This window comes from Microbulbifer sp. NBRC 101763, assembly GCF_040371615.1.
GTDB classification, from domain to species: Bacteria; Pseudomonadota; Gammaproteobacteria; order Pseudomonadales; family Cellvibrionaceae; genus Microbulbifer; species Microbulbifer variabilis.
Map to the genome: position 1 here is coordinate 288,356 of NZ_BAABQV010000005.1, position 115,343 is coordinate 403,698.

At 46.2% G+C, this 115,343-nt stretch carries 101 protein-coding genes and 12 pseudogenes (2 of these 113 running past the window's edge); 43 read left to right on the forward strand and 70 right to left on the reverse strand.

Annotated elements, in window-relative coordinates:
• Both ABWV76_RS14105 and ABWV76_RS14110 read left to right on the forward strand, forming a co-directional pair.
• On the forward strand, nucleotides 1-1,311 hold the 3' portion of the coding sequence (locus ABWV76_RS14105) for an alpha/beta fold hydrolase (RefSeq protein WP_353376301.1). Its footprint begins 369 nt before the window's first position; 1,311 of the gene's 1,680 nt are visible here — the last part of the coding sequence; its start codon lies off the left edge, out of view; its stop codon occupies nucleotides 1,309-1,311.
• A 129-nt stretch (nucleotides 1,312-1,440) separates the two neighbouring features.
• Nucleotides 1,441-2,271 carry a sulfurtransferase gene (locus tag ABWV76_RS14110; protein ID WP_353376302.1) on the forward strand — a complete coding sequence of 277 codons (831 nt, stop codon included), beginning with the start codon at nucleotides 1,441-1,443 and terminating at the stop codon, nucleotides 2,269-2,271.
• A gap of 154 nt (nucleotides 2,272-2,425) precedes the next feature.
• Here the strand turns inward: ABWV76_RS14110 and ABWV76_RS14115 are convergent, their stop codons facing one another.
• Nucleotides 2,426-3,166, reverse strand: a complete 741-nt coding sequence (locus ABWV76_RS14115; protein WP_353376303.1) for a YopT-type cysteine protease domain-containing protein — start codon at nucleotides 3,164-3,166, stop codon at nucleotides 2,426-2,428.
• A 325-nt stretch (nucleotides 3,167-3,491) separates the two neighbouring features.
• On the reverse strand, nucleotides 3,492-4,115 hold the full coding sequence (gene msrA / locus ABWV76_RS14120) for a peptide-methionine (S)-S-oxide reductase MsrA (RefSeq protein WP_020413015.1): 624 nt from the start codon (nucleotides 4,113-4,115) through the stop codon (nucleotides 3,492-3,494).
• A 164-nt stretch (nucleotides 4,116-4,279) separates the two neighbouring features.
• On the opposite strand from msrA, the gene ABWV76_RS14125 reads away from it, so the two are divergent.
• Nucleotides 4,280-4,807, forward strand: a complete 528-nt coding sequence (locus ABWV76_RS14125; protein ID WP_353376304.1) for a DnaJ domain-containing protein — start codon at nucleotides 4,280-4,282, stop codon at nucleotides 4,805-4,807.
• Here the strand turns inward: ABWV76_RS14125 and ABWV76_RS14130 are convergent, their stop codons facing one another.
• Genes ABWV76_RS14130 through ABWV76_RS14140 form a run of 3 tightly spaced genes read right to left on the reverse strand, consistent with a single transcriptional unit; the run spans nucleotide 4,808 to nucleotide 6,648 of the window.
• Nucleotides 4,808-5,602, reverse strand: coding sequence for a methyltransferase domain-containing protein (locus ABWV76_RS14130; protein ID WP_353376305.1), 795 nt, complete (start codon nucleotides 5,600-5,602; stop codon nucleotides 4,808-4,810).
• A complete protein-coding gene (locus tag ABWV76_RS14135) occupies nucleotides 5,592-5,930 on the reverse strand; it encodes a nucleotide pyrophosphohydrolase (protein ID WP_353376306.1) in 339 nt (112 codons plus the stop codon). Before ABWV76_RS14135 ends, ABWV76_RS14130 begins: the two co-directional genes overlap by 11 nt.
• Entirely contained in the window at nucleotides 5,917-6,648 is a 732-nt protein-coding gene (locus ABWV76_RS14140; RefSeq protein ID WP_020413020.1) for a DUF599 domain-containing protein, read from the reverse strand. Before ABWV76_RS14140 ends, ABWV76_RS14135 begins: the two co-directional genes overlap by 14 nt.
• A gap of 175 nt (nucleotides 6,649-6,823) precedes the next feature.
• Between ABWV76_RS14140 and ABWV76_RS14145 the strand changes: the two genes are divergently transcribed.
• From ABWV76_RS14145 to ABWV76_RS14160, 4 genes are all read left to right on the forward strand, one after another.
• Nucleotides 6,824-9,733, forward strand: coding sequence for an insulinase family protein (locus ABWV76_RS14145; protein WP_020413021.1), 2,910 nt, complete (start codon nucleotides 6,824-6,826; stop codon nucleotides 9,731-9,733).
• 119 nt (nucleotides 9,734-9,852) lie between these two features.
• Complete coding sequence (gene cmoA / locus ABWV76_RS14150) at nucleotides 9,853-10,596, forward strand: carboxy-S-adenosyl-L-methionine synthase CmoA (RefSeq protein WP_353376307.1); 744 nt, start codon at nucleotides 9,853-9,855, stop codon at nucleotides 10,594-10,596.
• A gap of 6 nt (nucleotides 10,597-10,602) precedes the next feature.
• Nucleotides 10,603-11,580, forward strand: coding sequence for a tRNA 5-methoxyuridine(34)/uridine 5-oxyacetic acid(34) synthase CmoB (gene cmoB, locus ABWV76_RS14155; protein WP_353376308.1), 978 nt, complete (start codon nucleotides 10,603-10,605; stop codon nucleotides 11,578-11,580).
• Between the two features lie 187 nt (nucleotides 11,581-11,767).
• Complete coding sequence (locus ABWV76_RS14160; protein ID WP_353376309.1) at nucleotides 11,768-13,153, forward strand: L-serine ammonia-lyase; 1,386 nt, start codon at nucleotides 11,768-11,770, stop codon at nucleotides 13,151-13,153.
• 120 nt (nucleotides 13,154-13,273) lie between these two features.
• Here ABWV76_RS14160 and ABWV76_RS14165 read toward each other — a convergent pair whose 3' ends face one another.
• Entirely contained in the window at nucleotides 13,274-14,173 is a 900-nt protein-coding gene (locus ABWV76_RS14165) for an NAD(P)/FAD-dependent oxidoreductase (RefSeq protein WP_353376310.1), read from the reverse strand.
• Nucleotides 14,174-14,289: 116 nt separating this feature from the next.
• Between ABWV76_RS14165 and ABWV76_RS14170 the strand changes: the two genes are divergently transcribed.
• Nucleotides 14,290-14,703: an Rrf2 family transcriptional regulator gene (locus ABWV76_RS14170; RefSeq protein ID WP_353376311.1), complete on the forward strand. Its 414-nt coding sequence runs from the start codon at nucleotides 14,290-14,292 to the stop codon at nucleotides 14,701-14,703.
• Nucleotides 14,704-15,005: 302 nt separating this feature from the next.
• Here the strand turns inward: ABWV76_RS14170 and ABWV76_RS14175 are convergent, their stop codons facing one another.
• From ABWV76_RS14175 to ABWV76_RS14220, 10 genes are all read right to left on the reverse strand, one after another.
• A complete protein-coding gene (locus ABWV76_RS14175) occupies nucleotides 15,006-15,929 on the reverse strand; it encodes a DMT family transporter (protein WP_353376312.1) in 924 nt (307 codons plus the stop codon).
• 173 nt (nucleotides 15,930-16,102) lie between these two features.
• Nucleotides 16,103-16,306 carry a Sec-independent protein translocase family protein gene (locus ABWV76_RS14180; protein ID WP_020413028.1) on the reverse strand — a complete coding sequence of 68 codons (204 nt, stop codon included), beginning with the start codon at nucleotides 16,304-16,306 and terminating at the stop codon, nucleotides 16,103-16,105.
• 276 nt (nucleotides 16,307-16,582) lie between these two features.
• Nucleotides 16,583-17,236 (reverse strand): hypothetical protein, encoded by a 654-nt coding sequence (locus ABWV76_RS14185; protein WP_020413030.1) that lies wholly within the window; start codon nucleotides 17,234-17,236, stop codon nucleotides 16,583-16,585.
• 175 nt (nucleotides 17,237-17,411) lie between these two features.
• Nucleotides 17,412-17,783 carry a hypothetical protein gene (locus ABWV76_RS14190; RefSeq protein ID WP_353376313.1) on the reverse strand — a complete coding sequence of 124 codons (372 nt, stop codon included), beginning with the start codon at nucleotides 17,781-17,783 and terminating at the stop codon, nucleotides 17,412-17,414.
• A gap of 456 nt (nucleotides 17,784-18,239) precedes the next feature.
• Complete coding sequence (locus tag ABWV76_RS14195; protein ID WP_353376314.1) at nucleotides 18,240-18,698, reverse strand: hypothetical protein; 459 nt, start codon at nucleotides 18,696-18,698, stop codon at nucleotides 18,240-18,242.
• Between the two features lie 218 nt (nucleotides 18,699-18,916).
• A complete protein-coding gene (locus tag ABWV76_RS14200; protein ID WP_353376315.1) occupies nucleotides 18,917-19,387 on the reverse strand; it encodes a DUF3592 domain-containing protein in 471 nt (156 codons plus the stop codon).
• A 148-nt stretch (nucleotides 19,388-19,535) separates the two neighbouring features.
• Nucleotides 19,536-19,868 carry a hypothetical protein gene (locus ABWV76_RS14205; RefSeq protein ID WP_353376316.1) on the reverse strand — a complete coding sequence of 111 codons (333 nt, stop codon included), beginning with the start codon at nucleotides 19,866-19,868 and terminating at the stop codon, nucleotides 19,536-19,538.
• Between the two features lie 681 nt (nucleotides 19,869-20,549).
• Nucleotides 20,550-21,014, reverse strand: coding sequence for a DUF2489 domain-containing protein (locus ABWV76_RS14210; RefSeq protein WP_353376317.1), 465 nt, complete (start codon nucleotides 21,012-21,014; stop codon nucleotides 20,550-20,552).
• Nucleotides 21,014-21,943, reverse strand: a complete 930-nt coding sequence (locus ABWV76_RS14215) for an AEC family transporter (RefSeq protein ID WP_353376319.1) — start codon at nucleotides 21,941-21,943, stop codon at nucleotides 21,014-21,016. Before ABWV76_RS14215 ends, ABWV76_RS14210 begins: the two co-directional genes overlap by 1 nt.
• Nucleotides 21,944-21,949: 6 nt before the next feature.
• Nucleotides 21,950-23,326 carry a DNA recombination protein RmuC gene (locus tag ABWV76_RS14220; protein ID WP_353376320.1) on the reverse strand — a complete coding sequence of 459 codons (1,377 nt, stop codon included), beginning with the start codon at nucleotides 23,324-23,326 and terminating at the stop codon, nucleotides 21,950-21,952.
• Nucleotides 23,327-23,554: 228 nt separating this feature from the next.
• Here ABWV76_RS14220 and murI point away from each other — a divergent pair, with 228 nt between their 5' ends.
• The 3 genes from murI (at nucleotide 23,555) to ABWV76_RS14235 (ending at nucleotide 30,645) form a co-directional block, all read left to right on the forward strand.
• Complete coding sequence (gene murI / locus ABWV76_RS14225) at nucleotides 23,555-24,388, forward strand: glutamate racemase (RefSeq protein WP_353376321.1); 834 nt, start codon at nucleotides 23,555-23,557, stop codon at nucleotides 24,386-24,388.
• A gap of 102 nt (nucleotides 24,389-24,490) precedes the next feature.
• A complete protein-coding gene (locus tag ABWV76_RS14230; protein ID WP_353376322.1) occupies nucleotides 24,491-27,190 on the forward strand; it encodes a PD-(D/E)XK nuclease family protein in 2,700 nt (899 codons plus the stop codon).
• Entirely contained in the window at nucleotides 27,187-30,645 is a 3,459-nt protein-coding gene (locus ABWV76_RS14235) for a UvrD-helicase domain-containing protein (protein WP_353376323.1), read from the forward strand. Before ABWV76_RS14230 ends, ABWV76_RS14235 begins: the two co-directional genes overlap by 4 nt.
• A gap of 173 nt (nucleotides 30,646-30,818) precedes the next feature.
• Here the strand turns inward: ABWV76_RS14235 and ABWV76_RS14240 are convergent, their stop codons facing one another.
• A complete protein-coding gene (locus tag ABWV76_RS14240) occupies nucleotides 30,819-31,268 on the reverse strand; it encodes an abscisic acid-deficient protein Aba4 family protein (RefSeq protein ID WP_353376324.1) in 450 nt (149 codons plus the stop codon).
• Nucleotides 31,269-31,307: 39 nt separating this feature from the next.
• Nucleotides 31,308-31,835, reverse strand: coding sequence for a thioesterase family protein (locus ABWV76_RS14245; protein ID WP_353376325.1), 528 nt, complete (start codon nucleotides 31,833-31,835; stop codon nucleotides 31,308-31,310).
• A 131-nt stretch (nucleotides 31,836-31,966) separates the two neighbouring features.
• On the opposite strand from ABWV76_RS14245, the gene ABWV76_RS14250 reads away from it, so the two are divergent.
• Both ABWV76_RS14250 and csrA read left to right on the forward strand, forming a co-directional pair.
• On the forward strand, nucleotides 31,967-32,359 hold the full coding sequence (locus tag ABWV76_RS14250; protein WP_353376326.1) for a winged helix-turn-helix transcriptional regulator: 393 nt from the start codon (nucleotides 31,967-31,969) through the stop codon (nucleotides 32,357-32,359).
• 681 nt (nucleotides 32,360-33,040) lie between these two features.
• Nucleotides 33,041-33,229: a carbon storage regulator CsrA gene (gene csrA / locus ABWV76_RS14255; protein WP_353376327.1), complete on the forward strand. Its 189-nt coding sequence runs from the start codon at nucleotides 33,041-33,043 to the stop codon at nucleotides 33,227-33,229.
• Between the two features lie 544 nt (nucleotides 33,230-33,773).
• Here the strand turns inward: csrA and ABWV76_RS14265 are convergent.
• From ABWV76_RS14265 to ABWV76_RS14290, 6 genes and pseudogenes are all read right to left on the reverse strand, one after another.
• A pseudogene (locus tag ABWV76_RS14265) lies at nucleotides 33,774-34,232 on the reverse strand (IS3 family transposase).
• Nucleotides 34,233-34,910: 678 nt separating this feature from the next.
• Nucleotides 34,911-35,504: a ribosome-inactivating family protein gene (locus ABWV76_RS14270; protein WP_353376328.1), complete on the reverse strand. Its 594-nt coding sequence runs from the start codon at nucleotides 35,502-35,504 to the stop codon at nucleotides 34,911-34,913.
• Between the two features lie 934 nt (nucleotides 35,505-36,438).
• Nucleotides 36,439-36,762, reverse strand: coding sequence for a hypothetical protein (locus ABWV76_RS14275; protein ID WP_353376329.1), 324 nt, complete (start codon nucleotides 36,760-36,762; stop codon nucleotides 36,439-36,441).
• A gap of 566 nt (nucleotides 36,763-37,328) precedes the next feature.
• Entirely contained in the window at nucleotides 37,329-37,844 is a 516-nt protein-coding gene (locus tag ABWV76_RS14280) for a YcxB family protein (RefSeq protein WP_353376330.1), read from the reverse strand.
• A gap of 479 nt (nucleotides 37,845-38,323) precedes the next feature.
• Nucleotides 38,324-38,533, reverse strand: a complete 210-nt coding sequence (locus ABWV76_RS14285; RefSeq protein WP_353376331.1) for a hypothetical protein — start codon at nucleotides 38,531-38,533, stop codon at nucleotides 38,324-38,326.
• Nucleotides 38,533-38,967: a hypothetical protein gene (locus ABWV76_RS14290; RefSeq protein WP_353376332.1), complete on the reverse strand. Its 435-nt coding sequence runs from the start codon at nucleotides 38,965-38,967 to the stop codon at nucleotides 38,533-38,535. Before ABWV76_RS14290 ends, ABWV76_RS14285 begins: the two co-directional genes overlap by 1 nt.
• Before the next feature lie 109 nt (nucleotides 38,968-39,076).
• Here ABWV76_RS14290 and ABWV76_RS22030 point away from each other — a divergent pair, with 109 nt between their 5' ends.
• Together ABWV76_RS22030 and ABWV76_RS14295 are read left to right on the forward strand one after the other, a co-directional pair.
• Nucleotides 39,077-39,391, forward strand: a complete 315-nt coding sequence (locus ABWV76_RS22030; RefSeq protein WP_502914807.1) for a carbon storage regulator — start codon at nucleotides 39,077-39,079, stop codon at nucleotides 39,389-39,391.
• Between the two features lie 213 nt (nucleotides 39,392-39,604).
• Nucleotides 39,605-39,823 (forward strand): annotated as a pseudogene (locus tag ABWV76_RS14295) (IS481 family transposase); the annotation flags it as partial.
• A gap of 138 nt (nucleotides 39,824-39,961) precedes the next feature.
• Here ABWV76_RS14295 and ABWV76_RS14300 read toward each other — a convergent pair.
• The 5 genes from ABWV76_RS14300 to ABWV76_RS22035 form a co-directional block, all read right to left on the reverse strand.
• Nucleotides 39,962-40,345 carry a hypothetical protein gene (locus ABWV76_RS14300; RefSeq protein ID WP_353376333.1) on the reverse strand — a complete coding sequence of 128 codons (384 nt, stop codon included), beginning with the start codon at nucleotides 40,343-40,345 and terminating at the stop codon, nucleotides 39,962-39,964.
• Nucleotides 40,346-41,141: 796 nt separating this feature from the next.
• Nucleotides 41,142-41,531 (reverse strand): GFA family protein, encoded by a 390-nt coding sequence (locus ABWV76_RS14305; RefSeq protein ID WP_353376334.1) that lies wholly within the window; start codon nucleotides 41,529-41,531, stop codon nucleotides 41,142-41,144.
• A gap of 90 nt (nucleotides 41,532-41,621) precedes the next feature.
• Nucleotides 41,622-42,065, reverse strand: a complete 444-nt coding sequence (locus ABWV76_RS14310; RefSeq protein ID WP_353376335.1) for a hypothetical protein — start codon at nucleotides 42,063-42,065, stop codon at nucleotides 41,622-41,624.
• A gap of 602 nt (nucleotides 42,066-42,667) precedes the next feature.
• Nucleotides 42,668-42,910 carry a hypothetical protein gene (locus ABWV76_RS14315; RefSeq protein ID WP_353376336.1) on the reverse strand — a complete coding sequence of 81 codons (243 nt, stop codon included), beginning with the start codon at nucleotides 42,908-42,910 and terminating at the stop codon, nucleotides 42,668-42,670.
• 109 nt (nucleotides 42,911-43,019) lie between these two features.
• Entirely contained in the window at nucleotides 43,020-43,358 is a 339-nt protein-coding gene (locus tag ABWV76_RS22035; RefSeq protein ID WP_502914808.1) for a DUF6559 family protein, read from the reverse strand.
• A 739-nt stretch (nucleotides 43,359-44,097) separates the two neighbouring features.
• On the opposite strand from ABWV76_RS22035, the gene tnpA reads away from it, so the two are divergent.
• Both tnpA and tnpB read left to right on the forward strand, forming a co-directional pair.
• Nucleotides 44,098-44,388: an IS66 family insertion sequence element accessory protein TnpA gene (gene tnpA, locus ABWV76_RS14320; protein ID WP_353376338.1), complete on the forward strand. Its 291-nt coding sequence runs from the start codon at nucleotides 44,098-44,100 to the stop codon at nucleotides 44,386-44,388.
• Between the two features lie 5 nt (nucleotides 44,389-44,393).
• Nucleotides 44,394-44,812: pseudogene (gene tnpB / locus ABWV76_RS14325) on the forward strand (IS66 family insertion sequence element accessory protein TnpB).
• A 519-nt stretch (nucleotides 44,813-45,331) separates the two neighbouring features.
• Here tnpB and ABWV76_RS14330 read toward each other — a convergent pair.
• The 5 genes and pseudogenes from ABWV76_RS14330 to ABWV76_RS22045 all read right to left on the reverse strand — a co-directional run bounded on the left by ABWV76_RS14330 (nucleotide 45,332) and on the right by ABWV76_RS22045 (nucleotide 49,743).
• Nucleotides 45,332-45,847 (reverse strand): MaoC/PaaZ C-terminal domain-containing protein, encoded by a 516-nt coding sequence (locus tag ABWV76_RS14330; RefSeq protein WP_353376339.1) that lies wholly within the window; start codon nucleotides 45,845-45,847, stop codon nucleotides 45,332-45,334.
• Nucleotides 45,848-45,869: 22 nt separating this feature from the next.
• Complete coding sequence (locus ABWV76_RS14335; RefSeq protein WP_353376340.1) at nucleotides 45,870-46,718, reverse strand: HpcH/HpaI aldolase/citrate lyase family protein; 849 nt, start codon at nucleotides 46,716-46,718, stop codon at nucleotides 45,870-45,872.
• Nucleotides 46,719-46,726: 8 nt separating this feature from the next.
• Nucleotides 46,727-48,040, reverse strand: coding sequence for an acetyl-CoA hydrolase/transferase family protein (locus ABWV76_RS14340; RefSeq protein ID WP_353376341.1), 1,314 nt, complete (start codon nucleotides 48,038-48,040; stop codon nucleotides 46,727-46,729).
• A gap of 442 nt (nucleotides 48,041-48,482) precedes the next feature.
• A pseudogene (locus ABWV76_RS22040) lies at nucleotides 48,483-49,328 on the reverse strand (FAD-dependent oxidoreductase).
• 97 nt (nucleotides 49,329-49,425) lie between these two features.
• Nucleotides 49,426-49,743, reverse strand: a complete 318-nt coding sequence (locus tag ABWV76_RS22045; RefSeq protein ID WP_502914809.1) for a thioredoxin family protein — start codon at nucleotides 49,741-49,743, stop codon at nucleotides 49,426-49,428.
• A 724-nt stretch (nucleotides 49,744-50,467) separates the two neighbouring features.
• Here ABWV76_RS22045 and ABWV76_RS14350 point away from each other — a divergent pair.
• Entirely contained in the window at nucleotides 50,468-51,349 is an 882-nt protein-coding gene (locus ABWV76_RS14350) for an SDR family oxidoreductase (RefSeq protein ID WP_353376343.1), read from the forward strand.
• Here the strand turns inward: ABWV76_RS14350 and ABWV76_RS14355 are convergent.
• Entirely contained in the window at nucleotides 51,344-52,249 is a 906-nt protein-coding gene (locus ABWV76_RS14355; protein ID WP_353376344.1) for a LysR family transcriptional regulator, read from the reverse strand. The genes ABWV76_RS14350 and ABWV76_RS14355 overlap by 6 nt on opposite strands.
• Before the next feature lie 101 nt (nucleotides 52,250-52,350).
• On the opposite strand from ABWV76_RS14355, the gene ABWV76_RS14360 reads away from it, so the two are divergent.
• On the forward strand, nucleotides 52,351-52,785 hold the full coding sequence (locus ABWV76_RS14360; RefSeq protein ID WP_020413065.1) for a PACE efflux transporter: 435 nt from the start codon (nucleotides 52,351-52,353) through the stop codon (nucleotides 52,783-52,785).
• A 173-nt stretch (nucleotides 52,786-52,958) separates the two neighbouring features.
• Here the strand turns inward: ABWV76_RS14360 and ABWV76_RS14365 are convergent, their stop codons facing one another.
• Nucleotides 52,959-53,219 carry a hypothetical protein gene (locus ABWV76_RS14365; protein WP_353376345.1) on the reverse strand — a complete coding sequence of 87 codons (261 nt, stop codon included), beginning with the start codon at nucleotides 53,217-53,219 and terminating at the stop codon, nucleotides 52,959-52,961.
• 114 nt (nucleotides 53,220-53,333) lie between these two features.
• Nucleotides 53,334-54,242, reverse strand: a pseudogene (locus ABWV76_RS14370) (IS1595 family transposase).
• A gap of 590 nt (nucleotides 54,243-54,832) precedes the next feature.
• Between ABWV76_RS14370 and ABWV76_RS14375 the strand changes: the two are divergent.
• The 6 genes from ABWV76_RS14375 to ABWV76_RS14400 all read left to right on the forward strand — a co-directional run bounded on the left by ABWV76_RS14375 (nucleotide 54,833) and on the right by ABWV76_RS14400 (nucleotide 68,218).
• Nucleotides 54,833-55,189: a hypothetical protein gene (locus tag ABWV76_RS14375; RefSeq protein WP_353376347.1), complete on the forward strand. Its 357-nt coding sequence runs from the start codon at nucleotides 54,833-54,835 to the stop codon at nucleotides 55,187-55,189.
• Nucleotides 55,190-55,511: 322 nt separating this feature from the next.
• Nucleotides 55,512-56,024, forward strand: coding sequence for a transposase (locus ABWV76_RS14380; protein ID WP_353376494.1), 513 nt, complete (start codon nucleotides 55,512-55,514; stop codon nucleotides 56,022-56,024).
• Nucleotides 56,025-57,121: 1,097 nt separating this feature from the next.
• Nucleotides 57,122-60,010 carry a hypothetical protein gene (locus ABWV76_RS14385; RefSeq protein WP_353376348.1) on the forward strand — a complete coding sequence of 963 codons (2,889 nt, stop codon included), beginning with the start codon at nucleotides 57,122-57,124 and terminating at the stop codon, nucleotides 60,008-60,010.
• A 2-nt stretch (nucleotides 60,011-60,012) separates the two neighbouring features.
• The gene (locus tag ABWV76_RS14390; protein ID WP_353376349.1) at nucleotides 60,013-60,261 is read left to right on the forward strand and encodes a hypothetical protein; all 249 of its coding nucleotides are present in this window, start codon (nucleotides 60,013-60,015) and stop codon (nucleotides 60,259-60,261) included.
• 243 nt (nucleotides 60,262-60,504) lie between these two features.
• Nucleotides 60,505-60,966, forward strand: a complete 462-nt coding sequence (locus ABWV76_RS14395) for a hypothetical protein (RefSeq protein WP_353376350.1) — start codon at nucleotides 60,505-60,507, stop codon at nucleotides 60,964-60,966.
• 67 nt (nucleotides 60,967-61,033) lie between these two features.
• Nucleotides 61,034-68,218: a hypothetical protein gene (locus ABWV76_RS14400; RefSeq protein WP_353376351.1), complete on the forward strand. Its 7,185-nt coding sequence runs from the start codon at nucleotides 61,034-61,036 to the stop codon at nucleotides 68,216-68,218.
• 174 nt (nucleotides 68,219-68,392) lie between these two features.
• On the opposite strand, the gene ABWV76_RS14405 is transcribed toward ABWV76_RS14400, so the two are convergent.
• Both ABWV76_RS14405 and ABWV76_RS14410 read right to left on the reverse strand, forming a co-directional pair.
• Entirely contained in the window at nucleotides 68,393-69,067 is a 675-nt protein-coding gene (locus tag ABWV76_RS14405; protein WP_353376352.1) for a hypothetical protein, read from the reverse strand.
• A gap of 260 nt (nucleotides 69,068-69,327) precedes the next feature.
• A complete protein-coding gene (locus tag ABWV76_RS14410; RefSeq protein WP_353376353.1) occupies nucleotides 69,328-71,115 on the reverse strand; it encodes a C1 family peptidase in 1,788 nt (595 codons plus the stop codon).
• 820 nt (nucleotides 71,116-71,935) lie between these two features.
• Between ABWV76_RS14410 and ABWV76_RS14415 the strand changes: the two genes are divergently transcribed.
• Both ABWV76_RS14415 and ABWV76_RS14420 read left to right on the forward strand, forming a co-directional pair.
• Complete coding sequence (locus ABWV76_RS14415; RefSeq protein WP_353376354.1) at nucleotides 71,936-73,303, forward strand: hypothetical protein; 1,368 nt, start codon at nucleotides 71,936-71,938, stop codon at nucleotides 73,301-73,303.
• Entirely contained in the window at nucleotides 73,303-73,752 is a 450-nt protein-coding gene (locus ABWV76_RS14420; protein ID WP_353376355.1) for a hypothetical protein, read from the forward strand. Before ABWV76_RS14415 ends, ABWV76_RS14420 begins: the two co-directional genes overlap by 1 nt.
• A gap of 3 nt (nucleotides 73,753-73,755) precedes the next feature.
• On the opposite strand, the gene ABWV76_RS14425 is transcribed toward ABWV76_RS14420, so the two are convergent.
• Nucleotides 73,756-74,703, reverse strand: coding sequence for an IS30 family transposase (locus ABWV76_RS14425; RefSeq protein WP_353376356.1), 948 nt, complete (start codon nucleotides 74,701-74,703; stop codon nucleotides 73,756-73,758).
• 257 nt (nucleotides 74,704-74,960) lie between these two features.
• Here ABWV76_RS14425 and ABWV76_RS14430 point away from each other — a divergent pair.
• Nucleotides 74,961-75,499 (forward strand): annotated as a pseudogene (locus ABWV76_RS14430) (transposase).
• Nucleotides 75,500-75,659: 160 nt separating this feature from the next.
• Here the strand turns inward: ABWV76_RS14430 and ABWV76_RS14435 are convergent.
• Nucleotides 75,660-76,754: pseudogene (locus tag ABWV76_RS14435) on the reverse strand (IS5 family transposase).
• A gap of 78 nt (nucleotides 76,755-76,832) precedes the next feature.
• Nucleotides 76,833-77,084, reverse strand: coding sequence for a helix-turn-helix domain-containing protein (locus ABWV76_RS22050; RefSeq protein WP_502914810.1), 252 nt, complete (start codon nucleotides 77,082-77,084; stop codon nucleotides 76,833-76,835).
• Nucleotides 77,085-77,405: 321 nt separating this feature from the next.
• Here ABWV76_RS22050 and ABWV76_RS14445 point away from each other — a divergent pair, with 321 nt between their 5' ends.
• The 7 genes from ABWV76_RS14445 to ABWV76_RS14475 all read left to right on the forward strand — a co-directional run bounded on the left by ABWV76_RS14445 (nucleotide 77,406) and on the right by ABWV76_RS14475 (nucleotide 83,304).
• Nucleotides 77,406-79,661: a hypothetical protein gene (locus ABWV76_RS14445; RefSeq protein ID WP_353376357.1), complete on the forward strand. Its 2,256-nt coding sequence runs from the start codon at nucleotides 77,406-77,408 to the stop codon at nucleotides 79,659-79,661.
• Between the two features lie 242 nt (nucleotides 79,662-79,903).
• Nucleotides 79,904-80,539: a hypothetical protein gene (locus tag ABWV76_RS14450; RefSeq protein ID WP_353376358.1), complete on the forward strand. Its 636-nt coding sequence runs from the start codon at nucleotides 79,904-79,906 to the stop codon at nucleotides 80,537-80,539.
• 27 nt (nucleotides 80,540-80,566) lie between these two features.
• A complete protein-coding gene (locus tag ABWV76_RS14455) occupies nucleotides 80,567-81,238 on the forward strand; it encodes a hypothetical protein (protein WP_353376359.1) in 672 nt (223 codons plus the stop codon).
• Nucleotides 81,239-81,263: 25 nt separating this feature from the next.
• Nucleotides 81,264-81,932 (forward strand): hypothetical protein, encoded by a 669-nt coding sequence (locus ABWV76_RS14460; RefSeq protein WP_353376360.1) that lies wholly within the window; start codon nucleotides 81,264-81,266, stop codon nucleotides 81,930-81,932.
• Nucleotides 81,933-82,301: 369 nt separating this feature from the next.
• Nucleotides 82,302-82,631 carry a hypothetical protein gene (locus tag ABWV76_RS14465; protein WP_353376361.1) on the forward strand — a complete coding sequence of 110 codons (330 nt, stop codon included), beginning with the start codon at nucleotides 82,302-82,304 and terminating at the stop codon, nucleotides 82,629-82,631.
• A 55-nt stretch (nucleotides 82,632-82,686) separates the two neighbouring features.
• Nucleotides 82,687-83,061, forward strand: coding sequence for a YchJ family metal-binding protein (locus ABWV76_RS14470; protein ID WP_353376363.1), 375 nt, complete (start codon nucleotides 82,687-82,689; stop codon nucleotides 83,059-83,061).
• Between the two features lie 105 nt (nucleotides 83,062-83,166).
• Nucleotides 83,167-83,304 carry a transposase gene (locus tag ABWV76_RS14475; RefSeq protein ID WP_353376364.1) on the forward strand — a complete coding sequence of 46 codons (138 nt, stop codon included), beginning with the start codon at nucleotides 83,167-83,169 and terminating at the stop codon, nucleotides 83,302-83,304.
• A 132-nt stretch (nucleotides 83,305-83,436) separates the two neighbouring features.
• On the opposite strand, the pseudogene ABWV76_RS14480 reads toward ABWV76_RS14475, so the two are convergent.
• The 4 genes and pseudogenes from ABWV76_RS14480 to ABWV76_RS14495 form a co-directional block, all read right to left on the reverse strand.
• Nucleotides 83,437-84,588 (reverse strand): annotated as a pseudogene (locus ABWV76_RS14480) (IS30 family transposase).
• A gap of 47 nt (nucleotides 84,589-84,635) precedes the next feature.
• Nucleotides 84,636-84,914, reverse strand: a complete 279-nt coding sequence (locus tag ABWV76_RS14485) for a transposase (protein WP_353376366.1) — start codon at nucleotides 84,912-84,914, stop codon at nucleotides 84,636-84,638.
• Nucleotides 84,915-85,035: 121 nt separating this feature from the next.
• Nucleotides 85,036-85,692 (reverse strand): N-acetylmuramidase family protein, encoded by a 657-nt coding sequence (locus tag ABWV76_RS14490; RefSeq protein ID WP_353376367.1) that lies wholly within the window; start codon nucleotides 85,690-85,692, stop codon nucleotides 85,036-85,038.
• A 109-nt stretch (nucleotides 85,693-85,801) separates the two neighbouring features.
• Nucleotides 85,802-86,053, reverse strand: coding sequence for a winged helix-turn-helix domain-containing protein (locus tag ABWV76_RS14495; RefSeq protein ID WP_353376369.1), 252 nt, complete (start codon nucleotides 86,051-86,053; stop codon nucleotides 85,802-85,804).
• A gap of 234 nt (nucleotides 86,054-86,287) precedes the next feature.
• On the opposite strand from ABWV76_RS14495, the pseudogene ABWV76_RS14500 reads away from it, so the two are divergent.
• Together ABWV76_RS14500 and ABWV76_RS14505 are read left to right on the forward strand one after the other, a co-directional pair.
• Nucleotides 86,288-87,515: pseudogene (locus tag ABWV76_RS14500) on the forward strand (IS256 family transposase).
• Nucleotides 87,516-87,630: 115 nt separating this feature from the next.
• Nucleotides 87,631-87,999, forward strand: a pseudogene (locus tag ABWV76_RS14505) (transposase); the annotation flags it as partial.
• Nucleotides 88,000-88,167: 168 nt separating this feature from the next.
• Here ABWV76_RS14505 and ABWV76_RS14510 read toward each other — a convergent pair.
• On the reverse strand, nucleotides 88,168-88,995 hold the full coding sequence (locus tag ABWV76_RS14510) for a hypothetical protein (protein ID WP_353376370.1): 828 nt from the start codon (nucleotides 88,993-88,995) through the stop codon (nucleotides 88,168-88,170).
• A 127-nt stretch (nucleotides 88,996-89,122) separates the two neighbouring features.
• Nucleotides 89,123-90,442, reverse strand: a complete 1,320-nt coding sequence (locus tag ABWV76_RS14515; protein ID WP_353376372.1) for a helix-turn-helix domain-containing protein — start codon at nucleotides 90,440-90,442, stop codon at nucleotides 89,123-89,125.
• A 615-nt stretch (nucleotides 90,443-91,057) separates the two neighbouring features.
• Between ABWV76_RS14515 and ABWV76_RS14520 the strand changes: the two genes are divergently transcribed.
• On the forward strand, nucleotides 91,058-91,456 hold the full coding sequence (locus tag ABWV76_RS14520; RefSeq protein WP_353376373.1) for a helix-turn-helix domain-containing protein: 399 nt from the start codon (nucleotides 91,058-91,060) through the stop codon (nucleotides 91,454-91,456).
• 59 nt (nucleotides 91,457-91,515) lie between these two features.
• Here ABWV76_RS14520 and ABWV76_RS22055 read toward each other — a convergent pair.
• The 7 genes and pseudogenes from ABWV76_RS22055 to ABWV76_RS14555 form a co-directional block, all read right to left on the reverse strand.
• Nucleotides 91,516-92,001: pseudogene (locus ABWV76_RS22055) on the reverse strand (integrase core domain-containing protein); the annotation flags it as partial.
• Nucleotides 92,002-92,043: 42 nt separating this feature from the next.
• A pseudogene (locus ABWV76_RS22060) lies at nucleotides 92,044-93,270 on the reverse strand (IS256 family transposase).
• Nucleotides 93,271-93,535: 265 nt separating this feature from the next.
• Entirely contained in the window at nucleotides 93,536-94,060 is a 525-nt protein-coding gene (locus ABWV76_RS14535) for a hypothetical protein (RefSeq protein WP_353376375.1), read from the reverse strand.
• Between the two features lie 74 nt (nucleotides 94,061-94,134).
• Entirely contained in the window at nucleotides 94,135-94,557 is a 423-nt protein-coding gene (locus ABWV76_RS14540; protein ID WP_353376376.1) for a hypothetical protein, read from the reverse strand.
• Nucleotides 94,558-95,148: 591 nt separating this feature from the next.
• On the reverse strand, nucleotides 95,149-95,601 hold the full coding sequence (locus ABWV76_RS14545) for a hypothetical protein (RefSeq protein ID WP_353376377.1): 453 nt from the start codon (nucleotides 95,599-95,601) through the stop codon (nucleotides 95,149-95,151).
• Nucleotides 95,588-96,262, reverse strand: a complete 675-nt coding sequence (locus ABWV76_RS14550) for a response regulator (RefSeq protein ID WP_353376378.1) — start codon at nucleotides 96,260-96,262, stop codon at nucleotides 95,588-95,590. Before ABWV76_RS14550 ends, ABWV76_RS14545 begins: the two co-directional genes overlap by 14 nt.
• A complete protein-coding gene (locus ABWV76_RS14555) occupies nucleotides 96,262-97,533 on the reverse strand; it encodes a sensor histidine kinase (RefSeq protein WP_502914811.1) in 1,272 nt (423 codons plus the stop codon). Before ABWV76_RS14555 ends, ABWV76_RS14550 begins: the two co-directional genes overlap by 1 nt.
• Before the next feature lie 189 nt (nucleotides 97,534-97,722).
• Here ABWV76_RS14555 and ABWV76_RS14560 point away from each other — a divergent pair, with 189 nt between their 5' ends.
• From ABWV76_RS14560 to ABWV76_RS14570, 3 genes are all read left to right on the forward strand, one after another.
• Nucleotides 97,723-98,550 (forward strand): DUF2306 domain-containing protein, encoded by an 828-nt coding sequence (locus ABWV76_RS14560; protein ID WP_353376380.1) that lies wholly within the window; start codon nucleotides 97,723-97,725, stop codon nucleotides 98,548-98,550.
• A gap of 636 nt (nucleotides 98,551-99,186) precedes the next feature.
• Complete coding sequence (locus ABWV76_RS14565; RefSeq protein WP_353376381.1) at nucleotides 99,187-99,633, forward strand: SMI1/KNR4 family protein; 447 nt, start codon at nucleotides 99,187-99,189, stop codon at nucleotides 99,631-99,633.
• Between the two features lie 171 nt (nucleotides 99,634-99,804).
• Nucleotides 99,805-100,419, forward strand: coding sequence for a leucine-rich repeat domain-containing protein (locus ABWV76_RS14570; RefSeq protein WP_353376382.1), 615 nt, complete (start codon nucleotides 99,805-99,807; stop codon nucleotides 100,417-100,419).
• A 206-nt stretch (nucleotides 100,420-100,625) separates the two neighbouring features.
• Here ABWV76_RS14570 and ABWV76_RS14575 read toward each other — a convergent pair whose 3' ends face one another.
• Nucleotides 100,626-101,021, reverse strand: coding sequence for a RidA family protein (locus ABWV76_RS14575; protein ID WP_353376383.1), 396 nt, complete (start codon nucleotides 101,019-101,021; stop codon nucleotides 100,626-100,628).
• A 748-nt stretch (nucleotides 101,022-101,769) separates the two neighbouring features.
• Complete coding sequence (locus tag ABWV76_RS14580; RefSeq protein WP_353376384.1) at nucleotides 101,770-102,375, reverse strand: hypothetical protein; 606 nt, start codon at nucleotides 102,373-102,375, stop codon at nucleotides 101,770-101,772.
• A gap of 486 nt (nucleotides 102,376-102,861) precedes the next feature.
• On the opposite strand from ABWV76_RS14580, the gene ABWV76_RS14585 reads away from it, so the two are divergent.
• Both ABWV76_RS14585 and ABWV76_RS14590 read left to right on the forward strand, forming a co-directional pair.
• Entirely contained in the window at nucleotides 102,862-103,203 is a 342-nt protein-coding gene (locus ABWV76_RS14585; RefSeq protein ID WP_353376385.1) for a hypothetical protein, read from the forward strand.
• A 74-nt stretch (nucleotides 103,204-103,277) separates the two neighbouring features.
• The gene (locus tag ABWV76_RS14590) at nucleotides 103,278-103,772 is read left to right on the forward strand and encodes a DoxX family protein (protein WP_353376386.1); all 495 of its coding nucleotides are present in this window, start codon (nucleotides 103,278-103,280) and stop codon (nucleotides 103,770-103,772) included.
• 437 nt (nucleotides 103,773-104,209) lie between these two features.
• On the opposite strand, the gene ABWV76_RS14595 is transcribed toward ABWV76_RS14590, so the two are convergent.
• The 13 genes from ABWV76_RS14595 to ABWV76_RS14655 all read right to left on the reverse strand — a co-directional run.
• Nucleotides 104,210-104,602 (reverse strand): VOC family protein, encoded by a 393-nt coding sequence (locus ABWV76_RS14595; RefSeq protein ID WP_353376495.1) that lies wholly within the window; start codon nucleotides 104,600-104,602, stop codon nucleotides 104,210-104,212.
• A gap of 985 nt (nucleotides 104,603-105,587) precedes the next feature.
• Nucleotides 105,588-106,034 carry a GNAT family N-acetyltransferase gene (locus tag ABWV76_RS14600; RefSeq protein ID WP_353376387.1) on the reverse strand — a complete coding sequence of 149 codons (447 nt, stop codon included), beginning with the start codon at nucleotides 106,032-106,034 and terminating at the stop codon, nucleotides 105,588-105,590.
• 46 nt (nucleotides 106,035-106,080) lie between these two features.
• Nucleotides 106,081-106,716 carry a LysE family translocator gene (locus tag ABWV76_RS14605; protein WP_353376388.1) on the reverse strand — a complete coding sequence of 212 codons (636 nt, stop codon included), beginning with the start codon at nucleotides 106,714-106,716 and terminating at the stop codon, nucleotides 106,081-106,083.
• Between the two features lie 76 nt (nucleotides 106,717-106,792).
• Nucleotides 106,793-107,257 carry a thioesterase family protein gene (locus tag ABWV76_RS14610; RefSeq protein WP_020413081.1) on the reverse strand — a complete coding sequence of 155 codons (465 nt, stop codon included), beginning with the start codon at nucleotides 107,255-107,257 and terminating at the stop codon, nucleotides 106,793-106,795.
• Entirely contained in the window at nucleotides 107,254-108,711 is a 1,458-nt protein-coding gene (sthA, locus tag ABWV76_RS14615; RefSeq protein ID WP_353376389.1) for a Si-specific NAD(P)(+) transhydrogenase, read from the reverse strand. The genes ABWV76_RS14610 and sthA overlap by 4 nt, the downstream gene beginning before the upstream one ends.
• 84 nt (nucleotides 108,712-108,795) lie before the next feature.
• Nucleotides 108,796-109,038, reverse strand: coding sequence for a (Na+)-NQR maturation NqrM (nqrM, locus tag ABWV76_RS14620; protein ID WP_020413083.1), 243 nt, complete (start codon nucleotides 109,036-109,038; stop codon nucleotides 108,796-108,798).
• Nucleotides 109,038-110,096, reverse strand: a complete 1,059-nt coding sequence (locus tag ABWV76_RS14625) for an FAD:protein FMN transferase (RefSeq protein WP_353376390.1) — start codon at nucleotides 110,094-110,096, stop codon at nucleotides 109,038-109,040. Before ABWV76_RS14625 ends, nqrM begins: the two co-directional genes overlap by 1 nt.
• Before the next feature lie 14 nt (nucleotides 110,097-110,110).
• Nucleotides 110,111-111,334, reverse strand: a complete 1,224-nt coding sequence (gene nqrF, locus ABWV76_RS14630) for an NADH:ubiquinone reductase (Na(+)-transporting) subunit F (protein WP_020413085.1) — start codon at nucleotides 111,332-111,334, stop codon at nucleotides 110,111-110,113.
• Between the two features lie 17 nt (nucleotides 111,335-111,351).
• A complete protein-coding gene (nqrE, locus tag ABWV76_RS14635) occupies nucleotides 111,352-111,960 on the reverse strand; it encodes an NADH:ubiquinone reductase (Na(+)-transporting) subunit E (RefSeq protein WP_020413086.1) in 609 nt (202 codons plus the stop codon).
• Between the two features lie 3 nt (nucleotides 111,961-111,963).
• On the reverse strand, nucleotides 111,964-112,620 hold the full coding sequence (locus tag ABWV76_RS14640; RefSeq protein ID WP_020413087.1) for an NADH:ubiquinone reductase (Na(+)-transporting) subunit D: 657 nt from the start codon (nucleotides 112,618-112,620) through the stop codon (nucleotides 111,964-111,966).
• Between the two features lie 2 nt (nucleotides 112,621-112,622).
• Nucleotides 112,623-113,405 (reverse strand): Na(+)-translocating NADH-quinone reductase subunit C, encoded by a 783-nt coding sequence (locus ABWV76_RS14645; RefSeq protein WP_353376391.1) that lies wholly within the window; start codon nucleotides 113,403-113,405, stop codon nucleotides 112,623-112,625.
• The gene (locus ABWV76_RS14650) at nucleotides 113,398-114,609 is read right to left on the reverse strand and encodes an NADH:ubiquinone reductase (Na(+)-transporting) subunit B (protein WP_353376392.1); all 1,212 of its coding nucleotides are present in this window, start codon (nucleotides 114,607-114,609) and stop codon (nucleotides 113,398-113,400) included. Before ABWV76_RS14650 ends, ABWV76_RS14645 begins: the two co-directional genes overlap by 8 nt.
• 2 nt (nucleotides 114,610-114,611) lie before the next feature.
• A protein-coding gene (locus ABWV76_RS14655) for a Na(+)-translocating NADH-quinone reductase subunit A (protein WP_353376394.1) crosses the window boundary here: on the reverse strand, nucleotides 114,612-115,343 show its 3' portion. Its footprint extends 609 nt past the window's final position; 732 of the gene's 1,341 nt are visible here — the last part of the coding sequence; its start codon lies beyond the right edge, outside the window; the stop codon is at nucleotides 114,612-114,614.

Consider the following 115,343-nt stretch of genomic DNA (forward strand, 5'->3'; position numbering starts at 1 on the left):
GCCGCCATGACGGTCGAAGACGGCCGGGACCTTATTGTGATCGACCCCCGAGGCACCGGCATGGCGCGGCCACGCCTCACTTGCAGTGAATTTATTGATGATGCCCAGACCGCTTTCCAGCGCAAGCTTTCACCGGAGGAGGAGGCGCGTGTTTTCGCTTTCAGTATGGAGCGTTGCTACAGTCGCCTGAGTAAAGGCGCCGATATGGCCCAATATAACAGTACAGTGGTAGCGCGGGATGTGGATGAGCTGCGCAAGCTACTGAAGCTCGATGAACTCGACCTGTATGGTGTTTCCTATTCAACCCGGTACGCACTCACCTATGCCCGGGATTACCCTGAGTCTGTACGCGCACTGGTACTTAACAGCGCGGTATTTCCCAACATCGCCTACACCCAGCAGCTAGCCCAGGATTCGCTGGCAGCTTATGAGCGCGGCCTCAAACATTGTACTGAGGATAAAAAATGCAATAGCCGCTACCCGGATCTCCGTCGCAGACTGGAAAACCTGGTGCAAACCCTCGATGAGGAGCCCCGCACCATCCATATCAAACACCGCTATTCAAAACAGACCTACCCGTTCGTTCTGAACGGACAGCGTTTGCTGCGAGTGCTTTTCCAGGCACTGTACAACGAGAATTTCTATAGTGAACTGCCAAAAATGATCGAAGGACTGGAGAGCAGTGGCGATGAAGGACTTAAACCTGCACAAAAAGCCATCGGTCACTTTATGGAAATTGTGCTTGACCCCTATTTTGGCGATGCTGCCGGAGTCAGCCATTTCTGCTATGAAGAAGCGCCTTTCGTGGATTTTGACCAAGCCCGCGCCAGTGCCGAAAATACCGGAATCCTTGGTGGCGCCGTACGCTCAGACCTGAGCCTGCTACAGCTGCAGTGCCGTATTTGGGCGATTCCCTCAGCACCACTACTGGAATCTGAGGCCATTGAAACTCCCGCACCGGTAATGGTGCTGCACGGAGGTCTCGACCCGGTATTGGCTGCGGAGGATGTAGATGCTGCACGCAAAGCCCTACCCAATCATCAGTGGCTACTTTTCCCCAAATTGGCACACGATATTATTTCCGCCAGCAGCTGCGCCGAGAAAGCTGCCGGCCGCTTCCTGGACAATCCACTAAAAGATCAAACTCAGGCCACCATGGCTTGCCGTGAGCAGGAACTCGCCGAACAGGAGGCAAATAAAGAAGAGGACCAGCAGGCAGAATCCAGTGAGGCTGAAAACCAGACTTCCGAACCCCCGGTGGCATCGCCAACACAACCACCAGCAGCCTCGGAAAGTGGCCAGCTGAATTAACAACAGCATGGCTTTCCACCTACTCAACCAGCCAGGCCTGTACATACTCAGAACAGCTGGCAAAAACCAAGAATACAGGCTGAGCTAATTTGCCAACCTGGAGTCAGGCAAACCAAGGGAATTGAGCAGATGCAAACGGATGACAATACTGCACTGATTGAAGTAGCTGACCTGGTAACACTTCAAAAAAGTTCTGACCCCGTAATCCTTGACTGCCGTTATGAGCTGGCTGACCCGGAGAGTGGTGCTCGAGATTACGCTGCGGGACATATTCCTGGGGCCCACTACGCCAGCCTACACCGGGATCTCTCAGCCCCAACGCAACGTTTTGGCGGGCGGCATCCCATGCCCACCAGCGGCCAGTTCCAGGAATATGCCCGCAGCCTTGGTATCAATGACGATACACCTGTCATCGTCTATGATGACAACCGGCTGGGTTTCGCCGCGCGAGCCTGGTTCCTGTTTTACTTTTTTGGTCACAAACCTGTCAGCATCCTAAATGGGGGGCTGAAGGCCTGGCTTGAAGCTGGAGAGGCGCTTAGCACCATTAAACCCATTACCCCGAAAGCTGGAACCTTTACTGCAAGACCCAAAGAAAATCTGTTGGTGCACTATGAGGCGGTCAAGGAAGGTTTAAACGGCGCGTCATGGCAGCTTGTTGATGCGCGGGATAGCCAGCGTTTCAACGGGATTCAGGAGCCCATTGATCCTATAGCCGGTCATATCCCTTCAGCTATCAATCAACCCTGGCAGAATGTCACGGACAAAAATACCGGAAAAGTAAAGTCAACTAAGGAACTGCAAGCTCAGTTTGGCAGTCTGGGAGAAGGTAAACCGCTGCTTAACTATTGTGGTTCCGGTGTCACTGCCTGCGTGAATTTCTTTGGGCAATACCTGGCCGGTCGAAAAGATTCTCTGCTCTATCCCGGCAGCTGGAGCGACTGGTGTGCGCACCAATAATGAGTGAGTCGCTCGTGTTTACCTATCCGGTCCTGGTGCGAAGGAAGGCGGTAAGTGGGGACCCTAGTCCCTGAGTGTTGCCGGAAAATACATTGCTGTGAGGGCAGCTATATCTACCCTCACACCTATTCAACGGCAGCAATCACTCAATGCGTCACCACACCCTGTTGATGTAGGCATCAACAGACCAATCACTACGAAATTGTATCCAACCACGCATATAGGCATGCCGATAATACGCATCGAAAAAGTTAAGGAAGTCTCCTTTTGTCGCAAAACGGTACTCTCCATAGTTTGGATCGAAAAAGAGCGCACCTATATCAGAGTTCACCCTGTCATCTGCAACCCAGGCTGCAACAGCGTGCCCTGCTCTGCGGCCAGAGAAAGTAATATATCCATACGCATCTCGTAAACTGCGCAGCGCATTTACCAGGCTCGTATTAATTGGCGGAATTGGCTGAACTGGAGGTACTGGATGGCCCGGTTGAATAACAACCATATTGTTCAATGCAACAGCAATTGCACTTGAACTCCAGCGATCTTCTTTATGCAATCCCTGATTTATTAGCCAGTTTTCGATATTTAGTCCCTGTCTACCACCTCCATAAGTCCAGGTACGAAAATCCCGCCCCACCTTTATTAACTCGCCAATATTTAGGGACCGATATGTGCGAAAACTAAAAGCACCAGCATTATGGACCCGGGGAGTTAAACCTAATTTATCCGGCAAACTTTTATCGTCCAGTGCGTTGGTCTTTATCCAGTGCGCAGCTAGAGATGCGCAAATTCCAAACTTACCAAATCTGAAATAATGAATATAAGCCCGTGGTGAGGACTGGGAGAAGCCCCAGGTTTTTACACCATTGTTACGCCTGGCTATACGATCAACCCCCATAACAGTATTCCTCCTGAATGGATAGTTTATTAATCATGACAAACACGAGTGATACACCTACCTTCCAGTGGAGATGAGGCTCTCTTGTAGCTCATGTCATGAGCCAGACTTTACGAGAGCGCATAGCCTTCTGCTTTAGATCCTGAGCGTATTTTTTTAGGTTTTGGTCTTAATTGATTTTTTAAGGAAAGTACTGGCAGTATTTGAGCGCCGGAACGTTTATTGGGAGGGTTTTTATAAAGGCAGGGAAATGAGGGGGGACGTAAATCACATCAAAAAATAGGCAGCACTTTTCATGCCACCTATTACTGATTCAATATGGGGTCTAATCGTGCATGGGATTGCGCAGGATCGGACAAATCGCTTCCTTATTTTTCGCCATATACTGCTGGTGATACTCCTCAGCGTAATAAAACGGCTGCGCCATGCTGATCTCAGTAGTCACCTCGCCACGCTGTTTTTCATCCAGCGCCGCCTGCACGGCATCCCTGCTGGCCTCTGCTTCTTTCTTCTGCTCTTCACTGGTGCAGAATATGCATGAGCGATACTGGGAACCAATGTCATTACCCTGGCGCATACCCTGGGTTGGATCATGCATGTCCCAAAACAGCTTTAGAAGCTCCGCATAGCTGACAACCTTGGGATCGTAAACCACCTTAACCACTTCAGCGTGCCCGGTGCGCCCGCTGCATACCTCGTCGTAATTAGGGTTTTCTGTCGCCCCGTCGGAGTAACCAACTGCGGTGGCAAAAACACCATCAGTTTCCCAAAATATACGTTCGGCGCCCCAGAAACAGCCCATACCAAACATGGCAACTTCCATATCTTCCGGGAACGGCTCTTTGATTGAGTTACCATTAACGAAGTGGACGCCAGTGATTTCCATCGGCTGCGGCCGACCAGGCAAAATCTGATCCGCATCCGGTATCTGGAATTTGTCGTATTGCATACTGTTATCTCAAGTGCTGAAATTTTCTTCAAACAGGATAGCCATAAGCTGCTAATCCGCCCAGAGCCATACTTAGGCCAGTTTAACCCAGTGATCAAACAGGTCAGAGAGATATTTGATCACTGAGTTAAAAATTGGCAGATCAACAATAAAAGGAGTCGCCATTGGCACGCTTAATCTTACTACTGCTTATCGTGATTGGAGTCTGGTATGCATGGCAAAAAATCAAGGCCAGCTCACCTGAAAACAAGCGCAAGCAGATTTTTCTGGCCACAGTTTTAGCGGCTGCGGTAGTCGTCGTTTTACTCGCACTGAGTGGCCGTCTGCACTGGGTTGGCGCCGCTGTGCTTCTGATCCTGCCGGTGCTCGGCCGCCTGCTTAACCAACTCACCCGTTTATTGCCCTGGATGGCACCGTTCTTTGAGCGATATTCCCGCAACCGACAGCAACAAAATCAACAACAGGGCGAGGAAAACTGGCAAGGGCAAAAAGCAGCTCAAAAGGATCAGGGCCCACCTCTCACCGAGCATGAAGCCCGGCGAATCCTGGGAGTGAGTGCTAATGCGGGAAAAGATGAAATTATTGGCGCACACCGTAAGCTGATTCAGAAATTACACCCGGATCGTGGCGGCAATGACTACTTGGCATCCCGGGTAAACGCCGCCAAAGAGTTATTGTTGCGTATTTTGTAATCAGGGCACCCTGCAGAGGAGGTGTATATAGCGAGCCAGCTGCCGATATGGGTCGAGCTGAGAATACTCCAGCTCCTTTTGCACAATCGCCGCCGCTGGCAATTTTTCTCGAATTGAGGGCGTCATAAAATCGTGGAAACAGCGAATGCCACTGTGACACTTAATATCAAAGCCAACTTCTCCCAACCATCCTTCCACCCACTCAGGTAACAAGGGGGTTTGCGGGGTGAGACTGCCCGGATGCCCTCCCCAGTAGTCCTCTCCAATGTTGCGTTCAAGCTGGCGAAAGCTACCGCGCTGCAGCAGGCGAAACTCCAGCGCACGGCGATTGTAAAATGTCAGTGACAGGTATCCACCGGGCTTCAGCAATCGGCGCAAATGCTGCAGCGCCTGCTGCGGTTCTTCCAGCCACTCCAGCACTGCATGGCAGATCACCAGATCCGCTTCGCGCAGCTCTGCCTGTTCAGGCAATGCCTGTAACGGCTTATGCAGGAGTGTCACCTGCTTTTGCAGTTGTCGCTCTTCGACCTCAGCTGCGGCATGCTCTAGCATCTGTGCAGAAATATCGGCCAGGAAAACCCTGTGTCCGGCCTGCGCCAGATCCATAGCGAAATGCCCCTGGCCACCACCGGCATCCACCACTTTTAAAGAGTCTGACCTTCCATTGAGCAGCGGCGCCAGATCCCTGTTCAGCACCGCCAGGCGAATATCCCCCTTGAGCCCCCCATAGATACGGTTGCGAAAACGGTGTGCCAGGTCATCAAAGTTGCGATCGCTAAAACGACTAGCGCTCATCGGCTTCCTCATTACACAAATCTATCTCACAGCGGCGACGATTCTCATCAATTTTGTCGCGTAGGGCGGCATCCAAATCCACCCCCAATACCGCAGCCAGCTTGATGAGATACATCTGGATGTCCGCAAGCTCCGCGGCGATCCCCATCGAATCTTCAGTTTGCATCAGAGCCTGTATTTCGCTGTTATCTTTCCACTGAAAATATCGCCCAAGCTCTGCAACCTCTACCGACAGTGCCATTGCCAGGTTTTTAGGAGAATGTAACGGTTGCCAACCGCGCGCTTCGGCCACTGCGTCGAAGGCCGCCAGGATTTCACGATGGGTCATCAAATTTCTTCCTCTGCTGACGTTCCAGACCGCCCTCACGCGCTGCCAAAATGGAGTTCAGTGCCTTGGACAAGAACTCACGCCGATACAGTACGCAGACCACAAAGAGGTAACTCGCAATAAAGAGCAGCGGATGGATAAACCAGCTCAACACTGACATAGAAAAGTAATAGGAGCGCAGGCCGTAATTGTAACTGTGGCCCGCGTGGTCGATCACCTTGGCAATGCTGATCGCAAATCTGCGGCGCTCTTCCTCAGAGAGATCACCGGTTTCCGGCGGCGGCGCAGCGCCAATCAGGACGTTGGCAAAGGAGTACTGGCGCAAAGACCAGGTGAAATTAAAAAAGGCATAGATAAAAATCAGGATCAGCAGCATCACCTTGAGCTCAAACTGCTCGACGGAGGTTGGCTCAGCAAAAGGCAGGCTCGTAATCACTTCGATAGCGGCCTTATTTGCGGTTAGGGCTGTTACCAAACCCGCCAGGATCAGGATACTGGTAGAAGCGAAGAAGCCAATCACCCGCTCCAGGTTACTCATGATCGCCGTGTCGGCCATACGCATATCCCTGTCAAGCATGCGCAGCATCCACTCCACCCGGTACCATTGCAGCGAGGACGTCAGGCACCAGGTTTCCTTGGCTTTTTTTCGCGCAAATATGGTGTAGCCGACCCAAGTAATAAAAAAGCCAGTGACGCTGGCGATATCCAACCAGGACAACCTCTATCTCCCTGTTCGTCTACATTTATGCCGGGGCTTTGGAAGGCGAAGTCTTCGCCTTGCTGGCATCCTTGTCAACACTGTCTTTCCGGTGTGTGCAAGCGGTAGAATAGCGCCCTTTCGCCAGCGACAGAGGCTGGCTAGAAAATTTCCTATAACTCCAGGGAGCTGTCTTTTGAGCAACTCACATCCTGCATTCAAACTGGTTACCAGCGCAGAAATCGATTCTCTCGGCGTGCGAGTCGAGGAATACCGCCACAATACTACCGGTGCACAGCACTTACATATCGCCGCAGACAACCCGGAAAATGTTTTCCTGGTCGCCTTGCGCACTGTGCCGGAAGACTCCACCGGTGTGGCACATATCCTTGAGCACACCGCATTGTGCGGCAGTGACAAGTACCCGGTGCGGGACCCGTTCTTTATGATGATCCGGCGTTCGCTCAACACGTTTATGAACGCCTTTACCAGTTCCGACTGGACCGCCTACCCCTTTGCCAGCCAGAACCGCAAGGATTTTGACAATCTACTGGATGTCTACCTGGATGCTGTATTTTTTGCGCGCCTGGACCCACTGGATTTTGCCCAGGAGGGACATCGCCTGGAGTTTGCCGAGGCAGATAATCCCAAAAGTGAACTTGTTTACAAGGGCGTAGTGTTTAATGAAATGAAAGGCGCCATGAGCTCTGTCAGTTCACAGCTGTGGCATACGCTGAGTAAATACCTGTTCCCTACTTCCACTTACCACTATAACTCCGGTGGTGAACCTACTGATATTCCCAAGCTCAGTTACGAGCAGCTGGTGGCCTTTTACCGCAGCCATTATCACCCGAGCAATGCCATCTTTATGACCTTTGGCGATATTCCCGCCGCAGAGCACCAGGCAGCGTTCGAAGAAAAGGCCCTGCACAAGTTCGACCAGCTGGAAAAAACGATTGCCGTTGGGCGCGAGGACCGTTACCAGGCGCCGCTCAAAGTTGAGGAGCACTATCCGCTGAACGGAGAGGCACTGCAGGGTAAAACCCATATTGTCCTGAGCTGGCTACTGGGTGACGTCACCGACTTGGAAGAAGCCCTTACTGCTCATCTACTTGCAGGAGTGCTACTGGACAATAGCGCCTCCCCACTGATGAAGCTGCTGGAAACTACCGACCTGGGTACTTCCCCATCCCCGCTTGTAGGCCTGGACGATTCCCAACGCGAGCTGGTCTTTGTCTGCGGTATTGAAGGCAGCGAGCGCGACAGCGCCGACGAACTGGAAAAGCAAGTACTGGCAGTGCTGCAGGAAGTTGCGGAAAAAGGGATTCCCTACGAACAGGTTGCCGCCAGCCTGCACCAACTGGAGCTGCAACAGCGCGAAATTGGTGGCGACGGCTACCCCTACGGCCTGCAGCTAATCCTCACGGCCCTCACTGGCGCCACCCACCGCGGCGACCCCATCGGCCTGTTAAACATTGATGCCACTTTGGAAAAACTGCGCGAGCAGATTAAAGATCCCAGGTTTATCGCCGACAAAACCCGCGAACTGCTGCTGGATAATCAACACCGTGTGCGTCTGGTAATGAGCCCTGACGACCAACTGGCTGAACGCCGGGAGCAGGCGGAAAAAGACCGGCTGGCGCAGATCAAATCCCGCCTCAATGAAAAAGACAGGGAGCAAATTGTCGAAACCGCCAAGGCCCTGGCCGACCGGCAAAATCGTGAAGACGACGCCTCTATTCTGCCAAAAGTCGGCATCGAGGATATTCCGGCAGAACTGCCAGATGTAGAGGGAGAAAAAACCTCTCTCGGCAACCAGACATTAACCCGCTACAGCGCCGGCACCAATGGCCTGGTCTACCAACAGATGGTCAGCGCACTGCCGGAGTTCACTGAAGAAGAAAAACAGTTACTGCCTTACTACTGCCAAGTACTGAGTGAAGTTGGCCTGGGAGACAAGGACTATCTGGAAGTACAACAGTGGCAGACACGCGTAGCCGGAGCCTTACATGGTTTCACCAGCAGCCGCACTGCCATTGATAACCTCGATCATCTTTCCGGCCACTTTATCCTGTCCGGCAAGGCGTTATCGCGCAACCAGGAGGAACTGACTGAACTGATGCAGGCCACTATGGAGCAGGTCCGCTTCGACGAGCATGCCCGCATCAAGGAATTATTACTACAGACCCTGGCCCGCCGCGAGCAGGGCGTAGTTGGTAATGGTCATGCCCTGGCAATGGCCGCAGCGAGTGCCGGCTTTAACCGCGCCGCCTGGGAAAGTCATGCCACAGGCGGCCTGCTGGGCCTGCGCGACTTAAAAGCACTGGTCGCCAACCTGGACAAAGAGGAAGGCCTGCAGAAACTTACCGCGCAGTTCCAGGCTATTCACCAAAAGATCCTGGCTGCACCACGCCAATTCCTGCTGGTAGGTGAAGAAGATAAAATTGACAGCTTCAGCCAAGCGCTGTCGCCGCTCACTTCCAACCCCAGTACCACCGCGGCAAATCCGGAAGCACCTTTCGAACAAAAGCGGGTTGAAGAACTTTGGATTGCCAACAGCCAGGTGAATTTCTGTGCCAAGGCCTACCCAACTGTGCCCATGTCACACCCGGACGCGGCACCACTGTCTGTTCTGAGTGGCTTCCTCCGCAATGGCTTCCTGCACCGCACCATCCGCGAACAGGGCGGCGCCTACGGCGGCGGCGCGGCACACGACAGCAATATTGGAGTGTTTCGCTTTTATTCCTATCGCGATCCACGTATGGGAGAAACTCTGCAAGACTTCGATGCCTCTCTACAGTGGCTGGCTGAAGAAAAACACAAGGAAGAACAGGTTGAAGAAGCCGTTCTCGGTGTCGTCGGCGGACTGGACAAGCCAGGCTCCCCCGCCGGCGAAGCCAAGAAGAACTTCCACTCGGGCCTTTACGGTCGAACCCACGCAGTACGCCAGCAATTCCGCAAACAGGTAACAGAAGTGACCTTGCAGGATCTTCAGCGAGTGGGCGCCACTTATCTGGACCAGAGCAAGGCGAGTACCGCTGTAGTGACAGGTCCCCAAGGCCAGGCTGCCGCAGCAAACCTCAACTTGCAGGAAGAAAAACTCTGACAGAGTCCTGTGCTCTATCCCCGGTAAAGTTATTGCCGGGGATAGATCCCGCAGCCGACGCGCATCCGGCAGGCCCCAAGCCTGCCTGTTAATCGCAGTAACCCTTCAGCGAAATTCAGATGAGTAAACACGACAATATTTACGCGAGTCCTCTGGGCCAGGTAGCCGGTTTTGAGTTCGATCGCCAGGTAGTGCAAGTATTTCCCGATATGATTAAGCGCTCGGTTCCGGGCTATACCACCATCGTCGCCATGATCGGCACCTTGGCTGAGCGCTATGCCCAGGCAGGCAGCCGCTGTTACGATCTCGGCAGCTCTTTATGCGCCGCAACCTTAGCCATGCGTCACCGCATCCCCGCAGCAGATTGCGAAATTATTGCCGTAGATAACTCCAAAGCCATGACAGATCAGGCGCGCACCGTGCTCGAAGCCGATAGCGGCGAAATACCTGTACAGCTTATCTGCGACAACCTGCAAAACGTCATTATTGAAAACGCATCTGTAGTCGTACTCAATTTCACCTTGCAGTTTATACCGGTGGAAGAGCGCGAGGAGATCCTAAGAAAAATTCACGATGGTCTACGCCCCGGCGGCATCCTGATTATTTCAGAAAAAGTGGACTTCGCCGATAAAGCCCATAATGAATTAATGATTGAACTGCATCATTCCTTCAAGGCTGCCAACGGTTACAGTGCATTGGAAATTGCCCAAAAGCGCTCAGCCCTGGAAAATGTGCTGATCCCCGAAACCCTGGATACCCATCGCAAGCGGCTAAAGAACGTCGGCTTTACCAGTGTTGATGTATGGTTCCAGTGTTTTAATTTCGCCTCACTCATTGCCATTAAAGGCAGCCCCGAAAAGTAAGTACCCGTGATCGACTACTCCCAACTCTACCAAGGCCTGCAACATATCCCTGATCTGCGCTCCTGGCTCGCGCAGCTACCCGATCAGGTGGCCGAAAACCTGAGCCCCCATCGCTGGGGTGACCTGCCCGACTGGCGCGCAGCCATGGAAGCCTTACCGGATATCAAACCCTCAAATATAGAGCTTGCGCAAAGCGTTCGCATTGGCAGCGCCAGTGATGCAAGCTCTGAACAACTGCAGTTGCTGGAACAGGAACTGAGAAAACTACACCCCTGGCGCAAGGGCCCATGGGAAATTTTTGGCCTGCCTATTGATACCGAGTGGCGCTCAGATTGGAAATGGGATCGCGTATTACCCCATCTGGCCCCTATGGAAAATAGATTGGTACTGGATGTGGGATGCGGCAATGGCTACCACTGCTGGCGCTCTTATGGTGCTGGCGCCCGGCGCGTGATCGGCATAGATCCATCGGCAAAATTTATTGCCCAGTTTTATGCCCTGAAAAAATACCTCGGCAAAGAAAAACCGGTAGACCTGTTGCCCCTGGGTATTGAAGCCCTGCCATCCAATCTACGAGCCTTCGATACCACTTTCTCTATGGGCGTGCTCTATCACCGCCGCTCACCCATGGACCATCTGCGCGAGCTCCGGGAAACCTTGCGCCCCGGAGGCCAGTTAGTTTTGGAAACTCTGGTGATCGATGGTGGCCTGGGGGATTGCCTGGTGCCGGAGGGCCGCTATGCAAAAATGCGCAATGTTTGGTTTTTCCCCAGTTGCGCCACCCTGGAAAGCTGGTTGCGCAAATGCGGATTCCACAATCCAAGGACAGTGGACCTAAATGTCACCAGCCAGGAGGAACAGCGCCGCACTGACTGGATGCATTTTGAATCGCTGGAGGATTTTCTGGACCCACAATCACCAGATAAAACCATCGAAGGTCACCCCGCGCCCAAACGTGCCGTTCTGGTCGCGGAAGCGCCGTAGCTTCTCTTACGCTACGAATCAGGAAGATCATAAATTCCGCAAAATCCGTAACAAATAGAATTTTGTACGGAATGCTGGCTGCCACCTTGATTGTTGCGCCTTGTAAGGCAAAGTGCGCCCCCAATTGGTGCAACTATATCCTTAAGGGAGGGCTGTGAAAGTAGACAGCCCAGCGCAGAGAAAATTTATGAGCATTAGTGTTTTTGAACTCTTCAAAATTGGTGTCGGCCCTTCCAGTTCCCACACTGTGGGCCCTATGGTCGCCGCCCGCCAGTTTGTGCAGGATCTGCGCTCTCGCTCCCAGCTAGCCAGCACTGATCGTGTACAGGTGCACCTGTATGGCTCCCTGGCGCTAACCGGTGTGGGCCATGGTACTGATATGGCCGTACTGATGGGCCTTCTGGGGCAGGCTCCAGATACGATTGATGTGGATAGCATCGAAGACAAGATGGCTGCGATACAAAGTGATCGCACCCTTGTGCTAAACAATGACCACAATATCGAATTCGTTCGCGAACGTGACCTGGTCTTCCATATGGAAGAGTTCCTGCCGCAACACTCAAACGGGATGACCTGCCAGGCATATTCCGGATCTGAACTACTGTTCGAGCGCAGCTATTTTTCCATTGGCGGTGGCTTTGTACTGTCCGAGGAAGATTTTGCTCACAAAGAAGAGATAGCCACCCTGCTTCCCTATGATTTCAGCAATGCTGAGCAATTAATGAAAACCTGCGAGCAGCACGGCTGGACCATTGCCGAACTGGCAATGGAAAACGAGAAAGCCTTTCGCAGTGAGCAGGAAGTAAAAGATCGCCTGTGGAATATCTGGAAAGTCATGGACGCTTCTATTAAGCGAGGCTGCCACCAGGACGGAATCCTACCCGGAGGCCTGAATGTACGCCGCCGTGCAGCCGAACTCTATCGTGAATTGAATAAGCAGAGCCCGGAAGAACGCAACCACGGCCTCGCTATCCTCGATTGGGTCAGCCTGTTCGCCCTGGCCGTAAACGAAGAGAATGCTGCACGCGGACGTATCGTGACTGCCCCCACTAACGGAGCTGCCGGTGTTATTCCCGCGGTAATTGCCTATTACGTAGAGTTCGTACACAACCCGGATATTCACGGAGAGCTGAAAGACCAGGTAGTGAAATTCCTGCTCACCGCTGGCGCCATTGGCATGCTATTTAAAAAGAATGCTTCTATTTCCGCTGCTGAAGTCGGCTGCCAGGGAGAGATCGGCGTAGCCTGCTCCATGGCATCTGCAGGGCTGGCAGCAGTAGAAGGCGGTACTAATCAGCAAATTGAAAACGCCGCCGAGATCGGTATGGAGCACAACCTAGGGCTCACCTGCGACCCTATTGGCGGACTGGTACAAGTACCCTGTATTGAGCGCAATACCATGGGTGCAGTAAAAGCCATCAATGGTGCACGCCTGGCTCTGCGCGGTGATGGTGCCCATATAGTTCCACTCGACAGTGTGATCGAGACCATGCGCCAGACGGGTATCGATATGCAAAGTAAATACAAGGAAACCTCTCTCGGAGGGCTCGCTGTAAACGCGGTTAACTGCTGAGTTTTTAAGGCCGGGGCAAGTAACTGCCTCGGCCACAACACAACTCCCCCACATCAGCTCTTAGCCCATTGCTCCCACCTAGAAATAAAGGGTTTTGATAACTCTCTCACGGTGCATTTGCTACTTGTTAAATATCAGTGAACGATGTGCAGCGACACCAGCCATAGTACCGGACGCGATCGCAAATGTTCCGCTCTGCATTGGGTTGGACAGGTCCCCCGCAACAAACACCCCATTAACAGAACTTTCTTTAAAAGCATCAACTTTCACAATACTGCCAACTAGAGAGTCTTCCAGTGCTAAATCCAGCATTCTTATAAGCGGCGAAGCCAGCATAGCCTTTGGAGAAACATAAAGACCCTCCAGAGGTATTTCCCTCCCATCAGCTAACAAGACAGCTTGCAACTGCCCTTTTGCTCCCAGCAAATTGGTAATCGGTGTCTCCTCGAGTACTACACCTCGATCAATCAAGTGCCCCAGTACTTCTCCCTCTGGGTTGAATTGCCCCTGAGTAAAAAGGGTTGTCGCCCCCCAATCTGGAATCATTGCCGCCTGATGAAAAGACAATTCACTGGTCGCAAACACACCCAAGGGGCGATCACTTAGCTCATAACCATGGCAATAGGGGCAGTGAATAACGCTTTTACCCCAGAACGCTTTTACACCTGGAAGATCTGGCAACTGGTCTGTGATACCACTGGCAAGAATCAGTTTCTTTGCGCGGTAAACGGCATCACTCTCTGCCGCTACCTCAAACCCGCCTCGCAATTTCTCAACACCTACAGCCGCATCCTCAACCAGCTGAAAACCGGGATAGAGTGCAAGCTGGGATAGTGCGGTAGCCCGAATCTCGGCAGGGCTTTTTCCATCCAAGCCAAATACACCGTGAGACGCACGAGCAAAGCGATTGCGTGGTTGGTTTGTATCCAACACCACTACTTTACGCCGCCCACGAACAAGCTGCATCGCGGCAGACAAACCTGCAAAACTACCGCCAACAATCAAAACATCGATATCCATGGTCACCTCCCAATCATCATGTAACTTTAATTGTTACACAATATTTTTAAAAATGGCAACACACGTAACACCAAATGTTTCATGATATACTACGAGCTCAATGACTAAGGTGAACTATGCGAAAGGACAGTCGGCTTTCCCGGGTGCTACATGTACTCATCCATCTTGAAATGACTGATCAGCCAGTCACATCAGATAAAATGGCTGAAATGCTTTCCACCAATCCAGTAGTGGTTAGGCGTACCATGGCTCTGTTACGCGATCGGGGATATGTACGGTCGAGCAAGGGGCATAACGGAGGTTGGTCACTGGCCAAGCCCCTAGATGAAATCACACTATTGGATATCCATACGGCTCTGGGTGAAGCATCGGTTTTCACTATTGGGCTAACTGACGAGCATACCAACTGCCCCATTGAGCATGCGGTAAACGCCTCCTTAAAAGACGTTATGAATGAAGCTGAGAAACTGATGCTGAAGCGTTTCGGAGAAATCACTTTGGATTTACTAGGAGCGGAATTTAAGACCTGAACTTTTCCATACTGCGCGCTATTTCTTCTTGGCCCAAGATTGAATTCGCCATAATGATCGAACGCCCAATTCCTGAGCCGCCGAAACAGATCTGGATGCGCAGGGTTAGTGCATCCAGATCCTCAATTACATTATTTACGATACAAATTTAACTGCCGACTTCTTCACCCCGTAGGCCACCTTCCCGCTCTTTTCCTAACAGCAAAAGGTCCGAATTTACGGATGCTATTTTTGAGTACCTGCTTATTCAGAAGCTGCGAGCGATTTCCTGCTCCCAAACAGAAGCCACTACAGTGCAGAGACTAATTCACAGATTTAGACTCACGCTGGATACCCCGCCACCTCCTTTTGAACGCAACCGATAGAGAGCCACTCAATGAGCGACCTGCGTCCGAAGCATAGAACCCTGCTCCCAATACTACGGCAGCACCAAGTAGCGTGAGTCCATCAGGTAGATCACCAAAGATAATAAAACCAATCACGATGGCCCAAAACAACAAGGCATAGCTGAAGGGCTGTAAAACTGTTGCGGGCGCATAGGAAAGGGCCTTGATGAGCAAATAGTGACCCATTGCACCCAGTAGTCCATTCAACATCAATAATTGCCAACCTGTTGAGGTCGGTTCTACCCAGTAAAAGGGTGCTAATCCGCCGAAGACAATCAGACCAATGAAAGCCGTATAGAAGGCCGTTGTACTGGAGCTATCGAACTGCGCGACACGGCGTGAAAGAATTTGATATGCAGCCCACAGAATTGCCCCAGCTATCGGTATCAAAGTTTGCCAACTCATTACTCCCAATCCAGGCCGAATGATAATCAGAGCACCTATAAAGCCTATAGCAACACCCACCCAACTCCTCGTATCTATCTCTTCACCCAGGTACCATCCCGCCATCAATATTGCAAACAGCGGTGCCGTTGCAGCGATTGCATGGACATCAGCTAACGGCATCATACTGAATGCAAAGATAAATACTGTCACCTCGATCAAAAGCACAAGAGATCGAAGTATTTGGGTACCGAGAATCTTACTTCGAACTTGTTTGAGCTTGCCTGTTAATCCAGCCGTGACGATCACGATGAAAAAAAACATCGCAAAGCGGACTGCCATAATTTGAACAATGGGATAGGTTTGGACGAGTAGCTTACCGGTTGCATCCATACCGGCTAAACAAAGCATCGCCATAATGCTCAAAAGTATTCCGCGACCACTTTTTACATTCAATTTTTTAGTTCCTGAAGATAGAGCCCGGCCAACCCTGGGTCCTGGTAAAACCATTATGATCAGGTAAGGAACACCTTATGCAATCCGGCTTCCCAACCTGCATTCAGGGGGTGAAAGAAGAATAAATACAATAGAGATTTAACCAACTTCGCTGAGAATAACGCTTAACGTTATTAAGAAGCCTCTTCCACTGGCCACTTGACGAATGCAAGCACCCACACCAAGACTATATTGACAACAGGAACTATAAGTAACAAGCCCCACCATCTGGAAAAGCCAGCCTTCTTAGCTACAGAGCCAAAGATTAGCAGCGGGCCGAGAAGGATTACAAAAATGATGATGAGTTGCCAAAGACTAATTCCGCCAACGCCCATCATTGTACCTCCTCAGTTTTGGTGCTGACACTCCACCTAGATGCAGCCAAAACAGCACCAGCTACCAGAAACCCTAAAACTGGTATGAACAACGTAAGACTATAAATTGGATTCAGTCCAGCACGCTTAAATATTCGCCACACTGGGTATAAGAGAAACAAGGCCACAACTAACGCTTCCACCACAAAGCTACCCATGAACTCTCCTTTTGATGAAGCCCAATCCCAAGATCAGTAGAGCACTAAACTAATGGCATTATGAGTCAACAGTACTCTCTGGTTAGGCGGGCAAGTCTATGCGCGGTATCGCCCAACGCACAACCCCCGCAACCCAAATAAATCCAATAAGACCTCCAAGATAAACATTCATAGTTCCACCTGGGGCTATAAAGCCACTGTATCCGAATACAGTGATAGTTTCGATTGCCTGCTCAAGAAAGAAAATAACACTGAGCGACTTAAGCCAGCGTGGGACCTCAACAGATGTGCCAGGCCCTATAGCTAAAAACGCTACCGCCATCGCTGTTGTTGACCCATTCACCAGAGGCCCCCAATAAGAAGATATGCCGAAGATTGTGCGAGCAACTGCTGGCTCCAGCCCTTCTGGATGAAGTGCTAACCCCGCCCATAGCCAAGCTTGAACCTGCGCTGTGATGGCAAATCCAAGCACGCCTGCAAGAAAAATATACCGACTCGGTTTCGGTAACAATGTAGAAATCTGCCCACCAAAGATGGCGAGGCCAAGTGAGAAAAAAGCCGCTGTCCAAGCATAAAACCGGGCGCTCAGTTCGTTAATTGAAAACCAATGAACAATCTGCTCGCCACTTGAATCGATAGTTGGATACGAACTGCCTAGTGCGACAAAACCGGCCACATAAAATGCAGCAGTCATCAGAATATTTATTAATAAAATTCGTGATGGTTTTATGCTCATACGAGGCAAACCTTTATGTAGCTTTCAGCACCACTTAATGTAGACCTAGGTGGTTGGTATTTCACATCTCTATCTGAACTTGCCAGGGTATCCCGATATTAGAAATACTAAGCAAACAGCTGTAGCTAAGCACAAGAAACTCTCCCTCGGGGAAGGACAACTACAGCTTAAAATATCAAGATTCTCCGGGAAGATGAATCTCTTTCAAGCTTAAGCCACAAGGTTCGCAGGTAGCGACATAGCTAAACTTAAAGTTAACAAACTTTCCAAAGAATACGTATACTTTATGCCCAATACGGTAATACCAGTACCCAACTACTAATAGGCTTGGCAGCCCAACAAAGACTATTTGAGTCATACCTTCAAAAGCAAATACTTCCTCTAAGAAAGATTCAGGATATAGGATTATAATACATAAGTATGTCATGAAGCCTATAGGGGCCATTAAAGCGACAGACAAAAAAATAAAACCGATTAGATCTTCACCTGCAACCCAAAGCTTGATCTTAGACTTTCCTCTTTTTCCACATCTATCACAAATATACATTCTCAGTAGTTACCTATAATATAGCCTAATAGAAGATGCACCCTAAACTGGGGTTGTCACCTTCCAAATTTTTACGCACCCAAAGATTACATCTTTCACCATTTTAAAGTGTCCATGATATCTTCTAGAAATGCTTATCTTTGGCCATTCTGCCGTCGAGCAAGCCAAAGTCTACGAAAACAAGAAAAATGTGCGACTCCTCATCTCACTTTAATACTTCAATACCTCAATGCTTGGATGAAATGTAGCCATGAAGAAGAGCCCCTAAGCGGAGACACTAGTCGAATTACCAGGAGACTTAACTCTAGTGATTATATTGTAACTGCTGAGTAGTCAGGTACTTGATCATGAAGTAAATATTAAGCGTTTTCTCTTAAGTTAAGCTCAGCAGTCAAGGCAAGCTAAATTAATAAAGTCCGGTGAAGACTGCTAGCTAAGACATACTACAACCCTTTATCAGCATGTCGCATGGGCCTGCAAATCCTCATTATATTTTTCAATTCGTCTGGATGCAGCAGCTATCCCATTTTCGTACTTATTGATATCCCCCTTCTGCTCACCCCACTCTTTCAAATTAGCTATACGCTGCTCCTCGCGATCAATCAGCGCTGTAATTGCTGCTACCTTTGCTGTTTTCAACTGTTCTTCGATACTTTTATTTATAATTTCTATTTGTTTAGACTGTTGATCAAGAGCAGTTAAAGTATACTTTTCAAACTGATCATTTTGCTTCTGTTGCAACACCATAGAATAAATTGCTAAGGCCAGAGCAAAGCTAGAAAACAGAGATGAGATAGCACCAAAACTTTCTCCAAAGTTACTCGCCTGATCCAGGCTCTCAAAACCATAAAATGCAATGATCCCTGAAATAACCCACAACACGATCGATATGAATATCAAAATTCCCAGCCTCATACTCCCTCCCTAGATTAATGCTAAAGCTAAAAGCAATACTATGCATTCAATGCATTGGCTTATTAAGCCAACCGCTTATCCTTCTATACGTTTAATTAATGTATAAACTCCACTCAGGCTTAAACCATTCATGACGAAAACGATATTCATAAAACTTCAAATAGAGAAGCTTTTCCTCTACAGCATCATATTACACCATTTATACTAACAATACGTTACTAGCGTGTCACTGCCGCAGTCACCAACCATCCATAGCCGAATACAGCCAAACTATAAATAACTAAAAGTACTGGAATCACAACTGCAGACAACTTACTGAACCGTTCCATTTCTATAAATGCATTTTTTGGGGAGCTGGGCATTACACGCACCGCCACGCTTCCCCCCTCTTTATATCGACTCAATAGATCATGCTCGATATTGTTATTTTTAAACAATTGGGGGGACCTGAGTAGTGGAGTATCTGAACTATACTTGACGCCCTTGTACTCATACTCAAACTCGATTTGTGCCTCGTATACCCTTTGCCCCTCCGCATTCGTAAAATTTTTTAATTTTGAGGTTGTTATTTTTGCATCAACTACAGGGAGAGAATTCCATTTTTTCTTTACTCTTTGATAAACAAAGGTTTGACCAAACCCCAAACTTACGATTATCACAAGCCCAATATACTTCAAAATTCCAAACATCGTATTTTCTCATAAGATAACTTAATCCCCATTAAAGAGGCTATCCATACTACTCATATATCATGCAAACTGAGAGCACAGAAATCAAACAAAGCGCAAGGTGTTCTGGCCGGAGCTGCACTATCTATCTTTATTATGTCAATTTACTTTATGGAGCCACCCTATAAATACCAGGCCCATTGATTAATACGCCATTAGATAACATGTACACAAAAACCACCACAGATAAAACTACTACAGCCCAATGAAATATGACAGCTAAACTTATATATTTTGAAAAATAGCTCATACTATTTTCTGAGCCCGCCACTGCAGCAGCAAATGGCAAGAGTACAATTACTGCAAGCCCTGCCAGGAAAAAATAAGAGAGGTATCCCTCATAGTAGTAGGGAAACCATGACTCATAAAATGCCGAAAACGTAAGAAAATATGCAGCAACCGCAAAAAAGAGCGAGACAAAGTATATTAATAATTTCTTCAATTTAGACACCAAAACTTTTAACGTATGCGCAAAGCTTCAAAGGAAAGTCAATCAGCTTATTTAAGTGTGCTAACGACTTGACGTAGCATCAAGTTTCTTACTTTCTTGTTTAGAGCATTTTGTTGCTACTTAAGGATAAGCCCTGTTAACAAGTTCACATTCAGGCCAATATGACGGACGCTCCGATAGCGATCAAAAACGCGATCCAGTACCAAGCTCCAGCCCCCTCAAGATGATCAAGCAGCTTGAATACACCTAACGCGGTGACAAATGAAATTACGGTGCCAATGAGTACATTCAAATGGAAACCACCAAAAATAAAGTTCAACGAAAGTACACCGGCACCCCAAAAATTGCCGAATAAAGCTAATTTGATGAACGTGCGAAGTATGTCAGCACAGCGATAAGCAGGACTACTTTTAAAATCACTTACTAATTCTCACTGAATACTGCAGTAGAGTCAGTAAATTTTGATTGCATTTTGCGCAAAAATGGGATCAATAAGTTCCGCGCAAATGCAGTATGCATAAAAAATAAATTTTAAGGCGGGTTAGCACCTACAAAGTAACCTTTGCAAAAAGCTAGAAATAAAAGAATTAAACTCTCCAAACAACGGGCAGATTACTACCCGTTGATTAACAAATACAGAGCTATCCTAGCCAATCATCTGGCTACCCAACTTCAAAAAGTACGGCCAAGGATACGTTTAGCGGCATCTATCGCAAAGTCTTTATAATCTGCCTCTATTTGTGCCATTTCTAACTCATATTGAAATTGTTCTTTACGCGGCAATGCCTTCCAGTCTTTTAGAATTGGGATATGACTGGTTTTCTCTGCGATGGTATAAAAAGCAACAAACTCTTCACGTACTTTGTCTTCCACCTGAAGCGCATCCAGAAGAACGCGAATACGAATCGAAGCTTCGGTAAGCCCTACTCCATCATCCAACAAGGTACGGGCAATTATCTGGATGCTGTCGTTTACTCTTTGGCGCTGATCTTCGGCAGCTTGCTCCAGCTCCGCCAGTTGTTCGGCCTGTTTCTTTTGCGCTACTGATAGTTTGCGCAGATAGTAGCCAGCCACAATAGCGAGAGCAAAAATGATTACTGCTGCAAGAATAAGCAACCAGGTTGGGAAAACGGTCATCAAAAGTACACCTTAAGCAATGCCAGCCCGATACTGGCAGTAACAACAGAAAGCAATGTGCTGAGCCCCACAATATTCGCCGTAAGCTGGCTGTTCCCGCCCATCGCATGGGCCATTACAAAGGCCGAGATTGCACAGGGAGCACCCGTCATCAGGATCAAATATCCCAAGTACTCAGGGCTCATACCCAATGCCAAACCAATCAACAGGCAGACAATCGGAGCAACAACCAGTTTAAGTAATGAGGCCGCCAGCGCCGTAGGGGAACTGCGCATCAGTGTTCGCATTTTCATGCTGGCACCAATACAAATAAGCCCCAATGGCAAGCCCACAGATGCAAGATACTGAATGGTATCGTGCAGCACCTCCGGCAACCTTACAGCCAACAAACGGCACACAATGGCTGCAATGACACCGAGGATAAGAGGGTTCTTGACCAGCTCCCACAGCATCACCCGCCAGCCAAATTTTCTGTCCTTATTGTAAAGCACGAAAAGAGCGACGGCGATAACATTAAACTGAATCGTAAGAGCCGCTACCAACCCTGCGGAATTGGAAACACCCTCGCTTCCGTAGGCTTTTTCGATCCAGGCAAGGCCGACAATCGCCACATTTCCACGAAAAGCCCCCTGGATAAAAGCGCTGCGATCCATTGGCAATACCGGCCGCGCCAGCAACCATGCCAAAGGGAGCATCACAAAAGTGCCGAGAACCCCTGCTACAAGCAGGTCTATTTCTTGCGCGGGGTTGGCATCCGAGGAATAGATATTAATAAAAAGCAGTGCCGGCAAGGCTACATGGAAAACAAGCCTGGAGGCATCATCAATAAAGCTGTCTCGTACTATCCCTTTATACTTGAGCAGGTATCCGCCAATAATCATCAGGAAAATCGGCCCTGTGACTGATAGCGCGAATACAAGATTTTCCATAAAAAATTATTCTTCCGTGGCGGCTTCCTCAGCCTGTGGCAATCCCTTTACCTCAGGCTGATCCGCTCGTTCCCTTAAGTCCGCAGAGATCTGTTTACGGGTTTTAGCACCCAGCTTACGCAAGCTATCAATCCGCTTCACCGCATTACCACGCCCTGTCGCCAGTCGTTTGTAGGTCTGCTGGTAAGCGTCATCCGCTTGGCGCAGGCGATCACCTAGAACATCCAATGACTCCAGCACCATAGCAAACTGATCGTGCAGCTTGCCGGCCTCGTCGGCGATTTTTTCCGCGTTCTTGTTTTGTTTCTCGTAGCGCCAGATATTCTCGACGGTGCGCAGGGTCGCCATCAGGCTGGTGGGGCTCACCAGGACAATTTGCTTCTCATACGCGAAACGGAACAGGTCCGGGTCCGCCTGCATCGCCAACATATACGCAGCCTCAATAGGCACGAAAATAAAGACGAAATCCAGGGTGCGCACACCCTCTAGCTGCTCGTAGGCTTTCTTGTTAAGGCCGGTAATATGGGCGCGCAGGGAATTCACATGCTGTTTCAGGGCTTGGGTGCGCTCCTCATCGGTTTCCGCCGAGCTGTAGCGCTCGTAGTCCACCAGGGAGACCTTGGAATCGATAATCAGGTCTTTGTTTTCCGGCAGGCGCACAATCACATCCGGCTGGCGCCTGCGGCCATCGCTCGTCAGCGTTACCTGGGTTTCGTACTCGCGACCCTTCTGCAAGCCGGACTCCTCCAGCAAGCGCTCCAGCACTACTTCACCCCAGTTACCCTGGATCTTGCGATCTCCTTTCAGGGCCGAAGTCAGGTTCAGGGCCTCATCACTGATGCGCTGGGTTTGCTCGCGCAACGCTTTAATCTGCCCCAGCAGGCTGTTGCGCTCAGCATTTTCGCGATCGTAGACATGCTCCACCCGCTTGCGGAAATCCCCCAGCTGACGCTCTAGCGGATCGAGACTTTTGCGCAGGCTGTCTTCACTGCGGCGCACGAAGCTCTGCTGCTTCTCTTCAAAAATCCGGTTGGCCAAATTCTCGAACTGCTCACCCATGGCAATACGCATTTGCTCCATCAGCTTGCGCTGCTCTGCCAGGGCCGCCTCCCCTTTCTCTACCAGCACTTGGCTTCGCGTGAGTTGTTGCAGCTTGTCCGCCAGCTCGGTACGCAGGGATTCCACATCAACTCCAAGTTGGGATTCCCGCTCGCGGCTGCTATCGATCCGCGCCTGAGCCACCTGTAAAGCGGCTTGGCTCTGCAATAAAGCGCGGCGGCTACTGGCTCGCGCCAACCAAAACACCAAGCCCAACAGAAACAAGATGGCAACAGCCGCCATCACCGCATGATCGGCATTCAATTGCAGCGGGAACGCTGGCATAGAGTGGTACTCCCAGACCCGGAAAGAGATGGATAAATCAGGATTTTGCCAGGGGCCTATCCCCAATGGCTTGCCTAGATAGAGGCGAAACCACCATTCTACCAGTTTGACTATGGAAAGTGCGTCCGCCAGAGGATGCTATTGCTCCCTGATACCTGCAATGGGAATTTTCGTGGAGTTTTGAGGTATTCTTGGAGGATTGGTTTCGATGTTGGAACTCCAGAACGCATGCACAAACACAGCGCCCACCCAGATAGCCCAGCCCCCAGCGCCCTGATTTTTGATTCCGGCGTGGGCGCCATCAGCATTGCGCGGGAGATCCGCCGCCTGATGCCGGGCCTGACCTTACACCTGGGTGTGGACAACGGCTTTTACCCTTACGGCAACAAAAGCGAAGAGGAGCTGCGCCCGCGGATCGTCCAGCAGGCTCAGGCCATGATGGAACACTGCGGGGCCGATATTTTAGTGGTGGGCTGCAACACCGCCAGCACCCTGGCCTTGCCCCAACTGCGCGAATCCCTACAGAAACCCGTAGTGGGCGTTGTGCCCGCTGTGAAACCCGCCGCTGCCGCCAGCCGTTCCCGCACTATTGCCCTGATTGCCACCGAAGGTACCGTCAATCGCCGCTACACCCGCGAGCTGATCGAGCAATTTGCCAACGGCAACCGGGTAATTAATGTGCCCGCACCGGAGTTGGTGCATCTGGCGGAAAGCAAACTGCGCGGCGAAGCCATCACCGCGGAGGATTTGGAGCCGGTCTTGCACCGCGTATTCCACACCGCCGGCGGTGACCAAGTGGATATTGCCGTATTGGCCTGCACCCACTTTCCCCTGCTGCGGGAAGAACTGGACCAGTTCGCCCCCCGCTCAATCCAATGGCTGGATTCCGGCGAAGCCATCGCCCGGCGCGTACGCTGGTGGCTGGAAGAACTCGGGCTGATGCTGACGGATACCCCAAACACTGGCCGCCTGATCACCAGCACTGTGGACTTAACCGGCAATATCGAACAGGCCTTCCGCGAGTTCGCCCCAGTTGCCGAACCCCTCGCACCTAACCCCTAACAACAAGCCATTACATGATGAGAACCGCGCAACAGAGTTGACAGCTCCGTCACAAACCGCGACCGTTCCCCGAATAACAAGCCCTAACCGGTACCCGAATTCATGCTGAAGCCGGCATTTCCCGCTCTCGAAATATTTGCGCAGCTGCCTCCCGGAGGACTGCTGCTCACCCCCAACAACCGTTTGCGCAACCGCTGCCAACAGGTGTTTGCCGCGCAGCAGTCGCCCGGTGCCTGCTGGATGCCGCCGCCGGTGGAATCCCTGCGCAGCTGGCTGGACAAGCTCTGGTTCCAACTGCAACAGCGCAACTGGCAGCCCGCCTTGCAGCAGGTATTGAATCGCGAGCAACGGCAATTGCTCTGGCAGCGCGCCTTGGATGAATCCCTGGACCGGCAACTGCTCAACAGCCAACAACTGTGCCGAGATGCCGATAGCGCCCTGGCGCAGCTGCTCCAATGGCAGCTGATCTCCGACCTCTCGCAAATAGATGAAGCGCTAACTCCCCTACTGGAGCAGTTCGCACTCTCTATGCGCAGCGACGAGCTGCCGCTGTGCGCCATGATCAAGGCCTTTGCCACTGAACTTCAGGCCCACAGCGCCATCACGCCAGACCAGCGCGATCAATTGATCCTGCGCACATTCCAAGAAGGCATTCTGGAACCCGTCGCGCAAATTGATACCGCCGGCTTTGCCCAGATTTCGCCCCTCGCCAATGCCCTGATTCACGCAAGTGCAACAGCCGTTAATGAAAGGCCGGGACTTACCCAGCAGAGTGAATTATCCGTAGCCGCCTGCGCCGATTTGGATGAAGAGCTCTATCAGGCAGCCCTATGGGCCGGGCAGAAACTCGCTGAAAACCCCAGCCACAGCGTCGGCATAGTGGTGAACAATCTGGGCCAGTGCCGCGCCCAGGTGGAAGCGGTATTTTCCCGCGTGCTCGAACCCCAATACCTGGACCCGCAGCAACTGCGCTACACACTGCCGTTTAACTTCTCCGCCGGTACGCCCCTGGCACAGACACCGGTCGGCAGCGCCGCCTTACAATTGCTATCGCTACTGCAAGACGAATGGGATTACCCTCAATTGCAAAATATCCTGTTCAGCCCCTTCTGGGGTGACGACAGTGAAACCTGGCTGCGCAGCGCCCTGTTCCGCCGCCTACAAAAACTGGAACTGCGCCGTATCGACGGCGCAACCCTGCGCTACTGGGCCGAACGCACCGCAGAAGTCCTCCACTTGGAATCACCACAACTGCCCCGCCAGCTGGAACAAATGGCCGAACGCGCCCGGCGCTGGCAGCGAGCGCCCGCTGAAATTTGGGCCGCGCGCTTTTCCGAAACACTTAGCGCATTAAATTGGCCCGGCAGCCGCAACCCGGACAGCCAGGAATACCAGCAGCTGATGCAGTGGGAATCCATCCTGGAAGAGTTCGCCGCACTCAGTGCCTGCGGTGGCAACCTTACCCTTACCCAGGCCCTGCAATTGCTGCGTCAGATTGCCAGCCGCACCCCCTTCCAGGCGGAAACCCGCGATGGCCCCCTGCAAATTCTCGGGGTACTGGAAGCTGGCGGCCTCGCCTTCGATCACCTGCGCCTGGTCGGCTTCGGCCAACAACAATGGCCGCCGGCACCGGCGCCCAATCCGCTGCTGCCAATTCAATGGCAAAAACACTGGAAGATGCCCCGCGCCAGTGCCGAGCGGGAATTGGAACTGGCCCGCGAACTCACCGCCGACCTGCAGAATGCCAGTGGCGATATCGTCGTGAGTTACACCTGCGAAGAAGATGGTGTGCAGCAGGGCCTGAGCAGCTTGTTTGAAAGCCCGCAACAAGCCCAGCACTTTGCCGAAGGCGCCCTGCACAATCACTACAGCCAACTGGCGCAAGCCTGTCAGCTGGAAAAAATCGAAGACAAAAAGCTACCGCCACTCACCCCCGCCGAATGCGAACGGGTGCGCGGCGGTGCCTCGGTGCTCAAGGCCCAGGCCCTGTCCCCATTAAATGCGCAGTTGCGCTTCCGCCTCGGCGCCAGCAGTTTTACCCAACCGGATATCGGCCTCGGCCCCGCCGAGCGCGGCAATGTGGTGCACCAGGTGCTGGCGGAATTCTGGCAACAGTGCGGCACCCTCGCACAACTGCAAGCCATGGACGACGAGCAACGCCAAGCGCAAATCGAGCGCGCGGTAGAACGCTCCCTCGGCAGTGTGCGCAAAAAATACAATCACCTGCCTATTGGATTTTGGGCCATGGAAAAGCAGCGCCTGGAGCGCCTGCTGCAACAATGGCTGTCCATCGAACTGGACAGGCCCAATTTCTCCGTAGAAAAAGTGGAATGGGAACAGGCCGTGGAAATCGGCGGACTGCACTTTAACCTGCGCCTGGACCGACTGGACCAACTCGCCAGCGGCGAGCAACTGGTAATCGATTACAAAACCGGCATCCCCAGTATTCGCGACTGGCTTACCCAGCGTATCCGCGAACCCCAGCTGCCGCTCTACGCCCTATTCCAACCGGACGCCCACGCCATCGCCTTCGGACAGGTGCGCAACGGCGACTGCAAATGGAATGGCTGCGGAGACCTGGAGCACCCCATCACTGGCATTAAAGCCGTGGGCGATACGGAAAAAGAATCCCCCTACGGCACCTGGAGCAATCTGGTGGAGCACTGGCGCTACAGCCTGGAATCCCTCGCCACCGAATATCGCAGTGGTGTAGCCACCCTCGCCTTTGATCGCCCCACCGATAACAACAGTGAACTCTGGCCCCTAAACCGCTGGCCGGAAAGGGAGCAAATAACCGAATGAACGAAGTCGTGACCACTCCCGCCCTGCGCCGCCCCATCGATGCCGACGCCCGTAGCCAAGCCCTGGATATCAGCCGCAGCTTTGCCGTATCTGCCCCGGCGGGCTCCGGTAAAACCGGCCTGCTCACCCAGCGCGTATTAAAGTTGCTCGCCGCCTGCCAGCAACCGGAAGAAGTGCTGGCCATTACCTTCACCCGCAAAGCCGCCGGTGAAATGCGCGAGCGCCTGATCGACGCCCTGCACAGCGCCCGCGACCAAGCCCGGCCAGACAACCCCCACGATGCCATCACCTGGGATTTAGCCCGCGCCCTGCTGGAGCGGGATCGCGAACTGGAATGGGAACTGCTGCAAACTCCCCAGCGCCTACGCATTCAAACCATCGATGGCCTCTGCCGCAGCCTCGCCAGCCAACTGCCGATCGAAAGCGGCCTGGGCGCACCGGGTGAACCCCTGGAGCGCACCCAAATCGCCTTCGAACTGGCCGTGGTGAACCTGCTCAAACACCTCGATGGCGAAACCCCAGACACAGACCTACAGCAACTACTGCTCCACCTGGACAACGACCTGGGCCAGCTCAATAAGCTGCTGCGTATTTTGTTGGACAAACGCGAGCAATGGCTCAGCCCACTTTTGAGCGTTAACTTCGACGGCGCCCAGGATTATTTCCATTTTGTTATCGACGAACTGGTGGCAGAAAAGCTGCAAGACCTCACCACAGCCCTCGGGAGTTACGCCGGGGAACTGCTGGAGCTGGCCAGTTATGCCGGCAGCAACTTACAAAAGGAAAACCCCAGCCACAGCCTGTGCCTCTTCGCCGAACTGGACGATTTCCCCAGCACAGACAGCAGCGGCCTGCCCGCCTGGCTCGCCCTCGGCAGCCTGCTCCTCACCACCACCGGTGATCTGCGCAAAGGCGGCGGCATCAATAAAAAACTCGGCTTTGGCCTGCCGGATAAAAAAGATCCCGAGCGCCCCATCGCCGAAGAATACAAACAGCGCATGAAAGACCTGCTGGCGGAACTGGCCGGCAACGAACCGCTGCTCTCCGCCCTGCGGGAAGTGGGCAAACTCCCCAGCGGACTGCAACAGAGCCAATGGCAACTGCTGCAAGGGCTCGCCCAGGTACTGCCCAAGTTGGTCGCAGAATTAAAACTGGTATTCCAGCAGCTGGGCGCCACCGACTATACGGAAGTGGCCCAAGCCGCATTGATCGCCCTGGGCGATAGCGACAACCCCACAGACCTGGCCCTAAAACTGGACCTGCAAACCCAGCATATTCTGGTGGATGAGTTCCAGGACACCTCCCACACCCAGCTACAACTGCTGGAAAAACTCACTGCCGGCTGGCAGCAGGGAGACGGCCGCACCTTATTTATTGTCGGCGACGGCATGCAATCCTGTTACGGCTTCCGCAATGCCAACGTGGGTATTTTCCTGGATGCGCGCGAACGCGGTATCGGTGAAGTGCCCCTGGAAGCCCTCGACCTAAAAGTTAATTTCCGCTCCGAAAGCGCGGTGGTGAACTGGGTTAACGAGACTTTCCAAAGGGCCTTTCCGCAAGCGGACAATATCGGTCGCGGCGCTGTGCGCTATCTGCAATCCGAAGCGTTTAAAGGCAGCAAATGGGCCGAACCCTCGGTAAATTTCTACGGCTGCATCGATGATGAAGACCGCAACCGCGAAGCCACCCAAGCGGTTGAACTGGTGCAGCAATTACAAGCGCAAGATCCAGAGAGCCGCATCGCCATTCTGGTGCGCAAGAAAAAACACCTGCAAAAGATTCTGCCGGCCCTAAGCGCCGCCAATATCGCCTTCCAGGCCCCAGAGCTGGCGCCACTCGCCAGTAAAATGGTGGTACTGGATTTACTCAGCCTCACCCGTGCCCTGCTCGACCCCAGCGACCGAATCAGCTGGCTGGCCGTACTCCGCGCCCCCTGGTGCGGACTGCAACTGCCAGACCTCTACACCCTGGCCAACTGGGGCAATGGGGATATCACCGTAACCGATACCAGCGCACGCCCACTATTAATGGCCTTGCAGGAAGTAGACGATATCGCCCTGCTCAGCGACGAAGGGCGCACGCGCCTGGCCCAAGTGGCCCCCAAACTGCTGCACGCCTGGCAACAGCGCGGCCGCAAACTCCTGCGCACCTGGATTGAAGGCCTCTGGCTGGAACTGGGCGGCCCCGCCACCGTTGCGCAAAAATCTGATCTGAATAATGTGCAGGATTTTCTGCAATTATTAGAAGCCTTCGATACCGGCGGCGCCATTACCGACTGGCAACAATTCACCCTGGCCCTGGAACAGCTCTACGCCCGCCCCGCCCAAGATGCCAAAGTGCAGGTGATGACCATTCACAAATCCAAAGGGCTGGAGTTCGAACACGTACTGATCCCAGGCCTGGATCAGGGCGGAAAACCCGGCAGCGACCAACTGCTGCGCTGGAGCGAATGGCTCAACCGCGAAGGTGAAAGCCGCTTCCTCCTCGCCCCCAAAAATGAACGCGGCGGCCGCGACCCGGTATTTGAATACCTGAAGCACGACAACAGCGAACGCGAACGTCTGGAAGGCACCCGCCTGTTGTATGTAGGCTGCACCCGCGCCATCCGCTCACTACACCTTTTGGCCTGCATCAACCGGGATGAAAAAAAGGGCCACCTAAAAGCCCCCGGCAGCGCCGCCCTACTCGCAGGTATCTGGCCCAGTGTTTTACATCACCAGGAAGGCGACTGGTGCCACTGGCTGGAAGCGGAAGAACCCCTACTCAACCAGGACGAAGCCAGCAGAGATCACGACTACCTACTGCGCCTGCCCGACCAATGGCAACCCCAAGCCATGCCCCGGCAAGAATGGCTGGCCCAATACCGCATGCCAGACTACCAACCCAAAACAGAGGAAGAAGACAATATTCCCGAGCTGGGCCAGGTAGCCCTGCGCTGGCTCAAACACGCCGGCACCGTAGCCCACGAAACCCTCGCCACCATTGCCGAGACCAACATTAACGACTGGACACCCAGCAAACTGGAAGCCCAACGCCCCCTATGGCAACTGCGCCTGAAACAATTGGGGCTATCCGCCACCAGCCTGGACCGTGCTGCCGAGAAAGTGGAGATCGCCGTACGCAACAGCCTCAACTGCCCCACCGGCCGTTGGCTATTGGATGGCTCACTAAGAGAATCCGCCTGCGAACTGGAACTCCACAGCGGCAGCCGACAGTTACGGCGCTCTATTGTGGACCGTACCTTTATCGATAACGAAGGCACCCGTTGGATTGTCGATTACAAAACGGCTGAGCCCAGTGGTGAGGAAAGCCAGGAAGAGTTTATTGCGGCTCAGCTAGAGCAGTATCGGGATCAGTTGGAGAATTACCGCAAGCTCTTTTATGCGCGGGGGGAGCGGAATATTCGGTGTGCTTTGTATTTTCCGTTGATGCAGAGGTTGGTGGAGTTGGATTAGAGCGGAGTGAGCATAGTGCCAGGCCCAAATCACCCGTTTTAAGAGAGTATCCAGTGTTAAAAATTCAGAGCCGCATTTCGAGGCGGTCTGAAACTGAGAAGTTTTGTATAAGATAAATTGTGACATCCACCAGCTGGGCTAAGTTAGGCATAAAGAACATCATACAAAAGCGCTTATATATTAAATACACTTACATGTACCAGCCTTAGCATTAAATATGCTACCAGACCTGCTGGACCGAGCATTAAGGTCAACAATAAGATCGGTAGTATCAACCAATAGGAAATGGAAAGCTGCTGAGAATCCAGCAAAATATGTAACCCGACCAACAGATCAAAAGCTAAAAAGTGAAACCAACCCACTACCACTGTTCGTGGGTTGGTAAACATCGCCATAATGCCCTCTAAATTGAAAAAATCTTTATAACTCACTTGATAAGCTAATTCCCCTTCATATTTCTTTCCAAATAGAGTCAAGTATAGATAAGCACTACTAACAATGATTACAATGAACCACACCAATGTTTGTGTCCACTTCCAGAGTGGTAAAAAAAACAAAAGCAACCAACCCACTCGCACTAGTTTTGCTTGAAGTGAGTAAATTCTTCTAAGCTTCTGATTCACTCCCCCCTCCAAAAAGCAGCGTAGACTCAAAGGTTCTTGCTAAATTTCAGATACAAGCGCTTGCTCCGCTTTAATCCAGTTTTCAATTGCCAATGTCAATGGCATCTCCTCTCGATGCATACCTAGCTTTTCATCAGCTATTTTTTGCTCCACTAATCCACGTCTTGATAAAAAACCACATTTTGTATAACCAATTGCAGCTATCGAACCATCCTTTTTTTCAAATTTAAATTTCATATAACTCCATTTGTCATCCCAACAATCCATTTCAAAATGAATATTGTATTTTTCAAATGGCGATAGTTGTTTTCTATAACTGATCAAGGAACCTGCTGCTACAGGTTTCCAACCGAGCTTTACTGCCTTTTTCAATATTCCCGCTCGTAAACCAGCCTCTACAATCAATAAATCTACGAGCGTAGAATAGCGTCCGTTATTTAGGTGCCCATTAATATCAATATCATTGGGCAAAACCCTCATTATTCTAACCAATTTGCTAGAAGCGTCTATCTTTGGAAGAAAAAAGCCCCTCACAAAGGCAACGATCAGACGAAGATATAAATTCATTTAAAGTACCCGGTCACTTTCAAATTAAAAGTGACTATACAGATTCCCGCTCAGCCAGGCAATAGGAACTTTCAAATTAAAAGTGACGATGATATATTGATCACTGATGTATCAGATAAATTGAATCCAAGATGCCCAAAGTTAAAGACCCTAAACGCCGCTCAAACTGCCCTCTCGCATGCACACTTGAACTGTTTGGCGATAAGTGGATCTTGCTTATTGTCCGGGATCTTATCTACCACGATACACGTACATTTAAGGAGCTAGAGCAGTCTTGGGAACATATCCCCGTAAGTACCCTCGCTGACCGACTCAAAAAGCTTGAGTCGATGGATCTTATCAATAAGAAACCCTATCAAAATCGGCCTATTCGCTATCAATACCAGTTGACTGACAAGGGATTAACACTAATTCCCATACTTAAGGCAATGACCACCTGGGGGCAAGAGCATATTGAATCAACGATTACTGTTTTAAAAATAGAAAATGGAAAGGAAGTTTTTGTTCCGCCGGAAACTGTTTAGTAATGCTCATGCGAACAATAGATGACTAGTCTTTAAACTGCCCGCGATTAACAAAAAGTAGTTACCAGTAAATTATGCTCGATTTATTTCAAGCTAGGCCACTTGCTTAGTCTGCACCTGGATTAGTTGGTCAACTTTAGCTCCCCGCTCAATCGACAGCAGGGCCTTTCTAAATATATAAAAGGGAATTTAGGCGCCCAAATTGTCTTATTGAAATTTATTAAGTTTTTTTTCGTATAAAAGCTGCGTAAAATCGATAAACATCTATCAGCATTGTGGGCCGAGGATAAATAAGCTTCTAAGAGGCCCTCATATTAGAGATACGCCAAGAATTTTCTAAATGATTTACTCCCTTAACAGGAGAACGACAGCGTGAAGTAAGAATAGAGAAAAGGCGCTGACCCAAGGTGCTGCAACACCAGGGGCCAGCTAACCAAATTGATAACGACAGTATCAAGATGGCTATATGCATACTACGCTAGAAACCCGCTCGTCTTCAATAAAGTGGAGCACAATCATCAGCTTGGAGCAATTCCCCAAGCTATGGGACCCTAGCGTCCGCCTTTTCCTATTCTGCGCCCACCGCCCCCGCGCCCCCCCTCACTTCCACCAAGTATCACTTACCAAGCTTCCCCACCAAGGAATGCCCACCCACAGCTTGAGTATCGGTAGGAAGAAAACATGTTGATCCTAAAGCGCCGAACAGGCGAGAACCTAAGAATTGGAACCAATGTCTCAGTCACAGTGCTGGAAGTGAAAGGAAATCAAGTAAAGATAGGCATCCGCGCTCCTAAATCCCTTTCCGTTCATCGAGAAGAGATCTATGTACGCATTAAAAATAGACACAAAACAAGCAGCCGGAGGTGCTGAGGACGCACTTTCCGAGGGGGGAGGCCATTTAGCCTCCTAACCCTTGAACTACAATTAGTGAATCTCTAAAGCAGGTTGTAATAGAACTAAGAGCAGCGTACCAGCACTGTAGCTATCCAATGAACAAACACTTTAATTGTGTTAGGAAGTAGCCGCCCCTGACCACTCTGCTAAATGATCAAAGTGGCACTTAAAAGGTTAAGAGCCACGTTCGGGGAGAACGTATAGAAAACGATATAGTTATCTATGAAAGCCATAGTCTCTTGTTAAACATTACCACAATAGCTTAATTGTAGTAATGAGGGAGAGAAATACTACTACCCACAAAATAGCTGGGATTGCTACAGCAGAAAGTTCAAAATCTTTACCCGAAACTTTATATTGTGGTCAAGTCTAACCGGACACTTCGTTAAGCACTTTTCTAAAATTCGATGGGAATAACATCTCCCAATCTTGTATGTATTCGGCGTAAGTTGTAGTAAGTGATATAAGCTCTTACATCTGTTATTACATGCTCCCTTGTTCGATAGAAATTCCCCGTTAACTATTCGCGCTTCAGGCTGCTAAAAAATCGCTCAGCCGGCGCATTATCCAAATAATTCCCTTTACTACACATTGAGCACACCATTCCATGCTGTTCCAACAGTAATTGGTAGGTATGGTTAGCATACTTACTACCCCTATCGGAATGATGCATCAGGCCTTTTGGTGGTCGACGAAGATGAATCTCCATCATCAACGCACGACTCATCAGTGCAGTTTCCATCTAGCGGTCCAGGTGCCAGCCAACAATCCGACGTGAATAGAGGTCGATAACGACCGCTAGGTACAACCAGCCTTGTATGGTCCAGATGTATGTGATATCCGTAGTCCAAACTTGATTTTTAGCGGTCGCTGAGAAATTCCGGTTCAAAAGAATCTCTGCGACGGGTAGCTGGTGTTTACTGTTTTTTGTCAGTGTAAAACGCTTCTTGCGTTTCAGTATTAAACCTAGTCGTTTCATTAACTTGCGAACTCAATAGCGCCCAATGTCAAAGCCTTCTTTACGTAGTAGTTTCACTAGGCGACGACTTCCATAGCTCTGACGAGACTCTATAAGTAAGGCCTTCAACAATGGTATAGTTGCCATTCTTAGCTGTCCACCGAGCTGTCACTACGACGACACCAATCGTAATAGCCACTCTTGCTGACCTGCATCACAAGAAAAAACAACCTCACTGGACAGCTACTTTGCTGTGCCTTAATGAAGCCGTACTTTATTTCATTTATTTCGCAAAGAAGGCGCTGGCCTTTTTTAGGATTTCTTTCTCGATGCGCAGCTTCTTATTTTCTCGTCGCAACCGATCAAGTTCAGCACGCTCACCAGCATCCAACCTTACTCCGCTTCCACCTGTTCCTTAATCCGGCGTCGGAGGTTACCTGCGGTGGCTCCGACAGCTTCTGCGGCCTTAGAGATCGAATACCCCTGCTAGAGACTAGCGCCACGGCATCTTTCTTGAATTCCGGCTCGTAATGCCGACATTTTCCTTTTGTTGTCATGCTTCACCTCGCTTGGTAGTTTCATCATCTTAGCGAAGTGTCCGGAAGGATTAGACCACTACAAACTCTTCTCTCCAATGTATAGATATCTACCTTCTTCGCGAGTAGAATTTCCAACACAAAGCATATAACGTAAAGGGCATTACAAATAATCGTAATGTCGACAGCTCACCTTAGCAAGGGCATGGCCACTGAGATTCTGCCACTCATTTGCCCAATCCAAGATCTCTTGAGGAGACACCTTAGCTGTAGTAATGCTATCATCAAAGAACTTCACAAAGAAAATATTAATCGCAACTTCTTGAAAAAATCTAATAGATTCGCTAACTAGTGCGCACATTATTGCAAATGCTCTGCGTACATTATATCTATCTTTACCGTCACAATAATTTATAAGATTTTCAAAGTGAGATTTAAATGTAGAGATATTGAATGGTTCAACAGATTTAAATTGCAAGTTAAAATAGCTCCCTGAGTCTGAAAAAAACTCTTTCCCTTGAGCCTGAGGGATATTGCAGTCTTTTGTATAAAATGTGCCATTTTTATTTTCAAATCCTACTAAATATAGATCCTTTGGCCGCATAATTAGCCTTAGCTCACCATACCCCCTAATCTCCACATCTACATGAATAATGGACTCTTTTCGATTCGCCTTATTCTTAAGATCTGTAATCATCCTAAACACATTTCCAAGATAGCTATATTTATGGTCAAGCCTTATCTTATACTCTTTCATCAGTAAATCTCCGTAATTTTTTGAAGTAGAGGTAAGCGCGTGAAAATATCATAGACACACCCTTAAGAAAAATTCATATAATTACAGAAGCTTACGGCTCATCGTAATGGCCTAACCCTTCAAGACATATTGAAATTAAGAGGATCTCAATAATCTTACCTTCAATAGAGGTTTTCAACTTACTCAGCATAAAATGATTCATTAAAGTCCATCTTTTAAGATTTTGAATAACTGGTAAAATTAGAGTTTATAAAAAAGCGATTCTGGACACCAATCAAATAAGGCACTAACCAATAAAGATTGCTTACCAGTCTTCGCCACCAAAGCCAGAAATTCTGGACATCCACCAAATAGAGTGGCGAGCACGGCAGCAGAAGCTAGATTAGAAAATTGGCATTGGCCCTACAAAAATAATTTAAATTCAACAGATTATAGTGAAACACCAACTCAGGAAGACTAGCCTCTCCTTCCCAATTCTGCGCCAGTCGGGACGCTCCCCACACGAGAGGCATTACTTGCCAAGCGCCCTCAATAAGGGATACTGACCCACTGCTTGTATACCACTAAGAAGCAAATAGGTTGACCATAAAGCACCGAACCGGCAAAAGCCTTCAAACTAGAACAAGCGTTCTTGTTGCTGTATTGGAAGTGAAAAACAGGTATCCTCGCCCCCAAATCACTCTTAGCCCATCGTAAAGAGAACCATGTGCGTATCGAAAGGTAAGCAATGGGAGCAGATTCTCCAAAGAAGGAGCCTGCAATAGAATCCCTATCTTTTTCGAGACCATCCTCTATCAGATAGGGATGTATCAAGTTCTGAAAATAGCACTAACGTCTCCATCAGTCGGAGCTTGCTTTGTAGATTTTTCGTATGAAGATTGGAGCGTAGCGACCGTGTGAAATATATACAAAGCTCTGCCTGATTATACATTTACTAATGCTCTTCAATAGGATATTGGCTGGCACCGTGGTTACCTATATTTGGAGCACTATTTTTAAATTGAAACAACTCTTCTCTAGAGCCCTTTTCCGCATACAAACTGACCGTAAACCTGTTTGCATACTCACATGAGCGAAGATCGACCTCCGTACCGGCTGCTATGCTAACACCTTGAGCCGTGACATCCTGACTCAAAACATAAACGGAGGGGTTGGAACAGAGCAGGTCATAACTTGGAGAATTTGCCCACCAACCCAGGAAAAAGCCTGTGATGACCAGTGCCGTTGTCATTAACAAACCTTTAAGAACTTTTTTCACGATCTATCTCGATAAAATATATAACTCTCACAGAGAGGCGAAGAGTCCAGAACATCATACTTCCCCCTATTAAATGTTGACATTCGCGAGACAGTATCAAGGAAAAACAACTCTGGACACCCAGCACATAGAGTACCTAGCAGTGTAACAGTAGCCAGGCTAGAAAATTGGCACAGAAACTATATAAAAAGATTTAACTTCAACAAGCTATAGTTAAACACCAAGTCAGGATGGCTGGCAACCACACTTCCGTATTCTGCCCCACGGCGATCGTTCCCCACCCGCAGAGCACTCCTTACCAAACTCCCCCAACAGGGATACCCACTCACGCCTTAAGAATCAGCAGGAAGCGAGCATATCTCAGAATTAAATGGATCAAGTATCTCTCCCCCCCCTGAAAATTCAGAAGCAAATATTCCTAATACTTTTATCCGGACACAGATACCCTAACCTATTATTCGGCTCATAATCTATACTTCTTCACATGATCAGTTGTTAGACGGCAAATAGTATTTTTCTTAAAAAGGCCAGATACCACATTCTGGCCTAAATGTATCTTGGGTGTATTATGTATGCATTTTTAATGTATCTAAAAGATCATCTTTAAAATCAATTTGCTCTAATGATTCAGCTGTAAAAATCAAAGCTAATGCTTGATCTATAAAAACATAAATTGCCCCATTAACTTCCTCTACCTGCTCAACCACTGCCCAACTATAGAAACTATGGCCATGTTGACAAGTTTCTTTAATACCCCCTGGAGTAATCTCATACTCTTTAGAGCCTAATATTATTCCATCTTTGTTTGGTGTAAAGCACTCGCCTATTTTTACAGCCAACAGCCTACTAAGAGCAACATAAAAAAGAAACGCAAGTGATATTACCATAACTAATATGAACGGACTCAGCTCAATTTTCCCAGTCTTAAACTGAACACAAGACATAAAAATTAAACCGATAGCCAACCAAACAACTAGGCTCTTAAGCATTGATATCCATGTATGAGATTTTAAACGGCTACATACCACATAATCACAAAAATCATTATGATCAGCTTTAGAGGTTACTACTTTAAGTTTCAAACGAATCTCCACAATCTACATAATATATAAAGGTCAATCTACCTTAAACTCAAGCACACATTCTTTGAACATACAGCGAAAGCTAATCACACCACTTCATTTCTACTACCTGAGGCGACTTTCTGCATTAAGAAATCTTCTGAACGTATATACCATTACGGTAATATAAAGGGCAATTACTATTGCCATGGCGGAAATATCATAGACGTTTATCACCCAGCTTTCTGGGTGTTGATCTCCTTGTATCAATAGCGTAGTAGTTAGAAATAACACTAACAGCAGCAGTATAAATACAGCAGTTATCAATAGAAGTTTGCATGCCAGGAGTATAAATCTCTTCATAAAATAAAAACCCAGGTTAGGCAATTGAGGGCAGATGCAACCTGTACCTATATTTGTCTAAATAATTAGCTCAATACGTCTTTCCTGCATAAGGGAGGCCTTAACTACTTTAACCTTTTTACTTTATGTCCTGACCTTCAGACTGAGGTTAAAGTGGGGCCCTTATTCTCCCACTCGTCAATCATTCTTTCGGTCAGCGCCCTCAAACGTCCCATGTACAGAATATCTTCTTGAAGCTCTTCAGCTTCTTCATCATCACATTCGTTAATATTAACATCACACAATTTTTCTTCATAGCAAGCAAGGGCTTCTCGTATGTAGTTCAAATCTTTGTAGTTATAAGACATCACTTAACTCTCATATATTTTTTTAAGGCGGCAAGCTTTTCAAAATACTCAGAAACAGGCATGTCGATTTCCGCTTCAATCGAGTAGTGGGTATTGCCTTCTGCATCGGGAAACATATCTTTTGCAATAAACAATCCTGATTCCAATCTCGCATCTTTGGTAATTATCCACCAAGCATCCTTTCCCTCTCTAAATGGAACTTTGCTACTGATACCATCAAAAAGTGATACCCCACCCGATTTAGCCAAAATATACGGCTCTGAAGAGCCTGGCATCCGATAGGATACGATATCGTTTCGTTTGGGCCTCTCTTCGCCCGCTCTCTTGTTTTTCACCATCATTGGCCGATGGTCCTCACGATACCTAACCTTATCGATTTGCGGATTATCAAGCTTTCCTTTCCTAAGCACCACATCCACATCAAATCTCTTCATACAGACTTGATTGGCAAGTTTGTGTGATTTTGCGTGCCCTAGGCATCATCCCGTGTAAAGCCCAAAACGTTTAGATTTGTTTACTCACTCCATAAGTTTCAATCCGATATTGGTAAGCGATATTACTTCAATACTTAACGACGAGCCACAACCACTTGTAACCCCATTCCTCTTTGCCATTGGAGTCTATAGCGTCCAATTAGGTAACTCAGTAGCTTGGAGCGAATCCCCAATTTCCGAGTGCCTAGCCCCCCGCCTTTTACTGATCACGTCCACCACACCGAACCGACGAAAACTAAAAATTGGGACGTTCGTCTACACAATAGTGCTAGAAGTGAAAGTCAATCAAGTAAAGATAGGTATCCACGCCCCCAGCCCCCTCGTCCACGGGAAAGAGATCTATACGCGTATCAAAAGAGAATAAAAAGCAAGCACTGAAAGGCGGTGGGAACAGATTTACAATGGAGGGGCCCCCACCCAAACCTCCCCCTCTCTTTCATCATCATAGTAGCACCTTTGAGCGCACACCATCTCTAAGATGGGTAATGTCGCAACCCTATATTTATCTTCACATGTATCAGAAAGCAACTCCCCACCCTCTATAACTGAAAAATCAAAAATCGCTGGCATGATCAGCTGTGAACGATTCCATAAAACAATTTTTTAGAAGTTCTACCAACCATCGTTACGTCGCAAGATTTATGGATCTGTAGAGGGGCTTCAAAAGGATCAAGACGAATGGCTCGTATATTACAATAATGATCGGACCCATCAGGGTAAGAAGTGTTGCGGTCGCACTTCGATGGCAACACTTGAAGATGGAAAAGGCACCTGGAAGGAAAAACTCGTAAACTGAATTTGACCTGACCGAACATCTTCTGAAAAACCGGTAACTGTCAGATCAAGTCTGAACTACTACATCTAATCCTTCCGAGCACTTCGTTTGTTAGTTTTACTCTCTTATAGAAGAGTCCGGAAGTTATAGACCACTATACTATGGAGCTGACAACCATATTCGGTCAATCTTCAAATACCCCCCCTGAAGCCCCCTCATTTGTATAGTTACATCGCGCCCAGAGGCTTGGGCAGCCAAAGCTGTTGAATAGAACATGTTGGCGAACTCAGGGTTTTCATCGGCAGCGAAAGCAGCAGCAAAGTCATATACTGCACTTAGTCCAGCGCTTTCTGGAATATTTAGCGCTACAGGTGTATCAAAATATAACAATATAAGATTATCTTTATTCACATAGATACGTTCGACTTTGCCTATGTATTGGCAATACACATCACTCCCTGAGTGGCAAGTTGGCGTCCCTGCCTGAACACCACCAACAAACATCAAAGCCATTACTGTTATAAGTACACTAAAACTCTTCACTTTATCCCTCTACATTTAACAATCAATTTATACGAAACCTTAACATATTCCCCAGAATTAAGCTCAAACCTAATCAAAAACCAAAGCTCTTAAAGAAGCAAAGAGGTTATTATAGGAGCCACCGCCTCCATCCCATATACAAATACTCTAGCGGTGTCAGAGTCTTGATTTCCTTCACTATCCGTCACTAACAGTGCAACACTGTACTCTCTTTGTCTCGAATAAGTATGATTAACAGATTTGTAAGCGATCTTACCAGATCGTAGGTGAGGCTTGTATTAGAGAACTGGGATAGCACCGCTGAATGCCAAGCCATGGAAGGCTTTAAGGGTTGTGTCATCAACGGATAAATATGACTGCTTAACAGACGTCCGTCTTCTTGCGGACAGCGCAGTATATCATGCGGCTGTGGCCACACCAACTCTCTCAAGTTGGATGTTCCAGGATAACAGTGCCTCATAATCTTCAACGGATTGGCAGTGAGGAATCTGTTTAAGCACCTCCACATAATACCTCATGAGTAATTCCTTTTTATTTCTGAATCGTAAGGGACATAACAGTAAATTCAAAAGCAGCACCTATATATCATTCTTTTCTATAATTCCAAAGCCCTTCAGCCCGAAGATACAGAGGATCAAGATATCTTTAGTTGGCACAAGTGTTCAAAGAAAGATATAGATCAATATATCTATATATCTGTAGTTTCCCTGCCCTATATCTTTTGAGGAAAGAGTAGTGTTACTGCGGGTTTCTCTGAATATTCTGCGCAACCCTCGCAACAAACCTAACCACCTTGCTAGGTCCACCATTTTTCACTAATTTCTTCCCAAACTGCTTTTGAATCCAAAAACAAATGCTGCTTTACTTTTAGCCTCTCAAAGCCAGTGTCAAGCAAGCTTACAGGAACGTACATAGCCTTATCATCGTTCTTCCCAGGTAAGGATGATCCACATTCTGAGCAAAAATTTGTTTGCCAATCATGATTTGGCTTTATCCATTTTTTTATATGGTCTTGGCCAGAAGCCCACTCAAAACTTTCATTAGGAATCACCGTTACGGATATTCCGCCTCCGCCTGTAGCTTTACGACAAATAGAGCAATGACATATATATACATCTTCGGGGATTACGCTAATTCTGAAATTTACGGCTCCGCAATTGCAAGAACCTTCTGCTAATTCATTCAACTTTATATCCTCTAAATTTCACACACATAGCATGAGTAAAGCTAAAACGTAGCGTTTACTTTCTCGCCATGCCTAAGCTTATCAAGCTCCTTACCTTGCCGCATACTTTAGCTCTATCGTATCTGTGTATATTGATTTGAAATTCTCAGCCATAGCTGAATTTATCCCTATTAATATTGTGGCACTACTGTCCCAGCAGGCTATTTCAAAAATAGCTTTTTCTAACTGGGGTTTTGGTTCAGAGGCATTCCAGTAATTAGGGTTTCCATCAACGTACGGTGGTTCAGCAACCGCAAATCGGGTGCCGATAGGAAAAGCGCTGAATACAGCCCAAATGAACTGGACATCATTGCTAGTTATTGTTTTTTCTAGCTCAACCCCAGAGTGCCAACCCTCTGATATAGGCAAATCGTTTGTTTCTATATCGCTGACAAACCAATCATAGTCATGGCATGAAATTTTGAGGGCAGAGAAAACTTCCTTTATGTTCGTGAAGAACTTTACTTGATCTGTTCCTTCAAGAATAAGATTCATACGCCTTAAAAGTTAACTGTCAATTTAAAAGTAACATCTATATATCACGCTTCTCGACAACTCTAAAGCTCGTCAGCCCAACAAGATAAAAATCAGTAGTTCAAATCAACTCACTGAGCTACAGCTGCCTAGGATTCACATTTTTTATTCTATACACTGCCTCCGTACCTCGCCTTTGCTATTTATCATTTACCAAGCTTCCACATCAAGGAATGATCCGACCCACAAGCGTGAGTTTTACTGTAAACAAGCATGTTCACGATAAAACACTTAACAGGTGAAAAACTAAGAATTGAGACAATCGTCTCGATTGCAGTACTGAAAGAGAAAGGTGATCAAGTAAAGGTGGGCATTCACTCCACCAGTTGAGGGATCAATGCCTACACTAAAAGCGAACAAAAATTAGGCAATGGTGGTCGTTCAGGTCAGGCACCCTAAGGAAGAAGGCCCTACCCCCTCTGTAGCAGTTAAACTTTATTTGGCAACGAGATGCATATCTACACGCTCTGCTCCAGCCTTTTCTTGAGCAAACTGTGCAAAATGTACATAAAGTAAGTCATTCCAAAAAGGCCCGAAGAGCCGTAGCATACTTCTTGTGCTTGTTAGGCACCGGGCTCACCAGAAAGAAGGGAGTACGCTGTGTAGGCTAATCCAGCTAATAACAACCAAAATGACATACTGACAATCACCACCAGAAACCCATTTGGCTCTCTCCCTTTCTTTGTGAAAGGTTTACAAATGAGATTGCCAGGAAAGTGGAACATGACCTCGACAATGATTGTAAATATAGTCTCAACAATAAATCGACCGAGAAACCTAAATACACCACCTATTACTTCTTCCACTAACCCTCTCTCCGAACTCAGGATTTTTGACGCCTAAAGTACTTACGGTAAAATCATATCGAAGCAACGGTTTTTTTACACCGTATGCCTTTTCGTGTTAAATGTGGGCTCAATCCGAACCTCCTGAGTCAGAAAATTCGTTGCTACAATTGGATTCTACTAGGGATGAATCACTTCTATTCATAGAAATCACAACAGAATCAATTTCTTTCCTGGCCTCGATTGAGCTAAGACTTACGCCAGATTCTGTACAATATTTATCAAACTGCTTTTTATCTGACCACATGTATATTGCGTACATTTGATACTTAGTCAGTTTAGGATAGTGGTTTTGAACACTATTAGCCACCTCAGAGACTAAATACTTTCTCTTATTCCCCCAATCATTTGATAATTTACGCCTTAAATCCCTTTTGAAGATCCGTATGGCCTTGCGTTTACTTGACAATTTTAAAAACTACACGATCGGATACCTTTACCGGTTAATTCAAAAGCTACATCTGTATATCATGCTTCTCTCTAATTCCAAAGCTCATATATCCTACAACACAAAAAGATGCAGAGAGTCAAGAAACCACCTTTAACCGATACGTATGTCAAATAAAGATATAGAGCAACCTCTTTATATTTCTGTACTTTCTTTGCTCTGTATATTTTTAGGAAGGCTTTATGAGTCAATGAGTTATTGCTTATCTTCAAGAAATAAGAAAAGCTGCTTTTCAATTCTGATATACAGAACAATGCAAAAACATCTTACTTGCCTATTTTGGGAGATTTATATAAAAAGTCACTCCTACCCTCCCCTGCACCCACCGACTTCCCACCCAAAAAAAGTCACTTAGTTGCCCTACTAAGGAATACCCCCACGGCTTGAGCACCAGTAGAAAGCAATGAGTTTACCCACAAGCCCCGAACTGGCAAAAACCAAAAAATTGTTACGAATTCCTCACACACATTGCTGGAGGTGACGGGAAATTAAGTAAAGTATGCCTCCCACCCCAAATCCCTTGTCGTCCATCGAGGGGTGATCTACGTGCGCGTCAAACATGAACAAAAAGCAGACACGAAGGCCCTGCTGTAGTATCTATTTGATAGATGGTACGTAAGCGGTGCATGAACCACATTATTCAACTTGCTCTGACGGGCTTGCCATGATACCCCCTCCATCAACTTTGGGGGAAGGCCCTATGAATCAGCAGCAGTGGCAAACCCATGTCAGGGCCCACGAGAGAAGCTCTCAATCCAAGCGCGCTTATACCCGTAATCACAACCTAAACCACAGCCAGTTCCTCTACTGGTACCAAAAACTAACTGAACAAACTGCGGTCTCTGATACCTTTGACTTTGTTCCCGTGGATATCAAGTCTTCCACAGCTACTACGGGAAACCGGGATATATTAGAGTTCCCGAATGACATAAAGTTGGTGATTAATAGCCTGGTGTTGTTGGCGCAAATCCCTGACCTTATGGACCTGTAAATACGATGTGGCTACCGTTTAACAGCAAAGTCTGGTTTTACCGTCAGCCGATCGATTTTCGCAAGCAGATGGATGGTATTGTGCTGCTGGTGGCTGATACGTTACACAAAGATCCGACATCCGGTCAGCTCTTTATCTTTCGCAATAAAAAGGCCGATAAATTCGTATGCTCTACTGGGAAGATAAAGGATTCTGGCTCCTTTATAAGCGAAATGAGAAGTCGAGGTTTATCTTTCCTGGCATTTCAAATGATTCCATAGAGTTGTCGATTTCACAGCTACAGTGTCTGCTTTCTGGGTTGGACTTTACTCAACAAAAAGAACCAGAAAAACTCTATTTTTCATGCTTTTCCGTTGAGGATTATGAGGCGCTGCTACCCTGGAATATCCAACTTGATAAAGTTGGGATGGCCGCAGCCGCATGATATAACGGCGCTGTCCGCAAGAAGGTGGACCTCTGTCGAATGCCACCATATTTGTCTGTTGATAGCACAACCCTTTAAGGTGTCCATGACTTGGCATTCAGCGGTGCTAGCCCGGCACTTTAAATAAAACCCTCACCTACGATCTGGTAAGATCGCTTACTTTATGATTGATGGGCGGTAAAGAAAGATGGTGAGTGGCTAGACCCTGCGCATGCATAAGCTGATTCTATAGTACCATTGGTTTTGAGGCATACCTGTCGCTTCTTTGTAGGCTAGGCAGGGGCTTGGTGGAGTGGCCCTTGTTTCTGGTTTTTTGTTCGATAGGCTGGAGGGGCTTCAGTGCAGATAGCCGTTAAGTACACAGCACATGCGGCCTTCAAGGTTCGCACTACAGAGTTTTAGTGCGATTGGCATCCTGCGTTGCGACTTATGGAAAGGTCTAGATATTCCTACAAAGCTTTGTCTTGATTGTGAGCAGCTCTGAAAGTAATTGAAATTACGGCGTTATTAATAGGCCCCCTAAATGCCGTAATTTGGTGAGTGTCCTTTCTTGTACACCAATACTGTTCTCAGAAAACTCATAAATAGTTCACCATCTTGATTGAAGCCACGAGTTTCAACCGTCACTATTCCCTGAGTAGGGCGGGAACGTGATTCCCGTTTAGATAGGATTTCACTCTCAGCGTAGATGGTGTCCCCCTCAAAAACGGGTTTTAGTAGCTTTACCTTATCCCATTCTAAATTAGCTACTACCTTCTTACTGATAGTGTTTACGGTCATTCCAGTTACAATCGCCAGGGTTAGAGTGCTATCTACTAGCGGTAACTTCCATTCAGTGTTTTGTGCATAGTGTGCGTCAAAATGCAATTGTGCCGTATTCATTGTAAGTAACGTCATCCAGGTATTGTCTGTTCGAGTCAATGTCCTACCTGGACGATGCTCAATGATCATACCCTCTGTGAAGTCTTCGAAGTAAAATCCAAAGTCTTCCCGATAGCGGTTATCGTTGATTTTTTTATAGGGTTGGAATTGCATGACTACCATTTCCCTTACGGCTTCAGTTTAATTTGTTGAAGATAGAGATGATTTGTTTTGCTTTGGAATAGACAGGTACATCAATCATCTCACCCTGGTATTGACAGGTCTTGCCCTTTGAATTGTTATAAATCTCTACGATTTTTTCTGCTTTTTCATACTCTTCTTGAGTAGGCTTGAAAGAAGACTTGATTGCTGAGATTTGTTTGGGGTGGATAGCGGCTTTGCCATTGAATCCCATTGCCTTAACGATATTCAGCTCTTTCAGTAGCCCACCTTCATTATTGAAATCAAAATAAGGTGAGTCATAGCAGGCCAGATTCTTTGTCGCTGATGCTTCTACGATTTTACTGCGAGCAGAACTCAGGGCGTTAATGGAGTTATCACAGTTCAGGTCGTTGGCGTAGTCTGCAGCACCAAACATCAAGGCCTGCAGTTTATGTGGGCTGTTATTAACAATATTGTGGACGTTAATTGTTCCATTGGCTGTTTCGATTAAGGCAATTATTGCTAAGTCCTCATAAGTTTGAGAGAGAAGTTCACTAAGCTGCTGAATATCATTAGGGGACTCTGTCTTGGGGTAAAGTACAGCATCGATCTGTAATTTGGCTCTAGTAATAGCAAGTATGTCTTTTAGCCCTTCATTGCTTGTTAGGTGGTTGATTCGAATAATATTGGCTGTGGTGTGGCTGGTGTTCTTGGAAAGATATTGAAATGCATTGTCTCGGGCTAATTGCTTGTCACTTTTGGGTACACTATCTTCGAGATCAATAATAACGGCACTGGCTTCTACTTCTGCGGCTTTCTGAAAAAGATTGGGTTTATTACCTGGCGTGAAAAGCAGTGCAGGATGAATGTGTAGGTTGATCATAGGGTTAGTTAGATAAAATTGTGCTCTTTAGCTTCTTTTAGCAGGCTTTCCCTAAAGTCTGGGTGTGCAATATTAATTAGGGCATGGGTACGTTCTGTGGTTGATTTCCCCATCAGCTGGCAGCAGCCGTATTCAGTAACTACATAATCAACATCAAGCCTGGAATCTGTTGTGATTGTATTTAATCGCGGTACCACTCGAGAAATTTTTCCGCCCTTTGCTGTAGAACTGCTTGCCAATATGGTCTTACCGTTTTTCGAGTAATAGACACCTCTAATGAAATCCAGTTGTCCACCCACTCCTGAGAATTGATGGTCAGTGAACTCTGCGTTTACCTGACCAGCGAAATCGATCTCAATAAAGGAGTTGACCGAGATCATGTTGTCAATAAGGGCAATAGTCTGTGGTTCATTGACGTAAGAGACTGGGAGGCAGGCCATTGAAGGATTTTCATCAATAAAGTCATACAGTACCCTGTCACCTATTGCAAAGGTGAAAACATTGAGATGGGTATTAAGCGTTTTTCGTGAATTATTAACAGCGCCAGATTTGATCAGGTTTATCATGCCCGAGGTGATAACCTCAGTATGTATCCCAAGATCTTTCTTACCAACCAATTGCTCACATACTGCATTGGGAACACCACCAATCCCCATTTGAATGGTGGAACCATCAGGTATTAGTGGCGCAATATAGTCGCTTATCTTTTTATCCAGTTCAGAGGTTTCTCTTTGTGGCTCTTCGATTAATGGGGTGTCGTTTTCTATGATTGCATCCACTTCGTTAATATGAAGTAATGTTTGCCCAGAAGTTCTCGGCATATTTTTATTGACTTCAACAATCAATCGCTCCGCGTGCCTGGATAGCTCAATCGCATAATCCCCGCTAGTGCCAAAATTGAAGTATCCATATTTATCCATTGGGGATACGGTAACGAGAAAGGCATCCAAATTAACTTGCTTTTTAATGATTTCAGGGTAGCGACTGAAGGAAATAGGCACATAGTTAATATATTTTTTACCCTCAGCGAAACCTTTCTTGGCGAGCTTGACCTCGTCTTTGGTGAGCATGGACGAAAAAGGTCTAACGCGGTCTAGTAAATCTTCCTGAAAAATGGTTTTCATTGCGATGCCACCGCAGCGCATGTAGTACACCTTAAGCTTCTTTATGTCGTCTGCTCGAACTCGATTTTCTAAAGCTTTTAGTAAGGCCGGTGGCGTGGCTACACGCATGCCCATAGAGATGATACTTTCGCTGGGTATTGCGGATATGGCATTATCGGCTGTGGTCAATTTTCTATGATATTGGGCTTCGTAGTTCATAATACGCTAAATTCACCGTTATCTTAGTTGTCTTCTCTCTCGGCCCTTAGGCGCTTTATGGCCTACTATCACTGAACTTAAAATAGATTATTTTTCCAGTTTCGATAGTGAAGTATGGGCTTCGATAGTATTCTCAGCTAATACTAGGGTTTCTCTATAGTGGTTGTTTTATATTGTCGTGATTTGTTGCTATTTATTGAGAAATTGAAAGGTTATTTACGGCGATAATGTTTAAGCCCCGCAGGCCAAAATGAACAGGGAGTGTCGGTGGGATAAAGGAGAGGTTGCGAGGCAGGAAGAGAACTAAAGAATCCCATTGACCTTGACTACAAATTCTTAAGAGGGCTGGAATGGCGGCATATTTCGTGCAGTACATAAGTAAAAAAGGCCGGTCTAAGACCGGCCTTGAGAAGTACCTATTTTTATTCCACTGAGGAGCGGATCAGGTAATTAAACGCGCCCAATGCTCCTGTGGCACCTGCGCCCTGGCATCGCCGGCAGCGTAGACCCCGGGTACAGATGTTGCGCCACGCTCGTTGATAACGATCTCTCCCATGCGATTCATTTCAACATCGGTTTCCTTGAGAAACTCTGTATTGGGTACCAACCCAATTTGCACAAAGATTCCTGCCAGATCGAGTTTTTTATTTTTTCCAGATTCACGATCGGTGTAGGCGAGTCCATTTACCTAGTTACCATCGCCTAGGACTTCAGTGGTTTGCGAGTTGACGATAATGTTATCCATCTGCTGAGCTTTGCGCACTAAAACGTCATCTGCTCGCAGCTTGTCGGCAAATTCCAATACGGTGACATACTCGACAATTCCGGCCAGGTCGATGGCAGCCTCAATACCGGAGTTACCACCGCCAATTACCGCTAGACGCCAGCCTTTAAAGAAAGGACCGTCGCAGTGGGGGCAGTAGGCCACGCCCTTAGTGCAGTATTCCGCTTCACCCGGCACGCCGAGTTCTCTACAGCGGGCTCCTGTGGCCAGTATGATTGAGCGACTGGATAGGGTAGCGCCGCTTTGCAGTTCTATATCCACCAGCTCGTTGCGCTGTAAATTGGCTGCACGTTGGTCGGTAATAATATCTACGCCGTACTCTTTAACGTGTTGTTCCAGACTGGCTGAAAGCTTCGGGCCCTCGGTGTAAGGGACTGAGATAAAGTTTTCGATACCCACGGTATCCATCACCTGTCCGCCAAAGCGCTCAGCCACGAGGCCTGTTCGAATACCCTTGCGTGCGGCATAAATGGCTGCTGCAGCACCGGCGGGTCCACCACCCACTACCCACTACCCACTACCCACTACCCACTACCCACTACCCACTACCCACTACCCACTACCCACTACCCACTACCCACTACCCACTACCCACTACCCACTACCAGCAAGTGTAAGGGGCTTTTTCATTGAGTTCTTCAGTTTTGCGTTCTGCGGCGCCGCTATCCAGTTTACTGACGATTTCTTCCAGAGACATTCTCCCCTGGTCGAAGTGTTCGCCGTTCAGGTAGACCGCTGGTACTGCCATGACAATGCGCTGCTCAACTTCATCCTGGAATAGGCCGCCGTCGATCATCTCGTGGGTGATGTTGGGGTTGAGGGTAGCCATCAGGTTCAGTGCTTGAACCACATCCGGGCAGTTCTGGCAGGAAAGCGATATATAAGTTTCAGAATGAAATTCGCCTTTTAGATTGCGCACCTACTCAAGTAGTTCTGGGTTCGCCTTGGAGGGATGGCCGCCCGCTTGCCTAAAACCGCAGATAAACAAACATGTTGACTTTAAGGACAAAACAGACACAAACCAGACAATTGGAACTCCTGTCTCAATCAAATTTCTAGGCGTAAAGGGACATCAGCCAAAGATAGGCATCCCCCCCCTCAAACCCCTCCACATTCGCCGCGAGGAGATCTATGTACGTATTGAAGAGGAGTGAAAAGTAGGCAACAGAAGGAGATTAGCCAAGGAAGGAGGCCCGCCAGCGCTTCCCGATTAAGGTTTAACTTGACTAGACGGCAAGGTGCGTCAAGCTTCAATTTTCGCACCAATACTATGCTAAGTCGCGCTTACCATGCGCCTGCTTAAGCGACTTTTTGGGTGCAGGTTGTAAATAGGTAGAAATATTAAATTGAATGTCCTATATCGGTTGATACCCCTATCCAGAATTGGATGGCCATACTCTCAGACGGCGGTTTCAGAAAATACAAAGTCGATGCAGACGATACTTCAATAATCTGCACAAATAAACAGTCAGTCATAAGCCACCCTAGGTTAATTACCCCATACATCATGTTCGGTCGCTTAGATACATTTATGCAATGAAACCTGCTGTAGTATCTATTTGATAGATGGTACATAACTGTAAGATTTTTTAGATCTTGAGCAAAGTATGGGCTACCTCATTCATTGCTCTAAAGGTTGAACCATGCAGAAAACTATTACGATTATTGGCGCCACAGGCCAGTTAGGTCGCAAGGTAGCGCGAAAACTGGATAGTAAAGGTGTCCAGGTAACTGCGGTAGTAAGGGATGCCGCTAGCGCTCGCACTATCCTTCCAAAGAGTATCCAGCTTATCGAAGCAGATGTCTCGGACAAAGAGAGCTTGGTCTCGGCACTGGCTGGTACCAAAACGCTTTATATAACCCTGAATACTACGTCACTTGACCCTAGCTTACCCTTTCACACAGAACGTGAAGGAGTGATTAATATCGTTGAGGCTGCAAAGGTCACTGATGTAAAACACATTATGCAGATTGCAGGTATTGATTATCTACACCCGGAATTTGCGGACAAGGGTCTCGAGTACAAGACCAATGTAATCCGTATACCAGGCATAGAGGCCATTAAAAATTCGGGCATTAATTTCACTTTCTTCTTCTGTTCGTTCTTCCTGGATTCTTTCCCCACATTCATCGAGAACGGCCAATTTGCGATTATCGGTGACCATGTTCATCCTATCTATTACACCAATACAACAGATCTGGCAGAGATGATCGGTAATGCTATCGGGAATGAGATGGCTTACAACCAAAGTTTTTCGGTTCAGGGTACTGAGGGGATGTCTTTACCTGAAGCAGCCAAGAAGTTTGTCGAAGGCTATTCTCCGGGAACAGAAATTGTCCTCCACCCTATCGCCACCATTGCAGAAATGGGACTGCCCGAAGAACAGGCAGTATTCATGGAGCATATGCTGACTTATGTAGAACAACTAAAGGAGCAACCGGTAAGTCAAAAAACCTGGCAGGTGCTAGGTAAGCCGAAAACGACCATCACAGATTTTGCCCGAGACCTGTCGAGCACTTCATAACGCCTGATCCTTATTCAGTATTGCGTCCTCTGTGCTCAGCCGCTTCATCAAGTCAGTGGCAGCGGGACCCAGTGGACGCTTGCTGGACCAGATGATATCTACACCGTGTGACAGCTCCTTCTCTTGCTCAAATACCAGGGGGAGCTGTATCAGTTTTTTCGCCGCTATTCCCTTTGCAGCCACGTGTAGAGGTAATACCGCCCAGCCCAATTTGGCCTCGACAAGGTCAAGCGCATCATCGACCCGTGACACACTCCACACGTCTGGAGACACCAGCCAGCGAGTTTGGCTGGATATCTCAAACTCCTGCAATAAGATTTGTCGGTATTGTTTCAGGTCTTCCCAGGTAACTTCAGTGAGTCTCGCAATCGGGTGATCCACGCAGGCGATGCCTGTAAGCTTCAGATGGCCCAGGGCTCTGAAATCGCATCCAGCGGGCACTTCATCCAGCTGTGTGATAATCCCGAGTTGGGCTACCCCTCCTTCAACCCAGGTCTGTACATCCTGAACACTTCCCGCTCTGAGCGTGATCTGAACATGTGGATATTTGGTCTCAAACTCTCGAAAGAGTCCACCCAGGTTTTTAATACGCACATGTTGGGCAATAGCTAACGTCAACCGGGCCTCGACATCCAGAGACAACCCCTGAGCGATCGCCATCAAACGCTCCCGTTGCTCAATAAGATTCCGTGCGCGTTCCAGCAATGACTCACCAGCGTCCGTCAATCGAGGGTATCGGTGACTTCGATCAAATAAGTTGACCCCCAAGTCAACTTCCAGATTCGATACCAATGAGCTGATTACCGACTGCGCCTTTCCGCATTTACGTGCAGCCGCTGAAAACGAGCCAGCCTGCTCGGTAGCTACAAATGCTTCCAGTTGTTCAATAGAAACTGCCATACATTCAATCTATCTGTATAAGGTATAGTATCTAACTTATTCCATCTAAATTAACTGTATATCATTCAAGCATATTTTCTCAAGCAGAGTGAGTATGGTTGATGACTTATTCATTGAAGAATCGTTTAGTGCAGGCTATTTCCTACGAGTTTTTCCTGTTGCTCACGAGTGGCTTGCTGGTTGTGCCAGTACTTGGGCTGGAGGTACACCAGTCACTGGCAATTGCAGCTGGACTATCACTGTTTGCGCTGGTCTGGAATATGGTTTTCAATCACGCCTTTGACTGGTACTTATTGAATATACGTAAAAACCCGGAGAAGACATTTATCGTTAGAGCCATACATGCGTTATTGTTTGAGGGGGGTATGTTAGTACTGACGTTGCCAATAATCGCGTGGAGCTTTAATCTGACTATCCTAGAAGCATTTATGCTTGAGATAGTCATGGTGATTTACATCGTGATATATACCTATGTATTCAACTATTGGTTCGATAAGCTGCATAGCTCGTTTCGAGTTACTGAACACAAACGTTAAAGGTCTTCTCCACTTTCTGTTTTAGGTGAAATGTAAGACCAGTTAAAATACACAATGCCGTAATCACCCAACGGGGGGTCAGGTACATGCTTTTACTATGTGTTTAGCTCAATACCGATACACCTCAAATTTGTTAACAGTTCTTTATATTGATCGGACTTGGAGGATAAGTATTATAACTTACGATGCCTTTTAACTTCCCAATTACCAATGACAGAGTCAATTTTTGCACCGGATGCCGATGGTTCATCGTCAAAACCAAACTCAAAGCCGCAGCTACATATTTGAAAAGAGCCACTACCATCCTCTAAGTAAGCAGGAGATCCCAGCTCAGGACTACCACATACAGGACAATGCCAATATCCATTGGCATGCTTGAACATGGTAGCTTTTTCACCATTTCTAAATGTGACATCTTTTATGATCTTACCCATCAACGACGAACACTCTCTTAAGCGATAAACTACGCATTGAAGCATATATCTCAATAAAAGTACTAAAGGAGGCCTGCCCCCTACTTTCTCTATAAAGGTTTACCTAATTACCACTTATGCTAAGCCAATTTTTAGCAACCTTTCCGGCATCGGTGGAGTCCGAAGAGAGACGTAAACCACGTCTTGGAATGAGTGCCGATAAATCAAACCTTCGATTAAAGCGATATTGAAATTCTGCCAAATAGCACTGTGCATATTTCGGCCTAATAGCATGGTAAGTACTACGCCGCGCACTCTTTAAATCATCAAGTACCATATTTACCCAATAGAACTCAGGCTCTTCAACAGAAGCTCGGCCACCACCACAAACACTTTTTTCATGCACACAACCGGCCTCCTTAATGGCATTGAAGCATGGAAAGCCATCTGAGATGACTGTGCTGCCACTACAAAGGGAATTTTTACTCCAGATTGAAATTTCACTGCTTTTGAAGCCCATAATAATTGAGAGCTTAATACGGGTTGGATGTCCCTCCTTGGTTGTTTCAACGGCAGCTACAAAGGAAGTTTTACCCTTGGCTCCGCGCCCCGGCTTGCATCCAGCACGCTCACCACCGAGATAGGCATCATCCAGTTCAATAAAACCGAACAGTTTGTATCGCTGGTCCCGCTCCATCATCACTTGCATGAGTTTCTGCTTCATACGCCATGCTGCGTTGTAAGAGATACCCAGATATCGAGATCGCTCCAAACAGGAAACACCCTTCTTATCTTGAGTAATCAGGAAGATACCGAGAAACCAGGTGGTGAGGGAAAGCTTCGTGGAGTCAAAAATCGTACGGGAGGTAATCGATGTCTGACGTCGACACTGGTTACACTGCTTAGGCTTACGATAAGCGAGGTCGCTATGCTTGTCATATCCGCAGTAAGGACAACTAAAGCCATTGGGCCAACGCCATCACGACAGCGCATCGAAGCACTGTTCCTCGCTGCCGTACATGTTGAGGAATTGGTCAAACCAATCCCCTTCTGAAACTATACCTTGTTGCGAGCCATGGTGTATTCCCTTGCAGATCAACGAGATAACTGTATTTATATAGAGCTAGGCTTAACTTAGCAAGAGTGGTAATTAGGAAATCCTTTATTTTAAACGCTGTACCATCTTCTTTAACTAGCTTAAGCAAAAAGGTCAGCCTTTTATCATTTAACTTGGTCTCTAGACATGAAATAAATCAGTCAAACTCACCATTAAAGCCACCATCCTTAAAAACCTTTGCCCCAAACTCCTTATGTTTCGCATTCCCTATTGATGATACAAAATTAATTTCCCCCATAGACGCCCTTCATTAAACTCAATTTCTTCATCAAAGGTTGCAAAGTGCTTTTGTGAATTTTTTTCATAGATAGTTAAATTATTCTTGTTGCAAATATAGTTATAAACCACTTCTATACTGAAAAATACAGGAGAGTCATGTGTAACCTAATCTAAACCAGGATTATACTTTTCTTTATTTAAAAATACTTCGGACAGTTTTAAGAGGTGAAATGGGTAGAAACCATGGACAGGTATGGAAAAATAAGGTCCTCAGATCAAATTGACGCAGTACCTGCCTATGGAAAACGGAGTTAAAGCTATTTTCGTTCGAATGTCCAATGTCAAAAAACCACGGAGAAATTTCATACTCACGCTATTTACTGTACTGATGGTTTTTCAGGGGAAGGCGACATTTCTAAACATGGAGCGATACCGTTTAGCCAGTGAAAAGCGCTATCGTCGATGGTCTCGTCGGAATTTTGACTTCGTTAAGTTCAATGCAGAATTATTTATGCAGACATTCCCAAACAACGATGAATGTGTGGCGGCTATAGATGCTAGTTTTATCAATAAACCAGGAAAACAACAGAGGAAGTTGGCTGGTATTACAATGGTGGTACCGGAGCCTCACAACGTGGCCTTGAAATCTCTATAATCAGCATCACTGACCTGAAGTCGAATACTGCCTATGCCATGGATGCCCAGCAGACAATAGACGAAGAAGGCCGATCCTGAATTGAGCTATATGCTAACCATGCCGTCAAACTTGCACCAACACTCCTTGATCTCGGCATTAAGTATCCTGCTGCAGATACCTAGTATAGCAAGGTGAAATTTGGTTCGACCAACATTCCAACGGAGTTGCACATCGTTGGCAAGTTGCGATCTGATGCAAACCTGCTATGGCTATATGAAGGCGTTTACAGCGGCACTGGACGCCCCAAAAATACGATGGAAAAGTTGACTTTATAGCTGGCCTGAACCGTTTTGATCATGTTGGCGCTCTGAATGATACGACTGAGGTTTATACAAAGGCTGTCTATGCAAGTTTTTTGAAAAGAGTCATTCGCGTTGTGATGCCGAGGTCTACTAACGGCGACAAAGATGGGCATGCACCGCTGTATTCGACAGACACAGAGCTAGATGCAATGAAACTGATCGCCTATTACAAGTCAAGATTTCAAATAGAGTTTTTGTCCTGGGATGCCAAACAGTACACAGGTCTAACCCACTGCCAGTCAACTCGAAAAGAAGCTATCAGTCTACAAGTAAATGCAACACTGACAGCCCTAAATTTACTGAAAGCTGAGGACAGAAAAGCGAAGAAAACGGATAAAGCAACGGTTATTTCAATTGCCAGCTGGAAGCGCCGCAAGCGTAATCAGTACCTTATGAATAGACTTTTTGGCGAGTTAGATCTGGACCAAAGTTGTGGAAAAGTTGCCAACATTTACGAACGGTATAGTGACTACAGCACTATAGTTGCGTAAAACTGCCCGAAGTAATGTTGGGATATAACACCCAACAATTAATCTATAAATTAATATATGATTTTTTAATATATCAGCGAAGGGTACTAATCCTCAGTAAAGAATGCTGGTAGTATCGGCTAAGGCTGTGAAAATATCTGTAGGTTGGCGTTATATATAACCACCAAGGTATCAAATGTTTTTAAGGGGTAAAAATCATATCGAGACAGCTTTTATGCGGCTGTAAATATCGCCTATGAGGTGATGAACGTTAATTTGATGTTTGTGCACCGCTATGGCGAAAGTTGTGTTCTGTTAATTTCGGATAATAGAATATGAGTGAAAAGCATGGAGCAAAAAGTTTTGCCGGCGCCTTATCAGAAGAGTTAACGGAAATTTGCCAAGGATTATACTTAATTTCAGCGCCACCAGAGAACCGCCCTTATATTGGCGAGCAGTCACTGTGGGTATACTTTTTACTTTCACCACCCTCTTTAATTCTTGCCCAGCATAGCTCCCAACATTCGCCAAAACATGCGAAAGTTACACTCGAACACACTTGGAATGAAATGTCAGGTTGGTATATTTTTATAGGCGTAGAAGTGAGTCAACAAGAAGCGTCCGTCTTTATCGAGAAAGCTAAAACCTGTTTTCCTGACCTCACCGGTACTATACAACCTGAACATGCACTTGTATGGCTGCAAAATCAATCGTTACCGGAGGATATACCGGCTATCAGTGTACTAAACACAGGGTTTAATTTTCAAGTACGATTCTCTGAAAACTTATATTGGTCGCAACTTAAATTAGAGTTTATAGCAGGAAGTGAGGTTGAGCTCATTGGGGTGGAAGAAGGCTCTCCTGTTCTGAGGTTTTCGTTACAGGGAACTATATCACCATTACGGCTACTTCATTACGATTCAGATAATGAGCTCTATATTGCGTGGCCGAATCTACTCCTCACACGTTCGACGATACAGCTGTACTTTTCTGGACCGGCTGCCGGTAGCTTGAATTTTCTATTTGGATTGAGTAATTGCCACCTGCGCGAACTAGTAGCCGCAACTGGCTGTCATTTTAAATATATCCCTGAAATATCCTCGAATGGCAGGAAATCCGTGTCGAATGAAATCCAATTTCCTATGTTCGATTTTACAGATGTAAAAGGAACAGTCGGTTTTGATTTTTGGTTAAACCCTGTTCTTCCAACGAACTTCTTCGCTACACGCCTACAGTTGGATGTCGCAAATCGTTGTGGTAATACGGAATGGGCGAGAGAAGCCCAAGCCATTGCTTCAAGCTATTTTTTTACTACCGAAGGTGCTCCGGTAAAATTATCACCCTATGATCCGGGTACAGTTTTACCCGTCAACGGCGAAATCGGTGCTGGATTTGGCTTTTCAAAAATGCAGGATCAAGATATAAGTGGCTTGCCCACTCACTTCCCCAGCAACTTATATCTTTCTCCCGTAGGGATTTTTATACTTGAAAATATAGAAGCTGATGGCAAGAACTCGATGATAGAGCTTATGCCCGGGCTTTATTCACAGGAATTCCTGCGAATTCCTGAGGGAACTAAAATACAGTTTATCAACGATCAGCCTGCCTATGCGCCATCATTCTCGGTTAGCGGATCTCCATCTGACTCACCACCCAGTAATTTGGATTTGCTTCAGAATGACTACACAACATCCTGGATGCAGGTACTGACAGAAGAAGGGCACTACTTTGGCGAGCCTAGCTCTGGAAGCTTTTTTGTTGAACAGGATGGTGGCCCCTTTTCAAATAGCGTCGATGCTCGCCTGGCAACTTTATTTAACAGTACCGAATTCCCCTGTGTGCCATTGGGCGGTATTTTCTCCACCACTTCCCCTTTAAACAGCGAACAAATCAGTCGCTTTGAGGCGACCATTCTCAGCAGTGCCCGTCATGGTCAATTGACTTTACATTCTGCAGGGCCGGTATTTTCCCCTGGGGACAGTCTGCTGGGTTCGTCAAGTATGTTTAGTTCTACTACGCCCCAGGGGCTGCTAATTGAGCTCAATGGCGATGGTAGTTGGAACAAAGTGGTGCTGGCCAAGCAGCCAGCTATGCTGAATGCCGACCCTCCGATTCCGGAGACCCAGCTGCAGTTTTTATCCTATGGCTCCCCTCCAAAATTCCCTGCAGACCTGTCGCTGATACTGACACAAAATCAGCTTTTTTTTATCGTAACTGAGCCCTCTGAATGCTGGAGCTTTGACTCGACGATTTTTCTCAGTGGTTTTCAATTTGAGCTGGGTTTTGATAGTGAAAATCCGGACGCACAGCTCATTATGATTTTTAAGTTTAATACTACAGCCAGTGTCGCAGAGCTGGTTGCTAATCCGGGGCTATGGACCGCTGCAGAGCATTATAATAGTGATCCAGAGGCGACCTCAGCACTGATCGATGACTATATTAACTTTGCTCAGCAACGGGTGCCCGGCGATCCTTTCGAGCACTTTAATAATCTGGTGAATGATCCGGCCTGGACGGGAGTACTATTTCTCAACATAGGCATTAATGGCAATGGTATGCCGGCAGATTTACAAATGCTCCTGGGAGGTGTTAATGGCCCCCTACGTGCTCATCACTTGGGTATTCAGGGCAACATGATGGATGTTGAGGCCAAGTCTGGGAAATTAGAGATCGATCAATCGTCCTTGTTTGGAGTTATATTTTATAACGGCGATGGTCAGCCTTCGAACCCTGACTTGTATGATACACCAGTAGATTACGAAACAGAAACACTGGTGGTTGTGTTTCGTAATTCCAGTATTACGCAGTTTAATACCAGCGTTGGACTTACCCTCAATCAATTGATGGGTAGAGATGTTCAATTGATCGATCCCCCTGTTGGTTACAAACCGAACACCTTGAGTATCAAAGGGCAGTATCAGGCCGGTAGCGACGGTGTCGGCCGGATGACATTTATTAGTGAGCAGGAGTTTGTATACGAATTTTTGGTAAATGATCCCAATATCGATCCGGTAGTGCCCAACGTAAGAGTGTTGGAGAAAGTAGTATTTAATCAGGCAAATCTGGTACCGGTGAGCAGCGAGCCGGTACCAGAAAAAGGTACAACCGAGGTCAGTGCGCGCTTCAGTTTAAGTGGTGCCTTGTGGTTTTGTCCCAACCCGTTCCCAGACAGTGATCAGCTGGATTTATTTTCTTATGGGAGCATGGGTGACTCCGGTGTAGGTTTGGCAATCTCAAATCTTTCCGTAGATGTAGATTTTACTCTTAGTGAAGTGGGTATAACGGTGCCTGATAGTAAACAGGTCACTCTGGACCTGACGGCTATGACTGCAGATCCGAGTACTGATGCCATTCGCCCTAATAGTCTGCTGTTCAGCATTCCGCTAAAATTCAGCCGCTTTATTGTTGGCGAAGAAGAAGCAATTAATACCACCAATACCGGATCTACCGCTGTGAATATCTTGCAGCTGGAATCCAACCCAATCAATGCGGATTCACTTGTACAGCCAGCATTGCTGGATTCTCCCGGCCAAGCTGCTAGTCCGCCCTGCACTTACATTACCAGCGCGCCGAGATATGCTTTGGAGTACGACATGTTACTCGGTTCGCTCGGCGCTCTTGGTGCGGATGCCAAGCTGGAAGCTAAGCTTCTTTTGGCCTGGGGGCCTTCATCCACCATACCGGATAACGACGCCGCCGCACTTTTTATCCAATTGCCACAGTTATCCGCCGGTGCAGGTGGTTTTGAACTCGAAGGTGTACTGAAGACAGCATTTGGTGATGCCAACCTGCTTAAAGTCGACCTGGAAAACGGCAGTCAAACCGTGTATGCCATGTTGTTCAATAATGTTCAATTGAGCGCTTTTGGTTACAGTTTCCCCCCGGGGGTAATGGTCGACTTCACGGTTTTTGCGGGAACAACAACACCGGAAACACCGGAGCATGTCATTCCCACCTATGCTAATAATTTGGCATGGTTTTTATCAGTTAAACCGGAGAATGATTAATCATGAGTTCCTCTAGCAAAATCGTCGACGATCTAATGCTATGGCTCAATCAAACCTACTGCTTGTCATTACCACTACTGCCGCTGACAGGTTGGCCAGCTGCTGTTGTTACCCTGTGGAATAAAGTGGTCGATTGGCTGCCCGGAGAAGGCCCACCCCCGCAGACTGTGGTAGTGGAAGGTACCTGGAAACCTTTTGGGAGTGGTAACTTTGAATTTGAAGAACTGAGGATCAATATTTACAGAGATTAGCCTGCTTGCGTAGTGGCAAATCACTATTAACTTAGTCAACTAACCAGTTAGTAGATTAATGCGGTACAAGGATGTGCTGCCCTTGGCTATAAATCGATGCGAGTCTGTGAATTAGTCGCATATCTGCATCGGCATTTAGCGGGCGACAATGTAATAGATAAAAATTCATTAATTTTATTGCCCGATTTATAAATTGAAAATTTTTGTAACAAGCAATAAGCAAAAACTTAAAAGGTAAACGCTATGAATACTCCCGCTCTCAGGGCTAATAACGCACCTACAGGTGTTACTCTCAGTGCTACTCTCGATATTAATGGCAGTAAAGTTCCAATTAGCAGTCAGGATCTCAGCAAGATAACAACAAAGGATCTGAAATTTAGCCTTACTCAGCCTGTGGTAATCGGTAGTATCGAGGATTTCATCAATTGGCTTAACGATAAGTTTCCTTCAAGTATTAAGTTCGAGACTTTAGATAGAGCGATCAAAGATATTCCCGTTGAAAATATTCAAAAAGCGTTAGAGAAATTACTCACGGCACCAATATCGGTGACCGCATTATCTATAGACACTGCTAGTGAGTACTATGCTTTCGCTGTCACTATGTCCATGGAAGACGACCCAATTGAAATATTTTCCGGGCTTCAGTTAGATTCTATCGGGGTGGGAATCGCTTCTGGTGAAGAGCCTCCAGATGGCGATGGCTAGGATTGCTCACTAAACGGATCAACACTTAAAATTCCCAACCGGTCTCGAATTTCATTCTAACAGCACCATGACTAATCTCGTACTCAAGGCGACAGGTAGCGCATTTGATGTTCCCCTAGAATTAGATATGCAGTTGTTGGGGGGACCTCTTTCTTTAACTCTCGCAACAACTCAGTCACTATCTATCAATGATGTCTGGAATCTTTTTAGCTGCCAACTGGAGTCGGCGACGGGGATTTCGCTTCCGGACATCCCTGCCGGGCCTTGGCAGGCAATCATGGATCGGGACATCACACCCTCGCTTAGCGTGACACCCAGCACAGCGCAGGGCAATACCGCCGCCTATCTTCAACTGGCACTCGATCAGCCACTGAATATAGGCGGTACCGGCCGTTATGGTCCCGTTGAGATTACTTTTGAGCCCAATATACAAGTATTGGCTATATTGATTGGCTATGACGGTGATGGTGACGGCCTGACAGTAAAAGCAAAAATCAAAACGCCCACAACGCCATCAGCTTCGGGTAAAACTATTAGTCCGGATGCTGGCGCTACTGAACAACTGGTTAATTTTCCCTTCCCGATACCTTCCCAGAATTCAATTTCGGCTTTCAAGCTGCACTATTTAGGCATCGGCCAGCGGGTAGGTCCGAGGTTTCAGGTTGCCGGATCTGCTAACCCCATGGAGGAAATATTCCACCAACTGGAAAATCAGTTGGTGGGCGATGATCCAGCTACCATCATTACCGAGCTGGCTAAAGAGTTTTATCAGCCCGATCGCGATTGGTTTATCGCCGCAGATCTTTCCCTACGTGAATTCCGTTTGAGAGTTCTTTTCAATGATCCAGTTATGTATGGTCTCGAAATTTCGGTGGCCAAGACCACACCACCTTCGCTTTTCAGTGGCCTGCTGTTTGAAATTCTCTACCAGAAACTGGGACCCAATCTCGGCGTTTACTACGGCTCCCTGACATTGCCCTATGCGATGCGGAAAATTCCGCTTAATGGGTTTATTCTTATACTGCCGAGCTTTTCCATTTGGGTTTACACCAATGGTGACTTTCGGGTAAATGTAGGCTGGCCCGTGAGCCCCGAGCGGTCTATTGGTATCTCTGTCAGTGTTCTTACCGGTTGGGCTGGATTCTATTTTGCGAAGTTGCGCAGCGGAAATAACCCAGGTGCAACTCCAAGTGTCAATTACAATCCTATTCTTGAATTTGGTATCGGCATTCAGGTAAGTGCAGGCTTGAGTATCAAGGCCGGGCCATTGAGTGCGTCCTTGGCTGCCACAGTGGCGGTCTCAATGCAGGGCTTGCTGGCTTGGCGAGCCAATGGAAATGGTTCGGGGAATTCCTTAGCCAAACCGCCAGATCACTATTGGTTTGCCGGCGCCGCCAGTATTGCAGTGCTGTTAAAAGGCTCCGTGAATCTGGGAATTATTAAGGCCACTGTGACAGTGAGCTTCACTGCCACTGCAGGTATTGCCTTTGAAACGGGCTATCAAACAGTCATTCCTGTCTCGGCTTCTGTGAGAGTGAGTGTCTCGGTTAAAGTGGTATTTATACGTATCCACTTGTCATTCCATACTACAGTGACCCACACTTTTTATGTGGGAAGTGGTACACCAGCATCTATTGACGGCCCTTCAGCACCTGGTCTCAGCTTCCCCGAATTTAGTGTAACGGACATACTAACAGAACGGGCCAAAAACGCTTCCCTACGTATACGTAGAGAAATGAAACAGCCTGTCCAGCTTTTACATAATTTCAGTGTTCCAACTCGTTTTATACGTGAAGGTTTTGAAAAAGAACAGTTTACTGATGCACCCATAAAATCGAGTCTAGCGGAGCTGGAAGTGGTTTTCCTGCTTCAACCTACCGTGGTTTATAGCGAGAATACAGCATCAATCAAACTTATTGCTTCGCTGGTGATGGAGAGCCCGGCACCCGGTGAAGTGCCATTAAAGTCGCCTGGGACGGCTACCGGCTATGAACAACTTATTATTAAACTGGTACACTGGCTATTGACATTTGTCCCTCCAACACTTGTTGAAATACCGCTTTCACAAACCTTACAAATGCTTTCTGATGATCTCGGCACCGGGACAGAAGAGCCCGGTCCGCTTTTCGGCGGCACTGATGGTTTTGTGGAAAAACTCAAAGCTTATTTTGAAGATAATCTGGTTTTTAGTATCAGCAGCTTTCAACAGGTTTCTGAAGAAGCTCTGCAAACAGCAGCTATATTACCCATGTTCGATGAATTACGCCTGCAGAGCGGCGACAATAGTGTAGATTTCAGTGAATTTAATCGCACCCCGGCCAATTACCTAGAGGCCATCGACATGTATTTTGACAATCTGGGCCTCATCGGTTCAGAAGTGCCGGGGGTCGGCTCAGAAATTCTCGAAACAGCAGAGACCTCGCCGTTAACAGGTCCCAGCATGGCGAGCTTTTTGTTTACAGATTACTTTGTTTTGATCGCGCGTTATGTTGTTTCACTGTTGATTCCGGCAGCTCAACAGTATGAGCAATATATCGATCAAAGGCTGCAAAAAGATATTGCCAATGCCTCTGCAGCTTTGTCGGAAGACCCTTTCCGGTATGTCGATTTAGTCAGCGCCCATGCCGCTGCCAGTGATCCAGGGCAGGAACTCAGTACTTTGCTGGATGAACTTGACTATGCCAGTGTTGCGGGGTTCGGTTCACGTTATCTGATGTCAGGCTTGCAATTACCTGAGCCAGATAAGGTACCGCCTCAATTGAGCCCCGAGATCATCGCTGATTTTCCCGTGGCTTCCCTATTCGAATTGTCTGGCCAGCAATTTTCGGCCAGTGAAGGGAGCGTTACAGAGGAAGCCTGTTTGAGCTTCTCACCGAACCAGTCGGCCGCTTGGATCAGCTTTAATGGTGTTAGTCCCGATATGGTGCAAACGGAGATTGAATTACCTACTGAACTACCTTCGGCCCCAAACCCCAACTGGCAGGCGGTTAGATCATCAACCCGATCCACCAGTCCCGCAGAAAACACCATTGATTTCCGTGCACTGCCACCGCTGACAGCTACGCCCTTGGGATTCAACTTAAAAAATAGCCTTGCATGGGACGCGCCGGGTGAAGCGCGCACCCTGTATACGCTACCTCAGCCGCTGATGAATCTAGTTGCGCAGAAGCAGGGCGTGCAACTCGCACTGGAAAGGGTCGACAGCGGAGCAGCTATTCTTGGGGCGGATGTAGAAGCGATTCCAAGTTTGGCTATTCCGCTGTCACTACGTCAAGTTCAAAGCCCTACAGAGAGCGCAATGGGCCGCTCATCGGGGTTACTCGCGGAAGCTGACTACTCAGCGAATATCTACCAACTAAACGGCACTGATGAAGCCACCCGGGATTTGATTGAACAGGCGTTGAAAAGTGATTTGTCGGATGCAAGCATCAGTTTACTCTACCAGTGCCCCGGCAGTGACAAACTGCGTTCGGACGATTTGGACCCCAGTGTACTGCTGGCCAAATTGAACCTCTCGACTTTAAATCAAGTAGAACAAGTCAGTGCCTTGCACGCCCACACGTTTAGCGTTTTATCAGGGGCAGATAATTCCGACTTCGCTCCCTTAAGCGATGTGAGAAATTTCCTGCGTCTAATATGGGAGCTCAGCGTTGTTCGGGCCCAAGGCTTTTATCTCTATTATAAAACTAGCTCGGGTGAGGGCTTGCCCAATGATCTGTTTGCGGATACCGCCAACGCTACTGACTCTCCGACTGACCCCAACCAAGGCACTGTTCTAGGCACTTCTGGTGGAACCGCTGATTTTACTATTTTGGTTCAGTGTCAGAATGCTGGGAACAATAGGGTGGCTCTTGCCCCTTATGAAAACTCCTTGTGGGTTGAATGTGACAGTCCGGCTCCCACCCTGACTACCGAAGTATTCGATATGAATGGTGTACCCCTCACCAATTATCAGCCCACCTATGAAGCCGGTAATATAGGCTTTGCTATCAATTGGAAACCCGTTAATGATGATGATTTGATCCAGATTCCGGTGAATGGTGATCTGCCACAGATTCGGGTCAATGAACTTTACCACCTGCTTCAGTATCAGCTAGTAAGCAACGGCACTTATGGTGCTTCGGTCTGGAGTTTACCAGTGGGCCCCACCCAGAGCGAGGATGAGGTTTCCCCACAGGCAGATGGTTGTTTGCAACTGCGCCAGGTCATTCCGGTGTTTGCCTTCCTTCAGGAAACATGGCCAGAGGTGGATTCCCCAATAATGGCCAATCGCTACGATATTATCGGCCAGCAAACAGATTTGGCATTCCGGATTTGTGATTTATACGGCAACCCGCTGAACAAACAATACAAAGATACGATTACGCCGCTCTATAATGATCCCCTTATCAGCCCCGGAGAGTGGCCGGGGGTGGAGACTGGATTCTTTTTTATTGATCATAACGACAATACGGCTCTGCTGAAACTGTCTATGGAGTTTAATCCAGGCATAGTCAGCGCTACACACTCACCAGAATTTTCCTCACTTGCTGCTGATGAGAAGCAGCAGTGGCAAGCTATTCAAACGCGCTATCGTTTGATTATTGACCAACTTACCGACTGCAATACCTCTCTAACGGTTACCACCAGCCTGACCGGAACCGTGAGTATTGGTAACCCTCAAAGGGAACTGCTTAACTTTGCAGAGCAGGTACTGGAATATATCAACCAGCAAGTCAATGATGCTGTTTTCAGTGCAGTGCCCTCATTGACTGAGCCTACGATTAGCACACAATTTAACTTTCCTGTCGCCTTTAGAGATGTCTTGGAGCAACCAGATGATATTGTTGAGATCACGGCATGTCTGACGATGAAGCGCGACAGCTCACTGGTTTATCCGCCGGCAATAACATGCTTGCCTGCAGCCGCTGAACTGCAATTTCATATCCCGGCAAAACTTAACTTACCCCCTTTCCCTGTTGCTCAGGAAATGGCTACAGACTGGATCTCGGAGGACAGTAATCGAATCACTAACTTTGCCCGTTATTTCGAAGCAGCGTTTACAGGTTTTGATCAGGCTGGAGGCATATTGAAACTGGCGCAGAGATCAGTCCAACAAGTGGCCGATGACAGTAATCAAGTTCCTGATCTGTGGGCCGTTCGCTTCAGTGAGATTAAAGGCTTTGATATAAGCTTTTACAGCGATCCGGTTTATTTTGCGCTTCGGCCACTGAATACGACGCCACGCAGCGGTATGGTCAATGACACCCAGTACAATGATATCGATATGGATGCATGGGCCCAAAGCTTTTTGATGGCTGTGGAAGCATTTCTAACGGCAGAGTTTGGTATTGCAGTGGCGCTGCTGGATCAGCGTTATAACACTGATTACTACGATCAGTTAATGGCGAGCAAACAAACTCTTGCGACATCAATCCCTAGCGGACTGGTGCCGATTTTAGAGAAGGATGAAGGGCGGGGTGATATCGGAGAAGCTCAGGAGCGATTGCGGCAAGCGCTATTAGTAAACCTTACCAGTGCCTACACCATTTCCACTGTTGTTCAGGTGCCCGCTGATATTAGTGCATCAGAAATTATAGATGGCATTCATCCACAAAAGGCACCACAACTGTTTGGTAGCATTGCCCAACCTAATGATGAGGCACCGATTAAAAGCGACTCTGATATCGACAAGTTATACCAGTTCTCAGCGGTTTATCTGAGCCTTGATAGAGGCCAGCAGTGGGCAACTTCTTTGCTGAGTGTTACCACGCCGGAGGATCGCTCCCGTATTCAGCTACCGCTGCAATACAATGTCAGCTACTTGCAACATAACTTTGAAGAAGATAGCGAATTTCTCGGCTACGTACCCAGTTCCTGGATAAAATTTGCACTGCCCGAAGAGGCGCCCCTGCTGATGCCCATCACTGCCCAGGCGCCACTCAATACGGAAGCTATCATCCCGATCCCCCTGCCTTTTGAACCAGCCTTGCCAACACTGTTGTCTCACAGCGGCACTGGAGCCAAACATTTGACGGAGTTATCCAGCTCTTCAGAGCTTCGCGATGAAATTCTCGATGCGATGGAGTGGACCTACACGGTGCAAATAAGCACCGATATTGCCAGTCAAGATGACTTGTATTTCGATATTATCCGCAACCAACCGATCGCACCGGGGCAACGGCGAATCACTGCGGCCAGAAAAAATCTAGGAGTTACTGATGCCTTATTTAAAGCTCTTGCAGAATTTCACCAAGAGTATCCGGCCTTATCGGCCCAATTGAATAATATTTTGTCTGAAGCCTATAGTGGTGGTGCCGCTTTCCAGGGCTTCCCTAATAAGGAAGCATCCGAGCTTGTTTCAAACTTTGTCACACTGGTGAATAATGTTGCAGAGGCTTGGCCCACCAATTGGGATATTGCCGAAGATTTGTTAGTTGAAGATAATGAGATCGACCATTTCCATCTCACAGTGAGCGGAGGTCCTGGTGTCAACACAACACTGAATACGCTGACACTGCAAGGGCAAACTGATCGGGATAACGATAATCCCGCTATTTGGCCTTCTCTCTCCTTTAAAGGTACTCTGAATGGAGATAACTTTTGGGAGCCGGAGCCTAGTCAGGCTACGGGAAAAGACGGATGGTGGGAGCTTCAACACAGTATTCCAGCTGACCCCCTGTTTAGTCCTCTAACTTTAACTTGGACACCCCTAGATATACTGGCTTATCAGTCTGCCAATTTCACTTCATGGATTGTTCGCAACGCCGAGTTAGTACCCAATGAGAAAACCAATCCACTGTTTATTTATACAACGGATGAAACCTCCTTTGTAAATGCAACTATTCCGTTAGTTGAACGGGAGTCACTTAATCCCGTCGATGTTGGACCTATGAGTGAGGCTACTTTACAGCAAGTAATGGAAGATATTATTGATCCTATTTCTTCGGTCAACTTTGCTGCTATTAATCCCAGGATTAATTTGCGAATTAGTTACGCCTACTCGCTGGTAAGTGATAACAGCGGTAATAGCCATTTGATGGCGGAAGCTTCCGTTTTGTTAGCCAACGCGCTTGAGTTAGACACGTTGTCTCCATCGACGACAGCGCGGAGTGTCGCGTCACAAGTCTGGCAGTGGTTCCAGAATAGCCAGCTCCCTTCCGATAATGCACGGCTCAATATCGGATTTACCTTATTTGGCACAGTTAATGGGCAGCAACTACCACTGGTGCAAATTAATAAGATAACAGTGTTATTTGGAAGTACTTACTAAAAAGAGGCAAGGAATACACTGTGCTCGGGACCCTATGAGGCATGGTTGCCGATTACGAGCTAACAGGGGTGTATTCACAGCGTGTCTCGAGTGCAGTGTATTCTTTACTTCTGACCCGGTGGTAATAAAGGCGGTGGAGTTGATGATAAAATCATCTGCAACAACCCGAGCGGGTTAGAACAATAGAACCTGGATGTCCCCCCGGCGTAAAGACACTGGATTCGAGGCAATCTCGAAGCGGATATCTGTTGTTGATTGGGATAAAATTCTTCTAACTTCAGGAAGTATCCTTTCCCCTCGTTCTGTGTAAACCACCCATGCTACATTGTTTGGGAATTGTTGTTTTGCCTCCTCTAGATCAGTCTCAGTTGCAGAAGTTTTAAATCCGGCTTCAAGTAAATCTTTAGTAATAGTCTTTGCATTTTCCTGCTGTGCGGCCTTGTTGAATATGAGGATAGAGTAATGCGAATTTCTTTCAAATTTTTCCCGAGTTGCCCTTCTTTCTTTTTCTTGCGCTGGGCTAATAGTTGCACGTGGAAGATGTTCGGCCATTCTTTCAATATCATTTCTATTGGTGGTCAATCTCAAACGCAGCTCTTCCAGTTGGTTATTGAGTTCCGCTTTCTCTGCACCAAAATCCTCCTTAAGTTGAAATTTTGCTCCAGAACCTCCTACCCATATTTCCACGGACCCCCAGATAGATAAAGCAAGTAGCATCGAGCCAAACATTACAAGTACGACACCTCCCAACCCGAAATTTTGATGCTTAATGTGGTTGTATACCGCAGCGAGGAGGCAGATTCCTCCCAAGATGATCCCCACTATCATTGTGGCATTTTCAATGATCATGTATGTCACCTCGCTTTCTCATTTAATATTAATGCTAGGGTCGACTAAGTACAGCTGAAGGTGTTCCAGGAGTCACTTAATGGAATCTTAATCGGTGAAGTGGGTCGTATAGTCAGAAAATAGTATGCGGTAGATATGGTTGCTCCAACAAATGTAATTTATTCAGGTTGAATTCATCGAATGTCTCATCATCCTGCTGTGCATGGCTGACATAAAGTGATTTCTATAAATGTCTTCAAGCTACTAGAGTACCTTTCCAGTCAATATTCCAAATCTCCAGCAGTGAATGGTCGTGGCGGTTTTTTACCTAAAACTTTGCGTAGCAGACTATTCATCGTTGCCGGATCTTCATCGAACCCACCATGTGTTTTACTCTTGGTGGCATTGGAAGGACTGTAATGAATTTTTACCTCGTTCATTGGAATCTGATCGTTGTAGATCTGCATGCCCATGAGTGCTTCTCCACGCTTTTCCTCAAAAGCATTGGAGACCAGATATAAGAGAGATTTACCATAGACTCGAGCGACATTGTCATCTTCTTCCTCTTCTGCGGACAGATTGTAAATGGTGGTTGATTCTAATTTTTGATTCTTAATCAGTGGTTTGTAAATATGCTGGTAGAGGTCATAATTGGCGGCCGGTGCCAGCAGGGAGCAGCTGGATACTTTGTTGAACATATTACCTCTAAATAAACGTTTTAACAGGTGTGCTTGAAGTATTGCTCCGGCACTGTGACCAGCCACATGTACCTGCTTATTGCCTATTTCATTCAGCGTGTTCAATATGTGTTTTAGTGTGCGTGAGCCATGGCTATCTCGACTTTCAAAAGGTTTCGCCGCATTTTGTTTCATTTCATCCCATATAGCTCGACCCGGAAAACGAGTCATATTTTCAATTCGACGATCGAACCAGTCTCGTATGCCTCCTGCAATGCGCTCGGCACGGGCAGATTTATCAGTCAGAATACTCTTCATAATCTCAAGAAGGCCAGTGTCCCACATAAAATGAAAGGGGTAGATGCGGTTCTCAATAAAAACATTTTTCATCGCTGCGATACGACGCGCCGAGTCCTTCGCAGTATTTAAGCCACCATGTGCATAAAAAAGTAAATGATCGAAATTTGTTTTCTCTCGGTGTAGGTTATCTGCTATAGCCGCGATATGAGATTCATTGCTCCAGTATTTACCGCCGTCACGGAAATTACCATCATTAAGATGTACAAAGTGTCTCCATATCTCATTGCGGCTTGGTGTAGCGGATGCTGCGAGATTGGCAGTGGACCGGGTACCGGCTCGGCGTAATTGGTCAAATATCTGCGGCGTGGGCAGGGCAATTTGTACCACCCAGGCATCCAGTACTGAGTTTAACCAGTCTTCGTAAGGCCAGAGGGCTTTCCCATTGTCCCCCCAATCCCTGCCCCAGGAATTCTGAACCCAAAATCCCTCGGTGTTATATCCAACTATGGCGAAAGCATGCCCGCCTATCTGTTGTTTATTGGCTGGTATAACGTATTCGCCGTTAGGGTTTCTGCGAAGTTTAAACCAACCATCATGAATCATTGCTGATACGTATATGATGTAGGTCTCCTGAAGTGCATAGTGCATCTCAGTAATATCCGGGCGTATTCGATAGTAGGCACCGATAGTTCGAGACTTAGCATCTTCCAGTTGTTCAAAATTTGGGGTGTCGCCATCTTCTTTCTTGTAAAGGGAATCGAGACAAACACCGGTATTCAACCACCCCTTAATCGCTCCCCGACAACTTGACCCCTCATAGGTTTCCCCAGGCCACTCGTCGTATCTGCGCGCCATGTTGTAAATCATCCAGGGGCTGACTAAGACATTTTGATTCTGTTGTTGATACAAACGATTAATTACAGCAGCCAAACCAAATCCGGTACAGGCTCCATCCTGCCCCTGATTGAGAATAGTGAGGTCTTGGGGAGGGGGCATCTGGCAGGGTATGGGAGACAGGCGGGGCTCATAATAGCGATCCCGTAGATCCAGGGCGTCACTAATGACATTAAATTGCTCGCTCAGCTTCTTCATGGCAATTTCTCGGTCTATTAAGCGGACATTCCTTCACTGAGGATAATTCGGGAGTAGCACGATTCCAGCTATTGGTAAGAATAGTAGTTAGATTCTATATCTACTTTATTATCATGATTAATACAGGATAAACTACCGACTTGGATACTGATATTTTACTGATCTCTACTATTCCAACGCATAAGATGAGAATAGGAGATTAAAGGCTGGCTAGCGCTATTCAAAGAACGCTTTTGTGAGGTTGCCAATGCCGAACTGACACCAAAAATTATCAAGCTTGCGGCAGTGTGTTTTTAACTGAATTTATGAAATAGTTCCTTTTTGAGAAGCTTTACCATAAGTTTTGGTAGAATATCGAGATTGGGCCATCAATAGACAATTGTGGTGCGGAAAACACTACGAAGTTGATTCTCAACTACGACAAGTGAGCTTGGAACATTTGCGCAGGTGATTCTTAAAAGTTTCTCCTCAAAAGGGTTTTTAAACCGCTCCAATGAGTTTCTGTCTAAGTAATGGGGTATTCTGTCGTCAATTTTCGGCTTAAAAATCGCGATAATGCTATTGGCGACACGGTTAATTTATCGGAGCCATGGGTGTGGAAATAGATGCCTGATTAGCTGCCAGCCACTGTAAGCAAAGCAATCCATAGACCACAGTTACTTTGTGGGTCAGAAGGAAAGAATACACAGCGCTCGAGGCGCGCTGTGAATACATCCCTGTATGCTCGTAATCGGCATCCATGCTTCATACGGTCCGAGCGCAGTGTATTCTTTCCTTCCCCTTTTTTATTTCTTACAAAAACTTTTTAGGGAGGCTTTTTATGGATCGTGCAATATTCTACGACGGTATTCGTGAAGATCTATTCGAGGGACGCCTGAATCTTGAACAGGTTGAAGGAATGGAGGCGATCCTTAATCTCTGGGAAACCCCGCCCGTTCAGCCGACTGGGGATTTGAAGGCTCACTGGGAGGTTCGCCATATCGGTTGGCTAGCTTACATGCTTGCAACGGTTTTTCATGAAACGGCATTCACTATGCAACCGGGCACAGAGTTTGGCAGTAATGAACGCTTTACTCAATTATATGAAGGCCGCAAAGATCTGGGCAATACCAAGGAAGGTGATGGTGTAAATTTTAAAGGGCGCGGCTATTTACCGTTAACCGGGCGCCGTAATTACGAGCAAATGACCTTAGTCGTTCGTGAATTTTACCCGAATTGCCCTGATTTTACCACGGACCCCGAAGCGGTAAGAGATGTACGGTATGCGACGGTAATACTGTTTTACAGTATGATTTTGGGGTTCTTTAATGATAAGACACTGAAACAATATATTGGCAACCCAGATAAGGGACAGATAGTCGATTACTTCCATGCACGTAAAGTCACTGGCAGCATGCATAAGGCACGTAGTATTGAAATCTATGCTAAGGAGTTCGAACAAGCGTTACTACAAGCCGAGACCAGTCAGGCGTCACTACTACCTATAGAACCACAACCGGCTCCATCGGTACCCGAAAAGCCCCCAGGAACTGCTCTTCAAATGGAAAGGTCAACCTTCTACGAAGATATACGCAAAGGCATCTTCAAAGGCAGCTTGACCCAGGAACAGGTTAATGGAATGGAGGTTATTCTGAATTTCTGGGAAAAGCCGCCGACTCAGCCGAGCGGAAATTTCAAAATTCAGTGGGAAATTCGTAGCATTGGTTGGCTGGCTTATATGCTCGCAACGACTTTTCACGAAACGGCATACACTATGCAACCAATTACGGAATATGGCTCTAAATCTTATTTTACCAGGTACGACTTCCGAAAAGACCTGGGGAATACTGAGCCGGGCGATGGATATAAATTCCGGGGTCGCGGCTTTGTGCAGCTAACCGGGCGTCGCAACTACGAGAAGCTGACACCGGTAGTACGTGAACATTACCCTCAGTGCCCAGACTTTACCCAAGACCCCGATGCTGTGAAAGTTCCAAAATATGCAACGATCATCCTTTTTTACGGCATGTTCCTAGGAATCTTCACCGGGAAAGCACTAAGGCATTCCATCGGCGATCCAGAGAAGGGACAGATAGTCGATTACCGCCATGCGCGGCAAATTATCAACGCTATGGATAAAGCGGACAATATAGCACGCTACGCTGAGGAGTTTGAGCAGGCACTGGTAAATGCCGGAGCTACAGCCTAATGCAAAAAGCGGCATGTGCGCTCATTGTATCGGCTCTTATTGGCTGCGGCCAATCACTAGATAATCATCGAGAAGCACCGACACAATTCACGAACTCTTCGAAAATTGCTGTTTCAGCTGAATCCTTAGTTAATTGCGACCAAATAAAGAGGCCTCTTAATCCATCGGAAAAGCCATCCCGTGGGGAAAAGGAACTGGACAAGCATTTCCGCCTCGCTTTCTATTACGAATCTGCTGGCAACTTTGATAGCGCTATAGAACATTACCGGGCAGCTGAAAATTTAGCCATCTGTGATTGTGACCGTGCTCATGCCCTAGCCGGTATAATGGCAGCCGCAGAAGCGAAAGAAATATTTCAGCAAGAAGGTATAAATGCCAAGCCAACGCAGTATTTTTGGGGGCGCCTGCAGGACTTGACCCAAGATCTTCCTTGTGTAGACGTCCAGTAAAACCTAGATTGCTAACATAAGTGACACACGCCTGTCCGATAGAAATTCCAGCGGACTCAAGTAATTTAACACCTTTCTTGGGCGAGTATTAATTCGGAACACTGCATCATCGATATGGCTTTTTGGTATCTTGCCAATTTCTATACCCTTCGGGAAGAAACGCCTCAGTAGACCATTCGTGTTTTCGTTCAATCCACGCTCCCAAGAGTGATAAGGTTTTGCAAAATATATTTTGCATCCCAGTTTCCGCGCAATCGACTGGTGGCCCGCAAATTCGCCTCCATTATCGAAGGTTATTGTTTTACATATTGCCTGATACGGCTTTAGCATCTGCTTGATTGCACGACTTACTGTCTTCTTACTCTTATTGGGTACCCTACGAGTGAGTAACAATTTAGAAACTCGCTCAACTAATGTCACAAGATAGCTATCCTGACCATAAACCGTATCGCCCTCCCAATGGCCAAGCTCTGTGTTTTCATCAACAATCGTTGGTCGCTCTTCAATGTCAATACGCTCCGGAATGAGCTTTACTCCTGCCTCGGAGTCTGTACGCTTCCGATAAAGTTTGCCTTTCCGTGGCAGCCGCTGCCTCCAATTAAGCCGACCTATCCAGCGATAAATTGTTGAGCAACTGGCCCTTTTTTCACATTTCTCAAGCCTCATTCTCCCAGCAATTTGTTCTGGGCTAGCGTTTTTTAGCTGATGGTCGATTTGCACTTTCATGGCGAAATCAAACTTGGTGTGCTTACGAGCCCCATGCAGCCTCTGCAGAGCCTTTTGATGAGCGCTCTCGGCACAGTATGGATAAAAGCGGGTAAGCTCTCGCGAGATGGTTTTGTTGGAACGATTGAGCTGTAACGCTATCGCTCGAGCCGAATAGTTCTGTCCACTGTGGACTTCGATCTGGTATCGTTCTTTCAGTGTCAGCTGGTTGGTATGGGTTCCCATAGGGTTCCTGGCTTGTTTGTGTGCAAGCTAACCAGCCTACAGCCAGCTGGCCTCCTTCGCTATCGCCAAGTGTGTCGGTTATTGTGGGAATCTAGGAGGAAATCAATAAGCATCTCGCGGGGAATGACATGGCACTGCGTGAAGGTACCATTGTAGATGCCACGATTATCTCCGCGCCAACTTCGACGAAGAATAAAAAGAAGGAGCGCGAACCAAAAATGCATCAAACTTAAAAAGGGAATCAGTGGCATTTTGGTATGAAGATACACATTGGTACAGATGATACCCTTGGGCTCATCCATAACCTCGACATAACAGCCGCTAACCAGCACGACATACCGCAACAGGTAAATTGCTACATGGTAAAGAGAAGCGCATTTGGGGAGACTCTGACTACATGGGTGCGGAAAAGCGCGAAGAGCTTAAATCTAAAGAGGTGGAGTGGCACATTGCAGAGAAGCGAAGTCGTTTGAAGCATCGACCGGGCCGTGCTGAATTGCGAATGGTAGAAAAAATAAAGGCGCAGATTAGGGCAAAAGTAGAGCACCTATTCCGATATATAAAAAATATCTTCGGGTATGGAAAAGTACGCTATCGAGGTTTAGAAAAAAAACGCTCAGCGCTTGTTCCTCTTGGCAGGCTTCACCAATTTGTTAATTGGGAAGAAATATCTGCTGACCTAGGGGCAGTGTACCCAAAGTCTGCAAAATGCAGATTATTGGGCAATAAAAATGGAGGTAAATACGCATGGAAACCTGAGTTTCGACTAAAAGATAGACGTTTTTTGATTTTGTAAAACATGATGAAGGAGTAGAAGCTGATTTTCAGAGCTTCCATTATATGGATTTGGTCTGAACTAATCCATATGATTTCCCCCAAATAATATTGTTCTATTCATTTTTGGCCCAAAAACTATTAAATCAACTATGATTCGCGCGTTTTTGCCCTACTTGCATTCATAAAACAGATTGATTCTGTAAATTTTTCATTCGGGTAAGATTCCACCCAATAAATGTCACGTCGAAAACTTCGTTAACACGATCTAGGCCGCGCACTTTGATCTGTCGAATCAGCCCTATGTTTTTTCCCCAACCAAAACCCTCTTCAATTCGTTTACGAACTTTCAAACTGGCCTGGTACCCAGTATGACGAGTTGTCCTCCCATCAATCGCGGACCCTCCTGGACGTTTACCATTCTGAGCAACATGAGGCGTGACTCCCAAACCTCTGCAGGACTCTACAAATCCACGAGTGTCATAACCTTTATCCGCACCAACTGTCTTGGGTTTTGAGCCCGGTAGTTCCGAAAGCACATCAAGCGCTGTTTCCCTCTCTGCGGTTCCCGTGGCTAAACTGACCTTTGCATTCACAATTAAACCATTTCGGTTATCCATTGTGGTATGCCCCAAGTAACCCAATTTTGCTTCTGAGCCTTGGGATTTTTTATAGATTCTTGAATCTGGGTCAGTGGTCGAGGCGTGCGTATCATTAGTACGTTTCTCTCCACGAAAATCTCGCCCCTTGTTACGACCACCCCCTGGTTTTTCGTCATCATCACCGACTTTTTTCGACCGAAAACTTTTCCGGGAAGCCCATGCTTGAATCAAGGTGCCATCAACACTGAAATGTTCATAGTTAAGCAGATTTTTCTTGTGAGCCATCTCTACAATTTCTTTAAAAAGCGCCGGAATAACCTCATGTTCAAGTAACCGATCTCGGTTTTTACTGAAGGTAGAGTGGTTCCATACGATATCGTCTACTGAAAGTCCAACAAACCAGAGAAATAGCAAGTTGTAATTCACCTATTCCATTAACTGCCTTTCACTGCGAATCGTATACAGAACCTGTAATAGTTGGGCTCTTAATAAGCGTTCTGGTGGGATAGATTCACGGCCGTATTCACAGTATGCAGAGTCCAGCAGCCAGTCTAAACGCTTGAGCGCGAGGTTAAAGAGAGTCCGGATCGCGCGTAATGGATGCTTCTTAGGTACGAAAGATTCCAGGTGAATCGTTGTGAATAAAGCTTCTTGGATGATATTGGCGCCGCGCATTATCGTAGAGCTTCCAGAGTTTATCTTGTGGATATTCTACCAAAACCAGTACCTATGCGGTCGTATTTCAACAGCCTGCTAGGGTGTGTATTTGTTGCCACACACCATCAATCGCTTTCTGTGCCTTATACGCTTGCTGGCGTAGTAGCTCTGCATGCTTATGTGCTTGCCTTGGGCGATTCCTCGCAAGCCTCTATTGCATCGCAGCTCTTGGCTGATCGTTGAGGGATGCCTCTCAAACAATTCTGCAATTGCTTTCTGAGAATGTCCGGCTTTTCTTAGACTGGAAATCTGGTATCGTTCGTTCTCGCTCAGTTGATAGTAGCTCATCAGTGTCTTTCTCTTGGTCGGGAGAGGTGCTGACTCTACCAGCTGGGCCCTCCGTTACCAATTGCACTTTTTATCCGAAACCAAGATGTAGAAAAACAATTCTCCCGTCACATATTTTTTAATCTGTATAAACCTAATTAAAAATATAGTAACTGCAAATCAAGAAATTTGAAGTTAATCGCGACATAATTACATCGAAAGTGCAAGTTATTACCTACAAGTTGCCGCCTGCAAACCCAAACTTGTAAAGATTAAGATTCAAATATATATAAATTTACTGTTGTTTTTAGTCTACACCTTCTAAATATTGAGGATCTTATTATGTCAAGTGTTATTCCAACAGACTATGAATTCAGCCAAGCACAAAATGACCCTCAATGGCTCATATCTCTACTTAGGCAAGATGAAGAGATTAATTTTCACTTAAATTCATTAGCTAATTTCTTAATACAAAATGAAACACAGATAAACGATATTTACAACTTTGTTGGTAGTACTGTACATTCAGAGAAATCAAAAGAAGTGCAGGAGGCTATATTAAATCTATTACGTGACCCCGGTGACGCCAACTTAAAAATAGTTAAAGATGCTGTGTTTGAAGTTAATAATCAATTTCCCCTAATTGTAGATCAATTAATCAGCAAGCTTAAATATGATGAAAATCTTGGAATTAATGTAAATAGCGGGATTTGGTTTCCTCCACAAGCAGTTGGGTTCGGATTTGATGCCGGAGCTGAATTGTGGGGCATAACTGTGAATGGAAAAAAGCTCAGTGAATGGGCTGGTGCAGAGTTTGTTGGGGTACCATCGTCAGATGCAGCTGTTGTTCAGCAAGGTTTTCAAACGATGTATGACTTCTTTCGCCTGACCAATTCGCGACGCTCAGGGGACTATTTGGGAGCGAAAATAACCTGTGGTCTTACCTTATGGAATAATATTCCTAGGACGACAACCAAGAAAAAAAATCCGAATCCTCCTCCCCAAACACTTCCAGGTACGTACCATGGGGTGGATATTTTTTCAACTTTTTTCCCTATAAAGGTGCAAGAACCAAAAAGAATGGGTATAGGATTAGAATTGCTTGGATGGACATTCCCAGATCCTGATACATCTTCACAATTAGTACAGGATTTAACTATTGATTGGGAAAATGATGATGTCCAGAAGTCGCATTCTAAATTTTTAATTGCATTAAAGACCTTATTTGTCTTATTCCATGGAATAAGATTCTCAGCCAATCTAGATTATAATTATGGAAGGTTTATTCTTGAAATAATATATGTATTAGCAGAAACCGCAAAAGGTAAAAAGCCTAGCACTTTTTGGATTAAGTTTATTAACGCTTTCCCAAACAGTGATACCTGGTTTAATCAGCAGCAATGGGTTGAGGGTATGAAGCAGAGCAAGCCAAGGTTAACCGTTGATCCTATTAAAGTCTATCTTGAAGATAAAAGTACAGCGCTTACATATACAGTTACTTGGCCCTCAATTGGAAGTATTATAGCGGGAAAAACTTTTTATAATAACCATCCTGTTCAACAAATTAATGGGCCAGACAAAAACGTTACAACTCAGGTTAAATTGGAGATCCCGCTCTTCTATCAAAATTGTGTTGTACCTGGCACCTTAAACAATATGAGTAAAAATGGTGCCTATATCGAAATATTGAACCCTGGTAACGATGAACAACAACAATATGATCTTACTATTAATACTCCAAATGGAACTATGACAAATCTCCCCTCATATCCATGGAAATACTCTTGGGATGGGTCAGGTCAAGCGTCTAGCGCAAATGTGATCGTACTTGAATATGTAGGACGAGATAATGCTTCATGGATTAACGATTATGTTATTAAGATTAATAATCTGTGGCCGAATGCAAATACTAAAACAGGAACCGCTGCAGCACAGTTGAATTTTTCAGATCTAGGTTATGGTGCTGATACTGCATGGACAAAGCCTCTAAGCTTAAATACAAAAACTATAACTTTAGATTCGCAAGAGTACAAAGCAAGCTTCGACTTAACTATTGACTTTGACGCCAGTGGTAATAATGGTCAGAATGGCTTAATGTGGAAGTTTTGGTGGCTTTATGATTCAGAAACCGATCCTGTACGAGTTACCTTTACTAATAATCAGTTTTCTTTCAATGCAATTCCATGCTCAACAGCATGTGCTCCATATATAAAAGCACCTGCAGCTTATGTAATACGAAATCCAAAGTTAGCGGACACAGACGGAAATCAACCCTATTTAGTTGCGCAGTACTATGAAAACGATGGCAGTGGTAATTATGTGCCTATGGCTACTTATCCTATTGGATATACATTTAATGAAGCCAACTCCAATGGTACATATGTCGGCCAAATCCAAGCTGGATATTGGAAAAATACCGGTCCGCAAAAGACTCCGCAATGGCAAGGACCGGTAACCATATCAACCAACCAGCCCAAGTCAATAAAAGTTGTATTTGCGCCTACACGATCGAACACTCAGTTTGCTACATTTAATTTCAATAGCATTCTATCAGAACCTGAGTCAACAGTTGCGTGCTTCCCACCTGAAAGCAGCTAATTAGATTTTAATATGGATACTTGCTTATTATTCGATTCGCAAGCTACACCTATTAATATATACCAATTAGTTTTTAAATTTAAAATTCACCTATCTAGTTTGTCAACCTTATGATCGACTATGAAATTTTTTCATATTTAGCTTTCTAGATAGATTTTAATTAGACCTAAATTAATGGAGGGACAATTATTGATAGAAATTTTTTAAATCATTATCTTAAAATTTCATAGGAAAATGTACCGATGAATGAGTATCAACTAAGTAAAATGCTTTCGAAATCACCAGAATTTAATTCAATTTTTGAGGAAATCATTAAACATATAATTTTACCTGCAACTAAAGCAGGAAATAATTTATTTGACCGAGAGCATGGCAATAACCATATTCCTACTTCTGGATTTTCTAAAAGTGAATTTGATCAAACATTTCAAAGCTATAAAGAAAAAGATCCTTCAGCGTTAAATATATTTCTGAATGAGGATAAGAACTTAATCCCTTTCGGCAGTATAATTGCAGTCGCAGACAGGATTGTTTCTCATCTTGCAAACTTAAAAGAAGAGCTCCCTCTTTCCTTTGCAGATATGGATAGAAAGGAAATTGCTAAAGTCATTAAGGATCAGATATCTGATTCGGAGCCAGAACAAATAGTCATCGAGCAATTGGAATGGCAAGTGGTTCAAATTTGCAAGGCCATCCTGGGTGTTGATATCGTCTCCATTCTCTTTGGATTTATTGAACTACTTTTAGTTGACGTCATGTTACTTAAGGCGTTTGATGAGAAATTACCGGAAATAATATTATTTGTGGTTTTCGAGATAATTGGTCTTGTATTATCAGTAATTAATACTGCATACAACTATCGCAGCTGTATGGCATAATTAACTCACTAGAATGGAAATATTTGTATGTCTAATTCACTAGTTACCAGAAAAATAGCACAAGAATTGTCAAGCCACTCGCAATCTATGTCCATTGTCAATTCAACACTGGAATATATGATTAAGGTAGTAAGAAGTTTGACTTCTGATGTATTGGATTCAACGTCGAATTTGGGAAGTGATGAATTATATTCACTAAATGAAAATATAAAGCGTGGTGAATTTACTGCAATTTTAGATCTGTTTCATAAGTTTGAAGGGGATGAAAGCTCCCCATTACATATGAAAAATTTTCTTAAATTCGTGATGGACCTTGAAAAATTAAGAGAGAATTTTTTAACAAACTTACCAGCTGGAGCGCTTTACCAGGATAAAGATGTCTTAAAAGGTGCAATTATTTTACTCTTGTCTGACACCAACTATGAGCAAGAGGTAGTTAACATACTAAATGACAGCTCAGCCTCTGTTGGTCATGTAATACCTAACCCTCCTTCTTGTATTAAAGCTTTTCTTACGTCTTTCGGTGGTCAATGGGTAGAGCTTGTGAAAGAGTGTATGGCTATAGCATTTATAGAAGGAAGTCAATTTAAAAAATTAGATCAAAAGGAGTTAATGGCTGCACTTCTTGGTGTGTGCCTTCAAATGTTGTTTGGTGTGATTGCAGACGCAACGAATTTTAAAATGTGCATGGAATCTTAGTAACTTAATCTAACGAGTATTTATCATGGAAAATATTTCTATTGTAAACCCCTCCTTTCTTCATTCAGATTCTTTTCTAAAATTCGTTCGAGAGTTAGAAGAGTTAGCGAATTCTATTATTTTAGACCTTACTAAAGATGATAATTCCAACGAAGATCTAGAAGGAGATATAGAACCCTATCTTCTTGGGCTATCCCAAGGTAGATTATCCGATTTTTCCGCACTAGGAAATAAATATCGTTCTCTCAGTTCAGAAAAATTACTCGCCAAAATGCTTAGACTGAATGAATTCTTACATTCTACACTTACGGAGATTCCGGCTAGTTTACTCTTACAAAGCCCAGAATCATTTAGGAGAAATATCGAGGATTCAGTTCGTAGAGCTATTTCTGGTACTGTATCTATTCCAGGTAAAACTAATAAGGATTGTGATACAATACTAGCGGGCCAAATATTGGCTTGGCTCGTTCAAATTGCAGCCACACTTTTTGCTGATTATGCAGTCTATGTACGGGAAGAGGCGAGGATTCAACCAAGTCAGGCCCCTTTTTGGAAAAAAAAGGGGCCTAAAACTTTTAGTCTTGAAAATTGGAGGCAGCTTGCGACATTCGTAGGGCTCGCATCTGAAGTACTTTCTGCTATTTTTCAGTTAATCTCATATGCTTTATCGTTCAGAAAATGTAATTTTAGTTAAACTTAGCATCAACAGCTTAATTGTTTATTGTAGTAATTGCGCACTCTTGACAACTTTTCTAACTGAGTTATTCAAGAGTGCTCATTTGCATCTGGCGATTCTTAGTTGCCCAGATAATGCTCTATCATTTAAGGTCGAAACTACTATGATTAGAAGCTATTTCATAACTTATTAAATGTAATTAATGGGCATGTATTATAGAGCGAAGCTCAGTAAGCGGATCAATAGTGATCTTGTCTAACGACCAAACCACGATAATTTTTAACTATGAAAAAACTTTCTTAACTTACCAGTGTTCTATACATCTTAAAAACAGCCTGCTATTACGCCCCTAAGTTTTCTTACTGTTTCGTTAGATAAGATATATTTGTGGGACTGCAAGATAATCTGCTTGCAGCATATAGGGATTGCAGTTATTACTTGAAACCAAGAGAGATTAATATGACTCCTCCTAAAAATGAAGAATCCTCTAGACTGGGTGACGAAGAAATAAAATTGAATGCTGGGTTTTTAGGGAAATTGTTTGGAGATAAAAATAATGCTCCATCTAATATTGCCGGGTGTATCCTTTTATTACTTATTGGCATGAGCATTTATGGAACTTTATTTGAACTTAAAGGCGTGGATTCATCTGAATTGTGGAAGTTCACTGTTCCGGTAATAAACCTAATTTTAGGTTACTTATTTGGGAAGGGCTAACTTGTTATTGAAATCATTAAAGCTACTAATCATATAGTTAACTGAGGTTTTTGTAATGGAAGAAAAAACATGTCCTTGCTGCAGTGGGAAGTTATTTAAGAGCTGTTGTAAGATATATGTTACCGGAATGGCTTACCCTCTAGATCCAGGGTCACTTACACGAAGTAGGCATGTAGCTGAATTATTGGGTTGCAAAGAGTATATAAAGAATACATGGCACCCAGAGACTTTCCCTGGAGTTGATAAAATTAATATTAATAATGTTCAGTGGTTAGATCTAAAAATTATAAATATATTTGGAGGTGAAAATGAAGCAGTAGTTTACGTTAAAAAAACATATTTAGAAAACAATTGTGAGCATTATGTAGATACTAATCTATTATTCATAAAGCTGGGCGGACGGCTAGTATTTTACTATTCACTGGAGTAAAAAAACTTACTTTATTGTCTGCTTGTGTCATTGAATAATGTTTGTAGTGGTCTAATTCTTCCAGACACTTTGCTAAGATGGTAAAATTACCAATCGAGGTGAAGTATGACAACAAAAGGTACACGTCGGCAATTCAAGCCGAAGTTCAAGAAAGACGCCGTAGCCCTTGTCTCCGAGCAAGGGTATTCGATTTCTAAGGCAGCTGAAGCTGTTGGAACCACTACCAATAATCTACGACGCTAGATAAAAGACCTGAAGCAGGAAGAGAGCGGAGAAAGGCCGGATACCAGCGAGCGTGCTGAATTGGATCGGTTGCGACGCGAAATCAAGTAATAGCGGATGGAGAAAGAAATTTTAAAAAAGGCCAGTGTAGGTTCAACCTGTCAAGGCAACACCCTGTTTAATAACCTGCTTTGGTGTCGCAAATTTCAATGTTTTTCTTGGCATGCTATTAAGCTCGTTAGCAACTTGATTGAATTTCCTCTGAGTATGCTGCGCCAAGCATGTCTTTTTTGGAAAGTACTGACGGATTAAGCTGTTAGTATTCTCATTCGTTCCCCTTTGCCAGGAGCTCTGAGGATCGCAGAAGAAGACAGGAACACCTGTCTTTTCCGTAAATTCAGCGTGCTTCGCGAGCTCCATTCCTCGGTCCCACGTCAGTGATTGGCAAAGCTCTTTTGGCAGTTTTTTAAACTTAGCAACAAGCGCCTGGTTCACAGAAGTCGCATCTTTCCCTTTCAACTTAAGAATGATCGTATACCGCGATTTTCGATCAACAAGCGTGGCAATATGAGTGTTGTTTGAACCTGACACTAAGTCACCCTCCCAATGACCTAAAACACATCGTTCTTGTATCTCCTGAGGACGCTCCCTTATCGATGTACCGTTGACGATGTTGATAGTACCACGCTCGCCTTAACGTGAATGTTGTTTGCTGTGACGAAGACTGTGAGATCGACGCAAATGCTTTACTAGCTTATGATGAAGTGCTGAACGCACATGGAAATACAGTGTTTTATAGATAGTCTCTGCTGATATCTGCATTGATTCATCAGCCTGATATGTCTTCCGTAACCAACCCGATATCTGCTCTGGTGACCAGTTCAACTCTAATTTTTCCAAAACAAGCTTCTTTAGCCTCGGGTTTTGCTCCAGCAAATACGGCTTGGGACGCCTTGCCATCCGTTTTGCACGGTTGTTTGCGTCTACTGGTTTATAGTATCGTCGCCCACGATTTCTCTGAATCTCACGCGAGATTGTGGATGGATTGCGATTCAAGGAGCGATCGATTGCTCGAATACTTTGTTTTGCAGAAAGACCTGCACGTATTTCCTCGCGTTCGGCTAATGTGAGGTGTTGAGGGGATGGCTTTCTGGGTATTGGTTTAATTCCGCCAGTATCTCTCAATACAGAAAAAATGGTTCCTGGCTTAGAATCTATGGCATTGGCAATTTCACTAAAGCCAATGCCCTTTTTCCAAGCGTCGAAAATCCACTCTTTTTCTTCTGCTGTAAATATGCGCTTCATTCAATGATCCCCCGATAGGCCATATTCCTACAGGGGTGTTGCACTGATCAATTGAATCTACACTGGCCCTTTTTTAGAATCTCCTTCTCCATACGCAACTGCCTTACCCCACGTCGCAGTCGGTCTAATTCACCTCGCTCATCAGCATCCAGCCTCACACCACTTTCTTCCTGGTTCAGGTCTTTTATCCAGCGTCGTATATTATTGGTAGTGGTTCCAACAGCTTCAGCTGCCTTAGAAATCGAATACCCATGCTCGGAGACAAGGGCTACGGCGTCTTTCTTGAACTCCGGCTTGAATTGCCGACGTGTACCTTTTGTTGTCATACTTCACCTCGCTTGGTAGTTTTACCATCTTAGCGAAGCGTCCGGAAGAATTAGACCACTACAGGATTCCTAATATTATCCATTATATAATATAAATAAGGTACCTATGCCTATAATCCCCCTATTTGGAAGGAAGAAGGCTATCTAATGTATAGTTACTTGGAGGAGAAGGAATTACCTTTTCTGAAGCCGGTAGTCGGTTATAAGTATGTTCCAATTTTATTTCATAGTGGTTTAAAGCATAAGCTGGCCCATTATAGCGATGTGCGAATTCAGACCATGCCAGATTTCTTAAATACACTTGCAAATGATCCGCTGCTATAAACTTAGCCATTGCATAAAGCTGTGATGCCCCTGAATACTTCATCGCTTCAACAAAATCTAAAATTGTTGAAAACCCACAGATTTTATAGTTTATACCAAGTACCTGTCCCAACCCCCAAGAGCAAGAGGAAAGTGCAGCTTCTTGATTAATTTCCATAGCTTTATCAAGCCATAAATATCTTATATTTTGTGTAGTAGGGTATGGCTTTGTTCCCCACTTTGGATATGCTAGCCCCTGTTTTGATGCTTGTAAGCGCTGTGATTGAATTTTAAGCTCATGATAAAATATATGTGGCTCACATAGCATAATTGGCCGATTGTCAGGGCCAAAGCCCTTACCAGTTGTCTCTACTATGATAACCGAGTGTAAAGCTGCGACTTGACATCCTAAATAGCCAGCAATAATTTCAATGTCACTATCCGTTAAAGGTAACGCTTCACCTCGAAAATTCATGAGATTATCCTTTAGTATCTACCATACATGCTTAAATTTTAGCATTAATTTTCATTAACTGTTAAACTTTGACCAGAATTTAATAATGATTTCATGGAAATAGAATTTACTATTCAATCATTAACATATAACCTTTATTTCTGATTGTTTTTATGCATAATGGACTTGTCGGTTTGTCGCCTACTTTTGACCTTATGTTGGATATACTTATATCTATAGATCTATTAATAGCATCATAATTTGTTCCTTTTATCTTTTTATATGTAATTTCTCGAGAAAGAATCTGACCTGGAAATTTTTCCAAAAATGTTAGTAAGTCATATTTATTTGAGGAAAGCTTCAATTCACTTCTATTTATCATTATTTTCCTGACATTTGATTTATTCCAAGGTCACCAATTTCTATTTGGACGCTTATTTTATCTTCATTCGAAATTTTTTCTTTCCGCTTTACTAGAGAGTTAACTTTTAACAAAAAATATAGGGGACTGTTTTTAGAGTTATAACCAAATCTGGTGTTTGAGGGTTTGAAAGAAAGCAGCGTATCTGGTTGATTTGTTGTCGCCAAACAATCAACCAACCAAGAGTACGCCGCTATGGACAAGAATACCGTTATTGAGTTTACAAATCGACAGGAGACAATTGGCCCACTGACAGAACTGCTACGCCGGGGCGCACGAGAGCTACTTCAGCAGGCAGTGAAAGCAGAGCTGTCGACCTTTATGAAGGCTTTTCAAGATTGCCGCTTGGACGACGGCCGAGCAGCTATAGTTCGCAACGGCTACCTGCCGGAACGCGAGGTTCAGACTGGAATTGGTCTGGTGAAGGTCAAGATACCGAAGGTCCGAAGTAAAGATAGCAAGCCGGTCACCTTCCACTCAGCATTGGTGCCGCCATACGTTCGCAAGGCTCGCTCTCTGGAGGCGGCACTGCCGTGGCTCTATCTGAAAGGTGTTTCAACGGGTGAAATGGAGGATGCTCTATCGATATTGGCTGGCCCGGAAGCAAAGGGCCTATCGGCCAGCACGGTGGCTCGCCTGAAAGGGCAGTGGAAAAATGAATATGATACTTGGCGAAGCCAACGCTTAGAGGGGTATATCTGGGTAGACGGCATATACAGTGGCCTACGCTCGGAAGAAAGCAGGCTCTGTGCGCTGGTTGTCATTGGTGTGAACGAGGGTGGAGAAAAGCACTTTCTGGCCATTGAGGATGGGGAACGTGAATCAACGCTTAGCTGGAAAGGTGTATTGGGAAAGCAGAAAGAGCGCGGAATGTACGCCCCAGAGCTGGCGATTGGTGATGGTGCCATGGGTTTCTGGGCAGGAATGGAGGAGATCTACCCGGAGACACGTCAACAGCGATGTTGGGTACACAAGTCGGCCAACGTGCTTAATAAACTGCCCAAGTCGAGCCAGCCGAAAGCCAAGCAGTTTCTACACGACATCTGGCAGGCTGAGACAAGGGCCAATGCGGAGAGACACCTTCATCAAGACATATGAAGCCAAATTCCCGAAAGTTGCCGAGTGCCTGTTAAAGGACCACGAAGAGCTGATGAGCTTTTACAACTTTCCGGCAAAACACTGGCAGAGTATTCGGATAACGAACCCAATTGAGTCGATGTTCGGAAAAATACGACATAGGACGAAGCGCTCCAAAGGCTGTCTATCGCGAGAAGGCATGCTGCACATGTTGTTCAAGTTGGAAGTATGTGCAGAAAGAAAATGGAGAGAACTCTGTGGCTTTGACTACCTCGCCAAGGTCATCACCGGAGTGAAATTCTACGATAGAGAGGAGGCACCAACAGCTGACCAGAGCGCAGCTTGATCAGGCTTGTTGAACACCAGAATTAACAATAACTAGTTATAGGGCACCCCTGCTGCGTAGTTTATCGCTTAAGAAAGTGTCCGTCGTTAGTGGGTAGGATCAAACCTCTGCCGAAGTACATGATTCACAGGTGTTCACTGAATTACTGGGTGACAACAGTTCGAAAGATGTTTGGGCGGACAGTGCCTATTATAGCGAAGAACTTGAGATTACATTGGAAGCGATGGGCTACCGCAGTCATCTACACAAAAAGGTCTGTAGAAGTAAGCTCCTTAGCGACCGGGATACAAAAACCAATCGTCAGAAATCCAAAATTAGGGCCAGAGTTGAGCATGTATTTGGCTCTATGGAAAATGAGCAGGGCGGAATGTTCGTTCGAACTATTGGGCTAGCGCGGGCCAGCGCCAAGGTTGGCATGATGAATTTAGTTTACAACATGCGCCGCTTTGTCAGTATTTACAGTCGAGTTGCGCCTGCAACATGAAGAAAGGAATAAAATGGCAATGAGTCTTCCTTGGAGTGACGATAAAACACACTGGCTATCAATATTTTTTGAATAAACTTAGTTTTACAACTAAAAATCAACCATAAAATAGCACATTAGTAGTCCGTAAATTTTCCTCCAAATTAATAGAGGCGCCTTAAATACTTTTTAACTATTCCTTTTCTTAACCTTTTTATAATTTTTTTTAAATTTAATACTCCCTATCATATCAAGCAGACTCTTTAATAATGGAAATAGAAAATGACTGGAAAAACCACCTATCATTGCAGATGCAGGGCGCCCAATTTCATTAAGAGTTTTATCACCTAAAGGAGTAGCATGTACCAGTAAGGTACATGCTAGTAGTCCAAAAATTACACTGAAAATATATCTTACCCAGTAAGACGAGTTATAAATGGGGTCAAACAAGCCCTTTTCCAAGTAATGCCCTACTACTAAGAGACAGGCCAACGAGCCGCCTAGTGATGCCGCAGAGAGCAGAAAAATTAATATTTTTAATAATGACAGCCCTGATAACTCTAAGAATATAAATTTAGTACGTGTTTCCATATCAATTTCTGGCGAAATTCCAAAAAAGATAAAAATTGCCATTGATATTAGAACAACTAATAATATATTTCTGAAAATGCTAGCATTAAAAAACATATTTATATGTAATGGATCTTTAGTAGCATCCATCATTAATATGGCTGTTCGTGGGGTTGCAGGACTTATCACCTCAACCAATAAACTATGTATTCTTACTATTTTTTTAAGGGAGCCTACTTCTTTATCCGTTAAAGGAAGGCCTTTATTTTTTTTATTATTATAGTAACTACATTGTTTGATTTCTACGATCAAGTCGAAAGCCGAGCTAGGTATGTCATATCCAGATGACAAACTGAAGTTAACCATCGCAATAGATTCTTTCAATAGCCTATTAAACGTTTCAGTGGTTAAGCTCTCAATCAACTGAATATTTATTTCATTTTTCACAATTTAACAGATAATATTGATCAGTTGATTAAATCATAGCTAAACTTTACTTTGATGTTTATCTTGGTTGATCATTTTTTTGTACCTGTTAGTTACTAATCGTCTGAGATTTTTAGGTCAACTAACTTTAATACGCCATTTTTCTGTTACATCTAGTAATATACTCAGATGGTGGCATCCCATATTGCTTTCTAAAGTTCCTGCTAAAGTGGGCGCAGCTTTTAAAGCCTACACTATGGGATATCCAAGAAACATTTATCTCTCCTTTCTTAAATAGTTCAGCTGCTACTTTAACTCTCAACCAAAAAATAAGTGCTTGCGGTGAAATACCTATGTATTTTTTCACCTTCCTAAACAGCTGTGATCTACTTGAAAAGGATAGTTTTGATAGCTCATCCACTGAAAAATTTTTATTATCAATATTTTTCATAATTACTGTGTAGATACGCTCAAATGATGATTCTTTTATTCTGGCTCTCTCGATTCGACTAGATATATTTGTATTTGTCGCACTCGGCGCGGATTCCCATACAAACCTTTCATACTGGCTTTTCTTGATTTTTGATAGCTTTTTATTAAATTCAATAGTTGGCAATGAGATTTGGAGATATATTCCGTCGTCTAGAAATTCATTTAGATATACTGTCGCGTTATGTAACTCCAAGACATTCTTTGCTATGAGTAGACCTAAGTGATCTCTACTTTCAACTTCTTTTTTCTCCCCCACAAGGTATTTAAAAATAAACTTTATAGCTTCATTATAATTACCACTTAATCCTACCCCTTCATTCTCTAGCTCACTTTTACTATTTTCTGAATTCAATTTTTCACTATTAACACCCCTTAATTTCATACCCCCCTCTTCTACAGGGGAGTATATAAATAAATTCAATAAATCTTTGTCATTACACACCTTTATGCCAATCGATCCATCTTCCGTTATATTGGCTATCAAATGATTTAGAATTACTATGAACGCCTTTTGCATTAAATTTTTATGTAATGGCCATAATAATTGATAAACTTCATTTTCATTTACCTTTAAACGAATCTTTCTCTCTCTTGCAGTCGATTTAACGCTTGAAAAAACTTCATTTATTAGTTCATCAACTCTTTGTAGGCTTAAATCATTATCTAGTGTTTCTTTTTTATAAATATCCTCATAGACCATTATTTCACTAATAATTGGGTATAGGTTTTTCGCACTCTCTATTATACTGTCTACATCAACAAATTTACGGTCACACTTTGTTTCAGGTTTTCCATTTCTACCATATATTTTTACTTCATTAAATAATAGTGATAATGGGGAGTTTCGGTCTTCAAGTTCTTCTGTAATTGCTTTGATATATAAAGCTTGCAACTCTTCAATTTGATTTGAAGCTTGTGATTCTTTTTTCAAGCCAACGGCATACTTACCTTTAATCTTTTTTTCTGAAGAGTTCATTGTCCTTCACTTTGCAATTGTTTGTAGGAGCAACATCTAAACTAATATTAGACCGTGAGTACCAACTACATTTAACCACAAGTGCCACTTAATTGTCCCCTTGTTTCAATTATTATTATTATCAAATATGTGATTTAATCATTAGAAATTTCGTCTATTTTTTGGCAAACATTTTTTTTAGCTTTGAGTCACATTTTATTTATAAATTTTAATGGCACTCAGCATGACTGGTCTAGACCATTTATAGAGAAATGGCTAATTGCATTAGTCGTAAACAACTATATCTGGAACTTAAAAATTAAAAGCATATTGTTACTAATGCAACAATATCAGTATCGGGCTTCATAAAGATACAATGACCACTAAGTTACCTCTGAATGCTCTGAAAAACCAGCCTTTAGCCTTGTATCACGCTTCCCACAACTAAAAATGTCTATTTATTACTCGAAATCCTACTTGATCTTACCCACCAACGACGGACACTCTCTTAAGCGATAAACTACGCAGCAGAGGTGCCCTATGACACGATCAAGTAAATCTTTTCAATTTTCTGACAGTGACACGTCTATTCTAAACAAGTGGTGCCGGTCAACAACTCTTCCACATGGACAAATTATGCGAGCGAAGATTATTCTTCAGATCATTGAAGGAATAACTCCTACAAATGTAGCTACCGCGCAGCAAACTTCACCGAAGACTGTTTATCGCTGGCGAAACCGTTTTGAACAGGAAGGTATTGAAGGGCTGCGAGAGCGTGCTCGTACTGGACGGCCAACTGTTATCGAAAAGGACGTTGTAGATCGTGTATTGTTTGTAACAACAAAGCGTATACCCGAAGAAGCGACACACTGGAGTATTGAGCTAATGGCTAAATACGCAGCAGTGACACCATGGCAAGTTCGGCAGATATGGAAAGCAGCTGATCTACGGCCCCATTGGCTAAAAACATTCAAGATCAGCAGTGATCCTGAATTTACTGAAAAGGTTATCGACATTGTAGGTCTATATATGTAGTAGTTCAGACTTGATCTGACAGTTACCGATTTTTCAGAAGGTGTTCTGTCAGGTCAAATTCAGTTTACAAATTTTTTCTTCCAGATGCTCCTTCCATCTTCAAGTGTTGCCATCGGTGTGCGGCCACAACACTTCTTATCTTGATGGGTGCGATCATTATTATAATAGATGAGCCATTCGTCCAGATCCTTTTGTAGCTCTTCTATTGATCCATAGATCTTGCGACGTAATGATGGTTGGTAGAATTCCTGTAAAATAGTTTTATGGAATCGCTCACAGATACCATTGGTTTGTGGATCCCTCGCTTTTGTCTTGGTGTGTTCTATTTCGTTCACACTTAGATATAACTGATAATCATGTTGCTCCAGCTTGCCACAATATTCTGTACCACGGTCAGTCAGGATACGTAACACCGCTAGATCATGCATGGCATAAAACGGTAATACACGGTCATTCAGAAGGTCTGCTGCAGTGATTGGTGTTTTGGTGGTATAAAGCTTGCAGTGAGCCACTTTTGCATAGGTATCGACATAGGTTTGCTGGTAAGAGAGTGTAAATAATTCTGTGTAACCGCCCATGCCAGTTGGTTATTGGTAATCGGTGAGTCGCTCACCAAACTCGATCATAAACCTGTTTAAGGCTGGCTTCCAATTGCGGATTGGCATTGTCCATTTTTTCGAGGCGCCTTGCATAGCCAAGTACACCACCTTCATGGCTGATTCATCAGAAGGGAACACTTTACGTTGTTTCGTCGCTTTGCGAATCACGCTGTTGAGGGACTCTATTGCATTAGTCGTGTAGATCACTTTGCGGATCTCAGGTGGATACTCGAACAACGTGATTAGGTTAGCCCAGTGTGTAGCCCAGGATTTGCTGATCTGTGGGTAGATGTCATCCCAGCTTTCCGAAAAACGCTCTCGTGCTGCTTGTGCAGCCGGCTCTGTAGCAGCGGTATAAATTTCCTTTAGGCCGGCTGTAACCGCCTTATAGTCCTTCCAAGAAACATATTTCAGTGAGTTGCGTATCATATGCACGATACACAACTGAACCTTTGCATCTGGGTATTCTGCAGCAATCGCTTCGGGGAAGCCTTTCAGACCGTCTACGCACACGATTAGAATATCTTCCAGGCCGCGATTCTTCAGTTCCGTGAGTACAGACAGCCAGAACTTGGCGCCCTCTGTTTCAGCAAGCCATAGGCCTAGTAGCTCTTTTTGCCCCTCCATATTAACGCCCAGAGCAACATACATCGCCTTGTTGATTACCCGCTTATTTTGGCGGATCTTCAGGACGATACAGTCTAAGTAGACAATGGGGTAGACCTGATCCAAAGAGCGATTCTGCCACTCTGTCACAGCACCAAGAACCTGCTCTGTAACCTTGGATACCAAGGTTGCTGAGACGTCGGCACCGTACATTTCTTTGAAGGTATCGACGATATCGCGGGTGCTCATGCCCTTTGCGTACAAGGAAAGTATCTGATCGTCCATCTGCGTAAGGCGGGTCTGGCCTTTGCGTATAAAGTGAGGCTCAAATGAACCGGCTCGATCACGGGGAACACTAATTTCGACCTCTCCATGCTGACCTTTTAGGCGTTTGGAGCTCGTGCCATTGCGGCTGTTACCAGAGCCACGTCCGGCGGCATCATTCTTGGGCTAGCCAAGGTGTTCATTCAGCTCTGCTCCCAGGGCAGCTTCTACCGTCATCTTTACCAGCTTTTGCGTAAGGCTGTTAAGATCGGCCTCAGATTTAACCTCCTTGGCTAATTCGGTCACCTGTGCTTTGAGTTGCTGTTCGAGGTTCTTATTATCCATTGCTCTGCTCATGTTATCCTCATACAGAGTACGGAGACAGGAGCAGTTACACAATTAAATTTACAGTCTCAATTGTGCCTATAGCTATATTTCTTCTAGATAGTTAGTTCAATTGGTTTCCCTAAACAAGGGAGGCTATAACTACCTTGGCATAACAGTTACCTTGAACTCTATCCATCCTTCTATACAATTACTCAGTGCTTCAATAGGGTGATTTGGCTATCCAATCCCAAGGAACGCTGTTTATGTACCTTGTAATATCTATTCATGGCAAAGCTCCCCTAAGCGCCAACCAATCTGTAAAAAATTCGTTTTCTATATCTATGTCTTTAAGCAGGGAGATGGGGCCTAGTAGGTTTTTAAAACTCCTTAATCTCGCGATATCTTCGCATGATTGCAACTCTCGCCAGTTCTCGGATATATCTGCTGGGTCAGTGCTACAAAGTTTTGACTTAACAGCTAAAAATATATAGTCAAGGTCTAGTAGTCCGCCTCCTACGCCATGAATTTTTATAAGACGCACTCTTAGATTTAACTCCTGCACTAAAAATGAATTCATATCTGAGGAATTCTCACCTTGTAAGTGAGAAAGTATTTCGACGGCAGCTTCAGCATAACTAAGGTCTGTCGTTTCTGAGTCCCCTATTCGCGCATAAAGCATTTCATATAGATAGAGCCATTCATTGGTGCTCATATTGTGAGCGCAAACCCCTTCTAGTATGGATCGAACTAAGCTTAATGATTCATCTGGACTAACATTCTTTATTTGCTCTCCTAGTTCTCTGTTCATAGCTGGATTACTTATAATGCTAAGTAAAAAAATGAAGTACGCAGCACTTTGTCCCACATGCGCGCTTTGTTAGCTCATTCGCAAGCACCGGCTATATCTCCGATTTTTAGTGCCGCATTAATCCAAGGGGTGGCGTAACTACTATTTGCTCCACCCTCAAGGGTGATTGAGCCACTTATTCTATCGGAGTAATACTCCAATCGGTAGCTGGGGCCATCCATCACGATGATCTCTAACTCAGCAGGCTGTTTAATACCAGCAAAAATCTCTGATGTTTTAAATATTGCACGTTGTAGATCTCTGATGCCGGTTTCTATTTGAGGGCAATCTGAAATTTTGACAATGTGCTTATCGTGACCATCTTCAGGGACATGAGCTATATAGACCATACCATCATTAATATGGTAACCGTACTCAGAGCCCGGCGCATACCAAGGGCCTGTTAAAAAGGTGATGCCATCGAAGTAATCGAGGTTATCCCCGTATGCAGACTGCAATATATCCTCTTTCTTCTCTTGTGACGCGCAAGAAGACAAGAACGTTATCAGTAGTAATGTAAATACTCGAATATTCATAGAAAGCTAATAGTTAATTCAAAAGCAGCATCTATATATCACGCTTCTCTGTGACTCCAAAGCGTGTCAGCCCGGCGATACTAAAAGATGTAGAGGATCAAGAGTTTACCTTTAATTGATATACATATTCAAAGAAAGGTTTCGATAGCACCCTGAACGAGGATACGCTGGTCTTAACGTTAAGAATCAGACATCCAGATTTTGTTTCTGAAAAGTTTCTGTGGGAAGCTCTCGAACGAGCTTCAGTGAAAAATAGCAGCGAGCGCATCGGGAAAGTTTGGTTCGAGTCACTTTGTAATGGCCCTAACATACAGTTGCTTCATATTGGAAGTTTTGATGGTAAGAAAAATGATTTAGACGGGAGGAATTATTTTGCGAAGAAAACGACCTAGTCAGTGCCTCAAAGTTACACAGAGAAATCGATTTGTCTGACTTCAGAAAGAAACTAGCAAGTTAATAACAACCTTGATGTTTAAGATGCCGGGTAGCTAGTGCAATCCCCAAGCACATGCATTACTGCATATCCACTTCAACCTGCGCTTCTGTTACCGCAGGCCAGACCAGTCCCGCCCTTGTTGCTACGAGCAGCAATACAAAAGACACCTCCAGTGCGAGGAAAACACCAATAGGGTGATTGGGTACGCCGCGTATCATCAGGTAGAGTAAATAGCTCATAGTAAGTAGATTACCCGCAAGCGTAACGTTGAGGGCGTAGCCACGTTCTTGCCAGAGTGGTTTGCCGAGCAGGAGGTTCAACACCGCTGTGCCGGCGAGCATCACGCCGGGCAACATCAAAAGCAAACGACGGGATAAACCCATTCCGTCGCTGGTTACCAGTGGCCAAACGGCAGTAAAGTGACCTTGAGCTCCGAGGGTGAGGAACAGCCCCAAAATTACTGCGCCGATGGCTGCAAGCCGATACAGTGCATTGCGTTGCAAAGCGCGTATTGATCTAGAAACCAACATCGCGCTCCCCTACTGTGGCCAGGCCACATTCGTATGCGAACACCACCGCCTGCGCACGATCGCGTAGCCCCAGCTTGGAGAGCAGGCTTGAAACGTGGGTTTTAACGGTGGCGGGGCCAATAAACAGGGCCTCCGCAATCTCGGCATTGCTTTTACCGGCGGCGATGGCCTCCAGTACTTCGCACTCCCGAGTAGTGAGGCGCTCCAGGCGTTCTGACAGGTTGCGCCCTGCCCCCAATTTCTGTGCGAACTGGCTGATCAGGCGTTGGGTGATGCCCGGTGCAAGCATGGCACCGCCCTCAGCTACGATGCGTACTGCCTGCACCAGCGCCTCTGGGGGAATATCCTTGAGCACAAAGCCACTAGCCCCTGCCCTCAGCGCACGAAACACGTATTCATCGGGATCGAACGTGGTCAAAATAATGACACGGCAAGCTGTATCACTAGCTTCCAGGATGCGTGCCGTGGCTTCCAGCCCGTCCATCTCCGGCATGCGGATATCCATCAGGATAATATCCGGCTGATGCGCTCGTGCAGCTTCAACTGCCTCAATGCCGGTACCGGCCTCGGCGACCACCTCGATATCGGGCTCGTTGTTCAGGATCAGGGCAAAACCGCGCCGCACCAAAGCCTGGTCATCCACCACCATCACTTGCAACATTATGTTTTCACCATTCCTGTAGGCAGTTGTGCATATACCTCAAAACCACCACCATCGACCGCGCCCGCATACAGATGGCCGCCGAGCAATTCCGCGCGCTCGCGCATGCCTGCAATGCCGTGCCCACCGCCAGGCTGCTCGTCAATAGTTGTTTCCACCATGGGCCTGTCGCCAGTGGTGTTGCCATCATCGCCTACATGAATCACTAGAGTGTCATGGTCTAAGCGCAGGCTCACTTGAACCCGCGCTGCAGCTCCAACGTGCTTGATGACATTAGTGAGGGATTCCTGAACGATACGATAAGCGGTGAGCGCGACGCTTGTCGGTACATTCTCCAGCGTGCCGTGGGTTTCGTAGTCGACCTCGGTTAACACCTGCCGGACCTTTTCAATCAGAACTGGTAAATCATTGAGACCCGGTTGCGGCGTGAGGGCAGTGTCGCCGCTGGTCGGGCGCAGTACGCCCAGTAAATGGCGCATTTCTGTCATGGCCTGACGGCCAGCAGCCTCCACAGAAGCCATGGCTTCACTGGCGGCTTGCGGGTTATTGCGGCTGATGGCCCTGGCGGCACCGGCCTGCACAGTCATAAGGCTCACCTGGTGCGCCACCACATCATGCATCTCGCGGGCGATTCGGGTGCGCTCGGCCGCTACCGCGCGCTCGGATTCGGCATTGCGTTCGCGCTCCAAATACTTGGCTCTCTCTTCCAGCAAGCGCAGATATTCACCGCGAAAGCGCAGCCGGCGACCGATATACCACAGCGCCCATACCAGCATCACCGTTACGGTGCCTGCCGCGGTTGGTTTAACCGGAAGACTCTGATCAATCGCCACAAAAACCAGCGTCGCGATGACTCCGATAAAACTGGCCCGGGTGTTGGCCTCGTAGCGGCCAAGGCTATACAGCGAAACCGCCATGGCGACAATGCCATCCGCCGGTAAACCCAGTTCCAGCAATATTGTTGCGCCGAGAATAACGGCCTGTACCTGCCAGGGGTGTGTGCGACGCCACAACAGAGCGAAGGAGCCGACGAACGCACACTGGAAAGCAATAACATCCCCCAGATTTTGCATGGCCAGCACTTCGCGCGCCTCTTCGCGCGACCACATCAGTAGCGTCAGCAAAAACATGAGCAGGGCGATGAGCAGATCAGTCAGGTGCGGCCAGCGTTCGAATGGCCCGCGGAAGGGCTGCCACACCGGAAGCTTGGGTAATTCCGAGCTGGTGTTGAGCGGGTTCGACGCAGGCATATTTAGGGACGACGATTTCATTTCCGCATGCTAAACCAGGCGCAACCAGCTGTCATGGGACTTTCGGAGGATGCGGAAGCAGGCGCATCTCCGTCTTTTGGGGGAGGTCCGATTCCTGCCTGTGGCCGATGTGCGTGTGCCCGAAAAAGCCGAACATGCTCGGCAGGCACATTCAGACCTTATACGGACCATAATCGCCTGGAGAAACCCATGAACAACGCTGTACTCAGCCAAACATTACCGCGACCATTCGATACCCGGCGAGCAGTTAACCTGTCGGTAAAAACCTGGTTCTGCATCGCGGCCATCGGCCATGCGATCTTCTTTGCCTATATCCTGGCCGTCTTCTACCCACCCATTGCCGAATCGGGAGTGCATGGTTTAAAAGGGCTACACCTACCGGCAGGCTTTCGCGAGGGAGATACATTGGGTAATCTCGCTTCGGTGAGCCACGTGCTATTGGCCGCAATTGTGATCGGCGGTGGGCCCCTGCAGCTGATCCCTTCGGTACGACGGCATGCCCCCAACTTCCATCGCTGGCTGGGGCGCAGCTATCTGCTGACTGCCGTCATCGCCAGTATTGCGGGGCTCTACATGACCTGGACGCGGCACACTATTGGTAATCTGATATCACAGATCAGCATCACCATGGACGGCATACTAATTTTGGCGTTTGCCTTTCTGGCGGTGCGTACCGCGATGGCCAGGCGCATTGCGGAGCACCGCCGCTGGGCCTTGCGCCTATTTATGGCTGCCAGTGCAGTATGGTTTTTTCGTGTGGCCTTGATGGGCTGGGCAATGCTCACCGGCGGCTGGGGGGTCGACTGGAAATCCTTTACCGGGCCTTTCCTTTATGCGCTGGGCTTCGGCCAATACCTGCTCCCGCTGGCCATGCTGGAATGGTATTTTCACTGTCAAAAACGTGGAACCGCACAAGGTACCCAGATTGCCTTTGTCAGTACTCTGATGCCTCTGACTGTGTTTATGGCCATTGGTATTTTTGCCGCTACGATGGGAATGTGGTTGCCACGGATCTAAGCTTACATAGCCAAATTATCGTGAATGAAGCTCTTCCGTTAGTTTGGCTGTAGAAGTCCAGGGTTTGTAGATCCGAATGCAGTAGTAGTTGTAGACGCCCCCCAAATTAAAATATAAACCTACAAGACTATTGACTTAGGAGGAGAGTTAAACAAGATACTAACGGCCGCGATACTTACCATAGAGTAATCTGTTTTCTCATTCTCTTTTGAAATTTCAGTGTCTGCTTTAAAAGTAGGCCTTTATTTATTGGAGAGACAATCTCCAAAATTAAAAGCTTATACAAAACGGAAAAGATCCCGCAATTCAAAAGCATGCGTGCGGCTTAAGCAGTTTGTAGCTTCAACAAGCTGATTTCGCATCGATTTTCACGTAGAATAAGTTAAACTACAGTACTTGTAATTTAAGTATCTTGGTAGTTTTGTGCGAAATGTAAATGCTTAATATTTATGTTCAGTCCCTTATAGATAAAGTCCGCGAAATACAGCCAAAGATGCCTAGCATTCTGAATGAAAAAGCAGACTTTTCAGAGATTCAAAGGGCTGAGAAAGTCATTGGTATGATCCTACAAGATGAGCTGAAAAGCCTTTATTTGACCCATAACGGACAGAGACATGGGCCTGGATTCTTCTTTACATGTCCATTTTATCTATTGACGAAATGCTGGATGAATGGAGCAAGTGGAGTCGGGGTGAGGAAAAATTTATAGATAACTGGGATGTCAATTCAATATCTGTACCCCAGGGCTATATTAAAGAGGTAATTTTCAACAGAAAATGGTTCCCCTTTTCCATGGATTATGGTGGAAATAATTTTACATTAGATATGGATCCAGGCCCAAAAGGTAAACCGGGACAAGTAATAGTATTTGGTCGTGACTATGATACAAAATATGTCTTAGCTGATAGTCTGTCAGAGTTTTTTAACTATTATATTGATTGCCTTAAATGCGGGAACTACACGGTAGAGAATGATGAATATATTGACATAGATATGCCGAAGCTTTCAGTTATGGAAAGTGACCAGAATAGTAAGAATCAGAACATTTTTAAGAATTGGGAAAGCCAATTAAGTAGTGAATGACTTTTAGCCTTACAAAAAAATATCTCGAAAGACTTTAGCGTTGATAGTTTAGAATCACTACACAGTCTAAACTTATTAAAAACTAATGCAACCGGCTTAATCCCCGCTGAGAAACTTACAGGGCTAAGAAAGCTGATTGCTAGTGGAACGAAGATAAAGACATTAAGTGGAGTGGAATACTGCCCTAATCTAAAAAAAGCATATTTTGCAAAGTGCTCACTGAAAGATATTTTTGCTTTAAACGCATGTACAAAGTTACAAGTTCTAAACTTCTCAAACTCTCAAATCCCTTCTACCGAATCAATCACTGAATTAAAAAGCCTTAAAAATTTGTCACTAGAGGGAATTGGGCTAGATAAATTGGAAGGCATTGATAATTTAGCAAACTTAACCGAGCTATACATAACTCGAAATGAAATATATGACTTTTCACACCTAGGTGATTTGAAAAAACTGACCAGCTTGAATATATCCTATAATAAAGTTGATAACGCACCGGACCTTAACAAACTGAAAAAATTGAAGTCATTGGACATTTCAAACACAACAATTTGGAACATTGAATTTCTTGGTGACATAAAGTCTCTGGAAACGATACGCATATACTCTATTAAAGCGGATGAATATTCAATCTTAAACAAACTTCCAAATCTAAAAGAAGTTTACTGCTCTTTCGATCAGTTTAGAAAAATTATTCAACTCCTGGAGTTCAAAGTCGGATTTGCCATGCTCGGGGAGTTGACTGAAGAGCAGAGAAATTACTACTCAGCTTACATGCTTCAATAAGTGTTCATACAGTACATTTAATTGATTACTGCTAGCGGGTGCCTTAGGAGTCAGGAGAGTAAATTGCCATCGAAACTATAGAATTCAACTAATGCTCCTAACGCCCCACGTCAGCAGCGTGACCAAAGACATCATCGTCCGTACACCTTTGTTATGTGGCATGTGAATATCCTATAAAAACTGATATCAATTCTTTGTCTATTTGATTAATCACCGACGTAGGCAACCGCGTCAATTTCAACCAACATGCATTCTTCTGCCAACGGTGTCTGCACTGTTGTTCTCGCTGGTGGATTATCTGGAAATATCTCACTAAAGATATTGTTCATTTCTTGAAAATATTTCATGTCTTTGAGATAGACGTTACATTTCAAGACATCAGTCCAGTCCGCGCCACCTTCTTTGAGTACAGCTTCAACGTTACTTAGGGTTTGCCGGGTTTGGGCTTCGATATCGCCAACGCCGACAATATTGCCGTCACTTCCCCAAGCAACCTGACCTGCAGTATACAATATACTACCACCTCTTGTGCCGGGAGAATAAGGGTATGTCGGACGCGGTTGAAATTTTAATTGTTCAGGTTTCAGAATTTTTCGGGGCATCGTGAAGCCTCCATTCGCTTTTAATAATACCGGACAATGTCAGTTGCAATGAGCACGCGCCACATAACAGTTAATTCAACATCAGAATCTATACATCACGCATCTAAACCTTCCAAAAGCTTATCAGCCCAATTATCTAAAAAGATACTGAGGAATAGTGAGTTATTGGCTCTTCCCAATAGGATCACAATACAACCCAGGGAAGCCATCAAATAACCTAGAGAGCAGGACTGCAGAAATCAGCAAGCCCAATAGATACTCTAATTATAGAATGGAAAAAATCAACGGTGTGTAATGACTCCTAAAAATAAGGGAGTATAGCGCCCTCCATTTATTATTCTGCATCCACCGTCCCGCGAATCCACATTCCGTATCCAGATATTACTTCCAGGCTTCCCGACCAAGAAATTTCCACCTACAGAAAGAGTACCGGTGAAATAATTTTTATATTCGCCACTATGTAGGCGCTTTCTGGCCAGCAATTGCACGTATAAGTGAATTTATCATTTATATAATAGCTCAGCAGCGATACCCCTACAGAAATTCTCCTACATAAAAATAGTAGTAGTAATTTTTTTAGAACTCAGGAAAAGACACTAGTATTGCTCGAAGACGGGAAGTATTAACTATCAAATGAATTTCTCCTCAATTATTCTGCCTGGATTGCATATTCAGATTAACATATCGGACTTATCAATTGGTAAGCTTGAATAGCACATCGTAAATATTTCCTATGCAACCAGTTCAATCAGAAGCGGTTATTTGTTTTTCTCAATTTTCTATTTGGTGTATCAATGGTTATAGCTGGGGTTAATTGGTGATCTCGAGCTTTAACCCGAATATATGTTTGTCTTGGATTTGGAAAGGTAATTGCAGAACCGTAGGTTCTGCTTATAAAATCCAGGTTTGGAAAGTACCAATCCTCCGTCCAGCCATCGACAATCATTGCCAACCTTCCTAGTCTCCACATCGTCATATTTGGAGTCAGAGGACTGTCAGATACTACACAATAAGCATGATCGTAACCAACAGCTCCTACCATGGTTACGTGATGATTTCCATCAGTCAGATAAGGATCAGATTTTAGCGAACTGTAGCAGATAGCCGCTTTTTCATTACAATTACCAAAACCGGTTCTGGCTGAATCCTCTAATGCCTGCGCGATGTCATTAGCATTATGGGGTTGGTGATTCGAGCGGCATAGTGCAATCACATCAGATGCATACTTCTTTCCAGTTGGATCAAACATAAAAGCAAATGGATTGTTGGCACTTTGCACCGCTTTGTACTTGAAAAAACGTAACGCTTTAACCGCCGCTTTGCGTCGAGCTAGGATAATCGCTTGATCCGTCATCTTGTTGCTCCTGTAATTTTAAATTAAAAGTTTTTTGGTTGATATCGGCGCCGCGCATTCTCGTAGAGTATCCAGAGTTTATGATTATGACATTCAATCAAAGTCAGTATCTATGTTAATGTATTTCAACAGCTGTTGGAGTAACCGACTCACAATCGGTAAGCATCCAGTTAAAGTCTAGAAAGGCCGACAAATTTACCCTACGAATCAATAGGTTAAATAATATCATCTAATTTTATCACTCTATCTCTCGCCTCAAACTCACCATGCTATTAAAAGCATTTCAGGGCGTTGCAATCCACCTTTACCGTTGACTATGAGTAGATGTTGATGAGGGACTAAAATAGTCCGCAAGCTGCTCTTGGACGTGGGTTTCGGAAGGGGCTATCAAAATATTCAAAGACATGCATTATTGCAGAATTGTAAAGATCAATAGTCAATTCGACTTGCCCTAGCATTTGAGTGGGCTAAGATGATTGGGGTATCGTGAATCATATCGTTTCTGCTATACCCTTGGATATTCCTATAGCTGTCGCGCTCAACTCTGGGCAAGTAATCAAGACCGCTCATTTGGAATTAAAACTGCACAAATTATGCTCAACCGATGTATCACTTGCTACATCATTTGCGCCTGCGGCAGGTGTGTTATCCGCATTTTTTATTTTAGGTAAAATTCCAACATGCTCACAATTTATTGGCGGAGAAATATTAATGACTGGCTTAGCAAATTTTCTAGGTGCGATTTATCTACAACATGGAACAAATATTAAAATACACAATTCTATAAGTGAAGATGGAGTTGTGCGAACATTGGACACAGGGTATTGAATCAGCCATAAAGACATATGAAACATTTGAATTAAAAATTCATGACCAGAATATAGCCATGCAAAAGGATATTTATGTTTACACAATCTTCTCCTTTAATTAAAAAGCTACTTGTTGGTAACCGCAATTGGGAATGGATACCTATCTTGGTGGCACGTGTGTCATTGGGATTATTCTTCTCAGTATCTGGGTATAACAAGCTATTTGTACCCGAGAGGCATGCAGACCTAATAAATTTAATGAAAGAAATAGGAGTGCCCTTTCATGAATTTATGGCTATATTTTTAGCTTCTGTAGAATTTTTTGGTGGATTACTATTAATAGTAGGGCTTTTTTCAACAATTGTTGCGATTGTATTAATTATCGTAATGATTGTTGCTATCACCACCGTTGAAATTGAGCAGGTCATTCCCAAAGACATAGGGCCATTGGATTGGCTGAGCTGGTTTATTTACTTACCCCAAGTTTTATATATTATTTTATTTGTATGGTTAATAACTACAGGTCCCGGTCGATTTAGCTTAGATTATCTAATCGCTGATAAGTTAGGCATTAATAACCACAATTAAGGAAATTGGGCTGCTGTCATAGTTAGTACAGTTATTTATTCAATCTTAATCAGAATCTGGCAACCCCATTGAAAATATGTACCCCTGGACACCTACAAAACAGAAGTACAAATCGTCTAGTCTAATGGCCGAATAGAATACTTAGAAAAATTGAGAATCAGCTACATCCTTTAATATGAAATTCGAGTACCCTGAATAAATTGAAAAGCCCCCAAGCTTTAAGAGCCTATTGCCCGCCTTCCCCATTAAAGCCCATCACTTACTCTGCCGCCAGGCACCAGGCATCGCTCACAATGCTTCCCCACCGGGAAACACCCCGAATTGATCTTCAATAAAGATAAACAGGTTGAACTTGATTAAACTGCAAGATGCATCAAGTCTGGATTGTCGAACTAACTTGCTAAGTAATACACAGCTATAGCTAATAGCTGTCTTTTTTATTTATTGTTACCAGCCACAGTGCCTGAAAAATTATTGTAGTATTTAAACTCAAGTAAATTGCCCGCCGGATCTTTAACCACAAATTTACCAGCCTCATTTTCAGAATCCTCACCTCTCACTAGTGGTTCCAGTACAAATGGGATCGAATTGTCTTTGAGTAAAGCTAATATTTCACTCCACTGTTTTTTCTCTAGTAATGGGCCAAAGTGATCTATAGGCTTGGCTACCATTCCATCCTTTTCTTGATGTATAGTAATTTGATGCCCATAGAATATTATATCAATCCATTCTCCTGTATCTCGGCCTGCAGCACAGCCAAGTAGGTTTACGTAGAACTCCCTTGCCTTTTCTAGGTCTGGAACAACGAACGATAGATGAAACGGCTTGATATCTAGCTCTCCTTCCTCAAAAGTATAATCGCGGTAACCATGGACTACCCACTAGTAAAAGTATAAACCACCAAGACTATTGGCTGAAGAGGAGAGCTAAACAAAACACCAAGAGCCAGCTAGCCAAATTGGTACGACATAAAAGAGTAAAGTATATTCAACACCCCAGAACAACTCCTCAATCACCAGAAGCCTAGCTCCCACCTTTCCCTACTCTGAATCCACTGCCCTTGCGCTGACCAAACTGCGACTACAAGCATCACTTACCAAGATATCCCCACTTACTTAATACGGCTTCCGCTGCCTGGTTCAGCCTTAATATTGAAAACTTCGGCACAAACGCTGCCCGAGGAAAGTAGCAACCAAATATATAATAGAATTTTTTCATCGCCCACTCCAAACTAAAAATTAGCTCCTATTGTGTTGAAATTGGGCCGGATGAATATGTTCGATATTACCAGATTGTAGTTAAGATTCGTAATTAGAGTGCAGGAATAGCGCCATGAAATGCCAAGCCTTGAGAAACTTAAAGGACTGTGTCACTAATAGCCAGGCATGAATACATTTAAGTGGCGAAAGTAGACTATGAGTGAGCGGAGCCAAAAGTTAATACACTCCGGAAACACACGCAAGATCAATAACAAGTAAAATTATTGTGCTTGCCACTTAAATCAAACCCAACTTTAGCTGCTCAGTGGGATCGTGAAAAATATTGAAAGCAATTTTTTAGCTAGATATGCTTTACCATCAACCCAAAAACAGAATCTTCAATTGATATTAACCCATAATCTTAAAATGAAGTAAAACCTGAAAAAATATATCAACCCTACAAAGACCTAAGGGCAATGCTACATTTACTTATCTCGCCATTCTTCCCTAGCTTAATATTAAAAACAAATTCAGCCCAAACAATGGATCGGACGCCCATTAAGAACTCATTATTTTTGGTGCACATTACATATGTGATTAAAGAAGCAATAGACCTTTAACAAGGTACTCTGTAGTACACATTGTCATGATTGATTTCGAAGCCTAAGGAGTGATATAACCGCCTCGCACGGTTATTTCCTATCTCTGTTTTAAGCTCAATACGAATGGCTTTTGTTTCCTTTGCAAAATTTATCGCAGTCTGAATGAGTTGCTTAGACACTCCTCTTCCTCTAAAGCGGCTTGATACTCCTAAATCATTAAGAATCCACAAGCGCGAGAGTGCAAGGGAAGAATAGCTTGGATAGAGATTTATAAAACCCATTATCCCTGCAGTCTTCAAATCTACGGCGATAAAAAGAGCGGAGGCTTTGCTAGATAACAATTTACCTAGAAATTTCTCTGTTCTCACCAAATCCGATGTGTAGCCACAAAACACTCTATATTCGTCAAAAATGGAAGCCAAATCTGATACGTAGCTTTCATCGCACTGAATAATTTTCAAAGCTTATTCCCTGTTAGAAACTCATATACCCAAAGTAAAGTATTTCTCAAGCATCCTGACGAACAACCAAGCCACCAAAACCTATGAGCAAACTCCCACTTAAGCGTAAAATCCAGCGTTGAAACTTGCCTCTGACTGAGGACTGCTTCCATTTAGACAGCACCAAAGCCATTCCTAAAAACCATAGAAATATAATAGAGGCATGAACAGAAACCAGCAGGAATGCCTGATAATAACTTGTTGTTTCCACCTGGATAAACTGGGGGAAAGCTGCAAGATAAAACATTGATACTTTGGGATTGAGGATCTGGGTTAAAAAGCCTTCAACAAAATTTATATGGGAGGCTTGTTGAGCTGCTCCTAGCTTTGGTCTATTTGTAAGACTGTGCTTCGACCCCTTCGAGAAAGTAGAGACAATTGTCTTTACACCCAAATAAACTAGGTATGCTGCACCGAGGTATTTTATTACAGTATAAAGCTCAGCTGACTGCACAATAATCGCCGACAAGCCGAGAATGGAAATAGCTCCGTGAGCGAAGGTGGCTGAGACCAGTCCAAGAATATTATCCAGGCCCGGCCTTAACCCCTGGCCTGTTACAGTCTTGAGTATGAGGACGCTATTTGGCCCCGGAGATATAACCAATAAAAGCGATATAACGGCAAAAGCGAGCATCTCACTCATGGTACAAGGCGTCCTTTAAAAGAATAAGTGGCTAGACAGCTTGGTTGACCAAACCTATCTCTGGCTCAGCCGCCATTCAATATAAAAAGGTTGCTGTGCCAGTAGCAATCAACTCTTCCTTATCATTACTTAGCTCCATACGTGCAACTACCAGCTTGTTGCCAGTACGTAGGATAGAACCTTCACAGAGGAAGTGCTCTCCCCTGCCTGGTTTTAGGTAGTCCACACGCATATCCACGGTACCGAGCTTAGATAAGCGATCAGCTTTTTCCTTCCAATGTACGTCACCCATACGCTGGTAAGCGGCTACCATAGCAGTAAGACCACCGACGGTATCCAGGGCGGTGGCGATTACGCCACCGTGAAGAATTTTTTTCCAGACATTGCCAATCAGTTCCGGGCGCAGATCAAACCCCGCTGAAAGTGTGAGTGCCTCCAGGTCCAGGGAGCGCATTTCAAGTCCGATTTGTTGGTTAAAAGGAATCTTTTCAAAGAACCCTTTCACCAGTTCCTGAAACTCATGTGGTGAGGGCTCTGTCATAGTCGTGCAACCCGATTAAGCCCATCCAATGCAGCACTGCGGTACGCTTCTGCCATGGTGGGGTAGTTAAAGGTGGTGTTTACGAAATAATCAATCGTATTATGCGGTGAAGGCTGCTTCATTATGGCCTGGCCAATATGCACAATTTCTGCAGCCTCAGCACCAAAGCAGTGAATACCCAGAATTTCATGGGTTTCAATATGGAACAGGATTTTGAGCATACCCACCCGCTCACCGGAGATCTGCGCACGTGCTGTGTGCTTGAAGAGAGCACGGCCGACTTCATAGGGTACTTTAGCAGCAGTCAGCTCAGATTCCGTTTTACCGACCGAGGAAATTTCTGGAAGCGTGTAAATACCTGTAGGTGCATCTTCGATTACACGGTGACCACGCCCTGCAATGGCAGCCGCCACAGCCCGCCCCTGGTCATATGAAGCACTAGCGAGGCTCGGCCAGCCAATCACATCCCCTACCGCGTAAATATTTTCCACTTCTGTACAGTAATGGTCATCAACACTTAGCTGGCCGCGGTGATTGGCTTCTAGGCCAACATTTTCCAGGCCCAAGGAGTTGGTATTACCAGTACGGCCGTTACACCAAAGCAATGCGTCAGCGTGGATACGCTTACCGGATTGCATCTCCATAATTACGCCCTGCTCGTTGGGCAGTACTTGTGCATACTCTTCTTGATGGCGAACGGTTACGCCCATATCTCGCAAGTGGTAGCTCAATGCATCTGAGATTTCATCATCCAGAAATTCCAGTAAACTGCTGCGGGTATTAATCAGGTCCACCTTTACACCCAAGCCGGCGAAAATTGAGGCGTATTCACAGCCAATCACTCCCGCACCATAAATCATGATGGAATGCGGGGTATGCTGCATATCCAAAATCATATCGCTATCGTAGACACGCTCGTGACCAAAATTCACATCTGCCGGGCGATACGGACGGGAGCCAGTAGCAATAATAAATTTCTTTGCGGTGACAATTTCTGTGGCACCATCCGGCAGCTGCACTTCCACACTGTTAGCATCGCGGAATTTGGCTTCACCAACAATCAACTCAACACGATTACGCGCATAAAAAGAAGTGTGCATTTCCACTTGGTAGGAAATGACCTTGTTGACCGTTTGCATCACCTGCGGGAAAGTAAGGCGACGAGGCTCACCCAGTGCGCGAAACACGCTTTGAGTGTTGTAACGCATCAGCTGTTTGACCGAATGGCGCAAGGCCTTGGAAGGGATGGTGCCCTTATGAGTACAGTTGCCACCTACTACTTGGCGCTTTTCAATAACTGCTGCGCGCATGCCCTTCTTAGCGGCACTCATCGCGGCGGCCTCACCTGCAGGGCCCGAACCAATTACAACCAGATCAAACTTTTGCTCTGCCATCAAATGCTCTAATTCTGTTTTCCAAACGGAGCGAGATACGCGAGAGCGCTGCTCACTCATTATTTAATTACGATTATCAGCACCAGTTGTGCCAATGACATAAAACAACAAGCCCGTTGATCACGGGCTTGGGAGGGAAGCTGCTTACTTGCGCTTGGTTGCGTCATAAGCGAGATCTTCAGTAGCCATGCCTTTTTGGCGCTGGCGCTCTTGCTCTTTTTCGCACTCATCATCGTTGCCACCACAAATGGTGCAGTCCTGCTTCATACCGATATTATTCAGCCCGCCACAGGAACCCTTCAGGGGTTTGTTTTGAACCATGGCACCAAGGGCCATCCCTGCAACGACCAGTAGCATGGCAACAAATGCAAATATAAATATTGTCACTACTCAGACCTCTCAAGGTAAGGGGCAAAAGCAGCGCTATACCGCTCTTCAAACCCCTTGTCAGTTTTCACCAGCATAAAGACAGCCAGCTTTTCACGCTCTGCCAAAGCCATTCCCGCTTCGGCCCCAAGTACATTCAGTGCAGTGGCCAGGCCATCTGCCTCAGCACAGGTATCCGCTATAACAGTCACCGACGCCAATCGGTGCTTTAGCGGGCGACCAGTACGCGGATCTATGCTATGCGCATAACGTACCCCGTCGCGCTCGTAATAATTGCGATAATCACCACTGGTGGCCACTGCTTTACCACTCACAGCAATTGATTCCTGAACCATTTGCCCCGTTGAGTCAGGCGCCTCAATGCCAATTCGCCAAGCCTTACCTTTTGGATTCACACCAAGGGTACGCAGTTCACCACCGATTTCGACCAGGTAGTTAAGAATTCCCTGCCGCTCCAACAACATCGCAACCCGATCCACGCCGTGCCCTTTGGCGATGGCCGACAGGTCAATCTCCACTGGGCGCTCACGAGTAATAGTGTTCGGCTCTCGCGCCACCACAAGTGCATCGGAACCGATGACCTTTAGCAGACGGGCAATATCCGAATCTGAGGGAATAAGTTCGGGCTCTGGCTGGGGACCAAATCCCCACAAGTTAACCAGGGGTCCCACAGTCACCTCAAAGGCGCCTTCGCTGCGACGATAGATATCCAGAGACATCTGCACAATATCGGCGAGCGGTTCGCTAACCGGAATGGCCTCACCCACAGGACTGCGATTAAAACGCATCAACTCGGAATCATTGATGTAAGTGGACATCTCCTGGTTGACCTGTTGCAGCTCACTATCGATTAGCGTCTGCAACTGGCTGTGCCCAACACCTCGAGGAACATCGACAACCGTGATGTGATAAGTGGTGCCCATGGTGCGGCCACTGAGTTGCCAGTTCTCAGGTGTCGGTGTACAAGCAGAAAAAATTACAGCCACACAAAGCAAAAACAGGGCCGGAAGAACGGGCCCTGTTTTTGCTTTTTTCGGGGCTTTGATTGCGTATAGCAAACTAAGCTCCCCGTTTAACCACCGAAGTCATCGAGGAGGATATTTTCATCCTCCACGCCCAAGTCTTTGAGCATATTGATTACTGCGGCGTTCATCATGGGCGGCCCACACATGTAGTACTCACAATCTTCCGGAGCCGGGTGGTCTTTCAGGTAGTTTTCATACACTACGTTGTGAATGAATCCTGTGTAACCAGTCCAGTTGTCCTCAGGTTGTGGGTCGGACAGAGCCACGTGCCACTGGAAATTGTCAAACTCAGAAGCCAGGCCGTTGTAGTCATCTTCATAGAACATTTCGCGCAGGGAGCGAGCGCCATACCAGAAGCTGATCTTGCGCTTGGAGTGCAAGCGCTTGAGCTGGTCGAAGATGTGTGAACGCATCGGTGCCATACCGGCACCACCACCGATAAAGACCATCTCGTTATCGGTTTCCTTGGCGAAGAACTCACCGAAGGGTCCGTATACCTTGATCTTGTCACCCGGCTTGAGGCTGAACACGTAGGAAGACATCTGGCCAGGGGGCACACCTTCCGTGCGCGGCGGCGGAGTCGCGATACGGATGTTGAATTTAACAACACCCTTCTCTTCCGGGTAGTTGGCCATAGAGTAGGCACGTACCACAGGCTCAGTAACCTTGGACTCCAGCTTGAAGAAGCCGAAATGCTCCCAGTCACCGCGGTATTGGTCTTCTACTTCGAAGTCAGCAAATTTTACGTGGTGGGGCGGAGCCTCCAACTGCACGTAACCACCCGCACGGAAGTCAACGTTTTCACCTTCAGGCAGACGCAGGGTCAGCTCTTTAATAAAGGTGGCTACGTTTGGATTGGATTCCACAGTGCACTCCCACTGTTTCACACCAAATACCTCTTCCGGTACTTCGATTTCCATATCCTGCTTAACAGCAACTTGACAGGAAAGACGCTTACCTTCCTTTGCATCTCGCGGAGTAAAGTGTGCCGCTTCGGTGGGCAGCATATCACCACCACCCGCAGTCACTTTACATACACATTGCGCACAGCTGCCGCCGCCACCACAGGCGGAGGCCAGGAACAGGTTGTTAGCAGCCAGGGTTTGCAGCAGCTTGCCGCCGGCCGGTACGGTGAGAGTCTTCTCACCATTAACCAGGATATTGACGTTGCCGGTGTTTACCAGGCGCGAGCGGGCCGCAAGGATCACCGCTACCAGCGCCAGTACGATAACGGTAAACATCGCTACGCCGAGGATAATTTCAATACTCATTCTATTGTTTTCCCCGCTTAGATATCGATGCCGCCGAAGGACATGAAGCCCAGGGACATCAGACCAACGGTTACGAAGGTGATACCCAGGCCTTTCAGGCCATCCGGTACGTCACTGTACTTCAGCTTTTCACGAATACCGGCCAGTGCGGTAATCGCCAGTGCCCAGCCGAGGCCAGCACCGAAGCCATAGGCAACACTCTCACCAAACGCATATTCCCGTTCAACCATGAACAGAGAGGCACCCATGATGGCGCAGTTCACGGTAATCAGCGGCAGGAATACACCCAAAGCGTTGTAGAGCGCCGGTACGTATTTATCCAGGAACATCTCCAGGATCTGAACCAGTGCTGCAATTACGCCGATGTAAGACAGCAGGCCAAGGAAGCTCAGGTCCACGTCGGGGTAGCCGGCCCAGGCCAGCGCACCGTCTTTCAGCAGGTAGGTGTAGATCAGGTTGTTCACCGGTACTGTCAAAGTCAGTACCACAATAACCGCAACACCCAGGCCAATAGCGGCCTCAATCTTCTTCGATACCGCCAGGAAGGTACACATACCGAGGAAGAAGGCCAACGCCATGTTTTCAACGAAAACGGCGCGGATAATCAAAGAAATATAATGTTCCACGGATTAGGCCTCCTGCGCTTGGGAATTAGGCGCAATCTTGAACTCATCCTGCTCAACCTGGGCAGGCTTCCAGGCGCGAATTGCCCAAATGAACAAGCCGATCAGGAAGAATGCACTCGGCGGCAATAACAGTAGGCCGTTAGGGATGTACCAACCACCATTGCTCACGGTAGTCAGGATATCCACACCAAACAGTTTACCGGCACCGAAGAGTTCACGGATTACCGCGAGACCGATCAGGATTACGCTGTAACCCAGACCGTTTCCAAGACCATCAAAAAAGCTGGGCAGTGGCGGGTTCTTCATAGCGAAGGCTTCCGCACGTCCCATCACAATACAGTTGGTAATGATCAGGCCAACGAATACGGACAGCTGCTTGGAGATGTCGTAAGCCAGGGCCTTGATCAGCTGGTCAACCAGGATTACCAGGGAGGCAATCACGGTCATCTGTACAATGATACGGATGCTGTTCGGGATCTGGCTGCGGATCAGAGATACCGCAACGTTGGAACAGGCCACAACCGAGGTCAGAGCGATACACATTACCAGGGTAACCTGCAGTGAGCTGGTTACAGCCAGTGCAGAACAGATACCCAGGATCTGCAGCGCGATCGGGTTGTTGTTAAAAATCGGCTCTAGCAGAGTCTCTTTGATTTTCATGCTTATGCCTCCCCTGCTTTCAGGTTTTTCAGGAAGGGACCATAACCCTGGTTACCCAACCAGAAGTTCACCAGGTTATCAACACCCTTACTGGTCAGAGTCGCACCAGACAAACCATCTACTTCGTGAATCGCATCTGGGCTGCCAGGGTTTACCTGCCCCTTGATCACGTTGATGTCAACGTTGCCATCGGTATCGAAGACCTTTTTGCCAATCCACTGGGCTTTCCAGTTGGGATTGTCCACTTCGCCACCCAGTCCCGGAGTTTCCTTATGCTCGTAGAAGCCGAGGCCCGCTACGGTGTCGAGATTGCTCTCGAGTGCGAGAAAGCCATACAGGGTGCCCCATAGGCCGTAACCACGGATAGGCAGAATGATCTTATCCAGCTTGCCGTCTTTCTCTACCAGGTATACCTCTTTAGTATTTTCCCGACGGATAATTTTGGCCGTGTCCTCATCAGCGGGCAGCTTCTCGCTGGCAGAGGCAATTTTGGAAGCGGCACGACCGCTACCACCAGCCGGAGCCTGATCGGTGAACTTGCCGGTATTCAGGTCAACATATTTGATCTGAATATCCGCGAAGGCCTTCTCAACCTCAGCTTTGCTAGCGTGGGAATCCTTTAGCAGGCCCCCTGCCATCAGTACATTGCGCTTCATGTCCAGCTCGGCATTCGCCTGCTGGGCAGGCTTCAGCATTACCGCCGCAGTGGAAACCACCACGGAGCACACCAGGCACATTACCAGCGCGACAATCAGAGTACCGGTTACGGAATCTTTATTAGCCACGTGCCAACCTCCGTTTGATATTGGACTGCACCACAAAGTGGTCAAACAGCGGAGCGAACAGGTTGGCGAACAGGATCGCCAGCATCATGCCTTCCGGGAAGGCCGGGTTCACCACACGAATCAGGACTACCATCACCCCAATCAGGATGCCGTACCACCAGCGGCCGATATTGGTCATCGCTGCAGATACAGGGTCAGTGGTCATAAAGATCAGACCGAAGGCGAAACCACCCACTACCAGGTGCCAGTACCAGGGTACCTGGAACATCGGGTTGGTTTCGGAACCGATCATGTTGAACATAAACGCAGTGGCCATCATGCCCAGCAGGGTACCGGCTACGATACGCCAGCTGGCGATCTTCATGCCCATCAGGATTACTCCGGCAATCAGGATAGCCAGGGTAGAAGTTTCACCGATGGAACCATGTATCTTGCCAAAGAAAGCGTCGAACCAGGTCACCTGGCCAACAGCAGCGTTCACAATACCGTTCTGGATACCTTCGCTGGCCATGACAGACAGCGCAGTAGCGCCGGTGTAGCCGTCAACCGCAGTCCACACCGCATCGCCGGACATCGCAGCCGGGTAGGCAAAGAATACGAACGCGCGACCGGTGAGTGCCGGGTTGAGGAAGTTTTTGCCGGTACCACCGAATACTTCCTTACCGATAACCACACCGAAGCTGATGCCCATGGCCACCATCCACAGAGGGAGATCCGGTGGGCAGGTCAGGGCGAACAGGATGGAGGTTACGAAGAAGCCTTCGTTCACTTCGTGACCGCGCACAGCGGCGAACAGCACTTCCCAGATACCACCCACAATAAAGGTGACCGCATAAATCGGCAGGAAGTACATGGCTCCGTAGACAAAGTTGTCCCACAGGCTAGCTGGGTTGTAGGAGGTCAAAGCACCAATAATGGCGTGGCGCCAGCCGGACAGATCCGGATTGGTCATACCTTCGAGAATGGTGTTGGCCTGGAAGCCGATATTCCACATACCATAGAAGGCAGGGATCATCGCACAAGCCCAAACCGTGATCATAATACGCTTCAGGTCGATACCATCGCGCACATGAGCAGTAGTTTTGGTCTTGTCTGCCGGCTGAAACAGACCGGTATCAATCGCTTCAAACAGGGCGTAGAACTTTTCGAACTTACCGCCTTTATGAAATTTTGGTTCGATTGAATCGAGGAATTTACGCAGCATACTTACCCCTCCTTCTCAATACGGGTCAGGTTGTCCCGCAAAATGGGGCCGTATTCGTACTTGCCCGGACACACAAAGGTGCACAGCGCCAGATCTTCCTCATCCAACTCCAGAGCACCCAGTTTCTGGGCCATAGCGGTATCACCCACGATCAGGGAGCGCAGTAGCTGGGTCGGCAGTACGTCCAGCGGCATTACCTTCTCATAAGTGCCAACCGGTACCATGGCACGCTCGGAACCGTTGGTACTGGTAGTGAAATTGAACAGCTTGTTCTTGAACAGGCGCGAGAGGTAAATCGGGAATACGGAGAAACGCTTGTTACCGGCACGCAGGTAGTGCAGGAATGGGCGCTCATCGCCCTCTTCCAGAACAGAAATCTGGTTGTGGTAACGGCCCAGGTAACCCAAAGGACCTTCAGCAGTACGACCGCCAAATACCGAGCCGGAAATAACGCGGTCGTTATCACCTTTCAACTCACCGGAAGTCAAAGTTTCCAGGCTGGCGCCGAGACGAGTGCGCAGAAGACGCGGCTGCTTGACTTGAGGGCCGGCCAGGGAAACAACGCGATCGGTGAACAGTTTACCAGTGGCAAATAGTTTGCCTACGGCAATCACATCCTGGTAATTAATAGTGAATACACTGCGAGAACCGGAAACCGGATTCAAGTAGTGGATATGGGTACCTGACAGACCTGCCGGATGGGGGCCGGCAAAAGCTTCGCGGCGAATATTCGC

Bases quoted from the DNA above. Each gene is read 5' to 3' on its own strand.
- ABWV76_RS14355 (WP_353376344.1), bottom strand. From the start codon at position 52,249: ATGGCAGTTTCTATTGAACAACTGGAAGCATTTGTAGCTACCGAGCAG.
- ABWV76_RS14400 (WP_353376351.1), top strand. From the start codon at position 61,034: ATGACTAATCTCGTACTCAAGGCGACAGGTAGCGCATTTGATGTTCCC.
- ABWV76_RS14455 (WP_353376359.1), top strand. From the start codon at position 80,567: ATGTCTAATTCACTAGTTACCAGAAAAATAGCACAAGAATTGTCAAGC.
- ABWV76_RS14245 (WP_353376325.1), bottom strand. From the start codon at position 31,835: ATGAATTTATATCTTCGTCTGATCGTTGCCTTTGTGAGGGGCTTTTTT.
- ABWV76_RS14485 (WP_353376366.1), bottom strand. From the start codon at position 84,914: ATGACAACAAAAGGTACACGTCGGCAATTCAAGCCGGAGTTCAAGAAA.
- nqrF (WP_020413085.1), bottom strand. From the start codon at position 111,334: ATGAGTATTGAAATTATCCTCGGCGTAGCGATGTTTACCGTTATCGTA.
- ABWV76_RS14290 (WP_353376332.1), bottom strand. From the start codon at position 38,967: ATGAAGAGATTTGATGTGGATGTGGTGCTTAGGAAAGGAAAGCTTGAT.
- ABWV76_RS14215 (WP_353376319.1), bottom strand. From the start codon at position 21,943: ATGGAAAATCTTGTATTCGCGCTATCAGTCACAGGGCCGATTTTCCTG.
- ABWV76_RS14650 (WP_353376392.1), bottom strand. From the start codon at position 114,609: ATGCTGCGTAAATTCCTCGATTCAATCGAACCAAAATTTCATAAAGGC.
- ABWV76_RS14230 (WP_353376322.1), top strand. From the start codon at position 24,491: ATGCTGAAGCCGGCATTTCCCGCTCTCGAAATATTTGCGCAGCTGCCT.
- ABWV76_RS14520 (WP_353376373.1), top strand. From the start codon at position 91,058: ATGCGAGCGAAGATTATTCTTCAGATCATTGAAGGAATAACTCCTACA.
- ABWV76_RS14450 (WP_353376358.1), top strand. From the start codon at position 79,904: ATGAATGAGTATCAACTAAGTAAAATGCTTTCGAAATCACCAGAATTT.
- ABWV76_RS14190 (WP_353376313.1), bottom strand. From the start codon at position 17,783: ATGTATATTTGTGATAGATGTGGAAAAAGAGGAAAGTCTAAGATCAAG.
- ABWV76_RS14270 (WP_353376328.1), bottom strand. From the start codon at position 35,504: ATGAAAGAGTATAAGATAAGGCTTGACCATAAATATAGCTATCTTGGA.
- ABWV76_RS14445 (WP_353376357.1), top strand. From the start codon at position 77,406: ATGTCAAGTGTTATTCCAACAGACTATGAATTCAGCCAAGCACAAAAT.
- ABWV76_RS14390 (WP_353376349.1), top strand. From the start codon at position 60,013: ATGAGTTCCTCTAGCAAAATCGTCGACGATCTAATGCTATGGCTCAAT.
- ABWV76_RS14360 (WP_020413065.1), top strand. From the start codon at position 52,351: ATGACTTATTCATTGAAGAATCGTTTAGTGCAGGCTATTTCCTACGAG.
- ABWV76_RS14185 (WP_020413030.1), bottom strand. From the start codon at position 17,236: ATGAGCATAAAACCATCACGAATTTTATTAATAAATATTCTGATGACT.
- ABWV76_RS14375 (WP_353376347.1), top strand. From the start codon at position 54,833: ATGGAAAACGGAGTTAAAGCTATTTTCGTTCGAATGTCCAATGTCAAA.
- ABWV76_RS14135 (WP_353376306.1), bottom strand. From the start codon at position 5,930: ATGACCCATCGTGAAATCCTGGCGGCCTTCGACGCAGTGGCCGAAGCG.
- ABWV76_RS14250 (WP_353376326.1), top strand. From the start codon at position 31,967: ATGCCCAAAGTTAAAGACCCTAAACGCCGCTCAAACTGCCCTCTCGCA.
- ABWV76_RS14130 (WP_353376305.1), bottom strand. From the start codon at position 5,602: ATGAGCGCTAGTCGTTTTAGCGATCGCAACTTTGATGACCTGGCACAC.
- ABWV76_RS14165 (WP_353376310.1), bottom strand. From the start codon at position 14,173: ATGGATATCGATGTTTTGATTGTTGGCGGTAGTTTTGCAGGTTTGTCT.
- ABWV76_RS14285 (WP_353376331.1), bottom strand. From the start codon at position 38,533: ATGTCTTATAACTACAAAGATTTGAACTACATACGAGAAGCCCTTGCT.
- ABWV76_RS14330 (WP_353376339.1), bottom strand. From the start codon at position 45,847: ATGCAATTCCAACCCTATAAAAAAATCAACGATAACCGCTATCGGGAA.
- ABWV76_RS14210 (WP_353376317.1), bottom strand. From the start codon at position 21,014: ATGACCGTTTTCCCAACCTGGTTGCTTATTCTTGCAGCAGTAATCATT.
- ABWV76_RS14575 (WP_353376383.1), bottom strand. From the start codon at position 101,021: ATGCCCCGAAAAATTCTGAAACCTGAACAATTAAAATTTCAACCGCGT.
- cmoA (WP_353376307.1), top strand. From the start codon at position 9,853: ATGAGTAAACACGACAATATTTACGCGAGTCCTCTGGGCCAGGTAGCC.
- ABWV76_RS14200 (WP_353376315.1), bottom strand. From the start codon at position 19,387: ATGTTTGGAATTTTGAAGTATATTGGGCTTGTGATAATCGTAAGTTTG.
- csrA (WP_353376327.1), top strand. From the start codon at position 33,041: ATGTTGATCCTAAAGCGCCGAACAGGCGAGAACCTAAGAATTGGAACC.
- ABWV76_RS14195 (WP_353376314.1), bottom strand. From the start codon at position 18,698: ATGAGGCTGGGAATTTTGATATTCATATCGATCGTGTTGTGGGTTATT.
- msrA (WP_020413015.1), bottom strand. From the start codon at position 4,115: ATGCAATACGACAAATTCCAGATACCGGATGCGGATCAGATTTTGCCT.
- ABWV76_RS14470 (WP_353376363.1), top strand. From the start codon at position 82,687: ATGGAAGAAAAAACATGTCCTTGCTGCAGTGGGAAGTTATTTAAGAGC.
- tnpA (WP_353376338.1), top strand. From the start codon at position 44,098: ATGAATCAGCAGCAGTGGCAAACCCATGTCAGGGCCCACGAGAGAAGC.
- ABWV76_RS14410 (WP_353376353.1), bottom strand. From the start codon at position 71,115: ATGAAGAAGCTGAGCGAGCAATTTAATGTCATTAGTGACGCCCTGGAT.
- ABWV76_RS14640 (WP_020413087.1), bottom strand. From the start codon at position 112,620: ATGAAAATCAAAGAGACTCTGCTAGAGCCGATTTTTAACAACAACCCG.
- ABWV76_RS14495 (WP_353376369.1), bottom strand. From the start codon at position 86,053: ATGATAAATAGAAGTGAATTGAAGCTTTCCTCAAATAAATATGACTTA.
- ABWV76_RS14335 (WP_353376340.1), bottom strand. From the start codon at position 46,718: ATGATCAACCTACACATTCATCCTGCACTGCTTTTCACGCCAGGTAAT.
- ABWV76_RS14515 (WP_353376372.1), bottom strand. From the start codon at position 90,442: ATGAACTCTTCAGAAAAAAAGATTAAAGGTAAGTATGCCGTTGGCTTG.
- ABWV76_RS14475 (WP_353376364.1), top strand. From the start codon at position 83,167: ATGACAACAAAAGGTACACGTCGGCAATTCAAGCCGAAGTTCAAGAAA.
- ABWV76_RS14580 (WP_353376384.1), bottom strand. From the start codon at position 102,375: ATGACGGATCAAGCGATTATCCTAGCTCGACGCAAAGCGGCGGTTAAA.
- sthA (WP_353376389.1), bottom strand. From the start codon at position 108,711: ATGAGTGAGCAGCGCTCTCGCGTATCTCGCTCCGTTTGGAAAACAGAA.
- ABWV76_RS14590 (WP_353376386.1), top strand. From the start codon at position 103,278: ATGTTTACACAATCTTCTCCTTTAATTAAAAAGCTACTTGTTGGTAAC.
- ABWV76_RS14115 (WP_353376303.1), bottom strand. From the start codon at position 3,166: ATGGGGGTTGATCGTATAGCCAGGCGTAACAATGGTGTAAAAACCTGG.
- ABWV76_RS14160 (WP_353376309.1), top strand. From the start codon at position 11,768: ATGAGCATTAGTGTTTTTGAACTCTTCAAAATTGGTGTCGGCCCTTCC.
- ABWV76_RS14110 (WP_353376302.1), top strand. From the start codon at position 1,441: ATGCAAACGGATGACAATACTGCACTGATTGAAGTAGCTGACCTGGTA.
- ABWV76_RS14535 (WP_353376375.1), bottom strand. From the start codon at position 94,060: ATGAACAGAGAACTAGGAGAGCAAATAAAGAATGTTAGTCCAGATGAA.
- ABWV76_RS14560 (WP_353376380.1), top strand. From the start codon at position 97,723: ATGAACAACGCTGTACTCAGCCAAACATTACCGCGACCATTCGATACC.
- ABWV76_RS14610 (WP_020413081.1), bottom strand. From the start codon at position 107,257: ATGACAGAGCCCTCACCACATGAGTTTCAGGAACTGGTGAAAGGGTTC.
- ABWV76_RS14565 (WP_353376381.1), top strand. From the start codon at position 99,187: ATGTCCATTTTATCTATTGACGAAATGCTGGATGAATGGAGCAAGTGG.
- ABWV76_RS14220 (WP_353376320.1), bottom strand. From the start codon at position 23,326: ATGCCAGCGTTCCCGCTGCAATTGAATGCCGATCATGCGGTGATGGCG.
- ABWV76_RS14550 (WP_353376378.1), bottom strand. From the start codon at position 96,262: ATGTTGCAAGTGATGGTGGTGGATGACCAGGCTTTGGTGCGGCGCGGT.
- ABWV76_RS14490 (WP_353376367.1), bottom strand. From the start codon at position 85,692: ATGAATTTTCGAGGTGAAGCGTTACCTTTAACGGATAGTGACATTGAA.
- ABWV76_RS14395 (WP_353376350.1), top strand. From the start codon at position 60,505: ATGAATACTCCCGCTCTCAGGGCTAATAACGCACCTACAGGTGTTACT.
- ABWV76_RS14420 (WP_353376355.1), top strand. From the start codon at position 73,303: ATGCAAAAAGCGGCATGTGCGCTCATTGTATCGGCTCTTATTGGCTGC.
- ABWV76_RS14555 (WP_502914811.1), bottom strand. From the start codon at position 97,533: ATGAAATCGTCGTCCCTAAATATGCCTGCGTCGAACCCGCTCAACACC.
- ABWV76_RS14460 (WP_353376360.1), top strand. From the start codon at position 81,264: ATGGAAAATATTTCTATTGTAAACCCCTCCTTTCTTCATTCAGATTCT.
- ABWV76_RS14350 (WP_353376343.1), top strand. From the start codon at position 50,468: ATGCAGAAAACTATTACGATTATTGGCGCCACAGGCCAGTTAGGTCGC.
- ABWV76_RS22050 (WP_502914810.1), bottom strand. From the start codon at position 77,084: ATGAGCTACTATCAACTGAGCGAGAACGAACGATACCAGATTTCCAGT.
- ABWV76_RS14180 (WP_020413028.1), bottom strand. From the start codon at position 16,306: ATGATGGGCGTTGGCGGAATTAGTCTTTGGCAACTCATCATCATTTTT.
- ABWV76_RS14415 (WP_353376354.1), top strand. From the start codon at position 71,936: ATGGATCGTGCAATATTCTACGACGGTATTCGTGAAGATCTATTCGAG.
- ABWV76_RS14310 (WP_353376335.1), bottom strand. From the start codon at position 42,065: ATGAATCTTATTCTTGAAGGAACAGATCAAGTAAAGTTCTTCACGAAC.
- murI (WP_353376321.1), top strand. From the start codon at position 23,555: ATGCACAAACACAGCGCCCACCCAGATAGCCCAGCCCCCAGCGCCCTG.
- ABWV76_RS14405 (WP_353376352.1), bottom strand. From the start codon at position 69,067: ATGATCATTGAAAATGCCACAATGATAGTGGGGATCATCTTGGGAGGA.
- ABWV76_RS14170 (WP_353376311.1), top strand. From the start codon at position 14,290: ATGCGAAAGGACAGTCGGCTTTCCCGGGTGCTACATGTACTCATCCAT.
- ABWV76_RS14605 (WP_353376388.1), bottom strand. From the start codon at position 106,716: ATGAGTGAGATGCTCGCTTTTGCCGTTATATCGCTTTTATTGGTTATA.
- ABWV76_RS14425 (WP_353376356.1), bottom strand. From the start codon at position 74,703: ATGGGAACCCATACCAACCAGCTGACACTGAAAGAACGATACCAGATC.
- ABWV76_RS14365 (WP_353376345.1), bottom strand. From the start codon at position 53,219: ATGGGTAAGATCATAAAAGATGTCACATTTAGAAATGGTGAAAAAGCT.
- ABWV76_RS14235 (WP_353376323.1), top strand. From the start codon at position 27,187: ATGAACGAAGTCGTGACCACTCCCGCCCTGCGCCGCCCCATCGATGCC.
- ABWV76_RS14340 (WP_353376341.1), bottom strand. From the start codon at position 48,040: ATGAACTACGAAGCCCAATATCATAGAAAATTGACCACAGCCGATAAT.
- ABWV76_RS14545 (WP_353376377.1), bottom strand. From the start codon at position 95,601: ATGTTGGTTTCTAGATCAATACGCGCTTTGCAACGCAATGCACTGTAT.